Here is a 115,343-nt window from a genome sequence, read left to right as displayed (position 1 = left end):
TTCGACATTAGGATTCACTTCTTTACTGCTACGTGCGCGGCTGAGTAGCTCAGCTTGGAGGATATTCAGCGGATCGGTATACGGGTTACGTAACTCAATTGACTTCTTAATCCAAGGTTGAGCATCAAGTAATTGCGTATTTGGGTTTAAACCAATAATAAGCTCTGTTGCTAGGGCTAAATTGGCGCGTAACTCTTTACCCAGAGGCCAAAGATCTTCAGTCACCAGACATTGGTCATAATATTCAGCTAACCAGGCATCGGCTTTCAAAAATACCATTTCGAACATTTCTATACGAGTATTAAAGAACGGCCATTGCTGTTGCATTTCTTGCAGCGTTTCACGTTTACCTGAATCGAGCATGTTTTTGAATGCGGCAGTACAACCTAACCATGCGGGTAACATCAAGCGATTTTGGGTCCATGCAAAGATCCAAGGAATGGCACGTAAACTTTCTATGCCACCGTTTGGTTTACGTTTTGCTGGGCGGCTACCAAGTGGCAGTTTACCTAATTCTAGCTCAGGTGTTGCAGAGCGGAAGTACGGTAAGAATTTTTCATGACCTTGGATATATGAACGATATTCTTCACATGAATCCGCAGACATCTGATCCATTGCATCACGCCAAGCCTGTTCAGGCGCTGGCGGTGGCAGTAAGTTCGCTTCTAGGATCGCACTGGTGTAGAGGTTTAAGCTTTGTTCTGCAACCTTAGCAAGGCCAAACTTAAAACGGATCATTTCGCCTTGTTCTGTTACCCGTAAACCGCCTTTTAATGACCCTGGAGGTTGTGATAATAAGGCGGCATGTGCAGGTGCACCACCACGACCGATGCTACCACCACGGCCATGGAATAAAGTCAGCTTAATGTCTTCTTTCTCACAGATCTCAACCAAGATTTCCTGTGAACGATACTGCGCCCAAGATGCGGCAATGACACCGGCGTCTTTGGCAGAATCAGAATAACCGATCATGATATATTGATGGCCATTGATGTAGTTTTTATACCAGTCGATGGCTAATAAGCTGGCGGTGACTGTACCGGCATTGTTCAGATCGTCTAAGGTTTCGAATAATGGCGCCACCGGTAGGCGGAATGGGCAGCCGGTTTCTTTTAAGAGTAATTGTACGGCTAATACATCAGAGGCTTTACGTGCCATTGAAATAATGTAAATACCCAGTGATTCTGGATCTTGTTTTGCTATCGTGCGACAAGTATCGAGAACTTCTTGCACTTCTGCAGAAGGTTGCCAGCATAGTGGGATCAATGGCCGTTTACTATTCAGTTCTTGTAATAAGAATGCTTGTTTATCTTGCTCGCTCCATTGGGCATAATCGCCGAGACCCAGGTAACGGGTGATTTCGGCTAGCACATCAGTATGGCGATCACTGTCTTGGCGGATATCAAGTTTTACTAAACTCACACCGAAACATTCAACGCGACGAATAGTATCGAGTAATGCGCCTTGGGCGATCACCCGCATACCACAAGCGTTCAGTGAGTTATAGCAAGCTAACAATGGCTCCCGTAACTGCGCTGTTGTGGTGATGATGTCACGGCTTTGGTTGTCTTCACCCTTTAATTGTGCCGTTAAGCTGGCTAAGGTTTCGGTGAGTTCGCTGCGTAACTGTTTTAGTATTACCCGATACGGTTCGTGGCTTTCACCGACTAATGCACGTAATGTGTTGTCACAGTTATTCATGGATAATTCACTGCTGAGATGTGTAACATCTTTAAGGAACAAGTGAATAGCCATCCAACGACTGGTGAGTAGTACTTCTTCGGTAACGGTTGATGTCACAAACGGGTTACCGTCACGATCACCGCCCATCCAAGAGGTAAACTTAACCGGTGCAGCGTCAATCGGTAATTGGTAATCTAAGCGGTCTTGCAGCCGTTTATCAAGACTACGTAAGAAGTTTGGTACCGCATCCCATAATGAGTTTTCGACTACGGCAAATCCCCATTTAGCTTCATCAACAGGCGTCGGGCGTACAGTTCTGATCTCGTTGGTATGCCAAGCTTGTGATACCAATTGTTCAATACGCGCCATGAAGACATCGCGTTCTTGGCTACTTAACTCAGTCAGTTCTAACTGGCTAAGGCATTCATTGATGGCGCCATGTTTGTGGATCAGGGTACGGCGGGTGATTTCAGTTGGATGTGCGGTGAGCACTAAATCGATTTTAAGATTCTTAACCGCAGCAAGTACCTCTTCTTCACTGATTTCAGAGTTATTGAGTTTCGCAAACAGCTCATCGATAGAGTCAGGCACACACACGTTATCTGCACAATTACGTGATGTGGTGTGGAACTGCTCGGCAATGTTAGCCAGGTTTAAGAATTGACTAAACGCACGCGCTACTGGTAGTAATTCATCATCAGAGAGGTTACGTAGTACGGTGAGTAATTGTGCGCGGTCTTTATCATTACCCGCACGGGATGATTTTGCTAGTTGACGAATGGTTTCAATCTTATCTAAGAACTCTTCTCCAAGATGATCCTTGATTGTATTCCCTAGTACTTGGCCCAATAAGCCGACATTACTTCGTAACGCTGCATATTTATCTGACATACATAATCCTTCAATTCAGTGATGTAATACGGCAACAACTATTATCGTTATGTGTGTAAAATAACTATATTTAGTGACATTCGTCAATGAAATCGTGCAATTAATACGATTAATTGTGATATCGGGTGTAATTTTACTACAAATTGATAATTATCTAGTTAGTTTTACATGTTTCTTCAATCAGTTTTTGGATAATAGCCTGTGTAGGTTTAATTGTAGATAGATCTAAATATTCATCAGGTTGATGTGCTTGGTTAATGCTGCCCGGCCCCATGACAATGGTATCGCAGCCAAGTTGTTGAATAAACGGCGCTTCGGTACAGTAATTGACGGAGATAACGGCTTCACCTGTGAGCTTTTCAGCTAACTTAATTAACGCTGAATCAGTATCGCATGCATAAGCAGGGATAGGCTCATGGAGATGATAAACATCAACAGCACCAGGCCATTGCTTCGTGATCGGCAGTAATGCTTGGTTAAGTAACATGAATAATTCATCGGGACTTACCCCAGGGATTGGGCGCATGTCGATGTGCAATTCACAGCTGCCACAGATCCGGTTGGGGCTGTCACCACCGTGCACATGGCCAAAATTAAGCGTGGGTTGGGGGATAACAAAATGATCGCAGGCGTATTGTGCTTTTAATTGACGTTGCAGCTGCAATAACTGTCCGGTTACTTGATGCATGATCTCAATAGCATTGATGCCATTAGCAGGATCTGAAGAGTGACCGCTGCGTCCGGTAATACGGATTGCTTCGGACATATGTCCCTTGTGCATAAATACCGGCACCATACCTGTTGGCTCACCAATAACGGCATAATCAGGTCGGAAACTTTGTGCTGCGGCAATTGCTCTGGCGCCTGCCATGGTGGTTTCTTCATCAGCTGTCGCGAGAATACGCAATGGTTTATCTAATTTTGTTAAATCAATGTTTTTACATGCTTCTAATACAAAGGCGAAAAACCCCTTCATATCAATCGTGCCTAGGCCATACCATTTATCGTCTTGTTCGGTTAACTTAAATGGGTCTTTGGTCCATAAACCATCATCAAATGGCACGGTATCGGTGTGCCCTGCCAGTAATAAACCTCCATCGCCTTGGCCGTAAGTAGCGACTAGATTAAATTTACCATTGGTTTCAGGGACGCTGGTGATATTAATGCTAAACCCAAGTTCGCTGAACCAACTAGAAAGTAATTCAATAACAGGTTTGTTACTGATATCTAACTCTTTATCTAATGAGCTAATTGACGGTGTTAGGATCAGTGATTTATAAAGTTCGCTAAATTTAGGTAGTTGCATATTACGTCCCTGTTATGACTTATTGTTTTTTTATGCATAAAAGTTGCATAAAAATGTAATTTGTTTTATTCTCTAATCCTCCTTACTTTACAACGTATGGGTTAGATAATGAATCGTTTTTCATGGTTTCGACGAGACAGTATTTAAAATGCATTGGCACGGCTTAAATGACGCAAGCAAGTGCAATTGGAAAGGGCGCAGTTGCCCGTCGTTTTACAATTTAGCAAACACGGAAGTCAAACATGTTAAAAACAATTTTAGTCGGTGCGACCGGGTATACCGGTGCTGAGCTAGCCCATTACATTACCAAACATCCAGAACTTGAATTAGCAGGCCTGTATGTTTCAGAACACAGTTTAGACGCAGGAAAATCGTTTTCTTCATTATATGGTCATTTATTAGGGGTTGTTGACCACACTATTCAGTCTTTAGCGGTGAGTAATATTAAGCATATTTGTGCTGACATTGATATTGTGGTGTTAGCGACTGCGCATGAAGTGAGTCATGATATTGCCGCTGAATTTCTAGCGCAGGATACGGTGGTATTTGATTTATCCGGTGCATTTAGAGTGAATGATCCTGCTTTTTATGAAAATTATTACGGCTTTAAACATAACTTCGATAAAGAATTGAAGAGTGCTGTTTATGGTTTAGCGGAATGGGCGAGTGCCGATATTGCTAAAGCAAATTTGATTGCCGTACCAGGGTGTTATCCAACGGCCTCGTTATCAGCATTAAAACCGTTAGCAAAACATGGCTTGATTGCTGCGGATCAAAAACCCATCATTAATGCCGTGAGTGGCGTTAGTGGTGCAGGGCGTAAAGCGGCATTAGGCTCCGCTTTTTGCGAAGTGAGCCATGCACCTTATGCTGTGTTTAATCATCGTCATCAACCTGAAATTAGTACACATCTAGGCCATGAGGTTATTTTTACACCGCACTTAGGTTGTTTTAAACGTGGCATATTAGCAACTATTAACGTCAAGCTTGCCACTGGTGTGACACCGGAACAGGTCACTGCAGCTTATCAAGACGCGTATCAAGATCAACCTATGGTGCGGTTATTACCAAGTGGCTGGCCAAGTATTAAAGCAGTCGAGAAAACCGCTTATTGTGACCTAGCGTGGCAGCAACAAGGGCAAGACCTGATTGTGGTTTCGGCCATTGATAATTTATTAAAAGGTGCTGCTGCGCAAGCAATGCAGTGCATCAATATTCGTTTTGGTTTCGCCATGACAACGTCGTTAGTATAGGAAGATAACAATGACAACTCCTTTAGTATTAAAACTTGGCGGCGCATTACTTGAAAATGAAACGGCGCTTGAACAGCTGTTCACAGCATTGAGTGAATATAAATCTACATCGTCACGTCCGCTTATTTTGGTGCATGGCGGTGGCTGCTTTGTTGATGAACTATTAGCAAAGATGAATATCGTTAGCGAGAAAAAGAACGGTTTACGCGTTACCCCATTTAGCGATATTGGTTATATCACCGGCGCGTTAGCGGGTACGGCAAATAAAGTATTAATGGCACAGGGGGTGAAATCGGGTGCGAAAGTCGTTGGTTTAAGTCTTGCTGATGGTGGTATTTCAACCGTCACGCAATCAACAGCAGGACTTGGTGCTGTCGGTGAATGCGAAGCGGGTGATCCGACATTATTAACAGCGTTACTCAGTGGTGGTTTCTTACCGATTATTAGTTCGATTGGTATTGATGCACAGGGACAGTTATTAAATGTCAATGCTGACCAAGCCGCCACTGCTATTTGTGAAACGCTTGATGCTGACTTAGTGATGTTATCTGACGTGGCCGGTATTTTAGATGCGGACAGGCAGTTAATTCCTGAGATGAACAGCAGCTATGCAGATGAACTCATTACTGCTGGTGTGATCCATGGCGGTATGGAAGTAAAAGTGAAAGCGGCTTTAAAAGCGGCAGCATCTTTAAATCGCGACATAAAATTAGCCAGTTGGAAAGTGCCTGAGCGGTTAGTGGCATTATTAAATGGTGAAGCAGAGGGAACAAAAGTTTCTCGCTAATATTGGTCAGTTAACGGAGTTCGATCATGGAAAATTTATTATCAGTTAAAGATTTAAGTAAACAACAGATCCTTGACTTATTAGCGCTGGCTAAAGCAATGAAAGCCAATCCGGCAGAATATTCACAAGCATTAGCGGGTAAAAGTATTGTCACCATTTATGAAAAACCGTCACTACGAACACGCATCACATTTGATATCGGTATTCATAAGTTAGGTGGTCATGCGGTTTACCTTGATGCACAAAATGGTGCGATTGGTGAGCGTGAAACGGTAAAAGATTTTGCTGCTAATATCTCACGTTGGGCTGATGCCATCGTCGCAAGAGTGGAGAGTCATAAAACCTTGGAAGGCTTAGTGGAACATGGCAGTGTGCCTGTGGTGAACTCTCTTTGCGATTTATATCATCCTTGTCAGGCATTAGCGGACTTTTTAACTATTTCAGAGCACTATGAAGATGTCTCTAAGGTAAAGCTAGCGTATGTCGGTGAAGGGAATAACGTCACCCATTCATTAATGCTAACCGGTGCCATCTTAGGTGCTGAAGTGACCGCTGTATGCCCACTCGGCAGAAGTCCTGACGCGCAAATTGTTAAGCAGGCCATGGCGTTAGCAGAAATTAGCGGTGGTAAGATAAATGTAACAGATAACCTAGATGACATCGTAGATTATGATGTTATTTATGGTGATACTTGGGTTTCAATGGGGGATGATACTCCATTGCAACAAGTAAAAGAAAAGTACATGCCGTATCAGATAAACAAAGCATTACTGATACGTACAGGAATCAAACATGTATTGCATTGTCAGCCGGCTCATCGTGAGTTAGAGATAACATCGGAAGTGATGGATGGCGAGCAATCGCTGATCTTTGATCAAGCCGAAAATAGAATGTATGCCCAAAATGCAGTTTTACTGACATTGCTGAAGTAATATATTAAGGAAAATGAAAATGACCCAAACAGTTAAGAAAATAGTAGTAGCGTATTCTGGTGGTTTAGATACTTCAGTGATCTTACCTTGGTTACAAGAGAACTATGATAATTGCGAGATTATCGCGTTTGTTGCGGATGTCGGTCAGGGCGCTGAAGAACTTGAAGGTATTGAAGCGAAAGCATTAGCTTCGGGTGCATCTGAGTGTTACGTAATTGATCTAAAGGATGAATTAGTCGCTGACTATATCTATCCAACGCTTAAAACCGGTGCGGTTTACGAAGGTACTTACCTGTTAGGTACGTCAATGGCACGTCCAATCATTGCTAAAGCACAAGTTGAAATTGCTCGTAAAGTCGGTGCTGATGCGCTTTGTCATGGTTGTACAGGTAAAGGTAATGATCAAATTCGTTTTGAATCATGCTTTGCTGCACTGGCACCAGAATTAACGGTTATTGCACCTTGGCGTATCTGGGACTTAACTAGTCGTGAATCACTACTTGAATACTTAGCTGAACGTGATATTCCAACCGCAGCATCTGCGACTAAAATTTATAGCCGTGATGCCAATGCTTGGCACATTTCTCATGAAGGTGGCGAGTTAGAAGACCCATGGAACCAACCAACAAAACAAGTTTGGACCATGACAGTTGATCCGATTGATGCACCGAACGAACCTGAATTCGTCACAATAACGGTGGTTAAAGGTGAAATCACGGCGGTTAATGGTGAAGCAATGTCACCGTACCAAGCACTGATGTATCTCAACGAAAAAGCCGCCGCTCACGGTGTTGGTCGTGTTGATATCGTCGAAAACCGTTTAGTCGGCATGAAATCACGTGGTTGTTATGAAACTCCGGGTGGTACGGTCATGGTTGAAGCGTTACGTGGCATCGAAGAATTGGTATTAGATAAAACTACACGAAAGTGGAAACAAACGGTTGCGGCTGAGTTCTCGCACCTCGTTTATGACGGTCGTTGGTTCACTCCACTTTGTGCGTCATTACTGGCTGCGGCAGGGACTCTCGCAGAAGACATGAACGGTGAAGTGATCGTTAAAATGTATAAAGGTTCTGTACAAGCAATACAGAAGCAATCACCAAACAGCCTTTATAGTGAAGAGTTTGCCACATTTGGAGATGATAATGTTTATGATCAAAGCCATGCGGAAGGTTTCATCCGTTTATATTCGTTGTCTAGCCGTATTAAAGCGTTAGCTAGCAAGTAACATTAGGTGAGGGCGTTAAGCGCTCTCACCTTCGAATATAGATATTTCTAATATACAACTTCTAATATAAAGATATAAGAAAGAATAAGGATGTAACCATGGCACTATGGGGCGGTAGATTCAGTCAAGCAGCTGATGCAAGATTTAAAAGTTTCAATGATTCACTGCGGTTTGACTATCGTTTAGCTGAGCAAGACATTACAGGTTCAGTGGCATGGTCAAAAGCTTTGGTTAGTGTCGGTATCTTAACGCAAGATGAGCAACTCACCATTGAGGCCGCGTTAAACGATCTTAAATTGGCGGTATTAGAAAACCCAGAACAAATTTTGCAAAGTGATGCTGAAGACATTCACAGTTGGGTGGAAACCCAGTTAATTGCTAAAGTGGGTGATCTGGGTAAAAAGCTACATACCGGCCGTAGTCGTAATGATCAAGTTGCCACTGATCTCAAACTGTGGTGTAAACAGCAAGGTCAACAACTGTTGATGCAGCTGGATAAAACCCAGCAGCAACTGGTATCACTTGCACGTGAACATCAACATACGGTATTACCGGGTTATACCCATTTACAGCGTGCACAACCAGTGACATTTTCTCATTGGTGTTTAGCGTATGTCGAAATGCTGGAGCGTGACTATAGTCGTTTAATAGATTGTTTAAAACGTCTTGATACTTGTCCACTTGGTTCTGGTGCGCTTGCAGGTACTGCCTATCCGATGGATAGAACGAAATTAGCCCATTCATTGGGTTTTGCTAGTGCGACACTTAATAGCTTAGATTCAGTATCGGATCGTGACTATGTGATGGAGTTGATGTGTACGGCAAGTATGTCAATGATCCATTTATCCCGTTTAGCAGAAGATTTAATTTTCTATAACTCGGGTGAATCTAACTTCATTGAGTTGGCAGATGCAGTGACCTCCGGTTCATCTCTGATGCCGCAAAAGAAAAATCCAGATGCATTAGAACTTATCCGGGGTAAAACCGGTCGGGTATTTGGCTCACTAAGTGCCATGTTAATGACGCTGAAAGCCCTGCCGTTGGCATATAACAAAGATATGCAAGAAGATAAAGAAGGCTTATTTGATGCGCTTGATACTTGGAGTGACTGCCTGGAAATGGCGGCGATGTCATTGGTTGGAATGAAGATCAATGAAGCTAGAACTAAAGAAGCAGCATTAGGTGGTTATTCGAATGCGACAGAACTGGCTGATTATCTTGTTGCGAAAGGCGTCCCCTTCCGTGATTCACATCATATTGTTGGTGAAGCCGTTGTTGCTGCAATTGCCAAAGGGGTGCCGTTAGAAGCATTAACCTTAGCTGAATTTAAAGAGTTTGATGTACTCATTGAAGATGATGTTTATCATCACTTATCACTTGATGAAACATTAGCAAAACGTAAAGCGCTGGGAGGGGTGTCACCTGTGCAGGTAGAGTTTGCTTTGAGCAATGCTGAAAAACGTTTAGAAGAGCGTGATACTTCTGGTATTAGTATTCGAGCTGCACGTTTGACTGATCTTGATGATATTGAACGTATGGTAAATTACTGGGCCAATATTGGTGAAAACTTACCACGTAGTCGTTCTGATCTGGTAAAAGCCGTGGGTACCTTTGCGGTGACAGAGAAACATAATCAAGTGACCGGCTGTGCGTCTATCTATGTTTACGATACTGGACTTGCTGAGATCCGTTCACTGGGTATTGAACCTGGCTATCAAGGTGGTGGACAGGGCAAAGCGGTTGTCGAATACATGTTACGGAAAGCCGAACAGATGGCGATCCAAAAAGTGTTTGTATTAACCCGTGTGCCGGAGTTCTTTATGAAGCTGGGCTTTCGCTCAATCAGTAAATCAATGCTGCCGGAAAAAGTATTGAAAGATTGTGATATGTGTCCACGGCAGCATGCGTGTGATGAAGTCGCATTAGAATTTAAACTAAATGTGGTTAACCAAACCATAAACTTAACAGCAGAAAAACTCGCGTGTTAATTTTATTTTAGATGACGTGTAAAAAGCACCCAAGCATGGGTGCTTTTTTTTGCTTAAATAATGTCGCTTAAGAAACTTGAAGTTAATCATGACTAGCTATATAGTAGCGTCACAAATTAAGGTGACGATTAATTGCAATGAACATCTTTAAGATGATTTAGTGCTTTATGACTTAATAATATCGATGTGCGGATTAAATTCGTTATGTTGATATTTTTCTTGCTAAAGGCAAGAGGTCATGTATAATACGTTCCACTTGCTTAAGCAAGAAGCTGAACCATTATGTTACCATTTTAACCTTGAGTTAAAGTGTTAATGGTCAGTCATAAGATTCCCGATAGGGGAGTCGCCGAGTTAAAGATATCGCTCTCGCAATCTATTCATTTAGATGTGGGATGTGGAATTTTTGTGTGTGTTTAACTTTATTGGAGCTCTGGTCTAATGCAGAACCAAAGAATCCGTATCCGCTTAAAAGCGTTCGATCATCGTCTTATCGATCAGTCTACAGCGGAAATCGTTGAAACTGCGAAACGCACTGGCGCACAAGTACGTGGACCTATTCCACTACCAACGCGCAAAGAGCGTTTCACAGTGCTTACTTCTCCGCACGTTAACAAAGATGCGCGTGACCAGTACGAAATTCGTACTCACAAGCGCCTGGTTGACATCGTTGAGCCAACAGAAAAAACCGTTGACGCTCTTATGCGTTTAGATCTAGCTGCTGGTGTTGATGTTCAAATCAGCCTTGGCTAGTCAGTTCTAAAACAACGATTTATATTGAGGTTATTATAATGATTGGTCTAATCGGACGTAAAGTTGGTATGACACGTATCTTCACTGAAGATGGCGTTTCTATCCCAGTATCCGTTATTGAATGTGAGCCTAACCGCGTTACTCAAGTTAAAACACTTGAAATTGACGGTTACCGTGCACTTCAAGTGACCACTGGCACGAAGAAAGCTAGCAGAGTAAACAAGCCAGAAGCGGGTCATTTCGCTAAAGCTAAAGTTGAAGCTGGTCGTGGCCTTTGGGAATTCCGTCTGGAAACAGGCGAAGGTGAATCTGTTGAAGTTGGCGCTGAGCTAAACGTAGACATGTTTGCTGAAACGACTAAAGTAGACGTTACTGGTACATCTAAAGGTAAAGGTTTCGCAGGCGTTATTAAACGTTGGAACTTTGCTATGCAAGATGCTACTCACGGTAACTCTCTTGCTCACCGTGCACCGGGTTCAATTGGCCAATGCCAAACTCCAGGTCGTGTGTTTAAAGGCAAGAAAATGGCAGGTCACATGGGAGCAAAGCGTGTAACGATTTTGTCTCTTGATGTGGTACGTGTTGATAGTGAGCGTAACCTAGTACTTGTTAAAGGTGCTATTCCAGGTGCGATCAACGGCAACGTAATTATCAAACCAGCTGTTAAAGCTTAATCCGAGGAATTAGTAATGGAATTGTTATTGAAAGACGCACAAGGTGCTCTTGAAGTTTCAGAAACTACCTTCGGACGTGAGTTTAATGAAGCTCTGGTTCACCAGGTAGTTACAGCGTATGCTGCTGGCGCGCGTCAAGGTACTCGTGCACAGAAAAACCGTTCTGACGTAGCAGGTGGTGGTAAGAAACCATGGCGTCAAAAAGGTACTGGTCGTGCTCGTGCAGGTACTGCAAGCAGCCCGATCTGGCGTAAAGGTGGTGTAACTTTTGCTGCGCGTCCACAGGACCACAGTCAAAAAGTTAACACTAAGATGTACCGCGGTGCGATCAAAAGCATCCTTTCTGAATTGGTACGTCAAGAGCGTCTTATTGTTGTTGAGCAGTTCGCTGTTGAAACACCTAAGACTAAAGAATTAGTTGCTAAACTGAAAGACTTCGATCTGAACGACGTTCTAATCGTAGGTACTGAAGTTGATGAGAACTTATTCTTAGCTGCTCGTAACCTTTACAAAGTTGATGTTCGTGATGTTGCTGGTATTGATCCAGTTAGCTTAATCGCGTTCAACAAAGTTGTTATGACTGCTGCAGCAGTTAAGCAGATTGAGGAGAACTTAAAATGATCAGTGAAGAACGTTTATTGAAAGTTATCCTGGCGCCACATATCTCTGAAAAGAGTACTATGTCTGCTGAAAACCACAACACAATCGTTTTCAAAGTTGCACTAGATGCAACTAAAGCTGAAATTAAAGCAGCTGTTGCAAAACTTTTTGAAGTTGAAGTTATAAATGTAAGCACATTGGTACTGAAAGGTAAAACTAAGCGCACAGGCGCTCGTGTTGGCCGTCGTTCAGACATCAAAAAAGCTTATGTTACTCTAGCTGACGGCGCTGACATCGATTTCGGCAGTGCTGAATAATCAAGGGGATTCTGAATAATGGCTATTGTTAAGTGTAAGCCTACTTCTCCAGGTCGTCGCCACCTTGTTAAGGTAGTGAACCCGGATTTGCATAAAGGCAAACCACATGCTCCACTTTTAGAGAAAAAATCTAAATCTGGTGGCCGTAATAATAACGGTCGTATTACTGTTCGTCATATTGGCGGCGGTCATAAGCAACATTACCGTATCATTGACTTAAAACGCAATGATAAAGATGGTATCCCTGCAAAAGTTGAGCGTCTGGAGTATGATCCAAACCGTTCAGCTAACATTGCACTTGCACTTTATGCAGATGGTGAACGTCGTTACGTTCTAGCTGCTAAAGGTATGCAAGCTGGTGATATTATAGTTTCTGGTGTTGATGCGGCTATTAAAGCTGGTAACACATTACCAATGCGTAACATCCCAGTAGGTACAACTGTACACGCTGTGGAAATGAAACCAGGTAAAGGTGCTCAAATTGCACGTTCTGCTGGTACATACGTACAAATTATTGCACGTGACAATTCACACGTTACCCTACGTCTTCGCTCTGGCGAAATGCGTAAAGTATTAGTAGATTGTCGTGCAACGATTGGAGAAGTTGGTAACGCTGAACATATGCTTCGCCAACTTGGTAAAGCTGGTGCTAGCCGCTGGCGCGGTGTTCGCCCAACAGTACGTGGTGTTGTAATGAACCCAGTTGATCACCCGCACGGTGGTGGTGAAGGTCGTACTTCTGGTGGCCGTCATCCGGTTTCACCTTGGGGTGTGCCAACTAAGGGTTACAAAACTCGTAAGAACAAGCGTACAGATAAACTTATCGTACGTCGTCGCAACAAGTAATTTTATAGAGGTATCACCATGCCACGTTCTCTCAAGAAGGGTCCTTTCATAGACCTACACTTGCTGAAGAAGGTAGAGAAAGCGGTGGAAAGCGGGGAGAAAAAACCAGTTAAAACTTGGTCCCGTCGTTCTATGATCATTCCAAATATGATTGGTCTGACCATCGCTGTCCATAATGGTCGTCAACATGTACCAGTTTTCGTTACTGACGAAATGATTGGTCACAAGTTAGGCGAATTCGCACCGACTCGTACTTTTCGCGGCCATGCTGCAGATAAGAAAGCCAAAAAGCGCTAGGAGAAATTAGATGGAAGCATTAGCTAAACACCGTTTCGCCTCAGGCTCGCCACAGAAAGCACGTTTGGTCATTGACCTTATTCGTGGTTTACCAGTGGACAAGGCTCTTGAAATGTTAACTTTCAGCACTAAAAAAGCGGCTGTACAAGTTAAAAAAGTTCTTGAGTCAGCTATCGCAAACGCTGAACACAACGAAGGTGCGGATATTGATGAGTTAGTAGTATCGACTGCATTTGTTGACGCAGGTCCTACTATGAAACGTATCATGCCACGTGCTAAAGGTCGTGCAGATCGCATCTTGAAGCGTACTAGCCACATCACAATTGTTGTAGCAACACGCTAAGAGACTAGGAGAAAACAATGGGTCAGAAAGTTCATCCAAATGGTATTCGCCTAGGTATCACCAAGCAGTTTAATTCTACTTGGTTTGCGAATACTAAAGATTTCGCCGACAACTTGTACGGCGATTTTGAAGTACGTCAGTTTTTAACTAAAAAACTGAAAAATGCATCTGTTTCACGTATCGTTATCGAACGTCCAGCGAAAAGCATCCGTGTGACTATTCACACTGCTCGTCCTGGTGTTGTTATCGGTAAGAAAGGCGAAGACGTAGAAAAACTACGTAATGCTATCGCTAAGATGACTGGTACTTCTGCACAAATCAATATCGCAGAAATCCGTAAGCCTGAACTAGATGCTAAATTAGTAGCTGAAGGTATCGCTTCTCAACTTGAACGTCGTGTTATGTTCCGTCGTGCTATGAAACGTGCTGTACAAAATGCAATGCGTTTAGGTGCTAAGGGTATTAAAGTTCAAGTAAGCGGTCGTTTAGGCGGCGCAGAAATCGCTCGTGCTGAATGGTATCGTGAAGGCCGCGTGCCTCTACATACATTTCGTGCAGATATCGATTACTCAACTGCAGAAGCTCTTACAACTTACGGCATCATTGGTGTGAAAGTTTGGATCTTTAAAGGTGAAGTTCTAGGTAAGCTACCGCTTACTCAAGAAATTGAAGCACCTTCGAAGCCTAAACGTCGCAGTCGTGGCCCTAAAGCTGCTAAATAGGAGACTCTGATATGTTGCAACCAAAACGCATGAAGTTCCGCAAAATGCACAAAGGCCGTAACCGCGGTCTTGCAAAAGGCGGAAACGTAACTTTCGGCGAATTCGGTCTTAAAGCTACTGGTCGTGGTCGAATTACTGCTCGTCAAATAGAAGCAGCACGTCGTGCTATGACTCGTCACGTTAAGCGTCAAGGTCAAATCTGGATCCGTGTGTTCCCAGACAAGCCGATTACACAAAAGCCGCTTGAAGTACGTCAAGGTAAAGGTAAAGGTAGCGTTGAGTATTGGGTTTGCCAAGTACAACCTGGCAAAATCCTTTATGAAATGGCTGGAGTTCCTGAAGAATTGGCTCGTGAAGCATTTAAACTTGCTGATGCGAAACTTCCAATTTCTACAACTTTCGTAACTAAGACGGTAATGTAATGAACGCTAGCGAACTTAAACAAAAAAATGTTGAAGAGCTAAACGCTGAGTTACTTAACCTACTACGTGAGCAATTTAACTTACGTATGCAGTTAAGTACTGGCCAACTAGCACAAACGCATTTAATCAAAAATGTACGTCGCGATATCGCGCGTGTTAAGACCATCCTGAACGAAAAGGCGGGTGTATAATATGAGCACTATTCGTACTGTACAGGGTCGTGTTGTTAGCAACAAAGGCGATAAAACTATCGTTGTTGCAGTAGAACGTAAAGTGAAACATCCGTTATACGGTAAGTTCATCAAGCGTACTACTAAACTACACGCACATGATGAGAATAACGAATGTCAACTAAATGATGTTGTAACTATTCGTGAAACTCGTCCAGTGTCTAAGCTTAAAACTTGGGCATTAGTAGAAGTATTAGTAAAAGCTTAATTTTAAGTTTATACTGATCTTCTTATGATAACGGCCCCTATATAGGGGTCGTTTGTTTTTTAGTCAATTCCCGTTGCTTTTTTCAAAGCTGTGGTGTTATAATGCGCCACCTCTTGAAAGAGAGCGGACTCATTTAATCCATGTTGGATTAGATGAAATTATTGCGGAGCACTAATAATGATCCAAATGCAGTCTACGTTGGACGTGGCCGATAACTCAGGCGCACGTCGCGTTCAGTGTATCAAGGTCCTAGGTGGTTCTCACCGCCGCTATGCGCGTGTTGGTGACATCATCAAAGTTACCGTGAAGGAAGCAATTCCTCGCGGTAAAGTAAAAAAAGGTGATGTTCTAAACGCAGTGGTTGTGCGTACTAGGTCAGCAATCCGTCGTACAGACGGTGCAGCTATCCGTTTCGACCGTAACGCAGCTGTTATGCTTAATGCTAACGGCGCGCCGATCGGTACTCGTATCTTTGGCCCAGTTACTCGTGAACTACGTACTGAACAGTTCATGAAAATTGTATCTCTGGCACCAGAAGTACTATAAGGAACGAAAAATGGCAGCTAAAATTTTAAAAAATGATGAAGTTATCGTTGTTGCAGGTAAAGATGCTGGTAAACAAGGCAAAGTTACTGAAGTAAGAGCAGACGGTAAAATATTCGTTAAAGGCGTTAATCTGATCAAGAAACACCAAAAGCCAAACCCACAATTGGGCGTAGCTGGCGGTATCATTGAGAAAGAAGCAGCTTTAGACGCATCAAACGTGGCACTATTCAACCCTGCAACTAGCAAGGCTGACCGTGTCGGTTTCCGATTTGAAGACGGCAAAAAAGTTCGTTTCTTCAAATCTAATAATGAACTTGTTTAATTGGAGTTAACTGTGGCGAAACTGCATGAACACTTTAAAGAAACGATAGCGCCTGAACTTAAAACTAAGTTCGGCTATAAATCTATCATGCAAGTCCCTCGGATTGAAAAGATCACCCTTAATATGGGTGTGGGCGAAGCAATCAATGATAAAAAAGTATTAGAACATGCTGCTGCTGATATGGCTGCAATTTCTGGTCAAAAACCATTGATTACTAAAGCTCGTAAATCCGTTGCTGGCTTTAAAATCCGTGAAGGATATCCTATTGGTTGTAAAGTTACCCTACGTGGCGAGCGTATGTGGGAATTTTTTGAGCGCCTAATCGGTATCTCAATTCCACGTATCCGCGATTTCCGTGGCCTGAACCCTAAATCGTTCGATGGTCGTGGTAACTATAGTATGGGTGTTCGCGAGCAAATCATCTTCCCAGAAATCGATTACGATAAAATCGATAAAATTCGTGGTATGGATATAACTATCACTACTACTGCGAAATCTGATGAAGAAGGTCACGCTCTGCTGGCTGCCTTTAATTTCCCATTCCGTAAGTAAGGTAGGGTCATGGCTAAGCAATCAATGAAAGCGCGCGACGTAAAACGCGCGAAGCTAGTAAAAAAATACGCTGAGAAACGTGCTGAAATTAAAGCAATCATCTCTGGTGTAAATACTTCAGACGAAGATCGTTGGGATGCAGTTCTTAAATTGCAATCGTTACCTCGTGATTCTAGTGCATGCCGTCAGCGTAATCGCTGTAACATCACTGGCCGCCCTCATGGCTACTTACGTAAGTTCGGCTTAAGCCGTATTAAACTACGTGAGCACATGATGCGTGGTGAAGTTCCAGGTCTTAAAAAGGCTAGTTGGTAAATCACTAATTTCGGGAGTATACGAAAATGAGCATGCAAGATCCTATTGCGGATATGCTAACACGCATCCGTAACGGTCAGTCAGCCTCTAAGGTTGCAGTTAAAATGCCTTGTTCTAAGCAGAAAGTTGCACTAGCAGCTGTGCTTAAAGAAGAAGGTTACATTAATAGTTACGCTGTTTCAGGTGAAGTGAAAGCTGAACTTGAAGTGACTTTGAAGTATTTCGAAGGCAAAAACGTAATTGAAAAAATTGAGCGCGTTAGTCGCCCAGGTCTACGCATCTACAAAGGAAGTAATGATCTTCCTAAAGTGATGGGTGGCTTAGGTGTTGCTATCGTTTCTACTTCTAAAGGCATGATGTCTGACCGTGCAGCTCGCAAAGCTGGCATCGGTGGCGAGATCATCTGCTACGTTTCTTAAGGGGTTATATATGTCTCGTGTTGCTAAAGCACCCGTTGCCATCCCTGCAGGCGTAGAGATCTCTCTAAATGGTCAGGAAATCACTGTTAAAGGCGCTAAAGGCACTTTAACTGCTGTTATTAACTCATCGGTTGTTGTTGCAATCGCTGATGAAAAAGTATCTTTTGGTCCTGTTGAAGGCATAAAAGATGCTTGGGCTCAAGCTGGTACAGCTCGTGCAAACGTTAATAACATGGTTAAAGGTGTAGCTGAAGGTTTTACTAAAACTCTTCAACTAAATGGTGTTGGTTACCGTGCAAATGTTAAAGGTTCTGTTGTGAACCTAACATTAGGTTTCTCACATCCTGTAGCTTACAACCTTCCAGAAGGTGTAACTGCAGTTTGCCCAAGCCAAACTGAAATTGTAATTAATGGCGCTGACAAACAAAATGTTGGTCAAGTTGCAGCAGACATCCGAGCTTTCCGTCCGCCAGAACCTTATAAAGGTAAAGGTGTTCGTTATTCTGATGAAGTTGTGCGTCGTAAAGAAGCCAAGAAAAAGTAGGGTAATACTATGGATAAGAAATCTGCACGTCTTCGTCGCGCAACTCGCGCACGTAAGAAAATGCAAGAATTGGGTGCTACACGTTTAGTGATTAACCGCACTCCAAACCATACTTATGCACAGGTTATTACACCGAATGCGGAAGTATTGGTTTCTGCTACAACTACAGAAAAAGCAGTTCGTGAAATGATCAGCTATGGTGGTAACGTTGAAGCAGCTAAAGTAATCGGTAAACTGATTGCTGAGCGAGCTATCGAAAAAGGCGTTACTAAAATTGCTTTCGATCGTTCAGGTTTCCAATATCACGGTCGTGTTGCAGCACTAGCTGACGCCGCTCGTGAAGCTGGCCTTCAGTTCTAAGGCAGGAGTAGGAAATGTCTAAAGTTGAAAACCAAACAGGTGATCTGCAAGAAAAATTAATTGCAGTTAACCGTGTTTCAAAAGTGGTTAAAGGTGGTCGTATCTTCAGTTTCACTGCGCTTACAGTAGTGGGTGACGGTAACGGTCGCGTTGGTTTTGGTTATGGTAAAGCGCGTGAAGTTCCAGCTGCTATTCAAAAAGCAATGGAAAAAGCGAAACGCAATATCGTAAGCATTGAACTAAATGGTGTGACTCTTCAACATCCAATTAAGGGTCGTCATTCTGGTTCTAAAGTATTCATGCGTCCAGCATCAGCTGGTACAGGTATCATTGCCGGCGGTGCAATGCGTGCAGTACTAGAAGTTGTAGGCATCCATGACGTACTTTCTAAATGTTACGGTTCTACTAACCCAATTAACGTTGTACGAGCTACAATTGGCGCGCTTACTGGTATGTCATCACCAGAACAAATCGCAGCTAAACGTGGTCTACCTGTTAAAGAAATTCTGGGGTAATTAAACCATGGCTAAAATTAAAGTAACTCAAACTAAAAGTGCAATCGGTCGTTTACCTAAACATCGTGCAACACTTGTTGGTTTAGGTCTTCGTAAAATCAATCACACTGTGGAGCTAGAAGATACAGCTTGCGTACGTGGTATGATTAACAAAGTAGCTTACATGATTAAAGTGGAGGAAGCGTAATGTTTTTAAATACTCTATCTCCAGCGGCTGGTTCTAAGCCAAACGCTAAACGTGTAGGTCGCGGTATCGGTTCTGGTACTGGTAAAACTTGTGGCCGTGGTCACAAAGGTCAAAAATCTCGCTCAGGCGGCGGTATTCGACCTGGTTTTGAAGGCGGTCAAATGCCTTTGAAACAACGTCTACCTAAATTCGGTTTCACATCACGTAAACAGCTGGTAACAGCTGAAGTACGTTTAAATGAAATCGCTAAAGTTGAAGGTGATGTTGTTGATTTAAATACGCTTAAAGCAGCTGGTCTTGTTACTAAAAAAATCCAGTTTGTTAAAGTTGTTTTATCTGGTGAAATCACTCGACCAGTTACTATTCGTGGCATTAAAGCGACGAAAGGTGCTGTTGAAGCGATTGTTGCTGCAGGCGGTCAAATCGAAGGATAGTACAAATGGCTAAAAAACCAGGATTAGATGCGAATAAATCGCAAGGTGGCTTATCAGAATTGAAAAGTCGTTTATGGTTCGTGTTAGGGGCAATTATTGTCTTCCGAGCAGGTTCCTTTGTTCCTATTCCTGGTATTGATGCCTCTGTACTTGCTACGCTGTTTGATTCTCAAAAGGGCACCATCTTAGAAATGTTTAACATGTTCTCTGGTGGTGCGCTTGAGCGAGCGTCTATTTTTGCGTTGGGTATTATGCCGTATATTTCGGCCTCTATTATTATACAGTTATTAACTGTTGTGAATCCTACTCTTGCCGAATTGAAAAAAGACGGTGATGCAGGGCGACGTAAAATTAGTCAGTATACCCGTTACGGAACATTGTTCTTAGGTACTTTCCAAGCTATTGGTATTGCAAAAGGCTTACCTAACATGGTTGATGGACTTGTCCATAATCCAGGGTTAAGTTTTTACTTTACTGCGGTAGTAAGTTTAGTAACTGGTACTATGTTCTTAATGTGGTTAGGTGAACAAATTACCGAACGCGGTATTGGTAATGGTATCTCAATATTAATTTTTGCAGGTATTGTTGCTGGTATGCCGCCAGCTATCGGACAAACGGTCGAGCAGGTTATCGATGGTAACCTTCACGGTCTGTTATTGTTAGTATTAGCTGGTGTTGTTTTTGCTGTTACATACTTTGTTGTATTTGTAGAGCGCGGTCAGCGTAGAATTGTGGTAAACTACGCAAAACGCCAACAAGGACGACGTGTTTTTGCAGCTCAAAGCACGCATTTACCGTTAAAGCTTAACATGGCCGGTGTTATTCCAGCTATTTTTGCTTCGAGTATAATTTTGTTTCCTGGAACGCTTGCACAATGGTTCGGTCAGAATGAAGGTTTATCTTTTCTTACTGACATTTCTTTGGCTCTACAGCCAGGACAACCTTTGTATGTAATGCTTTATGCAGCAGCAATTATTTTCTTCTGTTTCTTCTATACTGCGTTGGTATTTAACCCACGTGAAACGGCAGATAACTTGAAGAAGAGCGGGGCGTTCATCCCAGGTATTAGACCAGGCGAACAAACTTCAAGGTACATAGACAAAGTAATGTCACGATTAACTCTAGCGGGTTCTTTGTATATTACATTCATTTGTTTAGTACCATTGTTCATGACACAAGCTATGGGTGTGCAGTTCTACTTCGGTGGTACGTCATTACTTATTATGGTTGTGGTAATCATGGACTTTATGGCTCAAGTCCAGACTCATATGATGTCTCATCAATATGGTGATGTTCTTAAGAAAGCTAACTTAAAAGGCTACGGTCGCTAATTTAGTTTGAGCATGTCCTATAACAGTTACGGAGTAAGAAATGAAAGTTCGTGCATCTGTTAAAAAGATTTGTCGTAATTGCAAAGTGATCAAACGTCACGGTGTAATTCGTATAATCTGTGTTGAACCAAAGCATAAACAACGCCAAGGCTAGACAGTAGTAGACACTTGGGCTAGATTTATTAATTTATGCCCAAGTTTCTATTGCAATACATCTCTCTTCTGAGTATCCTTACGGGCTTTTCGAAGAGAGCAAAATTTTTTTTCAACCCTTAAGTGGAGTGGTATAGTGGCCCGTATAGCCGGCATTAACATTCCTGATCAACAGCATACAGTCATTGCCCTGACTGGTGTTTTCGGTATTGGTGCAACACGTGCGAAAGCAATCTGTGTTGCAACTGGTATCGCTGAAACAGCTAAGATCAGAGAGCTAGAAGAAGCTCAACTAGAACTTCTTCGCGAAGAAGTAGGTAAATACACTGTAGAAGGTGACCTACGTCGTGAAGTAAGTATGAATATCAAGCGTCTGATGGACCTCGGTTGTTACCGTGGTATTCGTCACCGTCGCAGCTTACCGCTACGTGGTCAACGCACTAAAACAAATGCGCGCACCCGTAAAGGTCCGCGTAAAGCTATCAAGAAATAGGAGCTGACGAGTAATGGCTAAAACACCAACTCGCGCTCGTAAGCGCGTTAAAAAACAAGTTGCTGACGGTATTGCACACGTTCATGCTTCTTTCAATAATACTATTGTGACAATCACAGATCGCCAAGGTAATGCTTTATCTTGGGCAACTGCAGGCGGCTCTGGCTTCCGTGGTTCTCGTAAGTCAACTCCATTCGCTGCGCAGGTTGCTGCTGAGCGTGCTGGTGAAATGGCTAAAGAGTACGGTCTTAAAAACTTAGAAGTTATGGTTAAGGGCCCTGGTCCTGGTCGTGAATCTTCTATTCGTGCATTGAATGCGATTGGTTTTAAAATTACTAACATCACTGATGTTACACCAATCCCTCACAATGGTTGTCGTCCACCTAAAAAGCGTCGCGTATAACGTTTTTAGGAATATTGGAGAAAGAACATGGCTAGATATTTGGGCCCAAAGCTCAAGCTTAGTCGTCGTGAAGGTACAGATCTTTTCTTGAAAAGTGGCGTGCGCGCGATTGAATCTAAGTGTAAAATTGATAACGCACCTGGTGTACATGGTGCTCGTAAACCTCGTCTATCTGACTACGGTTTACAACTACGTGAAAAGCAAAAAGTTCGTCGTATGTACGGTGTGCTTGAAAAGCAATTCCGTAACTTATATAAAGAAGCTGCTCGTCTAAAAGGTAATACTGGTGAAAACCTACTTGCTTTATTAGAAGGCCGTCTAGATAACGTTGTTTATCGTATGGGCTTTGGTTCAACTCGTGCGGAATCGCGCCAGTTAGTAAGCCACAAAGCAATCGTTGTAAACGGTAAAGTTGTAAATATCCCTTCTTACAAAGTGAAAGTTAACGATACAGTTAGCATTCGCGAGAAGGCTAAGAAGCAAGCTCGTATCGCTTCAGCTCTTGAAATTTCAGAGCAGCGTGAGAAAGCATCTTGGGTTGAAGTTGACAGTAAGACACTTGAAGGCGTTTTCAAACGTGTTCCTGAGCGTTCTGATCTGTCTGCAGACATCAACGAACAGCTTATTGTTGAACTTTACTCTAAGTAAAGTTAACTTCATAAGAGAGGACATACATGCAGGGTTCTGTAACAGAATTTCTAAGACCAAGACTTGTTGATATTGAGCAAATTAGCTCAACACGTGCCAAGGTAACACTTGAGCCGTTAGAGCGTGGCTTTGGTCACACTCTTGGTAATGCTTTACGTCGAATTCTTCTTTCTTCTATGCCAGGTTGTGCTGTAACAGAAGTTGAGATCGACGGCGTACTCCATGAGTACAGTAGTAAAGAAGGCGTTCAAGAAGATGTTCTTGAAATTATTCTTAACTTGAAAGGTCTTGCAATCAAACTTGAAGGCAAGGACGAAGCGTTATTAACGTTAACTAAGTCAGGTACAGGTCCTGTATTGGCAGGTGACATCACTCATGATGGTGATGTTGAGATTATAAATCCAGAACATGTGATTTGTAATTTAACCGGTCAAGCAGATATCAGTATGCGTATTCGTGTTGAAAAAGGTCGTGGTTACGATCCTGCTTCTACACGAATTCAGTCTGATGATGAAGAGCGTCCTATTGGTCGTTTGCTTGTCGATGCAGCATTCAGCCCTGTAAGCCGTATTGCTTACAATGTTGAAGCCGCTCGCGTAGAGCAACGAACTAACCTTGATAAGTTAGTTATCGATATGGAAACTAATGGAACATTAGATCCTGAAGAAGCTATTCGTCGTGCTGCTACAATTCTGGCTGAACAACTTGATGCTTTCGTTGATCTTCGTGATGTAACGGAACCAGAGCAGAAAGAAGAGAAACCAGAGTTCGATCCGATACTGCTACGTCCTGTTGATGATTTAGAACTTACTGTTCGTTCAGCTAACTGCCTAAAAGCAGAAGCTATTCACTATATTGGTGATCTTGTTCAGCGTACAGAGGTTGAGTTACTTAAAACGCCTAACCTTGGTAAGAAATCTTTAACTGAAATTAAAGATGTTCTAGCTTCACGTGGTTTATCTCTAGGTATGCGCCTAGAAAACTGGCCACCTGCAAGTATTGCGGACGAATAGTAAACACTAATCAAAAGAATTTTGTAAGAAGGATAAGTTCATGCGCCATCGTAAGAGTGGTCGTCAACTAAATCGTAACAGCAGCCACCGTCAGGCTATGTTCCGTAATATGGCATGTTCTTTAGTTAGCCATGAGATCATTAAAACGACTCTGCCTAAAGCTAAAGAATTACGTCGTGTAGTTGAGCCTCTAATTACACTTGCTAAAACGGATAGCGTTGCTAACCGTCGTCTAGCATTTGCACGTACCCGCAGCGATGAAGTTGTTGGTAAACTGTTTAAAGAATTAGGCCCACGTTTCGCAAACCGTTCAGGCGGTTATACTCGAATCTTAAAATGTGGTCTACGTACTGGCGATAAAGCTCCTATGGCTTATATCGAACTAGTAGATCGTCCAGTTGTTGAAGCTGCTGACGAAGAATAAGTTATAAGCCAGGGCTCACGCTCTGGCTTTTTTATTTCTAACGTATCAATTTTTCTTGTATAAATTCTATCTTCTATCTTCTATCTTCTATATTCAGTTCGCTTATCTAAATTATTTTTCTCTTTGTCATACTCTCAATATACCGATAAACTAAATATCTGCATGTTCTCCTAAGATAAATTAGTCTTATTTTTTAACTTCATATGAATCATCGGTAATGAATAGGGATAAAGTAGATCAACGGATTTGTTTTTGAGTATTTGTTTGGTATATGACGTCATCGTTCGTTTTTTAATCTTTTTATTTATTTTTGATTTTTTTAAATTAACCCTTGCCAATGTGATCTATATCTCTATAATGCATCCCACTGACACGGCAACAGCCGCTCAGTATGCTCTTTAACAATTTATTCAAGCAATCTGTGTGAGCACTTGCAGAGATATAATGACCAAATATTATATCAATGTAATTGTGAACATAAACTTAAATCGAAAGATGGTAGTTTTATAAACAATAGAACTTCGGTTTTATTGTTGAAGTACAGAATTCATTGAGCCGACTTAATTGCTTAGGCAATTAGTCAAAAACTTTTAATTGAAGAGTTTGATCATGGCTCAGATTGAACGCTGGCGGTAGGCTTAACACATGCAAGTCGAGCGGAAACGAAGAATAGCTTGCTATTCTGGCGTCGAGCGGCGGACGGGTGAGTAATGCTTGGGAATCTGCCTAGTCGAGGGGGACAACAGTTGGAAACGACTGCTAATACCGCATACGACCTACGGGTGAAAGGGGGCCTCTTCTTGAAAGCTCTCGCGACTAGATGAGCCCAAGTGGGATTAGCTTGTTGGTGAGGTAAGAGCTCACCAAGGCGACGATCCCTAGCTGGTCTGAGAGGATGATCAGCCACACTGGAACTGAGACACGGTCCAGACTCCTACGGGAGGCAGCAGTGGGGAATATTGCACAATGGAGGAAACTCTGATGCAGCCATACCGCGTGTATGAAGAAGGCCTTAGGGTTGTAAAGTACTTTCAGCGAGGAGGAAAGGTGGTGACTTAATACGTTATCACTGTGACGTTACTCGCAGAAGAAGCACCGGCTAACTCCGTGCCAGCAGCCGCGGTAATACGGAGGGTGCGAGCGTTAATCGGAATTACTGGGCGTAAAGCGCATGCAGGCGGTTTGTTAAGCGAGATGTGAAAGCCCCGGGCTCAACCTGGGAACTGCATTTCGAACTGGCAAACTAGAGTTCTTGAGAGGGTGGTAGAATTTCAGGTGTAGCGGTGAAATGCGTAGAGATCTGAAGGAATACCAGTGGCGAAGGCGGCCACCTGGCAAGTAACTGACGCTCAGATGCGAAAGCGTGGGTAGCAAACGGGATTAGATACCCCGGTAGTCCACGCCGTAAACGATGTCTACTCGGAGTTTGGTTCCTTGAGAACTGGGCTCTTAAGCTAACGCATTAAGTAGACCGCCTGGGGAGTACGGCCGCAAGGTTAAAACTCAAATGAATTGACGGGGGCCCGCACAAGCGGTGGAGCATGTGGTTTAATTCGATGCAACGCGAAGAACCTTACCTACTCTTGACATCCATAGAACTTTCCAGAGATGGATTGGTGCCTTCGGGAACTATGAGACAGGTGCTGCATGGCTGTCGTCAGCTCGTGTTGTGAAATGTTGGGTTAAGTCCCGCAACGAGCGCAACCCTTATCCTTATTTGCCAGCACGTAATGGTGGGAACTCTAAGGAGACTGCCGGTGATAAACCGGAGGAAGGTGGGGACGACGTCAAGTCATCATGGCCCTTACGAGTAGGGCTACACACGTGCTACAATGGCGCATACAAAGGGCTGCAAACCAGCAATGGTAAGCGAATCCCACAAAGTGCGTCGTAGTCCGGATTGGGGTCTGCAACTCGACCCCATGAAGTCGGAATCGCTAGTAATCGTGAATCAGAATGTCACGGTGAATACGTTCCCGGGCCTTGTACACACCGCCCGTCACACCATGGGAGTGGGCTGCACCAGAAGTCATTAGCTTAACCTTCGGGAGGGCGATGACCACGGTGTGGTTCATGACTGGGGTGAAGTCGTAACAAGGTAGCCCTAGGGGAACCTGGGGCTGGATCACCTCCTTACGTAAAGTTGTTAATTTTTGTAAGTGTCCACACAAATTGCTTGAATAGAAAATTAAATTGCACGTCTTATGAAAATAAGGCAACGGTTGGGATGAAATCCAACCGTAGAAAGTAAATAGTGTCCTGTTCGTCTAGAGGCCTAGGACACCGCCCTTTCACGGCGGTAACACGAGTTCAAATCTCGTACGGGATACCACTTTTCTTTCTGATTAAAAATCAAAGCTAAGCAGTAATGTTTATCTTTGCTTTTTAGCAAATTGCTCTTTAAAAATTTGGAAAGCTGAATAAATAAAGAAGTTCTTAAAACACGTTATTGCTTTGGCAATAACAATAGAGTGTTCTTGAGTATTCTTGAGGCGAAAAAAACTAGATAATACCTAGTTATTTCAATTGTACGGTCGACTTTAGATTGTATGGTTAAGTGACTAAGCGTATACGGTGGATGCCTAGGCAGTCAGAGGCGATGAAGGACGTGTTAATCTGCGTTAAGCTGTGGGGAGTTGATAAAAAGCATTGATCCACAGATGTCCGAATGGGGGAACCCACCTTACTTTGTAAGGTATCGTAACGTGAATACATAGCGTTACGAAGCGAACCGGGAGAACTGAAACATCTAAGTACCCCGAGGAAAAGAAATCAATAGAGATACCCTTAGTAGCGGCGAGCGAACGGGGTCTAGCCCTTAAGCAGTTTGGAAGTTAATGGAAGGCTCTGGAAAGTGCCACGATACAGGGTGATAGTCCCGTACATGAAAACGACCTTATTGTGAAATCGAGTAGGACGGCACACGTGATATGCTGTTTGAATATGGGAGGACCATCTTCCAAGGCTAAATACTACTGACTGACCGATAGTGAACCAGTACCGTGAGGGAAAGGCGAAAAGAACCCCTGTGAGGGGAGTGAAATAGAACCTGAAACCGTATACGTACAAGCAGTGGGAGCCTACTTTGTTGGGTGACTGCGTACCTTTTGTATAATGGGTCAACGACTTAATTTCAGTAGCAAGGTTAAGCGAATAGCGGAGCCGTAGGGAAACCGAGTGTTAACTGCGCGAATAGTTGCTGGGATTAGACCCGAAACCCGGTGATCTAGCCATGGGCAGGTTGAAGGTTGAGTAACATCAACTGGAGGACCGAACCGACTAATGTTGAAAAATTAGCGGATGACTTGTGGCTGGGGGTGAAAGGCCAATCAAACCGGGAGATAGCTGGTTCTCCTCGAAAGCTATTTAGGTAGCGCCTCGCGTCTAACTATTGGGGGTAGAGCACTGTTAAGGCTAGGGGGTCATCCCGACTTACCAACCCTTTGCAAACTCCGAATACCAATAAGTTCAATCGCGGGAGACACACGGCGGGTGCTAACGTCCGTCGTGGAAAGGGAAACAACCCAGACCGTCAGCTAAGGTCCCAAAGTGTATGTTAAGTGGGAAACGATGTGGAAAGGCTCAGACAGCCAGGAAGTTGGCTTAGAAGCAGCCATCTTTTAAAGAAAGCGTAATAGCTCACTGGTCGAGTCGGTCTGCGCGGAAGATTTAACGGGGCTAAACATACCACCGAAGCTACGGATGCAAAGACGTGTTCTTTGCATGGTAGAGGAGCGTTCTGTAAGCCGTCGAAGGTGAGTTGAGAAGCTTGCTGGAGGTATCAGAAGTGCGAATGTTGACATGAGTAACGATAATGGGGGTGAAAAACCTCCACGCCGAAAGACCAAGGGTTCCTGTCCAACGTTAATCGGGGCAGGGTGAGTCGACTCCTAAGGCGAGGCCGAAAGGCGTAGTCGATGGAAAACAGGTTAATATTCCTGTACTCACTTATATTGCGATGGGGTGACGGAGAAGGTTAGGCTAGCATGGCGATGGTTGTCCATGTTTAAGGTTGTAGGCTGTGTGCTTAGGTAAATCCGGGCGCACTTAAGGCTGAGGACTGATGACGAGTCTCTACGGAGATGAAGTAGTTGATACCCGGCTTCCAGGAAAAACCTCTAAGCTTCAGATATAAGAGAATCGTACCCCAAACCGACACAGGTGGTTAGGTAGAGAATACTAAGGCGCTTGAGAGAACTCGGGTGAAGGAACTAGGCAAAATGGTACCGTAACTTCGGGAGAAGGTACGCCAATGATGGTGAAGGACTTGCTCCGTAAGCTATTGTTGGTCGCAGAGAAATGGTGGCTGCAACTGTTTATTAAAAACACAGCACTGTGCAAAATCGCAAGATGACGTATACGGTGTGACGCCTGCCCGGTGCCGGAAGGTTAATTGATTGGGTTAGACTTAGGTCGAAGCTCATGATCGAAGCCCCGGTAAACGGCGGCCGTAACTATAACGGTCCTAAGGTAGCGAAATTCCTTGTCGGGTAAGTTCCGACCTGCACGAATGGCGTAATGATGGCCACGCTGTCTCCACCCGAGACTCAGTGAAATTGAAATCGCTGTTAAGATGCAGTGTACCCGCGGCTAGACGGAAAGACCCCGTGAACCTTTACTATAGCTTGGCACTGAACATTGAACCTACATGTGTAGGATAGGTGGGAGACTTTGAAGCATTGTCGCTAGATGATGTGGAGTCAACCTTGAAATACCACCCTTGTACGTTTGATGTTCTAACGTAGGCCCCTTATCGGGGTTGCGGACAGTGTCTGGTGGGTAGTTTGACTGGGGCGGTCTCCTCCCAAAGAGTAACGGAGGAGCACGAAGGTTGGCTAAACATGGTTGGACATCATGTGGTTAGTGCAAAGGCATAAGCCAGCTTAACTGCGAGACAGACACGTCGAGCAGGTACGAAAGTAGGTCTTAGTGATCCGGTGGTTCTGAATGGAAGGGCCATCGCTCAACGGATAAAAGGTACTCCGGGGATAACAGGCTGATACCGCCCAAGAGTTCATATCGACGGCGGTGTTTGGCACCTCGATGTCGGCTCATCACATCCTGGGGCTGAAGTTGGTCCCAAGGGTATGGCTGTTCGCCATTTAAAGTGGTACGCGAGCTGGGTTTAGAACGTCGTGAGACAGTTCGGTCCCTATCTGCCGTGGGCGTTTGAGAATTGAGAGGAGCTGCTCCTAGTACGAGAGGACCGGAGTGGACGAACCACTGGTGTTCGGGTTGTCATGCCAATGGCATTGCCCGGTAGCTAAGTTCGGAACTGATAACCGCTGAAAGCATCTAAGCGGGAAGCAGGCCTCGAGATGAGTTCTCACTGGAGCTTTAAGCTCCCTGAAGGGCCGTTGGAGACTACAACGTTGATAGGCAAGGTGTGTAAGTGCTGTGAGGCATTGAGCTAACTTGTACTAATTACCCGTGAGGCTTAACCATACAAATTAAAGTATGATTAATTGAAATTTTGACTTAAGAATAGATTGAACGCACTATTTATCGCAAGATAGGTTTTAAAGACTTCTTTATTTATAGCTTTTCAGATTAACAATAGAAATTAATTTTCTTATAGAAAGCAAACCAGATTTGCTTGGTGACCATAGTGTTGCGGCCCCACCTGATCCCATCCCGAACTCAGAAGTGAAACGTAATAACGCCGATGGTAGTGTGGGGTCTCCCCATGTGAGAGTAGGGCATTGCCAAGCGCCATTTTTATTCAAGACGAAGTCTTGGGTAAACAAGAATAGACTGATGGAAACATTAGCACAGATTGTGCGGAGTGGTAGTTCAGTTGGTTAGAATACCGGCCTGTCACGCCGGGGGTCGCGGGTTCGAGTCCCGTCCACTCCGCCAACAACAACGAAAGCCTGAATCGAAAGATGCAGGTTTTTTTTGTGCCTGAAATTCAGTGGTAAAGTACCGAACAGATTGTGCGGAGCGGTAATTCAGTTGGTTCGACTTGTTATAAAAAGACAAGCGGCCTGTCACACCGGGTGTCGCGGGTTGTGGTTTATAGATAGCCGTCCGCTCTTTCTCTTTGCCAATAACAACGAAAGCCTGAATCGAAAGATGCAGGTTTTTTTTGTGCCTGAAATTCAGTGGTAAAGTACCGAACAGATTGTGCGGAGCGGTAATTCAGTTGGTTCGACTTGTTATAAAAAGACAAGCGGCCTGTCACACCGGGTGTCGCGGGTTGTGGTTTATAGATAGCCGTCCACTTTTTCTCTTTGCCAACAAACAACGAAAGCCTGAATCGAAAGATGCAGGTTTTTTTTGTGCCTGAAATTCAATGTTAAAGTACCGAACAGATTGCGCGGAGCGGTAATTCAGTTGGTTCGACTTGTTATAAAAAGACAAGCGGCCTGTCACTCCGGGTGTCGAGGGTTGTGGTTTATAGATAGCCGTCATTAAGATATTTGGATACCTACTTATTGACACTGGTGCGACTGACTTTTAAGAAATTTGCTATTTCAGTTCTGTTTTTACCATCAACAAAATGTGAGACCGCAAGTAAGCGAATTCGCATTCTGGCATTCGATGTGGAAGTAATTATTTTATAAAAATCATGATCCATATGTACTTTTGAGACATATATTAGATCATAAAATTAAAGGAATTGATATAAATTGCTTGGCAGCCTGAGTAATATTCATTGTGTACTTAAGTATATTCCCTGGGGTACAAAATGATAATTGAGTTAGCTCATGAATGATGTGTATCAAGCATCATGAAAACGTAATTGATTAGGGTGGACGCCATCGAGTGATGTTGCCATTAGCACTATCTGATAGCGTATTAAATTAGACGCAAGTAATATGCCGCATAACGCTTGCTTAATGAGTTCATCTTGTCGTCTGAAACTTCGAATCACTTCATATTGAGTGTTCTTTTAAAGCGGAATTAACCAGTGACGCATCTCACCCGTTGTTTGCCAACGATGTAACAAAGCTAATGAATAAAAGCCTCGGTCGAATAATGCCTGCTGTGATCAGGGGTATTATCAATTAATCCTAAGGCAAGATTTATCTCGTTAACTTCAACGCTATCAAACCACTGTTTGTTAATAAATGGCTCGTTAGCGCCATCGGACATACAATCGACGCCTAATAAATTTAATCCACATCAGTTTTCATGGTTAGCAGATTGATGCCATTGTTTTTGGGTTTGCTGAAAGACAGATTCAATGACTTTACTTCCTAGTTTTTTTCGTGCTCGCGTGCCGGTATTAGAGGCTACATACGGCATACCACTTTTTTTGGGGGGGTAGCAATGTTTTTCGTTTAAATGATAAAGACTGTTAATATCAGCGCTTTTAGTTTTATCTAGGAGTACGTTTTCATATTTATGTCGCAAAAACCAACATGTCGTTTTTTCTATATTGCATAGTGAGTTAGGATGCTCCACAATTCCAGTAGGTTCTTAGTTTGGAGTTACCGTGTTTAATCTTTATCATTCGAATCAATTAGATATTTTAAAAGAGCTAATGGCGCACTTTATTGCGAAAGATCCACTTGCCGACCCTTTTGTCGAAGAGCAAATTTTGGTGCAAAGTCCAGGTATGGCGCAATGGGTTAAAATGGAGTTGGCAAAGTCGATGGGTATATCGGCTAATATTACCTTTCCATTACCTGCTTCCTTTATTTGGAAGATGTTCCAAAAGGTATTGCCTGATATTCCCGACAAAAGTGCATTTAATAAAGAGGCGATGTCTTGGAAGTTAATGCTAATCCTGCCTGAGTTGTTAGTACTGCCTGAATTTGCATCGTTAAAGCATTATTTAGCGGATGATCAAGATGATTACCGTCTATTTCAACTCTGCCAAAAAATATCGGATACGTTTGATCAATATTTAGTGTACCGACCTGAGTGGATCGCTGGATGGGAAGGGGGTGATAATATGCATGCCGATACACATCCTTGGCAGCCTTTACTATGGCGTGAATTAGTCGCTAAAACAGAAGCGTTGGGCCAATCTCATTATCACCGTGCCAATTTATATGATCAATTTATCGCGCGTCTGAATAGTTCAACTTTTGATGCCAAGCTGTTACCTGAACGTATATTTGTATTCGGGGTATCGGCATTACCACCGCGTTATTTAGATGCATTACAAGCACTTGGTATGCATACTGAAATACATTTTATGCTATCGAACCCTTGCCGTTTGTACTGGGGTGATCTGATAGACCCTAAATGGCTGTTAAAGCAACGTACTATGGTTAATCATAACAATGAAACTCTTGGTATGAGTGATAAGGTGAGTGCTAATGATGAACAAACCGTTCGCGCTCTCTTTGATGAAGATGATACATTTAAAGTGGGCAATCCACTACTCGCGTCTATGGGTAAACTGGGTCGCGATAATTTAGCGTTATTGACGGGTTTTGGCTGCCAGGAGTTAGATGTTTTTGTGGAACCAACCGATGATGGGCTACTTGCAAGTATTCAGCGCGATATTTTAGATTTGGTTGATCGCAGTATGGCAGAGTTTGATGTTTCGCTACAGGATGATAATGCGCGCGATAGTCGTTATAAACTCCCGATTAATCCTGCAGACACTTCACTTGAACTGCACAGCTGTCATAGCCCAATGCGTGAAATAGAAGTATTACATAATAATTTGCTCACTATGTTTTCGGAAAATCCAGATCTTAATCCCCGAGATGTGGTTATCATGATGCCTGATGTAAATGGTTACAGTCCTTATATCCAAGCGGTGTTTGGTGCGATGGACCGTTATGATGAACGGTATATTCCGTTTTCTATCTCAGATAGTGGCGCACAGTATGATAATCTTATTTTACTCAGCTTTTTACAATTACTGGCGTTACCTTTATCGCGTTGTAACGTATCTGAATTACTGTCGTTATTGGAAGTACCTGCGGTATTGGCGCGTTTTGCTATTACGTCTGATGAGTTTAATCGATTACGTCAATGGATTGATGAATCTGGTATTCGCTGGGGCTTAGATGAAGATGATGCAACTCGTTTTGATTTACCGGGGATGAAACAAAATACTTGGTTATTTGGCTTACACCGTATGTTGCTCGGTTACGCTTATGGTGGTGACGATATTTATCAAGGCATATTGCCTTATCAAGAAGTGCAGGGGATTGAAGCCGAACTACTGGGTAAATTGGCTCACTTTATTGAAGCATTATTAGATAGTCTTACCTCATTACAAGATCCGAAATCGATAGCAGACTGGATCAAGTTAGGTAACACGCTGATAGATAATTTTTATAAAATTGATGTGGATGATGAGCAATCAATAAAAATGATCCGAGATGCTTTTTCACATTTAGATGAGCAATTAAACAGTGCTCGTTATGACAAACACATCACTCCGTTAGTATTACGTCATTATTTAAATAATGCGTTATCACAAGTGAGTGCCAGTCAAAAATTTCTTGCGGGTCAAGTTAATTTTTGTACCCTAATGCCGATGCGTTCAATTCCGTTTAAAGTTATCTGCTTGCTCGGTATGAATGATGGTGTTTATCCACGCTCAATTCCGCCAATGGGTTTTGATTTAATGGCCAATGATCTTAAACAAGGTGATCGTAGCCGTCGTGATGATGATCGCTATTTATTTTTGGAAGCGCTCATTTCAGCCCAAAGTAAATTATATATTAGCTATATTGGCAGTAGTATTCGTGATAAGAGTGAGCGTCTACCGTCTGTGTTGATCACGGAGTTATTACAATATTGCCAGCAAAGTTTTTGTATTTCCGGTGATGAGGGTCTATCTCCTGATGAGTCTGCGGCACAATTACTGACGCATTTAATCCAACATCATGCTTTACAGCCATTCGATGCACGCTATTTTAATCCGCAAGCACCTTGCTCTTTTGTTAAAGAGTGGTTACCTGCGTTAGCCCCTGTTGTGGAGTTAAGACAATTTCTTACTGAGCCTTTACCTGCGCTAATATCCAATGATGATATGCAAGAGGTTGAGCTAGCTGAACTATTACGTTTTTACCGGCATCCGACTAAGTATTTCTTTAATCGACGTTTAAAAGTTTATTTTAATCAAGCCAGCCTTGATGTGCTGGATGACGAACCATTTGATGTCGATAACCTAGAAAAATATCATCTTAAAGCGCAATTACTGGAAACCGAATTGATGGGCGGCGACATTAGTCTGGTGACGGAACGTTTGGTTGCATCAGGTAGTCTTCCTCTTGGACGTTTTGGAAAAATTTCATTAGATAAAGAAGTCATTACTGTTAATCAGCTTGCTCAGGTATTAATGCCGTTATTAACCAATAGTAATGAGGATCTCGAAGTCGACATTCCTTTGGTTTCAGGGCGTTTAGTGGGTTGGTTAAAACACATATATAACGGTGGTTTAGTACGACATAAACCGAGTGGCTTTAATGGTAAAGATTATCTGCAAGTTTGGTTAGAACATTTATGTTTCTGTATTAGCATTAAAAACCCAGCAGCGACCACGCTTGTCCACTTAACGGCGGGTAAACCTGTTGTGCAACGACTTAGAGTTATTGAGCAGTCTCGGGCGAGAGAATTGCTGTTTCAATTACTTGAGGTTTATAACGATGGCAGCTGTCAGCCTTTGGCGTTATTCCCTAAAACTGGTTGGGGTTGGGCAAAAACCAAATGTACATCTGCAGAGCCTGATGATTATAAATTAAGATCGGAAGCCGTATTGAATTTTGAAGGTGGTTATAACCGTATGGGCGAAAATGCCGATGACTATTTACAACGTAGTTTTCCCCGCTTAAATGATGAGGTATATAAATTAATGTCAACATTCTCTGAGTCGGTGTTATTTCCAATATTTGAATACCTAGAGGATGTCGAATAATGGCTGACGTAAATATTCTTAATGCGATGACGTTCCCCCTCTATGGTGAACGCCTGATCGAAGCATCTGCCGGTACTGGTAAAACCTTTACCATTGCCAGTTTATATTTGCGCTTATTATTAGGGCATGGCGGCGAGAATGCTTATAACAAAGAAGGTCAAATTGAAGCATTAAATGTCGACCAAATATTGGTAGTCACATTTACAGAAGCGGCAACGGCGGAATTACGCGATCGTATTCGGGCTCGTATTCATCAAGCACGTATTGCCTTTAGTATTGGCTATAGTAATGATCCGGTGATTTGTTTGTTACTGACTGATACTAATGAGCTGGATTATGCACGTTGTGCCAAATCATTATTGGCTGCAGAAAGACAGATGGATGAAGCGGCTATTTATACCATTCATGGATTTTGTCAGCGTATGCTGAAGCAAAATGCATTTGAGTCCGGGGCATTATTTGAAAGCGAATTTATTACCGATGAATCGCAGCTAAAATTTAATGCCATTGCTGATTTTTGGCGTAGTCATTTTTATCGTTATAAAGACGGTATGATTGATATGGTGCATAGCTTTTGGTCATCACCACAAGCATTGCTGCACGATATTTCTGGGTATTTATCTAATACCAATATCGAGTTTATTGCTAAAACCTGCAGCGATGATATTGAGCTGGATTACGATAAATTAATTTCATCTATTCAACAGGTCAAAGACGCATGGCTAGAAAATGCCCATGAGCTCAGTGAATTAATTAAAGCGGGTAACTTGAATGGCAACAGTTATCGTGTTGCTAGCGTGGCAAAGTGGCTAAATGAGATGCTGAGCTGGTCGCAATCAGAAACCAAGCAAAATGATTTACCCGATAGTATCGTTAAATTTTCCCAGCATGTTTTAACCACTAAAACTAAAAAAGGCAAACAAGCGCCAGAGCACGCAGTGTTCAGCGATATTGAAGTCTTGCTAGAGCAGCCATTATCACTTAAAGATTGCTTTATTGTTAAAGCGGTTGAGTACGTGCGTGCGCGGGTGATTAAAACCAAAAATCAATCACAATTATTGTCGTTTGATGATCTGTTGTCGGGATTATCTGCAGCATTAGTAGGCGAGCAAGCCGCGAGTTTGGCTGAATGTATTCGCAGTCAATATCCGGTTGCCATGATTGATGAATTCCAAGATACCGATCAACAGCAATACGATATCTTTAATACTATCTACGGAAATCAAGATGGTGCGGGTTTATTTATGATTGGCGATCCGAAGCAAGCTATTTATAGTTTCCGTGGTGCGGATATTTTTACTTATATGCAAGCCCGTAAAAATGTTGATGATCATTACACCTTAGCCAAAAATTGGCGTTCTTCGACAGCGATGGTCAGTGCGGTAAACCGTGTTTTTGAACATGCCAATAAGCCTTTCATTTATGAAGACAGTATTAGTTTTCAGCCGGTTGAATCGCAAGGTAAAAGTAAACCTTTGTTATTGAATGGTGTTGAGCCGGCTGCGTTGCAGCTTTGGTTGCACGAAGAAGAAGGTCAGAAAAATATGACCAAGGGCCTATATCAACAAGTCTACGCCAAAGCGACGGCTAATCAGATCTCGACATTATTAACAGATGCACAGCAAGGTAACGCGATGTTATCGGGTCGGGCAGTTAAAGCGGGGGATATTGCTATTCTGGTGCGTACGGGGGCTGAAGCGAAATTAGTCCGCGACCAGCTTGATGCTTTATCTATCCCTAGTGTGTATATGTCGAACCGTGACAGTGTATTTGCTACCCGTGAAGCCCGCGAGTTGTATCATATTTTCGCGGCTATGTTGAACCCTGAAGATGAGGGGTTATTGCGGGCAGCATTAGCGACCGCTATTTTTGAGAAACCTGCGATTGAGCTAGACCAACTGAGTAATGATGAAAAAGTCTGGGAACAAACTGTTGCCGAATTTAAGCAATATCAAAAGACCCTACAGTGGAAAGGTTTCTTACCGGCATTAAGATTATTGCTTAATCAACAGAATATTGCCGCGATTATGCTCTCTGGTCAAGGTGGTGACCGACGTTTAACGGATGTGTTACATTTGGGTGAATTACTGCAAGAAGCAAGCTTAGAATTGGATGGCGAGTATAGTCTATTCCGCTGGTTTGGTGAAAAAATTGAAAACCCAAATAGTGATGCACAAGAGCAGTTGGTTCGTTTAGAAAGTGAAGCCGATCTCGTACAGGTAGTGACGATCCACAAATCAAAAGGGTTGGAATATAATTTAGTATTTCTGCCATTTATTTGCGCGACACGACAAGCGTCAACGCCACTTTATCATCAGGATGGTCATACTTATGTACATCTTGATTTAGATGATGAAGAGGCGTTAGAGGCAGCGAAAGAACAAGCCGATCAAGAACGTCTTGCTGAAGATCTACGACTGTTATATGTGGCATTAACGCGGGGTGTTTATGCGACTTGGCTAGGCTTAGGTGCGGTTAAAATTGGTAATTCTCATAACAAAATGCACTTAAATGCGATGGGCTATTTATTACAGCAAGGTGCAGAATGTAAAGACACTGAATTTAAAGCCTGTGTCGAAAAACTTGCAGAACAGCAGACTTGTGTTGCTGTAGTGCCTCCACCGTTAGCGGCGGTAGATGCTTATCAACCCATCGTTGCACCCCCTGTGGTTTATCAAGCTAAGACAATGACCAATCCGATTAGTAAAAACTGGTGGGTAACGAGTTATTCTGCATTGTCTCGCCATAGCCATGGTAATCGTCATTCTAATTATGACGCATCGCTGGAATTGCCGGGCTTCGATGCCGAAGTGGATCCCGAAAAAGAAGATGAACAAGAAGTCAGTTGGGATATTTTTAGTTTCCCGCGTGGTGCTGCGGCCGGTACCTTATTACATACGGTGTTTGAGCACATTGATTTTGCCAATGTTGACGAGGACATGCTCACCGAGCAAATATTACAACTGCTTGAGCGTGAAGGCTATGACCTAGCTTGGTTACCGGTATTACTTAAACTGGTTAATCAGGTATTAGACTGCCCATTACAGGATGGTTTTAGTTTACGTCAATTAACGCCAACCCAGAAAAAAGTGGAGATGGAATTTTTCATGCCGATTTCATCGCTTAACTGTGATGATTTAAATACCTTGATAAAGCAGCATGATGGCCTTTCTCAGCAAGCTGGTGAGCTTGATTTTCAACAAGTCAGCGGCATGTTAAAAGGCTTTATCGATTTGGTGTTCGTTTATGAAGGGCGTTATTACGTACTGGATTATAAGTCTAACCATTTAGGTGACAGCCAAGCGGATTATACCTGTGATGCGATTAATCAGGTGATGGTTGAACACCGATATGAACTGCAGTACCAGCTGTATACCTTAGCGTTACACCGTTTCTTACGCTCACGTATTCCAGATTATAACTATGAACAACATTTCGGTGGGGTTTATTATTTGTTCTTACGTGGCATGCAAGTCGAAACGGGTAATCAATATGGCGTATTTTTTACTAAACCATCACTCGACTTTGTTATGCAGTTAGATGACTTATTTTTAGGAGAACTCGCATCATGAGTGTACTTCATTGTCTCAAAGAATTAGCCAACGAAAATAAAATTCGTCAATTGGATTACCAGTTTGCTCGTTTTATCAGTAATTATGAATCTGATCCCGCTATTATTTTATTGGCGTGCTTAACCAGTTATCAATTGGGTAAAGGGCACGTCTGTATTGATTTAACAAACATAGACACCAACGCGTTATTTGATTTGAAGTTAACACGTTCACATTTATTACTGGCTGAGGTCCCTAGTCGTAGCAATACTTGGCCGACATTATTAGCAAATTCAGCAGTGGTCGGTGAGTCGGCTCCGCTACAGTTTGTGAGCGATGCCAATAAATTATATTTGCAACGCTACTGGGCTTACGAGTTACAAGTGGCGGAGCAATTAAAAGGCTTAGCAAAACAAAGTCAGCAACCCGATTTAAGCGCTAGTCTAAATCGTTTATTCAAACGTGATTATGGTTTTCTATTTCCTATTTTAGCGAAAGAACGAGAAGTCAATTTTAGTGCGCAAACATTTGTGGCTAAATATCTCGATGTGGTGAAGAAAGGTCGAATTAGTTGGCAAGATGTTGAGCAGGTACTACTCACGGCTAAAAATGCTCAAGAATTACATGCCTTAGATAGTTTAATACCAGAAGCATACTGCTTAAACTGGCAAAAATTATCGGTGGCGGTTGCTGCGACGCGTCACTTTTCAGTTATCTCCGGGGGACCGGGCACAGGTAAAACCACCACAGTAACCAAGTTATTAGCGTTATTAATTGAACAGGGTTTACTGCTTCAGCAAGCGTTAACCATTAAACTTGTTGCGCCAACGGGTAAAGCGGCTGCACGGTTGACTGAATCGATAGCGGGTGCCAAAGGTAAACTCGATTTACCCGTTAACGTTGCCGACCTGATTCCAGAACAAGCGGGGACGATACACAGATTGTTAGGCGTGATCCCGAATCGACAAGCATTTCGGCATAATAAAGAGAACCCCTTACATCTTGATGTATTGGTGGTTGATGAAGCCTCGATGGTGGATTTGCCGCTAATGGCAAAGTTGTTGGCGGCATTACCATCGCATGCACGCTTGATATTGTTGGGCGATAAAGATCAGCTTGCTTCGGTAGAAGCGGGTTCGGTATTGGCGGATATTTGTGCCTATGCCGAATCCGGTTATTCGGCAGAGCAGGTTAACTGGCTATCGAAGATCACTGACTATGAGCTGAGTCAATATCAAACCTCTGATGCAACAGCGATTTATGACAGTTTGTGTTTATTACGTAAGAGTTATCGTTTTGATGCCGAATCCGGTATTGGCTGTTTAGCTGGCGCGGTGAATCGAGGTGATCTGAATGAGTTTGATCGTGTTTGGGAAAATCAGCACGATGATATTCACTTACACCCGTTATCGGCAGAAACTTACGACGCGCTAATCACTATGGCGAAGCAAGGTTATCAAGATTATCTGGCTAAGGTAGTGGTATCACCGAGCGAAGATGAAGCTAAGTCAATATTACGCAGTTTTAATGATTTTCAAATTCTAACGGCGATCAGAGAGGGTGACTTCGGAGTACATGGTTTAAATCAACGCATCGAAAAGGCGCTGCAGTCGGCACGTAAGATCCGTAAAAATCAGTCTGAATGGTATGCGGGTAGACCGATTATGATCACCAATAACGATCATGGCCTCGGTTTATACAATGGTGATATTGGCATTTGCATGCAAGATGACGATGAGCGTATGCGGGTTTATTTTGAAATGGCGGACGGTCATGTGCAGTCTTTTCTACCCAGTCGATTGCCGCCACATCAAACTGTCTTTGCCATGACCATCCATAAATCGCAGGGCTCTGAATTTAGACATACGGTAATGATACTACCAAATCGTTTTAATCCGGTGCTGACCAGAGAGCTAGTTTATACCGGTATTACCCGTGCAAAAGAAAAGCTAGATATATTTACTAACGTCACGGTGCTGAAAAAAGCGATTAAATTACGTACGGAACGGGTGAGTGGATTAATGGCATTACTCAATCAAGATTGATGGATCGTAGATTTAGACCCTAGATTATCATTTATCCTAAAAAGGCACTGCTTTGTTATCGATTTTGCAAATATACAGTTAAAAAGTTAGCGTTTGATCACATTTATACCTAACTTGCTGTGTTATCTTCGCCGCGTTTTTTCGTTAACGTATAATATATTGCTTATGGCCTTGTTAGGAGAGTGTTTTGCTTAAGGATAAAAAAAGTATAGTTAAAAATATTGGATTTCAAGTTGTAGTCGCTATGATTGTCGGCGCCGCAGTCGGTGCCTTTATGGGTGAAGGCGCGGCCATTTTTGCGCCATTGGGTACCTTGTTCATTAATCTGATCAAAATGTTAGTGATCCCACTTGTTGCAGTATCGATTATTGCGGGTGCGGCGAATCTAGGTGATAGTCCTTCTGCCGGTAAAATTGGTGTAGGTACATTTGTATTTTTCATGTTGACGTCTGCCATTGCAGTGGCACTTGCGTTAGTGATGGGGACGGTATTTGAACCGGGCGCGGGTGTTGATTTTTCTAAACATGCTGCAGGTTTAGCCGTTGTAACTGCTGAACAGGGTGCATTGCCGGGTGTATTTGATACTATTATTGGCATGATCCCAACTAACGTTTTTAGTGCGTTAAGCAGTGGTAACATTCTCCAAATTTTAGTATTCAGTATCTTCTTTGGTATTGCATTAACGAAAGTTGAACGTAAACGTGCAAAACCTATTATGGATGGCTTACAGACCATTATTGATGCATTCGTATGGATGATTAATTGCGTGATGGTTATTGCCCCAATTGGTGTATTTGGTCTGATGGCAGAGTCGGTTGGTACGTTTGGCTTTAGTGCGCTAGCTGTGGTGATGAAGCTATTTGTTGTGTATATCGCTGCGATCATTATCTATGGTTTTATCTTCTATCCACTTGTAGTGAAATTCTTCTCTGATACACCAGTACTGAAATTCATGTCAGCAATGAAGAAACCACAAGCGTTAGCATTATCGACGGCGTCATCAATGGCGACATTGCCAGTGACGTTGGAAGTATGTGAAAAAGAATTAAACATTGCTAACTCAACTGCATCGTTTGTATTACCGCTAGGTGCGACGATCAACATGAGTGGTAATGCTATTTATTACGGCCTCGTCGCTGTGTTCTTTGCACAAATGTTTAATGTTGAATTAGGCATGGCGGCTTATGCTGCGATTATCTTTACATCGACATTAGGTGCGATTGGTCAAGCAGGCGTACCTGGACCATCATTCCTTGTGGTTGCGGTATTATTAGCGGCGGGTATTCCAATCGAAGGTCTACCACTATTATTTGCGTTAGACCGTATCTTTGATATGGTGCGTACGGCATTGAATATTACCGGTGATGCTGTTTGTGCCGTGGTAATGGATAAATATAATCCAGAGCATCAAGTAACTAAATAATATTAACTTAGATAATAAATATTTAAGTTAATAAGATAAGAAGCCACGCCTATACGGTGTGGCTTTTTTATGATTGGTAATGATGGTTTAAATTTATTATTCGCGATAAGGTGTTAACTTTGTTGAAATTGACTTAATACAGCTTGTGCTTGTTGGTTGATATCGCCAGTGCCCTCTAACCAATGGATTGTTGCACCTTGGCGCTCCATTCTTCTAAACCAAGTATCTTGACGCTTCGCGTATTTATGGATGGCGACATTGAGTTGAGCAAACATGTCTTCATCACTTATTTTACCTGCAATATACTGACTGACAAAACGGTATTCAAGACCAAAGTATGCCAATTTTTCATGGCTTACGCCTTGCGCTAATAAGCCTTCTACTTCTTCGATCATGCCGTTTTCTAAGCGTTCTTTTAAACGCAGGGTAATGCGTTGCCGTAATACGGCTCTGTCCCATTTAAGGCCAAAATAGAGTGGCTTAATATCGGGTAAAGCTGTTTTTATCGGCGGCGTCGTCAGTGAGTTTTCATGCTGGGCTATTTCAATGGCGCGATATAAACGCGGGCGCACAGTAATATCAGTGACTTGATACGCATCGCTGTCTAGCTCAAGTAAAATTTGTTGCACATCTGCTAATGAGATATCGGCAAATTGCTCACGCTGACTAATATTTTTATCGACTTGCACAAATTCATAACCGGCTACGACAGCATCAATGTATAAACCGGTACCACCGACAAGCAGGGGCAACTTGCCTCGTTGGTTAATGTCGTTAAATGCGAGGAAGAAATCGCGCTGAAATTGAAAGGCGTTATATTCTTTACCGGGTTCGATAATATCAATCAAGTGATATGGCACATCACCGTATTCAGCTAAATCTTTGCCTGAACCAATATCGAGCCCTGTATAGACTTGTCGAGAATCAGCCGAGATCACCTCTCCGTTCAATTGTTTCGCCAGGTCGACACCTAAACGTGTCTTTCCCGATGCGGTTGCGCCGAGTACGACGATAAGGTTGTATTGGTGTTGAGACATTAAGTTACCTGAATAAATAATTGCGCTGTGTGCAGACTGAAATAGTAACTCAAGCAGGCTATGTGACCAACAGTCTTTTTAACTTTGTCATAAAATGCATTTAAGTTTGGTAAATTAAGCTATTAATGAATGATGTAGTGACAAAATTGCAGTTATGCAGTCAAAAAGGGGCTGTTTTTTCAAGATTATTCAAATTATACGCTAGATGATTAGGATTTTAGCGTTATAATCGACTTCTTGTATTATTACTTATGATCGGAAAAGTTGTAATGTCGCTTAATGCTAATCTTGATGAATTAGATAAAAAAATCCTTAATGCACTCATGGTTAACGCGCGTGTACCTTATGCTGAACTGGCAAAAAAGTTTAACGTAAGTGCGGGTACTATTCATGTTCGTGTCGAAAAAATGAAAACAACAGGTGTCATTCTAGGCACTAAAGTTGAAGTGTGCCCTAAAAAGCTCGGTTATGACGTGTGTTGTTTTATTGGTATTAATCTAAAAAGCGCAAAGGATTATCCTTCTGCGTTGGTGCAATTAAAAGCGTTAGATGAAGTCGTTGAAGCATATTACACAACGGGTAATTATAATATTTTTGTGAAGTTGATGACGCGTTCGATTGATGAACTACAAAAAGTACTGATTGATAAAATTCAACAGATTGAAGAAGTACAGTCGACCGAAACATTGATCTCATTACAAAATCCAATTAGTCGTGGTGTTCACCCGTAATGATAAGATGACATAAATGCTATAAGTTAACCTCATCCTGATCAATAATGAGGTTAACGTCAATTTGTTGTATGAAGGAATAACAATGAAAGAGCAGGGATTTACTACTCATTTAGTTCATCATGATCACAACCAAAATTTAGAGTTTGGGGCTATTCATGCACCAATTTATAACTCTGCTACTTACGGTTATGATGACATTCACGATCTTATCGATATCTTCCAAGGTCGCCAAATTGGCCAAGCTTATGCTCGTCAAGCGACGCCAACGATTGATATGTTACAAAACATGATCTGCGAAATGGAACAGGGTAAAGCATCACTTTGTTTTAGCTCTGGTATGGCGGCGATTGTCGCGGTATTTCTGACGTTATTAAAAGGTGGCGATCATATTGTTGCCAGCCGTTTCTTATTTGGTAATACGTCAAGTGTATTTGGTACTTTAAAAAGTTTTGGTATTGAAGTGACACTCGTTGATGCTACCAATGTGGCTAACGTTGCCGCGGCTTGCCAAGCCAATACCAAAATGGTGTTTGTAGAAACCATTGCTAATCCGGCGACTCAAGTTTGTGATTTAGCTGAGATTGGCGAGTTGTGTGATGCCAAAGGGCTGCTATATGTTGTTGATAATACCTTAACGTCAGCCTATTTATTCCAGCCTAAAGCGGTGAAATGTCATCTTATTGTGACGTCACTATCCAAGTATTTTGGTGGTCACGGTAATGTTATCGGTGGTTCAGTCACTGACACGGGTTTATTTGATTGGTCACAATATCCAAATATCTTTGAAGCGTACCGTAAAGGTGATCCGGCTATGTGGGGTTATGCGCAAATGAAGAAGAAAGGGCTGCGTGACATGGGCGCTTGCCTGAGTTCTGAAGCGGCTGGCCAATTAGCGCTAGGTTCAGAAACAATGGCGCTGCGTGTAAAACAATCGTCAAGTTCGGCATTGGCTTTAGCATTAATGTTAGAGAATCATCCGAAAGTTGAACGTGTTTATTATCCAGGTTTAGAATCGCATCCTGAATATGCCCGTGCTAAATCGTTATTTTCTGCATCAGGGTCAATGTTAAGTTTAGACTTGAAAGAAGGCTTGGATTGTTGCCAATTCTTGAATGCATTGAAACTGGTTATTAGTGCCACGCATTTAGGTGATAACCGTAGCTTAGCACTGCCTGTCGCACCGACTATTTTCCATGAAATCGGTCTCGCGGCACGTCAAGAGTCGGGGATCAGTGAAAACATGATCCGTTGTTCGATTGGTATTGAAGATACCGATGATTTACTGGCTGACTTTACCCAAGCATTAGCCAATCTTTAAATTTGTTAAGTTTGTATTGTATTGAAATAAAGGCCTAAGTGATCACTTAGGCCTGTCTGTTTATGATGGTATAACTTGATATGAATTATTTATCGTTACCTAGTTGTGCTTGCTATAATCAAAGTCAATTTGCTTATCTTTGTGGATCACGCGACAAGGACCGTATTCACGCTGGGTTATTGTGGCTGCTGAGCCGATATGCAAGGTTACATTATCAAAAATACATTTCCCGACATTAATCAGATGTACTTGGTAGTATTGGTCTAGCTCAAGTTGCAACTGCTGTAATTCTACCTCATCATTAACGCGTTGCTGGTTGAATCTATTTTTCTCATACAGCATTTCTTTTATTTCAGTAACGACACCGTGATCGTGTTTCCATTTGTCTTTTGGCGGTAGATTATTAATCTTAATCCACAGTGAGTTATCTTTTTCCACTAAGGTCTTCAATTTTTCGCTACGGTCGTGTACTTGTACCCGGATCTGGTCTTCTTGCATTGCGCAATAAATTTCAGTTTTTGTTCCTGATGTGGCGCCAATGCTGACCACGTTAATGCCATTATTTGCATTAACCCTGCCACCCACGATATCGCCCCGGCGATTAAAGCCATCGCTTACGGTAAGTTTCCCTTTCGTATGGGTAACGCTGTGCAGTAACTGCTTGGTGATGGTAATGTTCCCGGTTGCGGTGAGTTCTGAGTATTGCACAAATTGAGCGCGTATTTGCCCTTGAGCAATAATTTTGGTCGCGAGTTGATGATTGTAATTGTTATTTATATTGGTTAATTGCCGCCCTAAAATACCTTTGTGGACAATAATATCGCCTTCCGCTTCTAAGGTCGCGGAATCAACAAATCCCATCACAGTAATATCACCACTACTTTTAACGATCATTTCGGCATCAACGTTACCTGTGATCAGGATGCTGCCTTTAAACGTAATATGACCTGTACCGATATCAACATTTTTAATTGTCAGCATATCATCAATTTGTAATACGCCCCTGACCTCGACTGCTTGTCCTGTCATGGTGGCAAGTAATCTTAATGGATTGTTAGGGTCAATACAGGTGCCTGGACCCGCCTGTAGCTTGGTGTCTTTACCTGATGTGGGTAACAGTTCTTTACCGAGTAGATCAAACCCTTTGGTGCCATCATCAGCCGGTATTTTTTCGATTAATACATCGTTCACCTGTACCAGATTTATTTCACCCAGATTACGCATATCAACATTACCATCCGCTTTTAATTGCGGCTGTAATAAACGTTCTCGGGCTAATGATACTTGGCGTTTTAATTCGGCATTTTTGCCATGAATAGGCAACTGACCTTCGGCAACAATAATCTTAATTTGTTCACCGGGTGATAGTATCGAGAGTTGTTTGAGTTGTACGGTGATCTTCTGCTTATCAATACCGATATGGATATTATTGTTACTGAGTTCATCTAAAATATCAGCAAGTTCAATTTGATGATCGCCCCAGCCCGCGGTTAAATTTACTTCCGCTTGCATGTTATCTTTGTTCAGTATGATTTCAATTTTACCGTTATGCCGTTCTGCTAAAATAAATAGAAACTCTTCAGCACCGGCTCGCTTATCACTGAGCATATTTATTTGACTTACTGCTTCTTCAAGATTAGCAAGAATAGGGGATAATTGATTGAAAGGCTTAATATTGAGCAAACCCAGTAAATTAGGTACTGTGAGTGGCGCGTGTTTATTTGGGATCAGACGGACTTCGACTTGATTATTGTCTTCGCTTAATCTAATTAATTCTGCGTCCAGCATACAAGATCCTAAAATGTTAGCGTTGCTATTAGGGGGAGTTAGTTTCTCGATTATAGCAGTATAAACTTCGCCAAAAGTAGTATTAGCGTATTGAAATGCTCGGTTTAGTGATCTTAAACTGACTTTGTTAATAAATTGATTTATTGTATTGCTATGTGGCGATATATTAATGTTTACTTTTAAGTTGGGGACGTTTATAGCGGTTTTATGTCGATACTGGTGCATAATTTACTTGCAAAAATAGCGCGTCAAGATAGTTAAATGCTATTTTTTGCGTTATAGAAAGACGCTTTCTGCTTTTAGTTATGCGCATTTACTTGTTGTGATAATGCGGGCATGGTATTATCCGCCCCCGTTAATTATACTGTTGTTGCCCGGTCGCAGGCAGCAGTTAAAAGACGCTTACTGGTCTGAATTTTAGTTCAGATCCAATTATTACTACTTATATTAGGAAAAGATTATGTCTTTCACTTTTGAAGCACAAGTACGTTCAGACCTAGGGAAAGGTGCGAGCCGCCGCCTACGTCACGCTAACAAATTCCCTGCTGTAATCTACGGTAAAGGCGAAGAAGCTATCTCTATCGAATTAGAACACGATATCGTTAACAACGCACAACTTGACGAAGAGTTCTTCTCTTCAGTGATCACGCTTGTTGTTGATGGTAAAGAAGTTGCTGTGACAGTGAAAGCGCTACAACGTCACGCGTTCAAGCCAAAATTACAACACATTGACTTCATCCGTGCTTAATAACGGATAGTGATAAGGGCGCCATGTTGATGATTCAGCATGGCGCTTTTTTTATGGTTTTTTACAGACTATCTGTGCAATAGCGCGGTCAGGGTTACGTTCAATGCCTTCAAAATAATGTAAACATTCCCAGTCGCTGAACATCGCTTGTAATTCTCCTAACTGTAATAGAAATGCATCACGATTAGGTCGACCAAATTGTCTGTTTTCGACAGTGAACGTTTCATAGATCACAATGCCACCAGAACATACTGCTTGCTTGATATCGTCAATTAACGGCCGATGCAAATATCGAAATACCACTATGCCTTGATAATGATTGGATTGTAGTTGTTTGTCGCCATTTTCAAAGTCAACTTGCCAGCATTGCTCGGCACTCACACTAGATGCATCCGTTATACTCGCTAATGCCGTTGGATTTTGGTCGGCAAAAATAGTGGGTATCTGCTGTTGATGTAAATATAAACCATTACGACCAGCACCACAGGCTAGATCGAGAACGGGTTTACCAGAGGGGTGGAATAACGTGCTGTATTGCTGTAATAGTGCCGATGCAATCATGCTAGTTTCCTTAAGCGAGTGCTAACCAAGACATCACATCATGGCTTTTTGCGACGCCAAGAATATAAGCAAAAATCGCTATCGCCGCCACACTTGCCCATAAGCGTATTGTGGCTGTCTTACCACGTTTAATGGCAACTGTACCCACGATAATATAAGCGATAAGCGCGATTAATTTTGCGGTTAACCAAGCATCAGCAAACGGATATTGTTGGATTGTCATCATTAAATGACCTGCAAGCAATAGAAGAAAGGTATCAATGACGTGCGGCAATATTTTGATTAGCTTATTCTGTAATAATCCAGATTCTGTGACCGATAAGACTGAACGAAAAATAAAGAAACTGATACTAAGGTAAGCGATGCCCATGTGCATGTGTTTAACAAATGCGTAATCCATTTTAATTGCCCATTGTAAAAAGTGATGTGATTAAATCGATTAAGGGGGGGGGGGGATTTAGTATCCGCCTTAATACGCGTGTTAGTGAAGTTTTCGGCGAGAAGTATATCTAATTCTGGCGGGGTTAGATAATGAATGAGGTATAATCTTAAGATGACTGACTTAAGATACACACAGCGTATAAATTGGGAACTTATTGAATGCGATTTTATATTTTAATCTGCCTATTACTTGCTTCCTTTGCCTATGCCGAGCAAAGTGCAACTGCGTTTGATCCTGCTGCGAAAGTGGCTAGTGTGCAGTTATTATCAACGGCGAATGGCGTGAACGGCGCAACGGTATTATCCATGGGGTTAAAAATAACCTTAGATGATGAGTGGAAAACCTACTGGAGTTCGCCTGGACTAGCCGGTGCCCCTCCGAGTATTGACTGGCAAGGATCTGAAAATTTAGCGGGTGTTGAATGGTTATGGCCGGTGCCGCAACGCATGATGGTGTATGACGTTGAGACGTATGGTTACAAACACGAAGTTATTTATCCTTTGCAAGTGACGGTTACTGATCCAAGTAAAGCGTTAGCGTTAAAAGCTAAAATCACATTGTTAGTGTGTCGTGAAGTGTGTATACGTACGCAAGTTAATCTCGCATTAAGCCTTCCCGCTATAGCAAGCAGTATCGATAAAGCGTCGAGTGCGGAGCTACAACCTTATGTCGCGAATGTTCCGGTTAATATGCATACCACGTCGGCATCTGTCCAGCAACTCGGCTGGGACAGTGCATCATCGCAATTATTAATTGAAGTGGCAGGGTTAACAACGCCAGTGCTTGACGGTTTTGTTGAAGGCGTGGATTTTACCTTATTTAGTCAACCACAAATTAGTCAGCAAGACGGTGTGACCCGGTTAATTATGCGGGCTGAAGACATGGCTGGCACACCAGCACGACTCGATCCTCAGCAAGCACTGAAAGTAACATTAACCTTCGCACAAGGCGGTATTACGTTTACCGATACAATCACGCGAACCGTTATTGAAAAAACCTTACCAAGTTGGATCTATATGTTGCTGCTGGCGGTTGTGGGTGGTTTTATTCTTAATTTAATGCCGTGTGTATTACCGGTATTGTCGATTAAATTATTAGGTGTGGTTGAATCGGTCTGTGAATCGAGTGCGCAACGACGGGCTAATTTTCTATTGAGTGCTGCCGGTATTTTTGTGGCGTTTTGGTTGTTGGCATTACTGTTTATTGCCCTTAAATATTTTGGTGTTGGTTTTGGCTGGGGGGTGCAATTTCAGTCAGCAGCATTTTTATTGATAATGATTCCAGTGCTGCTGTTATTCGCATTAAATCTCCTGGATAAATTTGATGTGCAATTACCACAAAGTTTAATGGATAAATTGTCCGGTTCTAATAAAGGCCATTTTTATCAAGGCATCTTTGCGGTGTTATTAGCAACGCCTTGCTCTGCGCCTTTTTTAGGTACCGCGGTTGCCTTTGCACTGGCGGGTTCAAGTTGGCAAATTATGGTGATATTCAGTGGCTTAGCCTTGGGTTTATCACTGCCATATTTACTTATCGCGATGTGGCCAAATAGCGTGAAAGTAATGCCAAAACCAGGCATGTGGATGGTACGCTTTCGTCAGTTTTTAGCGGCGTTATTGTGCGCGACGTTAGTGTGGCTGATTTGGCTACTGCAAGCCCATTCAAGCATGATGTTGTGGGTCACTTTTAGCGTCACCATTTGTGCCATGGTAATACTCTTGCTCGTGAAACCTGGGCCTAAATCACTGGTCATGACATTGGCAATATATCTACTGTTGGCGAATACCATCATTTGGTCGCCTGAATCAGAGTCGTTATTACAGCGTAATGAGATTCAGTCTGGATCAGCAATTCATTGGCAGGTATTTGAGCCAGAAAGAATTGCGGGTTATGTAGCGGAAGGAAAAACCGTGTTTATCGATATTACCGCCGATTGGTGCATCACCTGTGTGGTGAATGAGCGTGCCGTGTTGCAACGTAGTGATATTGTTGCCCGCCTAAATGCGGACAATGTTGTGGCGATGAAGGGAGACTGGACTAAACCGGATAGTCAAATTGAAGCTTATCTCAAACGTTATGGGCGTTATGCCATTCCATTTAATCAGGTGTTTGGTCCAGCATTACCGCAGGGAAAGTTATTACCTGAGTTGCTTACCAAGGATGTGGTGAGAGTGGGATTGACGCAGGCCGGTCAATAAATATGACATCTTGTGGTATTATTACTGCGTGATAAACAAGGTAAGGAAAAAAGCGAATGTAAACTGAACGCCTGTTTTTTGTCTTGCAGTTCGATTATTTTACTGTTCTAATTGCGCTCTTCTGAATTTATACAAGACTCATTTTATTGTTGAGCCAAGTGATTGACGTATTTACTAAATCGTTAACTTGGCGAACAGATAAAATAGATATACGATGAAAACAGTTACTGAAATTTTAGCGCAGCCACGTTTAAACCGTGAAATGCGCCTACAAAATGCAATGATCACTATGTATTGTAAACAGCATCATGTTTACCAAGGCAAGGTGTGTCGTGAGTGCGAACGTTTACAACAAATGACCGCACGTAAACTGGCATTTTGTGAAAGCGGTATCGAAAAACCCACCTGTGTAACCTGCACTGCTGTATGTTATACCCCCGTTGTCTCCAAACAAGTAAGGACTATTTCTCGTTGGGGCCGCCTGCGCATTTGGTTTCGTCATCCTATTCTCATGTCGTTATATTGTTTTGATAGTCTCAAACCAAGCCAAATGCCAAAGCCTAAGTTACTAAATCTGTAGCGGACTGATGGCTAAATTGGTAGTTTAATCGTTGCTTTAACTTCTCGTTGGCAATGATGCAATGTGGTTTGCTGTTCTCGGCTGTAAAGCTGGGCATGGTGATCCCCAGTTGTTTGGCCGCTTGCTGATAGAAATCTTGTCTGCTGGCATGGTGATCGCAACAGGCATTGAAAATTTCTCCCCAACATTGTTGTTTGATCACTTGCTCAATAACCCCAACCGCATCATGTTGATGAATGAGGTTTACCGGTGATCCTCCCGCATCAAAGATATGTCCGTCGCTACTCTTTTTCGATAAGCTGCGCGTTGGATTTCTATCTGCGCTAATCAGCCCGGCAAAGCGGATAATGGTGCAATCAATATCCTGTTGTTGCTGAATTAACTGTTCTGCCGCATACACAGTACTACTTGAATTTAAAGGTGATGTTTCGGTCAGTATTTGATCTGTTTTGTGATAAATACTGGTGGAACTAATAAAAATAAATTTACCCACTTGGTATTTGTTGAGTAGCGCTAACAACTGTGCAATTTGCACCGCTAATGGTGCATTGGCATGATTGCCTCTACTGGCTGGCAGCAGGCAAATGGCAATATCTTTATTGCTTAACAAGCTTGCCCAATCCCCTTGTGGTTCATCGCTAAGGGTAGCGCTTACTGCTGGGATACCTTGAGCGACTAAACTTGCTGCTTTTTCTGTATGGCTGCAACTGACTGTAAGCGGATAGTCTTGCGATAATAACTGTCGTGCTAGCGGTTTACCTAACCAGCCCGCGCCGATGATTGCAATGTTCGGTTGTTTATTTGTGCTCATATCCGTTGTCTGTATTATCTAGTTAGATACAAGCGTAACGATTTTTGGTTATAATAGCGATTGATAATCTGTCATTACATAAACTAAAGAGAAAACCATGAGTAGATCTACAGATAGCTGGGCTATCGTGCATATTGATGATTCTTACAATGCATCAGTATTAGGCAACAGAGGCACTAAGCTACACTGGTGTAATAGCCGCGAACAGGCCATTGAGTTTATTTATGATGAGTATCTGACTATTCTGGCCGACACTGGCGGAATGGATGGCGCGTTAGTTCATGCGGCAAAACGGCGCTTTAAAGTACTGCAACAGCAAACGTACTCAGATGCGGAATGGATTGAAAACGTGAATGAGTTAACAGTCGATTTACGCCATATTATTTGGTTTGGCAGCATTGCCGAAATGGCTGAATTAAACAATGACTTTGCGTGTGCAGTACGCGAAGTGTATTGGGAAGAATTTGGTGAGTATGATGAAGATGATCCAAGCGCATATGTGCCTGAAGAGGAATGGTTAGAGCTTTCTGAGGCCTTAGTTGAATATTTAAGTCGCGCAATCGTAAGTAAATAATAGATGCTGTGTGTCGTAAAAATAAAGGCATGCAGTGACACCTCCTGTCTCGTTATCTTTGCCCTATGCAATATTTATATAATTTTTTTAACGCTTTCCAAATAAGTAATTCAAGTGCTTAAATGTACATGTTTATAGAATCTGCTGCTTCTCTTTCTGCTTCGCTGGCAGATATCAAATTTACATCTATCATTTAATCAAATATGCTTTTTGGTTATGGATTACCGAAATATAACATCGTACATCACGGTTGAATCACGTTATTTATCTGTTGCGGCGGTATTCGCAGCTAATTGTGATCGTGGGTATTGGTTACAATTAAGGTTATCTATGCGATTGATTAAGTATATAAAACCATTTATTATGTGGTGTTTTTTAAGCGCAAATGCTCACGCTAATTCACTGGCCGATGTAGTCACATTTTCTAACGCCGTTGAGCAACCTAAATCTATCATTTTTTACTACAATGCCATTGATTCTGTTCGTGAACTGATGAGCTATGACCGTGTTGTGGTTAACCCTGTTCTGATCAGTGAAAAACAACTTAAAACCCTGCATCTAGCACAAACGAGGGTATTTGCTTATATCAGCGTTGGTGAATTTGCCAATGCTAAATTGCCCGCATCATTACGTGATGCCGCCATGACCGAAAATACCACCTGGCAGAGTTACGCCATGGATCTCACCGAACCCATTTGGCAATCCCATTTACTCCAGCAAGCACAAGCGTATTTAAATAAAGGTTTTGATGGCTTATTTTTAGATACACTCGATAGCTACATGTTATTTTCGCAGGGCGTTGCACAGCAAGAACAGCAAGATGCCTTAATTAATATTGTTCGACGTTTTCAGCAGTTAACGCCGCAACCTAGACTGATCCTTAATCGTGGTTTTGCCATTGTACCGCAATTGGAAAAACCGATTGAAGCGGTTGTAGCAGAATCATTGTGGCAGAGTTATGACCCGATTGAAGGTATATATAGTCCTGTCGAGGAGGGTGACAGTCGATGGTTACAAGACCAACTCGATGCGGTTAAAGCGCAAGGCATTGAAGCCATCGTTATTGATTATTTACCGACACGCTCACGTAAAGCACAAATTAAACTTGCGAAGCGATTGATTCGCGCTGGCTACACACCTTATGTCAGTGATGGTTTATTGTATGAGTTTGGGGTCAGTACGATTGAACCTATACCTAAGCGGATATTTGGTTTATATAATGGGGCGAATGAACGAAAAGTTGATTCATATTGTCATCGTTTAGTCTCCATGCCAATTGAATATCAAGGTTATGTGCTTGACTGTCATGATATTAATTCACTTGATTTTAGTCATATTGATACCAGTAAATATGCCGGTGCCGTTATTTGGTTAGAGCAAGCTGTCTATAATCAATATCCCAAACTATCGCAGTGGTTAATCCGAGAATTATATCGTTGGCCAATCTTATTTATCAGTTCATTACCAACGGACAAAGCATTACTGGCTAAATTAGGCATTCGGTTAAACGGGCAACTTGAGGGTAAAATAAGGATAACCAAAGGCAAGAAATGGCTTGAAGATCGTTATCCTCTGTCGTTCAGTGAATTTGATGCGCATCCTCGCTGGCAAGTTGAGAGTGATGGGCTGAAGCAGTATGTTACGGTTGCTGATGCGCATAATAACACATCGACCTTATTTTTTAGTGCCGACTGGGGTGGGGCGATCATGGCACCATTACCGATATCTAATTTAGCTAACCATAAAGAAAAGTGGCTGCTTGATCCTTTTAAGCTCCTTAAATTAACACTGAAATTACCTGTTATTCCTGCGCCTGATGTAACGACCGAATCGGGTCGCCGGATTTTAACCAGCCATGTAGATGGCGATGGTTTTTTATCTAAAGGTTGGTTTCCGGGTAACCCTTATACAGCTGAAGTATTACGTGATCATGTGTTTAAGCCTTATACCTTTCCGCAAACCGTGTCGGTAATTGAAGGGGAAATTAGCATGCGTGGCTTATATCCAAAACAAAGCCCGAAACTTGAAGCCATAGCCCGTGATATTTTTAAATTACCACACATCGAAATTGCGTCACATACCTTTAGTCATCCATTTTTTTGGGATAACAGTCATAAAGTGGTCACTAAAAAATACGGTGAACATTTACCGATCCCCAATTACAAGCTGGATTATGAACAAGAAGTACTGGGTTCAATTAGTTACATTAAAGAGACGCTCGCACCCAAAGGCAAAAAAGTGAATGTTATCTTATGGTCAGGGAAAGCTGATCCTGATGAAGCGACACTCGCCATGGCTGATAATGCGGGATTATTTAACTTAAACGGCGGTAATACCTTTGCAGTGACCGGTGATAATGATTGGTCAAACGTGTCACCCACAATCGTTTGGTATCCTTCAAGTGTGCAAGTCTATGCGCCGGTATTAAATGAAAATTTGTATACCAATTTATGGAGTGAAAACCATGATGGTTACGAGAGAACCATTGAAACGTTTGATTTGTTAGGTCATCCACGTCGCTTAAAATCCATTAGTATTTATTATCATATGTATTCAGGCGCTTACCCCGCATCATTAAATAGTCTGATTAAAGTATATGATTGGGCGCTGGCCCAACAAGTGACCCCTTTATATATCAGTGAGTATTCGGCAAGAGCAAGACAGCTGTATGAAACCAGTTTAGCGAAAACCTTAGACGGTCGTTGGTTGGTTAACTCCACCGGTGTACGGAGCCTTAGATTAGCCAATGAACTCGGCTTTCCGGTTATAAATCAGAGCAACATAGCAGGTTGGAACAATGGACCTGATGGTAAATACATTACCTTAATATCACCTCGAACACAGCTGACACTGTCAGACAAAAATCATCAACAAGTGCGATTATCCAGCGCCAACGGAATACTGACTAAATGGGTTGACAACAATGATCATATTAACTGGGGATTTCACAGTTATGTACCATTTAAGTTGGAAATTGCCAATGCCAGTCACTGTACAGTTAAGGCGAATAAGCCATTAAAATCATCGCGACTGGCGGATAAAACATTGGTTTTAGAATCGTCAGAGTCAGGGCAATTCTCTGGTTCAATATATTGTAAATAAGGGACGTTAACTCAGTAAGGGATGTTAGATAAATAAGGTCTATTATGAAAAATAGTTCTAACGAAGTAAACCCCAAAAAAACCAGTTCACGTATTCGGATCTTAGCACTTGGTCCGCTCACTTTGCTCGTGCTATCCGCAGTCTATGCGTTATGGTTAATTGCCCCGACGAAAGCGACATTACTGACACTCATTTCGCGTTCGACATCCCCTGAGATATCCTTGTCATTTTTGACTGAGTTGTTAGATAGGGATCCGGATAATCGACAAATAAAATTGCTGATAGCGAAAAATATTCATCAATTAGGGAATATTCGAGGGGCCATTGATGTCATCGAATCGCTGCTGAACGGATCTGAAAGTAACAAAGACTGGCATGCTCATGCGCTTTATGTAGATGCTGTTATGGCGGGGGCATACTCGGAAAATCCTCAGTTAAATGCCTATGCAATTAGCAAAGTTGAGCAGTTGTTTGATAATACCAAGCATATTCCCAACGTGATGTTAGCCCGTCGGTTTGCTGATCTGGCACTCTCATTGAATATGCCGATATACGCATTATCTATATTGAAGCCACACTTAGGTAGTGATGAAATAAGTTATGACGAGTTGATCTCGTTAGCATTACAAATTTCTGATTATACGACTGCGTTAGCGCTGCTCTCTGAAAGCCTGGGTTTGACGTATGATAAAAAAGGTATAGCGGCGCATGTTAAGGTCAATAGTCCGCACAATACGCAACAAATCAAAGATGACTTGCTCAGCCTGCATAAAATTTATCGCTGGCAGGGACACATAACGAAAGCATTTGAAATAAGTTTATTGCTGGTTGACAAATATCCTTCGGAGCCACAATTGCGTGATGCGATAGAAGAGACTAAAGCGTTAGGCGATATTTATCATGAAGGACTATTTTATGATGAACTTGCCGACATAGATCGATTATTACCGGATGAATATGCAGATTGGTTAAACGCATTAGAAAAATCACAAGGCACAGCAGTAACGGTATTAAGTGTCAAAAAGTTAATGCGTAAACACCCTGATGATACGGTCTTGATAATTGAACTTGCCCGTTTGTATAGCTATACCAATGAGTATTCTCGCGTGATCAAACTTTATCAGCAACTCAAAAAACATCGTTCGTTAGGGTTCTCTGATGCTGTTCGGTGTGCTGAAGCCTATATTATGCTTAATCAACCGGAGAATGCGCTAAAAGTGCTCGTTGAGCCGGTTAATTGGTTGAAGGCGGATGACGCATATTTACGCATGGTGGCATTTTTATCATGGGAATTGAGTCAAAAACCGTTGGCATTAGCAAGTCAGGATGCATTGATTAAGCGCTCGGATAACAACATAGATGTATATCGTTATATTCAGTTGCACAGCCCTTTTACCGAACAAGATATCCCCACACTCGTGCAGTTATATGCCAAAACTGAGAATCAAGCGTTGCTGCTGGAGGCGATCAATATTGCCTATCAGTCTGAGGTTTCGGCTGGTTCTCGTTCTGGTCGCACGGTGAAACGTGATTTTGGTTTGAAATCGTTGATGGAGCTCGCATTACAAAATGATGCGATGAAAGATCGAGCAGATGTCTATTATTACCGTGCTATGTATGCTGTTCAGCAGCAGCAATATAAAAATGCGCATCATTTCTTTCGATTATCACTGAACTCAGAGCATTTATTTACCCCCACGATAAACAGCTATATATGGTGGGCTATTGAGATCCAAGACGTTAATACGATGCGTGAACTGTATGATACATACGGTCTTGTATTAAGGGATAACCCGGAATTTGAGCTGACCTTTGCGGTGTTAACACAACAGCTAGCTAATCTCCAACATGCTGATATGTGGTATCGAAAATATTTAATCACCAATGATAAAACGGATAAGACGGATATTACGGTATTGATCCACTATGCTTCATTACTAGAAGAGTTAAAGTTATACGAACATGCTTATAAATTACGTCGTTATTTTGCAGAAAATCTGTCACAGACACTTGATACGTTACCAAGTGATTATGTACCCGAATACTCGTTATTAGAGTTGATTGCGGGTGATGCCGCGGCCGCTGTGCTGACGACATCACGGGCATTGTTAAACCCAAGTGTAAATTCAGTCGCGCAATTTTTTCAATATCAGCAGCTTTCCGGTAATAGCGATGCGATCCGATTTTGGCAGCAGCGTACTTCATTAGCGGATTACTTTTTGGCAAATGTGACGAATGAGCAAGGTCAGGTGCAGCTTGACACATTAACGACAGCATCAATATCGGCGCGCCATTATCAATATGGCAAGGAGTACGCCTCACTATCCCAGCCTTCCCGGGGCAATCAAGATGATAGTGGTAAAGATGGCTATATTACCGTGATGCATGGTCGCTCGGCATTGCGAGGTCAATACATAGCCAATACCACGTGGGATATAAATACCTTACAGCTCGATTATTATCAACTGCTTAAACACGGAGATTGGCAACTCAGTAGTTATTACCAAACGGCAGAGCCATCAGGCATTTTTTCTGATAGCAGCATAGATGATGAGTTTCGTTTAAGTGGGCTGATTCGCTATCAATTTAACCGTAATGAATGGTTATTTGGGGTGGATATTGCAGACGGTTTGGGTGATCAACGTCTTGGTTTTAATGTAAATTATATTCATCAGTTCGATCGGATGTGGCGGGTAGAATTAGGCGCAGGGTTAAACAATGATATTCGTGCAAGTCAAGCATTGGCACTGGCAGGCAGTGATGATGTGGTTAATGCTGGGTTTTATTATCAGCCCAGCAATCGTACTAGTATGGCATTAACGTTAGGTTACCACCAAATGTCGACACGTTTTGATGATGAGATAGGCACTGGCTGGAGTGGTTCATTACGTGTCACAGAACAGTTGTTTTTTAGTTCCCCAGCATGGCAAATATATGCTGATTATAGCATGCATGATACAGACTTAAATTCAGGGCCACTATTTGGTATTTCGGACTGGTTGCAAGGCTCGCAGCAAATAACCAGTAATGACTTTATTAGTTCAAGTTATCAACGGTTAGCAATAGGTCAGCGGTTATATAGAGGGGCGCCCGGCGTACCTGAACAGCTCAGACAGTTCAATGGTTTAGCTCAACCCCGTTACTGGTTAGATACAGCCGTTGGTTATAATTTTGTTACTTCAGAGCCTGAACTGTTGTTAGGTCTGGGACTCGGGTGGCCTGTTATTGGCAACGATGAACTCTATTTTCATCTTGATTGGCAAAGCCATGATCGTAACGGCGAGCAGTCATTGGAAATATCTGTTGGTTACTTTTATTCTTTTTAATAAAGGGGATTTGAATGAAATTAACATTAATTTTTACCATGATATTAGCGCTATCGGCGTGTTCAACTTATAACGCACCGGATAGTCCGCTTCTAAATGCCTCTGCTGTATGGGTTATTATGCCGTTACAAAATAACTCGAGCACACCACTCGCCGCAGAAAAAGCAGAACAGATATTAAGTTCTCAGTTATATCGTAAAGGCATTAATGCGGTGATCTATCCAAAAACACCACTCAAGAGTTTAACTGATATTCTCGATCAGACCTCGAAGTATAAGCATGCTGAAGCATGGTTAGCCACATACCCCGCCGATTATATTATTACCGGTTCTGTCCAAGAATGGCATTATAAAAATGGCTTAGATGCAGAGCCCGCAGTCGGATTGACGCTAGAAATTAAAAACGCAGCCAATAATCAGACCTTGTGGCGAGCGAGCGGTAGTCGTGTCGGTTGGGGGAGAGAAAGCGTCAGTGGCGCCGGGATCGTCGTTGTTGAAACGTTAGTTAATGGGCTCAATTTTGCCCCTGCTGCCACTACAGAGTAGTCGGACTTGCCTATGCATAAATTACTGGATATTTTTATAAAACCTTTTCAAGGTGATAACTTTGTTTGGATAGAAATTATTATTATCACGGCTATTTCTGCAACGAGTTGGCTCTATTTTTATTCATTACCAGTAGGGGTGGAGGCGAATCATTTTTTTTGGCCGCTATTAGGACCACTCCTTATTGCATTGCGCTACGGGTTTGCTAAAGGTTTCATCTGTACACTTAGTATGACAGCAGTATTAGTATCGATAATGAAAGACGGTGGCATGTTGCCATTATTTCCTTTTTCGTTAATTATCGGTACTTTTTTTGCTGTCATGATCGCTGGGGAATTTCGAGACCACTGGCAGCGTAGCATTGATAAATATGGGATTGAGCATAAACATATGCTGCAGCAATTGACTAGTTTTACTAAAAATTATCATCTGCTTAAAGTGTCCCATGATCAATTGGAGTTACGTAACGCGGGACAGCCGGCTAGTCTGCGCGCGGAAATAAATTCATTGCAGCGTATTGCCCTACAATATAGCGAGCGACGTCTCGCGCATATTGGCGAGCCGTTGTTAGCATTGTTCGCCCATGTTGGCGGCATACATGTTGCTGGTATTTATAAGGTGACGAACAATGAAGTTGAGACGCAACCTGATGCCGTATTAGGCGATAGCCATACGCTTAATATTAATGATTGCATGTTACAAGATATGCTGGCGAGCAAAAAACTACTGTCACCGGTTACATTTCATGCTCAGCATGAGTCATGCTATCAGTTATGTATTCCGCTGGTCGATACAGCTGGCGTATTGCAGGCAGTGGTATTAGCTGAGAGTGTTAAATTCTTTTTATTAACCCCTGCTAATGTCGTGCTGCTGTCTCTTATTGCGGATAATGCGGCAGATTTATTAAGTGATGAGTTATTAACACCGGTATTAGCGGCGCATCAAGATGAGTTATTTATGCGTTATGTGCAACGAGCACATTACAATAGTCGCGAATATGCTCTCGATAGTAGTTTAATTATTTTTCATGATCGCACGGGGAGCAACCAGCACGAACTCCAGGCATTGACAAATCACCGTCGAGGTAGCGACGTCTACTGGACATATCAACCGCCCAATCAAGCATTATGCTTGATGGTATTGTTACCATTAACAACGGCCACTGATAGCCAGCAATATATTATCCGAATGCAACAAATATTATTTAATGCCTTAGGCGAACACTGTAATGATATTGATATTATTGGCCCTTTTTCTTTTGATGACGGTAAGCATGGTATTGATAGCATAATTAAAATATGGGGGCCAAATAATGATCGCATGCTTGTTCCTAGTTGTGCTAACAGTTGAGTTATTTAGTTTTCATATCTTACTTGGTGCTGATTTTTCGTGGTTTAACTGGGCCTATTATTTCGCTGTGCATGGCGCTGCGAGCATTATTTTTACGTGTGGGACATGGTTACTGTTACCACATCGTTATAAGTTTCCGATATTGCATACTTGTTTATTTCTATTTTGTTTTTCGTTTTGTATCCCGATGTTTGGCATGATCGGCGGGATATTTTCATTGTTGTTGGGCTTATATCGATTAAATACCACCGCAACGGTAACCTGGGTTGAATGTGAGCGGCCCTCACTCGTGAAGGAATCTGATGAGTTTCGGCCTTCGCGAACCAGTATTGGCGGATTACGTGAAATATTAACGCATGATCTCGATCCTGGTCGGCGGTTACAAGCGGTGAATGCGGTTTGTCATTTACCTCAGCAGCAGGCTATACCGCTGTTACAATTGGCGTTAAAAGATTTATCAGACGATGTACGATTATTTTCTTATTCGTCATTAGAAACGATAGAAGCTAAAATTAATCTTTCGATTTCATTGCTAAAGGCTCAATTCACACATTATCAAGAGCCTGGCATCGCATTTAATATTGCTCAGCAATACTGGGAGTTATGTTACCTCGGTTTAGCTGAAAGTGTGTTGTGCGCACATTACCTCGAACAAGCCTCTATTTATCTTATGCGTTCTAATCAACTTGTTGAAAATGCAGCAAGCAATTTGTTACTTGGTCGTATTATGTTGGCGCAATCAGATCCGAAACAAGCGCTGATATATTTAACTCAAGCATTTGATGCGGGTTTATTAAAAGAACAAGTTATCCCTTATTTAGCAGAGGCAAGTTTTGAACTTGGAAATTATGAGTTAACCAAATATTACATGGCGCAATTACCTGCATCAGAAAAAGGCCGGTTACAGCAACAAAAGGAGTATTGGCTATGACCAAAGAGGTTGATATTTGTTTATTGTTGGAAGGTACTTATCCTTATGTACGTGGTGGGGTATCAACCTGGATGCATCAGATCATTAAGGGGTTACCTGAATTCTCTTTTCATATTATTTTTCTGGGCAGTTCTCCAGAGTTATATGACGAACCTGCATATGAACTGCCCGATAATGTTGTCGGTTTTGAAATGCATTATTTATTAGCAGCTGAAGATAAAGTGATGCCAAAACCAAGAGCTGGCTCATTCAATCTATTTCAATCATGGCAGCATTTTTTATCTTTTTTTGATCAAACTAGAGAACCGATACCGAGTGAATTATTAAGTAATATCGCTGATTTTATCGGCCAAAAAAACAGATTAACTTTGACCGATTTTCTTAATAGTCGCGCATCATGGGAAGTGCTTACCAAAAATTATTTCCAGCAGGATGCGAACCAATCTTTTGTCGATTATTTTTGGACTTATCGTAATATTTATCAGCCCCTATTTGTGTTAGCAAGTATTTCTCAGTCATTGCCTAATGCGCTGGTTTATCACAGTGTATCAACAGGATACGCAGGGTTTTTAGGTGCACTCTGTCGCCAGAAAAGTAGCCGTCCATTTTTGCTTACTGAGCATGGTATTTATACGAAAGAACGAAAAATAGATTTATCACAAGCCAGCTGGATCAAAGATAAACATAACTTGATTGATGTCAGTATGCACAAGGATATGGATACCATCAGACAAACCTGGATCCGTTTTTTTGAACAGCTTGGGGTGTCTGCCTATCATCAAGCCGATCGTATTGTTGCTCTGTTTGAAGGGAACCGACAGCGGCAACATGAAGATGGTGCGGATAATGATAAAACGCAAGTAATTGCCAATGGTATTGATATGGAACGTTTTGCCAAGGCCTATGTTCGCCGTCCCAGCTCTCCGCCTATGGTTGTTGGTTTAGTTGGTCGGGTAGTACCAATTAAAGATATTAAAACGTTTATACGTACTATCTGTGGAACCGCCAAAAAAATCCCTACTATTGAAGGTTGGATTATTGGTCCGGCGGAAGAGAATGAAGCTTATGCCCGTGAGTGTCAACTATTAATTGAAAGTTTAGGTTTGGAAGGTAAAGTTAAAATGTTAGGCAGTCAAGATGTTGCTGAGATAATGCCAGAGCTTGGCATTATGATGCTGACATCGATTAGTGAAGCGCAACCTCTGGTGTTGCTTGAAGCCATGGCATCAGGTATCCCTTGTATTGCGACTGAAGTAGGTGCTTGTCGTGAGATCCTTGATGGTGTTGCAGGTGAAGATGCGAGTTTGGGTTCGTGTGGTGCAATAATTCCAATCGCGAACCCTTCAGAGGGCACTAATGCGATCGTTAATTTACTCTCAGATGCAGATATATGGCGAAAAACGGGTGATATCGGTAAAATAAGGGTGGCAAAATATTATGATCAGACGTTGATGTATGATTCGTACCGACGCTTATATAGAGGAGCTGTTGATGGCGGGTATCGGCTTTGAGTTAAGAAAAATACTGAAAAAAAAGACGTTGTTATCTATTGTTGAAGCCTATGGCCTCGCCGGTTTGATCAGTTCAGGTCCTTGGGTATTATCTATTTTGGCATTATTGATGATTGGTATTGTGAGTTTGGGCGAGTTTCAATCTTATGTGCTCAGGCAATTTTTGATACTGGTCACCTATTTAATGGCGGGATCGTTGATTACGAGTGGTTTGTTTCAATTGTTGTTGACGCGTTTCATTTCTGATTTGATTTACCTTAAGCAAGAAAATCGTATTATTCCTAATTTATTAGGTGCTATGTTAGTGATGACGTTATTGTCTGCAGTGCTTGCTGGCGCTTTTTTAGCGATGGCCTCAGAGATTAATCCGCTAACTAAAGTTATTATATTTTCAGCCTTTATTATTCTTTGCAACCAGTGGCTTATACTGATTTTATTGAGCGGTACCAAAGAGTATTACCGTGTATTTATGACGATGCTAATGTGTTATGGCTTGATGATTGGGTTATGTATGACGGTTCCTGCTTATGGCTTGATGGGGTTAATTAGTATTTTCACGTTATGCCAGGCATTACTGACATTTATTTTTCTTTATCATATAGTGCGGAATTATCCAGCCAAGCAATTAATTTCATTTGATTTTTTACAACCTGGCAAGGTATTTTATTCACTACTATTTTGTGGTTTCTTTTATAATTTAGGGGTATGGCTAGATAAATTTGTATTTTGGAGTCGAGAAGAAACATCACATAAAGTATTTAGTATTTTTAATGCGTCTTATATTTATGACTTGCCCATTTTTATTGCTTACCTAGCGATTGTGCCTGGCATGGCCGTGTTTATTATGCGAATGGAAACTGATTTTTCACAAGCGTGTTTGAATTTTTATGATGCGGTGCGGGATGGGGGCACGTTAAGCGATATTTATCGATTAAAAGATAAAATGGTATTGGCATGTCGGCACAGTATTTATGAAATATTTAAAGTACAGGGCATGACGCTTGTTCTGTTAGTGCTCTGGGCTGAAGATATCCTTATTGCTCTGAATATTAATTTGGCTTATCTACATTTACTTTATGTGGACCTGATTGGGGTTAGCTTTCAAGTATTAGTCATGGCGATCCTAAATATTATGTATTACCTTGATAAACGTTATGCCGCCTTGGCATTAACTGTGTTTATGGCGTTGAGTAATTTTATTTTGGCTCACATAAGTATAGAATTAGGACCGCTATTTTATGGTTATGGCTTTACATTGACCATGCTGTTAACCACTGTCATTGGTTTTATTGTATTAGATAAACAATTTGCTGACTTAGAATATCAAACCTTTATGTTACAGCGTTCATAAACAACTCTCTCTATAACTATCATCAAGCGCAAGACGCAATATTAAGGTGCTAAATTGCATATTGTTGGCATCTAAGCATAATTTATCACGCGCATCTGGATCCACTCTATATATTTTCTTATATTCAGCATTGAAAACAGGTTTTCCGGCGTCGATGAAAGGGCTGAGCATTGCGCATTCGTTATATTGAAAGCATTGCTCATTAACAGCAAAATCATAATGTGCTACCAGATCGTTGACTTGGTCTAAATCATTTTTAAGACCGACAGATAATGCTTGTCGGTGGGCTTCGTTTGCCATCCAGATGTTATAGTCAAGTTGATCTACGGCGTTGAAATCAAGGCCTGGATTGTTAGTATAGCCATCGACATTGTCTGGCTCAACACCATCACAGCCTTTATTCTGTGCTAAGATTAGTCGTTCTTTCATAATATTTCGGACATTGTCAGAGCGAACATCGATCCAGCGTTCACCCTCCCATTCATCAAGTGGGTTGCCGAGATCTGCTGAGGTGAATAGGCTAGCATCATCACGCCAATCTTCGTAGGTGCCTGCAGAGAAATAGCAAATGACCCTTTTGTTTTGACTGTGTAGTTCTGCGATCTGCTGCATACTGGTATCAAACAAATCAATATCATAAATATCAACATCATAACTAGTATTAATACTACCTTGTAACTGCCATTGCCAAGTGGACATGACCGCTGGTTGATACCATGATGGAAGATCGGGTTCGGGTTCGGGCACAGGCTCTGGTTCGGGCACGGGCTCTGGTTCGGGCACAGGCTCTGGTTCGGGCACGGGCTCTGGTTCGGGTTCAGGCACGGGTTCAGGCACGGGTTCAGGCACGGGTTCAGGCACGGGCTCAGGCGCTTTTTGACTCTTATCCGGTTTGCTCGCTGGTATTTTTGGACCGTGAGGCTTATCTGCTGGCTTACCATCACAGGAACCGCTACCAAAGCCGATCAGCATTAAGGCCGCTAGCAGATATAGAAGAAAGTTTTTCATGGTTTACTCATTAGCTTGATCAACAATAAAGGTTCGGCCGAGATTATCGATATCGGTCGTGATGAGATGTTGTCCACCGTAAAAATCACCGCCTGCAATCCCTGTTATTCTGCCTTTGATGGCGTCATCGGCGATTAAAGAGACGGTATTATTATTACGATCCCAAGTGCCTCGCAGGTTTGCTTTTTGTGCGGCTAACTTTTCTTCGACCATCACACCTATGCTGTAATAATCCATATTTATGATCGGTAAGTTAAGTAACTGATTAAAGTAATCTGTTACTGCATATAACCAATCATATTGCAGGGTATCTCCGTTACCATAATCGTGTAGATTAGTTGCATGGAAGTAATGTGGCCAAGGGCGGAAGGTCAGCATATGTCTGAAGGTTGTTTGTGCTTCGGCCGCCAAGATCTCGCTGTAGTTGCGTGGTTGACAAATAGCACCCGAAATTGTGCAGGGGTTATCACCCGCATCAATGTGGCGCTCATAGAAGATATAATTATATTCGTCTGTTAACTCCTCTGGTGTAGTGACGTTATAAAATAAAGAGGTTGGATAACGCGGCAGTAGTAAAATATCTGTCTCTGGGACATAAGAAGGAATATCTTGATTTGGACGGGATATATCTGATGCCATATAACGAATACCGAGGTCCATCATACTATCAAATAATGCCGGGTTATGACCTTCAGGGTAATCAACAAATATCGATGATGCTTGGTTGGACCCCTCTGAATCCTCTAAGCCGGAATTATTACCTGTCACCAGGGTTTGAGTCGCGGTGGTGAATTCTGGAAACCCTAACCGTTGCCAAACTTCGATATTGTCATTAATTTCTTGAAACGCAATATCATAAGTTGCCCCTGAACTTTTATACATATCCCGGTGCGTAAAGGTATGGTTTAAAAATCGAAATTCGTTTCTATTGGTCACGATCGCATCTGTTAGTGGCTCATTAGCGGCGAAGCTGATTTTTAAGTTAGGATGTTTACTTTCTTTCTTTTCCTCGCTGGTAAATACTTTAATGAGGGTGCCACTGTCAGCCATAATAAGTAAGTCAAATGTAGGTAAATTCGTGGTTCTCCAGTGATTAATTAAGCTGGTAATATTAAGGTTAATTCGATTTCTGTTAACGGTATAAACAATGCAATAATTGGGGTCGAAAGAGCCGCCTGATGATAACCAAGCATTCGCTGCATTTCTTGCATTCCATGTTGCTTCATTGGTCCATGTTTCTATCATTAGGCAGATGCTACCGGTACTTTCTTCGGTACCACCTTTTACTTTCTTGGTGGTTAATTTTAGTGTTGCAATTGCCGCATTATTGCTGATCTCATCCGGCAATTCGAATTGTAATAGTCCATGTTCTCGCATCGATGACGATGTACCGACATTGATTTTATTACCGCCAGTTTGATTGCTATCTTGGTCTACCGAGTTAATCGACAGTGCTGTTGTCGAAATCAAGCTAACAGGGCTTGGTGATGCTTGGGCTGCACCGACACCATTGAAGGCGAGGTCGAGCTTGAAATTCTTTAAGTTGGTGTATTGATCCATAAACTTGCTATTTTCCCTGACGATATTGTCGATATCGTGGGCACTATTACGGTAACGTTTCTCGCCTGTGGTGGTATTTGTTGCTGGGTTCCACAGTTCATCATGGATGAATACATCATCGATGTGGGCGGCAAGGTAAATATACCTAGAACCAATAAATACCCCCTGTGTGGCAAAATTTAAAAATTCGTAGTTTAATACTTGTGAATAAAGCAAATACTTGGCATTGGTGATACTTGAAAATAACACTTGGCGGCCGTCAGCATATACCAGCGTCGATATCATGATCTTACCTGATGTTTTATCGGTGAGTAGCGGGGTGACAACGGGACCATCTGGATCAAAGTTTGGATGTGTAGCTATGGTGTAATCGGTAATTTGGAGGTTATTGGTCTTATTGACGTATTCAAATATATCATTGTTATTAGCGAGTTGCCAAACCCCGGTAAAGGAAAAACCAGCGGACATAGAGGTCATATCCATACCATAATCTAAATCATAAGTGACGCGGAAATATTCTCCTGACATCGGGTAGCCTGATAATACCGATTCGCGTACCTGATAGTCGCGTTCGTAAGCGTGTAATATTTTCCATTCGTCTAATGTAAATGCAGAGCCATTGACACTGCCACTCCCCCAATTATATAACGAGCTATCGGTTAAAATAATGCCGTTGTAGTTGCCCTGACTATTTGTCACTAACAAATCGGTTGTTAGTGTTGTCTGCGTTGCATCGAGGACATCGTAGGGCACACCCATTTCATCGAGCATATCATCGATTAAATCAAGCCCTTGATCTTGCTCGGCCGATCCAGTGGTAATGATCAGTAGTTTCAATTGTACAATTGGTGTGGCGCTGGCACTGGCCGCGAACAGTAATAGTAAGAACATAATTGATAACAAGTTAATTTTGCTTGGTATCGTGGTTCGCACCTTACTTAGTAGCATAATGTTACTCCGTTAATGTTTAAAAATAGATGACTGTAGAAGGCGTTATTAAGTGTTGATCTTTACGTTTGAAATAACATTTTTAAGTGTAGACATGAAAATTAGTAGTGTAAAATGCCGTTTGTGGTATTTTAATATTTTATCATCTATGATTGTAAGGTTTCGTGTCTGCATATTTTTTCTATTACCTAGCGTCCCCATAGACTTAGATAGCAAAATTCGCTACATTAACTGTTTATTCATACAGTCCATAATTATTCACATCATGAAACTTTATATTGCCGAAAAACCTAGCCTTGGCCGTGCTATTGCCGAGGTATTACCGAAACCACACAAGAAACATCAAGGTTATATTGAAGTTGGTAACGGTGATGTGGTGTCTTGGTGTATTGGCCATTTGCTCGAACAAGCAGAACCGGATGCCTATGATGACGCGTTTAAAAAATGGCGTTTAGAGCACCTGCCGATCGTGCCTGAAACCTGGCAACTGAAGAAAAAACCCAATACCAGTAAACAACTGACCGTATTAAGAGGACTGGTAAAAAAAGCCACCAGTCTTGTGCATGCTGGCGATCCTGATCGTGAAGGGCAATTGCTGGTGGATGAGGTGATTGAATTTCTTAAAACACCCGCGAAAAAGAAAAATACCACCCAACGTTTATTGATCAGCGATCTCAACCCCGCGGCAGTGAAAAAAGCGCTGAATAATCTGCAACCTAACAGTGACTTTATTCCTTTATCAGTGTCGGCATTAGCGCGCTCACGTGCCGATTGGTTATATGGCATGAACATGACTCGCGCTTATACTTTGCAAGGTCAAAAAGTGGGTTACCAAGGGGTATTATCAGTAGGGCGCGTACAAACCCCTATTTTGGGTTTAGTGGTGAGACGTGATATCGAGATCGCCAACTTTGTCAGTAAACCTTTTTATGAAGTGTTGGCGCATTTACAAACCCAGCAGCAAGAGATGTTCACCGCCAAGTGGAAACCGAGTGACGCTTGTCGTCCGTATATGGATGAAGATGGTCGGGTTCTGGTCAAAAAACTGGCTGAGAATGTAGTCAGTCGCGTCCAGGGTCAAACGGGCGAAGTGACTAAGTTGGAAAAGAAAAATAAACAACAAGCTGCGCCACTGCCATATAACCTATCTTCACTGCAAATTGATGGTGCGAAACGTTTTGGTATGAGTGCACAGCAAGTATTAGATACTTGCCAAGCCTTATACGAACGCCATAAACTCATTACTTATCCGCGTTCAGATAGCCGTTATTTACCCAAGGAACATTACAATCATCGTGGTGGGGTGATTAACGCGATCGCTAAAACCAGTGCATCATTGCAGCAAGCAGCGGTAAATTCCGATCAAAGTTTACGTAGCAAAGCCTGGAATGACAGCAAGGTTGAGGCCCACCATGCCATCGTACCGACTGAAAAAATCAGCAGTGTAGAGCGTCTTAACAGCAGTGAAAAAAACATTTATGAATTAGTCGCAAGGCAATATTTGTGTCAATTTTACCCGCCCTATGAATACGCCGACACAGTTGCAGAAATAACTATCGTTGGTGGTTTGTTTGTTGCCAAAGCAAAAATGACCTTAAAACAAGGCTGGAAAATATTATTTCCTAAATCCGCCGCCAGTAATGCCAAGCAAACTGAAGCTGAGAAAGAATTAGCCGCGCAATTACCGACCATTAAAAAAGGCGACCAGGTATTGTGTCAACATGCTGAATGCATTGAAAAACAAACTCAACCACCGAAACATTTTAGTGATGCCACTTTACTTGCGGCGATGACCGGGATCTCCCGGTATGTCAAAGACAGTGAGATCCGTAAGATCTTGAAAGATACTGATGGGCTCGGCACTGAAGCCACGCGTGCGGGCATTATTGAACTGTTGTTTAGACGTAACTTCCTGGTGCGTAATAACAAACTGATCTTAGCCACGGACGCGGGTAAAGGCTTGATTAATGCCTTACCAGAGTCAGCGACCTTACCGGATATGACGGCGCAGTGGGAATCGGTACTTGATGGTATCAGTAAAAAAGAAGCCAGTTATCAGCATTTCATGGACGGTTTATTGCAACAGTTATCAGGCATGATCGAACAGGCGAAAGCGACACTGCCTGATGGTTTACGTGGTCTTTCGAGCGGTAAACCTGCGGGTGGCCGATTTAAGAAAAAGTCAGCGAAAAAGCGCAGTTATAAAAAGTCATAACAGCAAAATGAGCTCGGGCATGACATTGATAACGCCTCAAACGACGTTATGCCTTGAATATTCTCACCTTTGGTTTGCTGATTGTACATCTTGAAGTCGCTTGGGTATCTGTTTGTGCCGAGATTGTGATAATTCTGTGATGAACAATTTTCTTAAATAGGCCATGATTACTATATGGGAAGTTAACTAAGCAGGTAACGGAATGATTATTAAGTGTAAAAACAAATCTCAAGCAAGTGAAAATGATGTTATTGCGGAACCAGTTTATCAGCAACGCCGACAATTCCTCAAGCAATTAGGCCTAGTCGGTGTGGGTTTAGCTGCAGCAAGTCCAGCGCAAGCCAGTATCTTTGATATTTTTTCTGGTGATAAGAACAAAGCCAGCAAGAACGCCTTTGTGCAATCGCCATTGACATTAATTGGCAGTAAAGATCACGCCAATGGTGAGATCTGGACACCAGAGAGAAAAGTACTCTCACATAATAATTTTTATGAGTTTGGTACGGCGAAAACTGACCCACAAAAAAATGCTCAGAACTTTAAGGTTGAACCGTGGACGCTCACCATCACTGGCGCGGTAGAAAAAGAAATTACCTTAGGCTACGACGACTTATTCCAGATTGCGGATCTGGAAGAGCGTATTTACCGGATGCGTTGTGTGGAAGCATGGTCGATGGTGATCCCGTGGACAGGCTTCTCGTTAGCTGAAATTATTAAAAAAGCCAATCCCACCTCGAAAGCCAAATATGTCGCCTTTGAAACCTTATACGATCCGAAACAAATGCCGGGTCAAGCGTCTTCTTATTTAGGTGGCAGTCTGGATTGGCCCTATGTCGAAGGTCTACGTATGGATGAAGCGATGCATCCGTTAACTATGTTGTCTGTGGGTACGTTTGGTAAAACGCTAGCGCCGCAAAATGGTGCGCCTATCCGCTTGGTTGTGCCGTGGAAGTATGGTTTTAAAGGCATCAAATCAATCGTTAAAATTCACTTGTTAGAAAAAGAGCCACCAACGACGTGGAATCGTCTGGCTGCTCGTGAATATGGATTTTATGCCAATGTTAATCCTGCAGTCGATCACCCGCGTTGGAGTCAAGCATCGGAACGTCGCATCGGTAGTGGCAGTATTTTCAGTTCTAAACGCATAAAAACATTACCTTTTAATGGTTACGCTGAAGAAGTCGCTGACCTGTATCGTGGTATGGATTTGAAAAGGTACATTTAATTATGCCAATGCTAACCTATAAACGGTTGCCTTACCTTAAGGCCTATATTCATGTACTGGCCATTATGCCATTAGTATATTTAGGGTTAGCCATTGATGCTGATGCGCTGGGTGGCGACCCTGTGCAAGCCGTGATCCACTTTTTAGGTAAAGGCGCGTTAAATTTATTACTCGCCACCTTGGTGATTTCACCTTTAGCAAAGCGTTATAAAGAAGGCTTATTAATTTCGACGCGCCGTGTTGTTGGCTTATATTGTTTCTTTTATGCAAGTTTGCATTTAGTGGCGTTTGCTTGGCTCGATTTGGGCTGGGATATTGCTTTACTACTTAAAGAATTAGTAAAAAGACCGTATATTTGGCTCGGCATGATCGCGTTTATAATTTTACTGTTATTAGCGTTAACCTCGCCAATGTGGGTGCATCGTAAAATGAAACGAAATTGGCAGAAATTACACAATTTCATTTATCTCGCCGCTATTTTAACCCCTGTTCATTACTATCTTTCAGTCAAATCAGGCTGGATCGAACCTATTATATACGCTCTATTAGTGGTGTTCTTGTTGTCACAAAGAAGGAAAGTAGTGATAAAGTTACTAAGCAATATTTACTGTTTTTTTAAGAAAACATAATCTCCCAGTTCATAGATATTTTGGCGTTTTTAAACTAATGTAGGGGGTATATCACTGCCTTATGCGAGAGAGAAGTACAGGTTAATGATTATGTGATGAGATCATTAGCGATCAATTGACACAAGTTGACGCAATTAGACGTAACCCTTTCATAAGTTGTCACATCCTCATGGTTATTTTATACAAGTTGACGCAATTTAGCGTTGTTTTATAAAGCATTTTTAGAATTAAGTTTTCTTTGATCTGTTACAGTTTTTTCTTCGTGACCTTACTTTACACTGTTCTAAACGCTATAATTACCCCGTATTTTGTAGATCATCATTGTTGCAGGAATTAAAATGAAACAACAGACAAGCAGTACAGGTGCAGAAAAAAAAGGTGAGTGGAAGTTATTTCTCTTCTTAACCGTATTTTTATTTCCAATCCTAGCCACCGTTAGTGTATTTGGTTATGGCTTTATTATGTGGATGAGTAACATTCTTTTTGGCCTGCCTGGTCATTCATAAATTTAACCAATTACATTCTATTCAGGTAACACTCAAATGAAAAAATTATTTTCCATGATCGCGCGCTCTTGGCGTGTGTTTAACAAACCGAGCAAGCATATCTCTTTAGGTATTATTACTTGTGGTGCTTTCCTTGCTGGTATCATTTTCTGGGGTGGTTTCAATACTGCGTTAGAAGCAACAAATACCGAAGCATTTTGTATTTCTTGCCACAGTATGAAAGAAAATAACTATAAAGAAATTCAAAGTACGATCCACTGGTCAAACCGTAGTGGTGTGCGTGCGACTTGCCCTGATTGTCACGTACCACACAATTGGTCTGACAAAATGGCCGCGAAAGCCCGTGCCAGTAAAGACGTCTTTGGTTGGTTACTGGGTACTGTTAATACCAAAGAGAAATTCGAATCTAAGCGTTTACATCTAGCGCAAAACGAATGGGCTCGATTCAAAGCCAATGGGTCACTCGAATGTCGTAATTGTCATGACTATAAAAGCATGGATTTCACTAAAATGTCTGAACGTGCGCAAGTACAAATGCGTAGAGCGGCAGAGCGTGATCAATCTTGCCTAGATTGTCATAAAGGTATTGCCCATCAGCTTCCAGAAATGGATACGTCTGCAATCAGTGAACTGGGTAAAATGGCGAGAAACCTAGAAGGTCACTCATTTGAAATTGGTAAAGAGTACTACTCGCTGGTACAAACGCCACTTTATAAAGATGCCAAAGAACCTGAGTATCTGGGTGTACTAACACCTGCGACTAAGTTTAAAGTGATCGCTGAATCAGGTAAACGTCTGCAAGTTGAATTAGTGACGTGGCATAAAGCCAAAGGTTACGGTCGCGTACTGTATTTTGATTTTGCTAAAAATATTGTGCAAGCAACATTATCAAAAGAAGCATCACAAGATGAATCACTATTCATTCGTGGTGATAAGAAAGAAGACGATTTAACTGGCCTACCGTGGGAACAAGTAACGTTCACATTATGGGTGGATAAAAAAGGTTATGAAGAAAATCTACAAAATATTTGGGATTATGCGAAAGACGCTTACCAAACAACCTGTAGTGTTTGTCATACCCAACCAGCAGAAGCTCATTTCGATGCTAATACGTGGGTTGGTATGTTTGCCGGCATGCAAGGTTTTGTAAACTTAGATGGCGATACACATGACGTTATCTTGAAGTACTTACAAAATCATTCATCTGATTACAGCAACGATGCTCACTAATTCAAAGAGAACTATGACTATGTTTAATAGAGACAAAAAGTCTAATAATGACAATGTATCGGTCAGTCGTCGCGCCTTTTTAAAGGGCGTGATGGCGACATCTGCAGTCGCGGTTATTGGTCCTAGCTTATTAGTGCCAAAAATGGCTAACGCCACGACAATGGCTGAGCGTGCTGAATGGAAATTAACGGGGTCGCACTGGGGTGCGTTCCGTGCCAAGATCCATGGCGGTAAAGTGACCGAAATTAAAGCCTTTGAATTAGATAAACATCCAACTGATATGCTCAAAGGTATTGAAGGTATTATCTATAGCCCATCACGCGTACGTTACCCTATGGTACGTTTAGATTGGTATTTAAAGCGTGAGAAGAGTGATACCTCACAGCGTGGTGATAATCGTTTCATCCGTGTTACTTGGGATCAAGCATTAGACATGTTCTACGAAGAGTTAGAGCGTGTACAAAATACCTATGGTCCATCAGGTCTGCATACTGGTGCTAACGGTTGGCGTGCTACGGGTCAACTGCACAGCTGTGGTAGCCACATGGCACGTGCCATCGCCATGCACGGTAGCTCAGTAAAAGACGTGGGCGATTACTCAACCGGTGCTGGTCAAACTATTCTACCTTATGTACTTGGTTCGACAGAAGTATATGCGCCGGGCACATCATGGCCGTTGATCTTAGATAACAGTAAAACCATTATTTTATGGGCAACGGATCCAGTGAAAAACCTCCAAGTAGGTTGGAACTGTGAAACCCATGATGCCATGCAGTACATGGATGAGCTAAAAGACAAAGTTGCACAGAACAAAATTCGAGTGATCAGTGTTGATCCAGTGAAGAACAAAACGCAAAACTTCTTAGGCAATGAACACTGTTACATCAATCCACACACTGATGTACCCTTCATGCTTGCTGTCGCCCATACGATGGTAAAAGAAGATCTGCATGATCAGAAATTCATTGATACTTATGCACTTGGTTTCGATAAGTTCTTGCAATACGTGCAAGGTGAAACTGAAGACAAAGTAGAGAAAACCCCGGAATGGGCAAGTGCAATTTGTGGTGTGCCAGCGGATTACATCCGTGACTTTGCTCGTTTGATCACCAATGGTCGTACCCAATTATTATTTGGCTGGTCAATTCAACGTCAGCAACACGGTGAACAACCTTATTGGATGGGCGCGGTATTAGCGACCATGATCGGTCAAATCGGTCTGCCTGGTGGCGGTATCAGTTATGGCCATCACTATAGCTCGATTGGTGTGCCTAGCTCAGGTGCAGTTGGCGCGGGTGCATTCCCACGTAACCCTGATTCAAGCAAGCCAATTCGTCACGAAAGTAAAGATTTTAGAGGTGCAAGCAGTACCTTACCGGTCGCGCGTTTTGTTGATGCCTTGCTAAACCCGGGTAAAGTGATCGAGGCCAATGGTTCGAAAATTACTTTTCCTGATATTCGCATGATGATATTCACGGGTTGTAATCCTTGGCACCGTCATCAAGATCGTAACAAGATGAAAGCCGCATTCCAGAAACTGGAAACGGTGATCGCGATTGATTACAATTGGACAGCAACGTGTCGTTTCTCTGATATCGTGTTACCGGCTTGTACGCAGTACGAACGTAACGATCTCGATATCTATGGCTCATACCGCGCCAAAGGTTTGTTGGGTATGAAGAAACTCGTCGACCCACTGTTCCAATCTAAAACCGACTTTGAGATATTTACTGAACTAACGAAACGTTGGGGCAAGAGTAAAGACTATACCCAAGGTAAGAGTGAAGTGCAGTGGTTAGAGCAGCTGTATAATGAATCTAAAGATGCCAATGCGGGTAAATGGGATATGCCTGACTTCCACGAATTCTGGAAAGAAGGTTACTTCCACTTTGGTGACGGTGAAAACTGGACGCGCCACGCCGACTTCCGTGAAGATCCTGAAGTGAATGCGCTGGGCACGCCATCTGGTTTCATTGAGATTTACAGCCGTAAGATCGCTCGTTTTGGTTATGAGTACTGTAAAGGTCACCCAATGTGGTTCGAGAAAGACGAACGTTCACATGGTGGTCCATTGTCGGATAAATTCCCGGTGTGGATGCAATCTTGTCACCCAGACAAACGCCTGCATTCACAAATGTGTGAATCAGAAGCGTTCCGTGCCACATACACAGTGCAAGGTCGTGAGCCCGTTTACATGAATTCGGCAGATGCGAAGAAACGTGGCATTAAAGACGGTGATATCGTGCGCGTATTTAACGACCGTGGTCAGTTACTCGCGGGTGCGGTCATTGATGATAACTATCCGGTGGATGTGATCCGTATTGAAGAGGGTGCTTGGTATAGCCCTGAAGATGAAAGCATCGGTTCACTGTGTACTTACGGCGATCCAAACAATTTAACCATGGATGTGGGTACTTCTGAACTGGCGCAAGCAACCTCGGCCAATACTTGTCAGGTAGAGTTTGAGAAATTCAAAGGTAAAGCACCGGCCGTTAATGCATTTGGTGGTCCAATCGAAATCGTTTAATGCGGTGGTAAAACATTAATTAACATGGTTTGAGTAAGCCTAATAGTCGGCAGGTTGTGCAAGCAGCGGCGATTATTAGGCTTTTTTTTTGGCTTACGCTTTCTTGCTCTAAAGACTGGTGTATCATGCCTGTCATATTCCCTTTATTAGTGACTTCCATGGCATTAACAGCAACAATTTTAAAAGCAAAAGTATCAATCGTTGATCTTGATAATCATGTTTACCTTAATGATATTCCCTTGACGCTGGCTCAGCATCCATCCGAGACGGATAACCGTCTGATGTTACGTCTACTTGCTTGGATGCTGAATGTTGATGCTGAAGCGCGTTTAAGCTTTACTAAGGGCTTAGGTGAAGACGAAGAACCGGATATCTGGTTTAAATCTGATATTGGTGTGATTGAGCATTGGATTGATTTAGGTCAGCCATCAGAAAAACGGCTGAAAAAAGCCAGCAACCAAGCACAGAAAGCGACGATTTATACCTATGGCGATCGCAGTGCAGCAATATGGTTTAAGAAGCTAAAATATAGCGCAGATAACTTATCCATTCAATTTATTAATGATGAAACTGCAGACCAAATGGCACAGCTATATAGCCGTAATATGGAATTACAATTGATGATCCAAGACGGTGATATTCAAGTGCTATCTGGCGACATGAGTATTGCGATAAAACCTGAAGTTTGGTGTTAGGCTTTAACGTTTAATACGTATATTAACGATGAGTAACGACAATGACACTGATGTATGTTGGTGTCCTCAATATCGTTACTCATGCTGTTTATGCAGTTAGTTTCTTAGTTTTTGTATACCCGTCACTACCATCAACACAATAAAACCTGCCAGTAACCCCACTAAGCCATTCATCAACACGGGCATGACTCCCGCGACAATCGCAGTATGTGTCAATGCATCAGGTAACATAGCCAGTAGTGTGTGAATCACATTGAGAGATCCTGGAATACTGTGAATGACAATACTGCCGCCAACAAGAAACATTGCAATTGTCCCGATTACCACTAATGAGCGCATCAGTTTTGGCGCGAAAGTCAGTAGGGCATTACCGAGGTGGTATTTGATACTTTTTACTTGACTGTTATTAACGAGATATAAACCGACATCATCTATTTTGACGATAGCGGCAACAAGACCATAAACACCGACCGTCATTAATATGGCGATTAAACTCACCACGGTAAACTGGGTTGTTAAGGGTTGTATTTGTACTGTGCCCAAGGCAATAACAATAATCTCGGCAGACAAAATGAAGTCTGTTCTAATTGCGCCTTTGACTTTCTTATCTTCAAACTCTTCAATGGATAGTCCCGCTAATGCATCATCATCGCTGTGCTCTTCATGATCGGAGGTGGATTTAGCATGATGGAGTTTCTCGGCACCTTCAAAGCATAAAAACAAGCCACCGATAAGTAATAATGGGGTAATTAACCAAGGTGCAATAGCGCTTATGAGTAGGGCGGAAGGTACTAAGATCGCTTTGTTTTTAAAAGAACCTTTAGCCACTTTCCAAACCACGGGGAGTTCACGGTCAGCACTCACGCCTGACACTTGTTGTGCATTAAGTGCGAGATCATCACCTAACACGGCGGCCGTCTTCTTTGCGGCGACTTTGGTCATCAGTGCAACATCATCCAGTACTGACGCAATATCATCGAGTAGGGCGATTAAACTTAATCCTGCCATGGTTGCTCTCCTATGAGCTAAATTGGTTAATCAGTTTCATAACAAGCCTTATAAAACTGGATAACCAAAAAAGACAACCAGTATAAATAAAAAAACCTGCTCGGGAGCAGGTTTTTAGGATTAATCTTCTTCGTGACCATCGTCGATGATTTCAGCTCTTGGCTTTCTCTTCATCGGAGCGAAACCACCATCCACGGCACTTGCCATTGAATCGCGAATCCCTTGTTTCTTATCTTGTTTCGGTGCCGTATTCTGCTTTTGTTGCGGTGCGTTTTTATCACCTTTACGCGCCAGTTTAGCCGGACGACCTTTATTACTTACTGGTAAACGTTTCTTCGCTGGTTTTGGTTTAAAGCCTTTAAATTTAGCTTCAAAACCTTCTAACATAGTGCAAGGCAGTTTAACTTTTAAGTAGCTTTGGATTTTGCCAAATGAAGTCCAATCTTTTGGACTTACGAGTGAGATTGCAATACCGGTTGCGCCTGCACGACCAGTACGACCAGTACGGTGGATAAAGTCTTCAGGGTTAATCGGTAAATCAAAGTTGATCACATGGCTTAATGTACGAATATCAAGACCACGCGCGGCAACGTCTGTTGCTACTAATACTCCAACACGTCCACGACGGAAATTTTCCAATGTACGCTTACGTTGATTTTGTAACATGTCACCGTGAATTGAAGTGGCATCGATATCGTTATCCATTAATAGTTTGGCCAGACGTTCTGTATCTAACTTTGTTGCGGTGAAGATAAGCAGTTGGCGATAGTCTTCAGTTTTAACCAGATGGATTAACTGTTCTTCTTTGTGCGTTAGGTTGTCAGAGAAAAATAGACGTTGCTCAATTTTCTCGTGTTGATCGTTCGAGCGGTTAATCTCGATACGTTCAGGTGCACGTAATACTTGGTTACAAATATTAGCGACATCAACGTGCTCGAGTGTTGCCGAGAACAACATCGTTTGACGTTTTACGTTTGGCGCGCTGTTTGAAATAGCGGATACGTCATCACGGAAACCCATGTCTAACATACGGTCAGCTTCATCCAGCACTAAGAATTCTAAGTGCTCCAGTGAAATTGATTTTTCACGGATATGATCAAGCAGACGGCCTGGTGTCGCAATTAATACTTCTGGGTTTTTACGCAGTAATTTTTCTTGGTGCTGAAATGATTCACGACCAATAATCAATTGGATTTGATAATCCAGGCTCATGCCTAAATGCTTCATGTTTGCATGTACTTGGATTGCAAGCTCACGCGTTGGCGCTAAGATCACTGCACGTACTGCACGGTGTTCGAAACGACGTTGCTTTAACATACGCTGTAATATTGGCAGACAATAAGCAATGGTTTTACCACTACCCGTTTGCGATGTAGCCATGATGTCACAGCCACCTAAAATAAGTGGGATAGCTGCTTCCTGCACCTCTGTTGCTTGTTCAAATCCTAAATGCTCGATTGAACTGATTAAACGTGGATCGATACCGAAATCTTGAAAGCGCAAAGAAGCTACCTCTTAAATTAAAATAGAATAAAAATAATTGCTAGAAATTATTTAGGGGCGAGAACTATATAGGAGCACAGCTCAAATTCCAAGCCTATTTTCTAGTCACTAGCGACTATTGTACAGCATAAACGGAACATGCTCGCAGAAATAAATGATTATCCCCTTTTAAAGCGCATTACAAATTTGCTATTAGCAAAAAAATAGGAGTTATTGCAGCAGTTTTGACAATATTGGCTAAATTTATTAAATAGGAAATAGAAGGATATATGCTATGCGGGCAAACAAGGTTGATTCAGGCAAAGTCATTTTACAATCTTCGTTATTTAACAAAATACGAACGCTACTGCTTGTTATGCTAGCAGCTGTTATTGCCGGCATATTTATTACGATTGAAGTGCTGAGTCAACAAGCCGCACCATTACACGCTGAGTTATTGACCACGCTTAAAATCAATATACTGCTTGTAGTATTACCGCTATTACTTGTCGCACTGGTTATCTCCAAGGTCGTACTACAAAAATTAGTTTCTCAGCCGTTGGCGGTTCTGCAACAAAAATGCCAAGCGGTAACGATGCATAATGGCCGTCATTATGAACCGTTTAGTTCGCCTTATATTGAGTTAGATGGGATGGTAGATTTATTAAATTCGCAGCTGCAAACCATGACTGAACCTAAGGTGAATAAATTGCTTTTAGCTAAGTCAAAACAGCAGTTTGTCGAGAGCTTAACGAATGACATTCGTACTCCAATGAATAGTATTTTGGGCACTGCAGAGTTATTGTGTGAAATGCCGCAAGGCATGAAGTCGATGGAATATCTGAAATTAATGAAACACTCAGCCAATCATATGCAGATGGTGCTTAACGATGTTGCTGATTATGCTAAAATAGAGTCAGGTAATTTAGAGTTAGGAAAAGTACGTTTTGACTTGTTAGCCATACTTGATCAAGTTTATACCTCGCTTCGGCCATTAATCAGTCATAACTTACGCGTACGCTTTAGCTTGAATTATAACGAAAATTTGCATCGTTTCTATATTGGTGATCCGGTTCGTCTTCAGCAAGTATTAGTAAATTTAGTTGCCAATGCGTTGAAATTTACGGATAGAGGATTTGTTGAGCTTAATGTTGATTGTACAAATGTTGATGGCACGTATGATCTGGATGAAATGACGGAACTGGTATTTACTATCAGTGATACCGGTATCGGTATACCGGCGACTAAACTGGCGGATTTATTTGATAGCAAGCAACAGGCTTATCATCATAAATCAAATAATTTGCCAAGCGGGGGGTTAAGCTTACCAACTTGTTCACGACTCATTAATCTGATGCAAGGGTGTTTACAAGTCGATAGCACATTAGGCGACGGTGCACAGTTTAAAATAAATTTAAGATTACCTCGTGCTTATCAATTACGAACCCAGCATATTGTCGGCAGCAACGATCTCGCGGTTGATAAATTAGCAGGATTAAAAGTATTACTGGTTGAGGATAATAAGATTAATCAGATTGTCTTTCAGCAAACAATGATGCAACTACACATGCAGGTATTTACCGCAAATACAGGTTTAGAAGCACTCGAACTTATTTCGAAGTATAAGTTTGATATTATGTATATGCAGATACCGGGGACGGATGGAATAGCGACCTCGAAAGTACTGCGTTCTGGTAGCAGTGATAATAATAACACCCCCATCATTGCACTGGCTGAAGATACTGTTAAGTTTGATTTAGTGAAGTGCAAACATGCAGAGATGCAAGGCTGTATTAATAAACCGATATCCAAACAAGCCTTAATTGACGAGACTGTACGTGTACTCGGTTTTGAAATGCCGCTCTCCGATGTAGTATTACCGATCAATAAAAAAATTAAAACCGGTTCAGAAGAATAGCGTTATCCAGGTATGTTCAGTGACTGACAGCTTATTTATGCCACCATCATGCTTTTCAGGGCTAGCTGATCCGTAATATCAAGATCGAGTTCTTCACAAGCTTCTTCAAATGTTTTACCTAAATGGCAAATATACATTTCAATCGCGATAAGATGATTGTGTAATGCTTGTTGCTGTTCCATGATGATAATCTCCATAAATGTTTAGGCGAAGGTTTATGAGTGAATAAATTAGACTAGTTCGCTAATTTCTGTCTACCATTTTAGTAATATTACAGGTTGTTATGTTTGTAAGTGTTAACCCGCGCACATATATCGCACTTTAATGCTTGTATGTGATGATGGGAATGACTCAGAATCGAGTATTTATTCGATACAATGGCAGAGTCTAAATGGAACTTACAACGACGTTAATGATGAGCACTGTGATTATTTCTGTGTGTGCACTACTGCATCTGTATGGTGCTTACCAAGACCGAAAATGGTTATTCTATGTATTCAAGCCCGTCACGACACTTGCGATCACCGCGCTGTGTTGGTCTCTAGCGCCTGAACTTAATGATTATGTCTGGCTGATCTTACTGGGTTTATTGCTCTCAACCTTGGGCGATATTTTTCTTATGTTACCCAAAGATAGATTTATCCCCGGTTTATTGAGTTTTTTAGTTGCCCACCTTGCTTATATGCTCGCTTTCTCGATGGACCTTGAGCTGAGTTATTCTTGGGCGCTTATCTTGCCCTTAACCATCATCGCAATGCTGTATTTAACCATACTATGGCCATCGTTAGCGGCAATGAAAGCGCCTGTTTTTGTGTACATGAGTATCATCGTGATCATGGCGTGGATCAGTGGCGAGCGTTACTTTAGCTTGGATAGTACCGCCAGTCTTTATGCTTTTATTGGTGCGCTCGTATTTTTGTGTTCAGATGCGACCCTGGCATTCGATAGATTTAAAAAACAGTTCCATAGTGCTTATGGCGTTATTATTGTAAGCTATTATCTTGCTCAGTATTTTATTGCGCTTTCAGTTATATGAGCAGTTATTTGAAGGTGTTAACGTCGTTACAGTAAGGGAATTAATTCGTGGCTAAAATAAAATTATCAGCACTTGCTATTTATCCATTAAAATCGGCAAAAGCAATTAACTTAACGCATTCTCAAGTCAGTGAAATGGGCTTAGAGCATGATCGCCGCTTTATTATTAGTGACATGCAAGGACAATTTATTACCGGTCGAACTCAACCTAAAATATCGACTATCAAGATTGAAATTTCTGCACAAGGTATGATGCTTTCAGCGCCACGCATGCCACCGATTGCGTTCATCTTTAAAGAGTTGCAACAAGATTATACGGATGTCACTGTTTGGGGAACGGCGATTCAAGGGCAACGCTGCGGTGATGACATGAATCGATGGTTAACTAAGTTTTTAGGTGTTGACTGCCAGTTACTTTATTTTGGCGAAAAATCGTTTCGGCAAGTTGCTAATGTGGATAAACAGGTCGGTTTTGCTGATGGTTACCCGCTGTTATTAATCTCGCAAGCCTCCCTCGATGAACTAAACCGCAGTACCACGCGAGCAATAGACATGCGTCAATTTCGGACTAACTTGGTCGTAACGGGTTGTGCGCCTTTTGCTGAGGACACTTGGAAACGGATCAAAATTGGTGATGCTGAATTTGAATTAGTCAAAGCTTGTGAACGCTGTATCTTTACAACCTTGAGTCCTGGTCAAACCCGTTTTTCTGACGATAAAGAACCACTTAAAACATTAAATTTATTCCGTAAAGATAACGATGGTCGGATTAATTTCGGGCAAAATTTAATTAGTCATAATACGGCCGAGATTAAGCTTGGCGACCGTATCGAAGTATTGGAGTATCACCAGCCGAAGTTTTATGCCGACCATCGTCCTAAACAGAAATCCGTGGTGTCTGCATCCAAAGCTATAGTGAAGCACCCTGCGGTGCAACAAGCTAAAACCTTATGGGGTAAAGGTGAAACCCGACAGCTATGTTGTGTCGCGGTTATGGATGAAACGCCAGATACTAAAACCTTTCGCTTTCGTGTCGAACCCGCCGCGCTATTAAATTATAAACCTGGTCAATTTATTACCCTTAATTTAAAAATTGGTCAGGATCTGGTGATGCGCAACTATACCTTGTCATCTTCACCAAGCAGACCGGACCTATTAGCTATCACGGTAAAACGCGTCCCTGATGGTAAAGCATCAAATTGGTTGAATGATAATTTAACGGTTGGCAGTCGTTTAGGGGCGTCATCACCACGTGGCGCTTTCCATGCGTTTACGGCCACAACGCAAAAGTTATTACTGCTGTCGGCCGGGAGTGGCATCACCCCGATGTTATCGATGGCGCGTTATTATGCGGATACTGAATGTGATAAAGACATTGTGTTCTTCTACAGTGCTAAAACCGCCGCGGATTTGATTGCCCTTGATGAGTTACAGTTACTGACTCGTCAACATACCAATATGCGCTTGATACTGACTCTGACGGCTGAAAGTACCCACAGCGATTGGAGTGGTTTAAGAGGACGTATTGATCAGCAAATGCTGGCTGATGTAGTGCGTGATATAAGTGACCGCTCTGCGTATGTTTGTGGCCCAGAAGCCTTTATGACGACAATGGCGACTGCACTCACGGCATTGAATGTGCCTGCTGACCAGCAGTTCCAAGAGAGTTTTGGCGATCATAAACATTCTGATACCCCGGGTAAGCCAGTGAATATCTTATTGGAGAGTTGGGATACCAGTTTTGTTGGTGATAACAAAACCACGTTATTAGAACAAGCTGAAAAAAATGGTGTCAACATTCCCTATAACTGCCGTGCTGGTTATTGTGGCGCTTGCCGGGTGACGTTAGAGTCGGGTGAAGTGCGCGTGCTTGCCGACCATGCATTGACGGATGATGGTAAAAAGGCGAAGCAGATATTAGCGTGTAGCTGCATTCCACAAACGGATGTGGTGATTAGCGCATAATGATGCTGTTGTATTGGGAGTGCTTAGTTTTAGATAATAGTTTTAAATATGAGTACTCTCAAATTGTAATTAAGTAGGTGGTACTTTAAAATGTACTTACTTATATATAGGAGTTAAGAGATGAATCGTACACTTGCCATTGAATTTTCGCGTGTTGTTGAAGCCGCTGCTCTTGCTGGTTATAAATGGTTAGGCCGCGGTGATAAGAATATTGCTGATGGTGCTGCTGTTGAAGCCATGCGTTTGATGTTAAATAAAATCGACATTGACGGTGAAATTGTTATTGGTGAAGGCGAAATCGATGAAGCACCGATGCTGTATATCGGCGAGAAAGTCGGTACCAACATAGCCGGTGCTGACGCAGTTGATATTGCCGTTGACCCGATTGAAGGCACGCGTATGACGGCAATGGGGCAATCCAATGCCGTGGCCGTATTAGCTGTCGGTGAACAAGGCGCATTTCTAAAAGCACCTGATATGTATATGGAAAAATTAGTCGTTGGCCCAGACGCTAAAGACGCCATAGATTTAAGTTTATCGCTGGAAGACAATATTCGTAATGTGGCGAAAGCATTGAATAAAGATATTCGCGAGTTAACCGTTGTTACGTTAGCCAAACCACGTCACGATGAACAAATTAAAGCCATGCAAGCAATGGGCGTACGGGTATTTGCATTACCTGATGGTGATGTTGCCGCGTCTATCTTGTGCTGCATGCCAGAGAGTGACGTCGATATGATGTATTGCATTGGTGGTGCGCCTGAAGGGGTAATTTCAGCCGCGGCTATTCGGGCGATGGGCGGTAACATGCAGGCGCGATTATTAGCACGGCATGATGTCAAAGGAGATACTCCTGAAAACCGCGCGGCAGGTGAAATTGAAATTTCACGTTGTCAGGCGCTAGGTTTGGTTGTGGGTGAGATCTTACCATTGGATAGATTAGCGAAAACCGATAATGTGATTTTTGCCGCAACAGGTATCACGAAAGGCGACCTGGTTGAAGGTGTGCAACGTAAAGGTAATATTGCCACGACGGAAACGTTGGTTATTAGTGGTAAGTCGGGCACCATTCGTCGTATTAAATCAACGCATATGCTTAACCGCAAAAGTGCAGATTTACAAAACATCATTTTATAAAATTAGAAGCGTGATTGATTAGATAACAAAAAGCCGCGTGATGAACGCGGCTTTTTTAGCAATCTCGATATATTATAGTTCTGAGCTTATGCGATGGCGATCCGATCACTTGCTGCTTGGGCTAGGTTTGCCAGTAACTTTTCTGTATCTTGCCAATGGAGACAAGCATCGGTAATACTCTTACCATAAACGAGCTGTTTGCCAGCAACAACGGCTTGGTTACCTTCTTCAATAAAACTTTCAGCCATAATACCTGAAATCTGCATGCTACCGGTACGCATTTGCGCCATCACATTGTCAGCAACAAGTAGCTGATTGGTGTGGCGCTTTTGGCTGTTACCATGACTAAAATCAACCACGACAGACGGTGTTAATCCTGCATCACTTAATGCTTTGGTCGCCACGTTAATGTGTGATTTGTCATAGTTTGGCTCTTTACCACCACGTAAGATCACATGACCAAACGGATTACCGTGGGTTTGGTATACCGTCATGAAACCATCTTTATCGGGTGAGTAGAAAATGTGTGATACTTGTGCTGCACGTACTGCATCAATGGCAATTTTGATATTACCATCTGTACCGTTCTTGAAACCAACAGGACAAGATAACGCCGATGCCATTTCACGGTGTACTTGGCTTTCGGTGGTTCTCGCGCCAATAGCACCCCAGCTAATTAAGTCTGCAATGTATTGACCGTTGACCATGTCTAAAAATTCGGTGGCGATTGGTAAGCCGACTTCACTGATATCAACTAACAGTTTACGTGCTAAACGTAAGCCTTTATTTGCTTGGTATTTACCGTTTAAATCAGGGTCGCTGATCAAACCTTTCCAGCCCACAATGGTACGTGGTTTTTCAAAGTACACACGCATTACAATCACTAAGCTGCCTTTATATCGTTCTTGCAATGGTTTTAGACGGCGAGCGTAATCTAACGCGGCGTTAGTATCATGAATTGAGCAAGGGCCAATGATAACCAGCAGACGTTTATCTTTGCCTGCAATAATCGCTTCGATTTCACGACGACTGTTGATTATCTGCTGTGCAGCGCTATCAGATAATGGAAACTCTTTAACCAGTTGACTTGGAGCGATCACCTGGTCGATATAGGTAGTTCTAAGTTCGTCTGTTTTAATTGTCATGATGTCTATTAGTCTAAATATGGGCTGTGATCAGCTTAACGTAATTTTACTTTATTATAAAGATAATCAGATGTCAGCTTGATTAGAATCATTAAAGCCTAATAACAGCAGTGATTTACCCTGTTTTTGATAGGCCTCAAATCGTTGCTGAATATCATTAGGCGCTTGCGCTGTGGGATAAAAATCATGCTGATGATAAAAATCTGCAAGGTGTGGTAGGGCAAAAGTAAACGTTTTATGCGGGGTGAATTGAGGGCGCATATCACGTAATAATTGATGACCGAGTTGTTGACCACGGTAGTCGGGCGATACCAACATCCCAGTTAATAAAGATAACTCACCAATAGGGCGCAGTCTCGCGCAGGCAATAATGGTATTACCCTGTTTTCTATTATCTTTTAAAACGGCAATATGCTCGGCTTTATTGGGTCTTGAATAGGGTAGGTATTGCTTATAGAAGGGCTTAACTAGCGGGTTCTCTATTTTCTTTAACCATTGAAACTGCATTTCGTGACCTTTTATTATTCGGTTTTGCCTGCAGATACGTTACTATCTGCAGGGGATTATGTCTTATGAGTGTTAATTATTTCATGCAAATACTAAAAAATCACAATTTAAAACCCTATACCAGTTTTGGAGTTGATGCTTATGCCTCGCAGTTTATCACCGTGACGACGTTAAGTGAGCTTAAGTCTGCGCTGCAGATCTCTGCGCCCCAGCGGTTAATACTGGGTGGTGGCAGTAATTTGTTATTTTGTGATGACTTTGATGGACTCGTTATTCGTATTTGCTTAACGGGTATCACAGTGAATGAAGCGGCTGAGGATGCGGTGTACTTACACGTGGCTGCCGGTGAAAATTGGCATGAATTCGTGCAATGGACGTTGGCTCAAGGTTATGATGGATTAGAAAACCTAGCGTTGATCCCAGGTGTCGTCGGTGCCGCACCAGTACAAAATATTGGTGCATATGGCGTGGAATTGAAGGATGTCTGCGATTATGTTGATGTACTCGATATTGACACTTTAATGGTGCGTCGTTATACACCTGCAGACTGTCAATTTGGTTATCGTGACAGTATTTTTAAAGGCGAACTTAAAGATAGCGCAGTGATCACCGCTGTCGGTATTAAATTACACAAACCTTGGATTGCCAAAATAAATTATGGCCCATTAGCGAGTTTAGGGGATAAAACCTCGGCATTAGCGATCTTTAAACAGGTTTGCCTGACTCGTCAACAGAAACTACCCGATCCCAATAAACTGGGTAATGCGGGTAGTTTCTTTAAGAACCCGATCATCAATAAAACACAATTTAACGCAATTGCCGTCCTGCATCCAAATATTTTGCATTATCCAGCAGGTGGAGATATCAAATTAGCCGCGGGTTGGTTGATTGACCAATGTGCACTAAAAGGTTATCAACAAGGTGGCGCGCAAGTTCATACCGAGCAAGCGCTGGTTATTGTCAATACCGGAACTGCGACAGCGGCTGATATTGTCGCGTTAGCGAAACACATTCAAACAACAGTGCAGACACGCTTTGGTGTTGAATTACAGCATGAGGTTAGATTTATGGGACGTGACGGAGAGACTAGCTTAGCGGAGGTGTGCCGTGGTTAATATGACCGCTTCACGGCAGCAACTTATTCGATTACTTGCTGATGGTGAATTTCATTCGGGTGAAGCGTTAGGTGCAACGCTCGGTGTAAGCCGCATGGCCGTGAGTAAGCAGATCAAGGTACTAGAAACAATAGGCTTAGATGTATTTAAGGTGACCGGTAAAGGCTATAAACTATCTGCGCCGTTGCAATTACTCGATGCTGAGCTGATTACAGCAGGGAGTGGTGTGACTGTCGAGAGTCATCAAGTGCTAGGCTCGACCAATCAGCATTTATTAGATAAAGCCGCGTTATTACATAAAGGCCACAGCTGCTTTGCTGAATATCAGACTGCCGGGCGCGGGCGCCGGGGTAAAAAATGGGAGTCGCCTTATGGGGCGCACCTTTATACCAGTACTTACTGGAGTTTAGATGCTGGGATCCAAGCTGCCTCAGGTTTAAGTTTAGTCATCGGCATTGCTGTTGCGCGCACGCTCACCGACCTAGGTATTGCTAATACCCAATTGAAATGGCCTAATGATGTGTATGTGGATGGTAAAAAGATTGCAGGTGTATTGGTAGAAATAATTGCTACAGCGGGGGGTGAATGCCATTTAGTCATCGGTTTGGGGCTTAATGTTAATATGCCATTGCAAGCAGGGCTAGAGATAGACCAAGCTTGGACTGATATAAATCAGCAATTACCGCACGCAATTGATCGTAATGCCTTAGCCTCGCGTTATTTAACTCACTTAATCAAAGTCTTGACTGATTTCGAGTCGTTTGGTTTTGGACACTTTGTTGAAGAGTGGAATTGTTGTGATGCGTTTAGAGATAGCCCTGTGGTATTGACCATAGGTAATAACAAAAAATATGGGATCGCGAAAGGGATCGATCACAGTGGCGCATTATTGTTAGAAATGGATGGCGTTATTAGTCCCTACGTGGGTGGTGAAGTGTCATTGCGACACGCTGAAACGTAACCAAAACGGATTTCATTCATGCTTTCGAGTCGAAGCTTAGTCGATGTGGCGAACAATTAGCCATGTAAATAAAAAAAAACTGGTTTTAATCGATTAAGGTTGCAAGAGATAGGGGGTTACTCTAGTATCTCTCCTCGTTAAGTGACGCCGCCGACTTAGCTCAGTAGGTAGAGCAACTGACTTGTAATCAGTAGGTCGCCAGTTCGACTCCGGCAGTCGGCACCATTTAACTTGTTATCGAAGTACAAGATGTGGAGGGGTTCCCGAGTGGCCAAAGGGATCAGACTGTAAATCTGACGGCTCAGCCTTCGAAGGTTCGAATCCTTCTCCCTCCACCACTTTGTACTTAGGACGCATGCGGGCGTCGTATAATGGCTATTACTCCAGCCTTCCAAGCTGATAATGCGGGTTCGATTCCCGCCGCCCGCTCCAAATTCGCTGATATGGCTCAGTCGGTAGAGCGCATCCTTGGTAAGGATGAGGTCCCCAGTTCGATTCTGGGTATCAGCACCATTTTTTCAGGTTAATTGTTTTCTTCTTCTGTTTATTCTTCATCTCAAATGACTACGCCTTTAAAATAACTACACGTTAAAAAACTAAAAATAAACTTATCATAATCTATTTAAGCTATTTGTAATTCAAATATTATTCATAATTATTTACGAATGACTTGCATGAAAAATGAAAGCCCCTATAATTAGGTGCTCCGTTTGTAGGGGTAGCTCCAATTGGTAGAAAGGCGGTCTCCAAACTGATGTTTGTGAGTGCGATTATCTCCCTCCTGCCACTGTCATCACCGTGTAACAGCGGATTTTTTTGTCTTAAGGTACAGGTTAGTAGTATGACTTCAAATACTGAAAACCAAGGAAAAGCACTAGAAACTGTAAAATGGGTACTAGTTGCAATAATTCTAATTGGCACAGTTATTGGTAACAATATTTTTAGTGAAGAATCAGTGTTAATCCGCGCAGTTGCTGTAATTATTGCCGCTGTTATTGCTGGTGGCATTGCATTGCAGACAAGTAAAGGGCGCAATGCACTTGAATTTGCATCTGAATCAAGAACAGAAGTACGTAAAGTAGTTTGGCCTACGCGCCAAGAGGCGATCCAGACTACACTTATCGTATTAGTTGTTACCGCTTTTATGGCGTTAGTGCTATGGGGATTAGATGGTATTCTAGTTCGTGTAGTTGCATTTATCACAGATGTAAAGGTATAAGTTCATGTCTGAACAGAAAATGAGATGGTACGTAGTTCAAGCCTTTTCCGGTTTTGAAGGTCGTGTTCAAAAAACATTACTTGAACATATTAAGATCCACGAAATGGAAGAATATTTCGGTGACATACTTGTTCCAACGGAAGAAGTTGTTGAAATGCGTGCCGGTCAACGTCGCAAGAGTGAACGTAAGTTCTTTCCTGGTTACGTTTTAGTTCAAATGGTAATGAACGATGAATCATGGCACTTGGTAAGCAGTTTACCGCGTGTACTTGGTTTCATTGGTGGTACTAAAGAGCGTCCAGCTCCAATCACCCAAAAAGAAGCTGATCGCATTCTGAACCGTCTTCAAGACGCGATTGATAAGCCGCGTCCTAAAACGTTATTTGAAGTGGGTGAAGTGGTTCGTGTATCAGACGGCCCATTTGCTGACTTTAATGGTGTGGTTGAAGAAGTTGACTATGAAAAAAGTCGCTTAAAAGTTTCCGTATTGATCTTCGGTCGTTCTACACCGGTTGAATTAGATTTTGGTCAAGTAGAAAAAGGCTAATACCATTAACCTAATAGCTTAATGGCAAAGTTCAAAACAATAAGATTCGCATTTTATTGAATTAATTTTCAACAAAATGCTTGGCAAGGGCAGTGATTATATCTATAATTCGCTGCCCTTGTTTTTCGGGAAGCTAGTATCTATGTCAGATATAGCGTTCGCACCCATATTTAAGGTAAATTAAAATGGCTAAAAAAGTTACTGCATATATTAAGCTGCAAGTTTCAGCTGGTATGGCGAATCCTAGTCCACCAGTTGGTCCTGCACTAGGTCAACATGGTGTTAACATCATGGAATTCTGTAAAGCGTTCAACGCAAAAACAGATTCTGTAGAGAAGGGTTCACCGACGCCTGTTGTTATCACAGTTTATTCTGATCGTTCGTTTACGTTCATAACAAAGACGTCACCAGCATCTTTCTTACTTAAGAAAGCAGCAGGCATCAAGTCTGGTTCTGGTCGTCCAAACACTGAAAAAGTGGGTACTGTTACTCGCGCTCAGTTGGAAGAGATCTCACACACTAAACAACCAGACCTTACGGGCGCTGATCTAGATGCAATGGTTCGCACTATTGCTGGTACAGCTCGCTCAATGGGCTTGAACGTAGAAGGATAATTCTGAACATGGCTAAACTTTCTAAACGTATGCGTACTATCCGCGAAAAAGTGGAAGTAACTAAGCAATATGAAATCACTGAAGCTGTTGAACTTCTTAAAGAATTAGCATCTGCTAAATTCAAAGAAAGCATCGACGTTTCTATCAATCTAGGTATTGATTCACGTAAATCTGACCAAAACGTGCGTGGCGCTACTGTGTTACCACACGGTACTGGTCGTAACGTACGTGTTGCAGTATTTACACAAGGTGCTAACGTTGAAGCGGCTAAAGCTGCTGGCGCTGACATCGTAGGTATGGAAGATCTAGCTGCACAAGTTAAAGCTGGTGAGCTTAACTTTGATGTTGTTATCGCATCTCCAGACGCTATGCGTGTTGTTGGTCAACTAGGTCAAATCCTAGGTCCACGTGGTTTAATGCCAAACCCTAAAGTTGGTACAGTAACTCCTGACGTTGCGACTGCAGTTAAAAATGCTAAGTCTGGTCAAGTGCGTTACCGTAACGACAAAGCTGGTATTATCCACACTACTATCGGTAAAGTGGATTTTGACGCGAGTCACATCAAAGAAAACCTTGAGTCACTACTTAAAGCATTGACTAAGTCTAAACCTGCTTCTGCTAAAGGTCAATTCATCAAGAAGATCAGCCTATCTACTACGATGGGTGCTGGTCTAACTGTTGATGTTGCAACTGTAGAGACTAAATAATTTACAGGAACGAAATTATTTAGTCTAATTTGGTTCCTTAAATTTAGCGCGTTGGTTAATAGTTATTTATTAATATTAACCAACCCGCAAAAAATGTGGGTTGAAGTAAGTACATCAAGTTTAATACTTTATGTTGCTTGCTTCCGTCCAAGACCGTAGGAGTTGTGCTTACGCTGTAAGAATGACTTAATCATGATCGGCTATGTTTAGTTAAATACTTGATCTTTCCTACGTAGATGGTGTAGGACCTCTGAAGAATTTATTTTTTCTGGAATCCAAGCCGTAATGGTTCGACTGATGTGACTGCCAAAGGTAAGGCATTGGTCGGAAATTTTAAATACCGAATTTTTCGGTTTTATCCAGGAGTATAGACCATGGCATTAGGTCTCGACGACAAAAAAGCAATTGTTGCTGAAGTCAACGAAGCTGCCAAGGCTGCGCTTTCTGCAGTAGTTGCTGATTCACGTGGCGTTACTGTAGGTGCAATGACTGGTCTTCGTAAGCTTGCTCGTGAGAATGGCGTCTACATCCGTGTAGTACGTAACACTCTTATAAAGCGTGCTGTTGTAGGTACTGAATTTGAGTGCCTTAGCGAAGTATTTACCGGTCCAACTCTGATCGCATTCTCTAATGAGCACCCAGGTGCTGCAGCTCGTCTTTTAAAAGACTTCGCTGCACAAGAAGAATCTTTCGAAGTTAAAGCGTTAGCATTTGAAGGCGAATTTATCAGTGCAGAAAACATTGATAAACTAGCTAAACTACCAACATACGACGAAGCTATTGCGCAGTTAATGATGACTATGAAAGAAGCATCTGCTGGCAAACTGGTACGTACATTGGCTGCTTTACGCGATCAAAAAGAGCAAGAAGCTGCTTAATTTAGCCGCTTTGTCTAAAATAAATTTTAATATATTAGGAATGACACATGTCTATCACTAAAGACCAAATCATCGACGCAATTGCTGAACTTTCTGTTATGGAAGTTGTTGAATTAATCGAAGCAATGGAAGAAAAATTCGGCGTATCAGCTGCAGCTGCAGTTGTTGCTGGCGCTGCTGAAGGCGCTGCTGTTGAAGAGCAAACAGAATTCGACGTGATTCTAACTGCTTTTGGCGAAAACAAAGTTAAAGCTATTAAAGCTGTTCGTGCTGCTACAGGCCTAGGTCTTAAAGAAGCTAAAGGTGTTGTTGAATCTGCACCTGTAGCTGTTAAAGAAGGCGTAGAAAAAACTGAAGCTGAAGAACTTAAGAAAGTTCTAGAAGAAGCAGGTTGTACTGTTGAGATCAAATAGTCTATTCTTAAATAGATTATTGCCCTCATAAGGCATTGGCTGGTGATTCTTTAATCGCCGGCCTTTTTGCGCTATAGGATGTTTGGAAATTTCACATCATTTCAACCAAAATTCTGCGCACTGTTTAACCGAATTCATTTGGTCGAGACAGGATAAAAAACATATAATGATGTTGTTAGAGCTGTCCTTATTTAGGGCAGAGTGGGTCACTTATCAGCGAGCTGAGGAACCAAATGGTTTACTCTAATACCGAAAAAAAACGTATCCGTAAAGACTTTGGTAAAAGTGCACCAGTTGTGGCTAAACCGCAAATGTTGGCTATCCAAACGAGCTCTTTTAAAAAGTTTTTAGAAATGGATCACACAGGTGAACACGGCCTGGAAGCAGCATTCCGTAGCGTGTTCCCTATTAAAAGTTACTCTGGAACTTCTGAACTTCAATATGTATCGTACCGTTTAGGTGAACCTGTATTTGAAGTTAAAGAATGTCAAACCCGAGGTATTACTTATTCTGCACCGTTGCGTGTTAAATTACGTCTTGTATTATACGATCGTGATGCACCAGCAGGTACTATTAAAGATATCAAAGAACAAGAAGTCTACATGGGCGAAATCCCATTAATGACACATACTGGTACTTTTGTTATTAACGGTACAGAGCGTGTTATCGTATCTCAGCTACACCGTAGTCCTGGTGTATTCTTCGATCACGACAAAGGTAAAACTCATTCATCAGGTAAAGTACTATATAACGCACGCGTTATTCCTTACCGCGGTTCTTGGTTAGACTTTGAATTCGATCCGAAAGATTGCTTATTCGTGCGTATTGACCGTCGTCGTAAATTACCAGCATCAATTATTCTTCGTGCACTTGAGTTCACGACGGAAGAAATCTTAGCAATCTTCTTCGATACTACACGTTTTGAAGTGAAAGATGGCAAGTTATTGATGGAACTACAGCCGGACCGTCTACGCGGCGAAACTGCTGTATTTGACATCGTTGCTAACGGTGAAATATACGTTGAAAATGGTCGTCGTATTACTGCTCGTCATATCAAGAAATTTGAAAAAGCCGGCATAACCGAGATCGAAGTACCATTAGAGTATATCGCTGGTAAAGTTGCGTCTAAAGATTATATCAATGAAGAAACGGGCGAAGTAATTGTTGCAGCGAATGCTGAACTAACACTCGAGTCTGTGGCTGAATTGTCTCAAGCTGGAATCAAGATAATTGACGTTCTTTATACGAACGAGCTTGATGTAGGTAGTTACATGTCTGACACATTACGTGTTGACTCAACTACTAACAAACTTGAAGCATTAGTTGAAATTTACCGCATGATGCGTCCTGGTGAACCACCAACGCGTGAAGCTGCAGAAGGTTTATTTAATAATCTATTCTTCGCAGAAGAACGTTATGACCTATCTACTGTCGGTCGTATGAAGTTCAACCGCCGTATTGGCCGCGAAGAAGATACTGGCTCTGGCATCCTGAACAAAGAAGATATTGTTGAAGTGATGAAAACTTTGATTAATATCCGTAACGGTAAAGGCGAAGTCGATGATATCGATCACCTTGGCAACCGTCGTATTCGTTCAGTTGGCGAAATGGCAGAAAACCAATTCCGTGTTGGTTTAGTTCGTGTAGAACGTGCTGTTCGTGAACGTCTAAGTCTTGGTGATCTTGATGCTGTAATGCCACAAGATTTGATTAATGCTAAGCCGATTTCAGCTGCGATCAAAGAGTTCTTTGGTTCATCACAACTGTCTCAGTTCATGGATCAAAATAACCCATTGTCAGAAGTGACGCACAAACGTCGTATTTCTGCATTAGGTCCTGGTGGTCTTACACGTGAACGTGCTGGTTTTGAGGTACGTGATGTACATCCAACTCACTATGGTCGTTTATGCCCGATTGAGACTCCAGAGGGACCAAACATTGGTCTAATTAACTCATTAGCTATTTTTGCTCGTACTAATGATTATGGTTTCTTAGAAACACCATTCCGTAAAGTAATCAACGGTAAAGTCACTGATGACGTCCAATACCTTTCGGCTATTGAAGAAGGTCTATATGCAGTAGCACAGGCTAACGCGACTATCGATAAAGATGGTATGTTACAAGATGAATTTATTCCATGTCGTCACAAAGGTGAAACAACCTTTAGGTCTGCGGATCAAATTCAGTATATGGACGTATCGCCACAGCAAATTATTTCTGTGGCGGCAGCGCTAATTCCGTTCCTAGAACACGATGATGCTAACCGTGCATTGATGGGTGCGAACATGCAACGTCAAGCAGTACCAACACTAAACGCTGACAAGCCATTAGTAGGTACAGGTATTGAACGCGCGGTAGCAATCGATTCCGGTGTAACTGTAGTTGCATTACGTGGCGGTTCAATCGACTATGCTGATGCAAGTCGTATCATCGTTAAAGTTAACGAAGAAGAACTGGTACCAGGTGAAGCGGGTATTGATATCTACACGTTAACTAAGTACACACGTTCGAACCAAAACACTTGTATTAACCAACGCCCAACAGTATTAACTGGTGAAGCTGTGGTTAAAGGTGACGTGCTTGCTGACGGTCCTTCAACAGACTTAGGTGAATTAGCACTTGGCCAAAATATGCGTATCGCATTCATGCCTTGGAATGGTTACAACTTCGAAGATTCAATTCTTGTATCTGAACGTGTTGTAAAAGAAGATCGTCTAACGACTATCCACATTCAAGAATTATCATCGATTGCGCGTGATACTAAGCTTGGTAGCGAAGAGATCACTGCGGATATCCCTAACGTGGGAGAAAGCGCATTATCTAAGCTAGATGAGTCTGGTATCGTTTATGTTGGTGCTGAAGTTAAGCCCGGCGATATCCTAGTCGGTAAAGTAACCCCTAAAGGTGAAACACAATTAACGCCTGAAGAAAAGCTTCTGCGAGCTATCTTCGGTGAAAAGGCATCGGATGTAAAAGACAGTTCATTACGTGTACCTAACTCTGTTTACGGTACTGTAATTGACGTGCAAGTATTTACCCGTGATGGCGTAGATAAAGATAAACGTGCACAAGACATCGAGCAAATGCAATTACGTGAAGCGAAAAAAGACTTAACTGAAGAATTATCTATCTTCGAAGAAGGCTTATTCGGTCGCGTTAAAAACTTACTATTAGCTGCTGGCAAAACAGAAGAGCAACTTAATGCTATTTCTCGTGGTCAATGGTTAGAGACGGTGCTTGTTGATGAAGATCAACAGACTCAATTAGACAGCTTAGCGAAGCAGCATGATGAGTTAAGAGCTGACTTTGATTCTAAGTTTGATATCAAACGCCGTAAAATTACCCAAGGTGATGATCTAGCACCGGGCGTACTTAAGATCGTTAAAGTACACCTAGCTGTTAAACGTCGTATCCAACCGGGTGATAAAATGGCTGGTCGTCATGGTAACAAAGGTGTGATCTCAACAATCGTGCCTATTGAAGATATGCCACACGATAAGTTTGGTGAACCCGTTGATATCGTACTGAATCCGCTGGGTGTACCATCGCGTATGAACATCGGTCAGGTACTTGAAGTTCACTTGGGCCTTGCTGCTCGTGGTATCGGTACTAAAATCGATAACATGATCAAAGAGCAACAAGATCTTGCTAAGATCCGTGAGTTTATGCAAAAAGCATACGACATCGGTGATTCGCATCAGAAAGTTGATTTATCAACTTTCTCTGACGAGGAAGTTCGTGTTCTTGCGCACAACTTACGTAAAGGTCTGCCAATAGCAACGCCTGCGTTTGATGGTGCTTCAGAAGCTGAAATCAAAGAAATGCTGAGACTGGCTGATTTACCAGAATCTGGTCAATTAGACTTATACGATGGCCGTACTGGTGATCGATTTGAACGTCCAGTTACTGTAGGTTACATGTACATGCTGAAACTGAATCACTTGGTTGATGACAAAATGCATGCACGTTCTACCGGTTCTTACAGCCTAGTTACTCAGCAGCCGTTGGGTGGTAAAGCTCAGTTCGGTGGTCAGCGTTTCGGTGAGATGGAAGTATGGGCTCTGGAAGCATACGGTGCAGCATATACTCTACAAGAGATGCTAACTGTTAAGTCTGATGACGTGAACGGTCGTACTAAGATGTATAAGAGCATCGTAGACGGCGATCATCGTATGGACCCAGGTATGCCAGAATCATTCAACGTATTGTTGAAAGAGATCCGCTCATTGGGTATCAACATCGAATTAGATGAAAACAAAGGTAAGAAATAAGCTCTTATTAAGAGATTATTCAGACTTTTGAATTAGCATTGCGCCTCGACTCATTTAGTGAGTTGAGGCTGCGTAGTTTTCACTCCCAGTGGAGAAAAACGTGAAAGACTTATTAAAGTTTCTAAAACAGCAAGGTAAGACCGAAGAGTTCGATGGTATCAAGATTGGTCTAGCATCACCTGAGCAGATCCGTTCTTGGTCTTTTGGTGAAGTTAAAAAGCCAGAAACCATCAATTACCGTACCTTCAAACCAGAACGTGACGGTTTATTCTGTGCGCGTATTTTCGGCCCAGTAAAAGATTACGAATGTCTTTGCGGAAAGTATAAGCGTCTGAAGCACCGTGGTGTTATCTGTGAAAAATGTGGCGTAGAAGTAACGCAGACTAAAGTTCGTCGTGACCGTATGGGCCACATCGAATTAGCGTCTCCTGTTGCACACATTTGGTTCTTGAAATCATTACCGTCTCGCATCGGTCTATTATTAGACATGACACTGCGTGATATCGAACGTATTCTTTACTTCGAATCATATGTTGTTATCGAACCTGGTATGACTTCGCTAGAGCGTGGGATGATGCTGACTGAAGAGCAGTATCTTGACAACCTAGAAGAATGGGGTGATGAATTTGATGCGAAGATGGGTGCAGAAGCTGTACTTTCTTTGTTACAAGATCTAAACCTAACCCAAGACATTGAAGAAATGCGTGAAGAATTAGAGACTACAAACTCTGAAACTAAACGTAAGAAGATCACTAAACGTCTTAAATTAATGGAAGCATTTTCTATCTCTGGTAACAAACCCGAGTGGATGATCATGAACGTACTGCCGGTATTACCGCCAGATCTTCGTCCTTTAGTACCACTAGATGGTGGTCGTTTTGCGACTTCTGATCTGAATGATCTTTACCGTCGAGTGATCAACCGTAACAACCGTCTAAAACGTCTATTAGACTTAGCTGCTCCAGATATTATCGTACGTAACGAAAAACGTATGTTACAAGAATCTGTTGATGCGCTATTAGATAATGGTCGTCGTGGCCGTGCGATCACAGGTTCTAACAAACGACCTCTTAAATCGCTTGCTGATATGATCAAGGGTAAACAAGGTCGTTTCCGTCAGAATCTACTCGGTAAACGTGTAGATTACTCTGGTCGTTCTGTAATTACAGTAGGTCCAACGTTACGCTTACACCAATGTGGTTTACCTAAGAAAATGGCACTTGAGTTATTCAAACCATTCATTTACGGTAAATTAGAATCACTTGGTTTTGCAACAACGATTAAAGCCGCTAAGAAAATGGTTGAACGTGAAGGCCCTGAAGTTTGGGATATCCTAGACGGCGTGATCCGCGAACATCCAGTCATGCTTAACCGTGCCCCAACACTGCACAGACTTGGTATTCAAGCATTCGAACCTGTGCTAATTGAAGGTAAAGCGATTCAGTTACACCCATTAGTATGTTCTGCATACAACGCCGATTTCGATGGCGATCAGATGGCTGTACACGTACCGTTAACAATTGAAGCTCAATTGGAAGCGCGTACACTGATGATGTCTACGAATAACATTCTGTCACCTGCGAATGGTGAACCGGTTATCGTACCTTCTCAAGACGTTGTATTAGGTCTTTACTACATGACTCGTTCTGGCGTTGGCGCTAAGGGTGAAGGCATGGTACTAGGTAGCCCTGAAGAAGCTGAAAAGCTTTATCGTAGCCACCTGGTTGAACTACATGCACGTGTTAAAGTACGTATTACTGAACATATTAAAGATGAAGAAACGGGTGAATTTACAGTTCGCACTGAACTGAAAAACACCACCGTTGGTCGTGCGATTCTTTCTTTAGTAGCCCCTAAGGGTCTACCATATGCATTAATTGATCCGATTAAAACTTTATCTGCTGAAGAAGAAGCTAAACTTGCAGCGAATCCAGCTAACTGGTTCCTGAAAGTATCTAACGAAGCGTTAGGTAAAAAGCAGATTGGTAAGCTACTGAATGACTGTTACCGTCTATTAGGTCCGAAAGACACTGTTGTTTTCGCTGACCAAATAATGTACACCGGTTTCCATTATGCTGCGCTTTCTGGTGCATCAGTGGGTATCGATGACATGGTTATTCCGGATGAGAAGAAAACGCTAATTGAAGCGGCTGAAGTTGAAGTAACTCAAATCCAAGAACAATTCCAGTCTGGTCTTGTTACTGCGGGTGAGCGTTACAATAAAGTGATTGATATTTGGGCGCGTGCCAATGAGCACATCTCAAAAGCAATGATGGATAACTTGTCGACAGAAACTAAAGTGAACTCTTTAGGTGATGTTGAGACACAGAAATCATTCAACAGTATTTACATGATGGCCGACTCTGGTGCTCGTGGTAGTGCTGCTCAGATTCGTCAGTTAGCGGGTATGCGTGGTCTGATGGCGAAACCAGATGGTTCGATCATTGAAACACCAATTACTGCCAACTTCCGTGAAGGTCTAAACGTACTTCAGTACTTCATCTCAACGCATGGTGCACGTAAAGGTCTAGCCGATACAGCACTTAAAACAGCAAACTCGGGTTACCTAACTCGTCGTCTTGTTGACGTTGCACAAGATCTTGTGATTAACGAGATTGATTGTGGTACTGAAAATGGCCTCATCATTACGCCTCATATTGAAGGTGGTGATGTTGTTGAACCGCTACGCGATCGTGTTCTTGGTCGTGTTGTTGCTGAAGATGTTGTGAATCCAAGTACTGGTGAAGTAATATTGCCACGCAATACATTACTTGACGAAAAACTTTGTGATTTCTTAGAAGAGCACTCAGTTGATCAAATGAAAGTACGCTCTGTAATTACTTGTGACAATGACTTCGGTGTTTGTGCAGCTTGTTACGGTCGTGATTTAGCACGTGGTGTTATGGTTAGTCAAGGTGAAGCTATTGGTGTTGTGGCAGCGCAATCAATTGGTGAACCTGGTACACAGTTAACGATGCGTACATTCCACATTGGTGGTGCGGCATCGAGAGCCTCTGCAGAAAATAATATCCAAGTTAAAAACACGGGTACGATTAAATTCCACAACGAGAAATACGTTGAGAATGTAGAAGGCAAACTGGTTATTACGTCACGTTCATCAGTCATTACGATTATTGATGAAAATGGTCGTACTAAAGAAAGCCATAAATTACCTTACGGTTCTGTTGTTGAATATAAAGACGGCGCAGCTGTTGTATCTGGTGACATTATTGCTAACTGGGACCCGCATACTCACCCAATCATCACCGAGGTGGCTGGTCAAATTAAGTTTGTTGACTTAATTGAGAGTATTACGGTTACTAAGCAAACTGATGATCTAACTGGTTTATCTAGCACGGTAATTCTGGATCCTGCAGCACGTGTTGCCGCTGGTAAAGATTTACGTCCTATGGTTAAGCTTGTTGATGCAGCAGGTAATGATTTATTCATTCCTGGTACTGAAGTTGTGGCACAATACTTCTTACCTTCAAATGCAATCGTTAACTTAGAAGATGGCGCATTAGTGACTATTGGTGAAGCGTTAGCACGTATTCCTCAAGAAAGCTCTAAAACACGTGATATTACGGGTGGTCTACCACGCGTAGCGGATCTGTTCGAAGCACGTCAGCCAAAAGATGCAGCTATCTTAGCGGAAATCTCAGGTACTATTAGTTTCGGTAAAGAAACTAAAGGTAAACGTCGTCTAGTGATCACACCGACTGATGGTGCTGAAGCTTACGAAGAGATGATCCATAAATGGCGTCACTTGAACGTGTTCGAAGGTGAGAAGGTTACTAAAGGTGAAGTTATCGCCGATGGTCCTGAATCAGCACACGATATCTTACGTCTACGTGGTATTAGCCATGTTGCGAACTATATCGCGAACGAAGTTCAAGAAGTATACCGTTTACAGGGTGTAAAGATTAACGATAAGCACATTGAAACTATCGTTCGTCAAATGCTACGTAAAGCTAACGTAATCTCTGCTGGAGATAGTCATTTCCTAGAAGGTGAGTTAGCTGAAGTGTCACGTCTGAAAATTGCTAACCGTCAGTTAATAGCCGAAGGCAAGCAACCAGCCGTGTATCAGCACATACTTATGGGTATTACCAAAGCATCTCTTGCAACTGAATCATTTATCTCAGCTGCATCGTTCCAAGAAACAACACGTGTTCTAACCGACGCTGCTGTTCATGGTAAGATTGATGACCTTCGTGGTCTGAAAGAGAACGTTATCGTTGGTCGTTTAATTCCTGCAGGTACAGGCTTCTCTTATCACCAAGAACGTGCAAAAAAACGTGCTGGTAAAGTAGAAGAAGTAATGCAAGAAATTACCACTGATGAAGCTGAACAGAACTTAGCAAACCTACTAAATAACCTTTAATTGATTTGCTGAATGCAATTAAAGTAAAAAGGAAGAGTCACAGGCCCACTGATACTTTGCCTTTTTATTGAGTAGATAAAGTTGTAGTCTTTTACAGCTAACATAAATCCCCAATACTATTTCGATAGTCCTGGGGATTTTTTTATGCCTGTTGAAAATGCTTATTAGTTACTTTACTGACTATCATCGACAATGTACTATTAGTATTAATGGCTCTGCAGATCGACCTTCGTTGTCAGACATGATGTGTACAGAACCTGTAGAAAGAGAGGATTAATCACGGTTACTCTTGTTTCCGCTTCACATTTTAGTCTATACTCGTGCATCTTGTCGGAGTGCTTTAGGGCTGAGACCATTTAAATATGGGATCCGTGGAACCTGATCAGGCTAATACCTGCGTAAGGAAACAAGAGTGATTAATACAATAATGTGAGTGCGATTCGAGGTTTGCCAGAGGGATTTTAAGGCGGCTTTGATAACATAAACAATCACCATATCTGTATCACTACTTTCCACACATACTCAACGACAAGCAATCATCTTATTAGAAAGGAATGAATGCTATGTCTACTACCAATATAAATCAAAGCAATAATACCAAAAAACCTACACGTCGTGAAAACCGTGAAAACGCTCAAGAATTTATTAACAATCTCAGTTGCGAACCATTTCCTAATTCAGAAAAATTTCATCTGACCGGTAGCCGTGACGATATTCGAGTGGCGATGCGCAAGATCAATCTTGATGAGACGTTAGTGGCAGGCAGTAAAGACGATCCGATTTATGAGCAAAATGAATCGATTCCAATCTACGATACATCGGGTGCCTACACCGATCCCGCGATTGAAATAAACGTTCACCAAGGTTTACCGAAGTTAAGACAGGGGTGGGTCGCTGAGCGTAACGACATTGAAGAACTCGAAATCGTGACGTCGCACTTTGCTCAACAGCGTCTTGCCGATGACGGTATTGACCATATCCGCTTTGAACATCTACCAAAACCAATCAAAGCTATTGACGGTCAAAACGTTACCCAGATGCATTATGCCCGCAAAGGCATCATCACGCCGGAAATGGAATACATCGCGATCCGTGAAAACATGGGCCGAGAGTTGATCCATAATGAGCTGTTATTAAAACAACATGCAGGTAATGATTTTGGCGCCAGTATTCCGGAAAAGATCACACCTGAATTTGTTCGTGATGAAGTGGCGCGTGGTCGTGCGATCATCCCTGCCAACATCAATCATCCCGAATCTGAGCCGATGATCATCGGTCGTAACTTTCTTGTGAAAGTAAACGCCAATATTGGTAATTCGTCGGTCACATCGTCGATTGAAGAAGAAGTCGAGAAGCTAGTGTGGGCGACACGCTGGGGTGCTGACACGGTAATGGACTTATCCACAGGCCGTAATATTCATGAAACCCGTGAGTGGATCCTGCGTAATTCACCGGTGCCAATCGGTACTGTGCCGATCTATCAGGCGTTAGAGAAGGTAAATGGGATCGCTGAGGATCTTACTTGGGAAGTATTCCGCGATACCTTGATCGAACAAGCAGAGCAGGGCGTTGATTACTTCACTATTCATGCAGGTGTATTATTGCGTTATATACCAATGACGGCAAAACGCCTTACCGGGATCGTGTCGCGTGGTGGTTCGATCATGGCTAAATGGTGTTTGACGCATCATAAAGAAAACTTTGCTTATGATCATTTCGAAGAGATCTGCGCGATTTGTAAAGCCTACGATGTATCTCTGTCGTTAGGTGATGGCATGCGTCCAGGTTGTGCGGCTGATGCCAATGATGAAGCTCAATTTGCCGAATTAGCAACCTTAGGTGAGTTAACGAAAGTGGCGTGGGAGCAAGACGTACAAGTTATTATCGAAGGTCCTGGTCATATCCCAATGCACATGATTAAAGTGAATGTTGAAAAGCAACTCGATATTTGTCATGAAGCACCTTTCTATACTTTAGGTCCATTGACGACTGATATTGCTCCTGGTTACGACCATTTTACTTCGGGCATTGGTGCCGCACAAATCGGCTGGTACGGTTGTGCCATGTTGTGTTATGTGACACCCAAAGAACATTTAGGTTTGCCGAATAAAGAAGACGTTAAGCAAGGCATGATCACCTATAAGATCGCTGCGCATGCGGCTGATTTAGCGAAAGGTTTCCCGGGTGCTCAAATCCGTGACAATGCCATGTCGAAAGCGCGTTTTGAATTCCGTTGGAATGATCAATTTAATCTGGCATTAGACCCTGATACTGCACGCGCTTATCACGATGAAAATATCCCCCAAGAATCCGGCAAAGTTGCGCATTTCTGTTCTATGTGTGGACCAAAATTCTGCTCAATGAAGATCTCACAAGATGTCCGCGATTACACTGCCGAGCAAGAAAAAATCAGTATTCAATTACTTGACGAAGTGGTTGTAATTGATGCCGAAGCGGGGATGCAGCTGATGTCGGAAGAATTTAAAAAGCACGGTGCTGAATTATACCTCTCACCTACACATGATGCGGTAAATGGTCGAGTGTCTGAATCTACACCTGTGAACGTGGAATAATAACTTAATGACTCAAGCCATTATTTGGACTATCGCGAGCCTTGCTGCTCGCGATAATGCTGCGACTCAAGCCGATATTAATACCATTAATGCGTTGGGTGGGAGTGGTTATCATGTATCGACGCCACTGTTATCCGATGCGGATTTTGCTGCTGAGTTAGCGATATTGACTGCTGCACCTGTGGCATCTGCCATTAAAATAGGGGTGATAGCGACAACCTCGCATGTGGCGATATTAGCTGATTTTTTACAAGCTTATAAGCAACTACATCCAGAACTCAGTGTTATCTATGAGCCGTTATCCATTTCATTATCGGATATGGCAAAGGCTGAATCGGCAGACTCAGTGCTGATTAATACGATTAAAATACGCTTATTACCGATCGTGGATGTATTGATCCTACCGCAAGAGCAAGGCGGGTCTGACGCTGCGAAGTTATTTAGTGCGACGAAACAAGCGATTAACACACTACTGAGTGTCGGTGTCAAAGGTGTTTGTGCGAAAGCGATTACGGTTAACAGCTATCATGATGATAAGCAGCAATCTATCGCCCTCGATGTTTATATTGACGGACAACGTGAAATCTTATTATCGTCACCAAGCGCGACATTAACGCCACGAAGCAAAGATGAACACAAGGGTATTTTTTCTTCGGCATTGGCAACCGTGATCGCCCAAGATTATCCTATTGATGATGCATTGGTGGTAGCCAGAGCTTACTTAAATCAAACCGCAGACGCATGGCCTACCGATCGCCGTGATTTCCCAGAGGTTGTATTACCGAACACAGTATTGGGCGATCAGCTTGGCTTAGCACCGCAAATGCAATTGGCTTATGATTTTGCGCCTTGTGATACGAACCGACTCGGACTGTATCCGGTGGTGGATACAGTGGCATGGTTAGAAAAAGTATTGCAGCAAGGGGTGAAGACCCTGCAATTACGCATTAAAGATAAAACCCCAGCCGAAGTGGTTGATGATATTAAAGCGGCCGTGGCATTAGGCCGTCAATATCAAGCACGTCTATTTATCAATGATTATTGGCAATTAGCCATTGATCACGGGGCCTATGGTGTGCATTTAGGCCAAGAAGATATGCTGTTTGCCGATTTTGAGGCGATAAAAACAGCCGGTTTGAAACTGGGTTTAAGCACCCACGGTTATTATGAAATATTACGTGCTCACCAAATAAAACCGAGTTATATCGCTCTTGGTCATATTTATCCGACAGTGACCAAGGATATGCCATCAAAACCCCAGGGATTACAGCGTTTACAGCGTTATGCTGATTTAATGCAGGACTATCCGTTAGTGGCTATCGGCGGTATTAGTATCGCACGTGCCCGGCTTGTGGCCGCAACAGGTGTGGGTAGTGTGGCGGTGGTAACGGCAATTACTCGCGCTGACGATTATAAACAAGCTATTGCTGATTTACTGGCGATTGCTGAACCACATTCAGTCTTAGCATGTGCGAACGATTAATATAACAGGATGAATATGACCGGATTAAGTGATCAGGAATATATGCGTTATAGCGCGCATTTACTGCTTGAAGATATCGGCGAGCAGGGCCAATTAGCACTGCGCAATGCCAAGGTATTGATTGTTGGTGTCGGTGGTCTTGGCGCGCCTGTTGCGCTGTATTTGGCTGCTGCCGGTGTTGGTCATCTCTATTTAGTCGATGATGACCAGGTTGAGTTAAGTAATCTACAACGACAAATTATTTTCACACAACAGCAGTTAAAGCAGGCTAAGGTGAGTGCGGCAAAAGCTTCGTTAGCGCTGCTTAATCCCCATGTAAATGTCACTGCAATCGCGCAGCGGTTAACCCTCGATAGTGCCAATAATCAAATGGCAGACATGCTATCCCAAGTTGATTTGGTGATTGATTGCAGCGATAACATGCCGACCAGGCAAGCGATAAACAAGATCTGTGTGATCCAGAAAATACCGTTAATTGTCGGCGCAGGTATTCGCATGGAAGGACAGTTGATCTCGTTTAACGCACAATTAGCTGATTCGGCGTGTTATCACTGCTTATATCCTTTTGATGACACTGCAGCCGTAAATAATTGCAGTACGTCAGGGGTACTCGGTCCCTTGGTTGGCATTGTTGGATCATTACAAGCACTGGAAGCGATTAAATATTTAACCGGTATGCCGTTGTCATCACTTAATCGGTTAATGCGCTTTGATGGTAAAACCTTGCAATGGCAGCACCTCTCGGTCGCGAAAGATCCAGATTGCGCGGTGTGCGCAAGTCGTTAATACCAATACGAAATATAAGTATTGAATATAAATACTAAGACTAAGACTAAGCAGTTAATTAAATAACCTCATGGCTGAATATTTGGATGTGAGGGACAGGAATATAAGATGAAATTAATCATTAACGATGAAATTAAAAACCTAGCAGTGACCAGTATTACGTCATTGTTAACGGTATTAGCACAACCGGAAAAAGGCATTGCGGTAGCGGTGAACCAAACCATTATTACCCGTCAAAACTGGGATGACTTTCAGTTGTCAGAAAATGATCAAGTGACTTTATTTCAAGCCATTGCAGGAGGCTAAATGTCAGTAACAACATTAAACCCAACATTCATATTACCAAGCGATGAGCTTGTCATTGCCGATAAAACCTTTTCATCACGGCTATTTACTGGCACGGGTAAATTTAGCGATCAAAAAATAATGGCTGCTGCCTTGATTGCATCTCAATCCCAGTTAGTGACCATGGCATTAAAACGCATTGATTTAGCCAATCAAGAGGATGATATTCTTAAACCTTTGATTGCAGCTGGCATGCACTTATTACCCAATACGTCTGGTGCGCGTGATGCAAAAGAAGCGGTATATGCGGCGCAATTAGCACGTGAAGCATTGCAAACCAATTGGATTAAATTAGAAATTCATCCGGATCCAAAATATTTACTACCCGATCCAATTGAAACCTTAAAGGCCACAGAACAATTAGCGCGTGATGGTTTCCATGTATTGCCCTACATTCATGCCGACCCGGTATTGTGTAAACGTTTGGAAGCGGTGGGTACTGCGGCTGTGATGCCATTGGGCGCACCGATTGGTTCAAACAAAGGCATTCTCACTGCAGAGTTCTTAGAGATTATTATTGAGCAATCGACAGTCCCTGTGATTGTTGATGCCGGGATTGGCGCGCCATCACATGCGGCGTTAGCCATGGAAATGGGCGCGGATGCGGTACTGGTTAATACTGCGATTGCGGTGGCGAAAGACCCGGTAGCAATGAGCCAAGCATTTGCGTTAGCGGTGCAAGCTGGTCGCCAAGCTTATTTAGCTGGGTTAGGTAGTCAGGCGCAGACTGCGGTTGCTTCTAGTCCATTGACGGCATTTTTAGATCTGTAATAACGCCAACTTAAGGGTTAAATATGAGCTTTTACGAGCAATTACAAAAATTAGATTGGGATGATATTCGCTTATCTATTTATGCCAAAACGGCAGCAGATGTTGAACGGGCATTATCGAAGTCTCGACTCGATCTAGATGACTTTCAAGCCTTAATTTCACCTGCGGCAGAACCTTATTTAGAGCAGATGGCCCAACGTAGTGTCCAGTTAACGCGGCAACGTTTTGGTAATACTATCCAATTCTATGTGCCGTTATACCTTTCTAATATGTGCTCTAATATTTGTACCTATTGTGGTTTTTCGATGCATAACAAAATTCGTCGTACCACGCTGGATATGAAGCAGTTAAACAGTGAAGCGCGCGCGATTAAAAAAATGGGTTTTGATCATTTGTTATTAGTGGCGGGTGAGTCGGAACGTAAAGTGGGGATGCCGTATTTTCGTCAGGTATTTACTGAATTGAAATCGCAGTTCTCGCATTTATCCTTGGAAGTGCAGCCGCTAGAACAAGCCGATTATGAAGAGCTAAAAGAATTGGGGTTAGATTCAGTATTGGTATATCAAGAAACCTATCATCCCCGGACGTATGCCGAGCATCATCTCAAAGGTAAGAAGTCCGATTTTAAATATCGAATTGAAACCCCAGACCGGTTAGGCAAAGCTGGCATTCATAAAATGGGACTAGGTGCATTAATTGGCTTGGATGAATGGCGTACCGACTGTTTCCATGTAGCTGCGCATTTAGATTATTTGCAAAAACGTTATTGGCAAACCAAGTATTCAATTTCTTTCCCACGTTTAAGACCGTGTGAAGGTGCATTTCAGCCGAAGTCGATTATGAATGATCGTCAACTAGTACAGTTGATTTGTGCTTATCGCTTGTTTAATCCGGATGTGGAATTATCGTTATCGACTCGAGAGTCCGAGCATTTTCGTGACAATGTTATTCCCTTGGGCATAACGACTATCAGTGCGGGTTCAAAAACCCAACCCGGTGGTTATTCTGACGATACAGAGAAAGCCTTAGAGCAGTTTGAAATTGATGATGACCGTTCACCAAGTGAAATGGCCGAACTAGTCAAAAGTATGGGCTTAGAAGTGGTTTGGAAAGATTGGGACCGGTCGTTAACGGCACTAAAATAAACATAACTGAAGTAAAATAATAATAGGCTGCGTTGACGAATGTCGACACAGCCTATGTTTATTATTTAGTGATAATCATTACTTTTCTATGTTTACCGCAGTTCTTGTGAAACGTTTACGGATTAATTCAATCGGTAATTTACACAGTAAAACACCTGCCGTTAGTATTACCATCATGATCAATGATTCGTGACTAATTGTTCTGCCGTTAACCACACTGTCTAGACCAAGCGCAATCACTGGGAATACCAAGAAACAAATGGATGCTTGGAATGGACTGGCTACTTTATTTAACTGGAAGTAAGCCATGATGCCGCCAATACCCGCAACAACGCCAAGATAAATAACCGATAACCAAGATGTTGATGTGAAGGTACTAAAGTCCGGTTGCTCTACAAATGCACCAACAATAAGTAACAGTACCGCAGCCACAAGACACGGTAGCGCGTTATACGTCAGTACGTGAATACCTTGGCAACGAGTCTGTACGCTGGTATAGATTGTGGCGTGCATAAATACTGCGAGTACTAATGCACCGACCCCGATGAGGCTACCATTGGCACTTACGCCCATTTCATTGCTAATAATGGTGATCAAGCTGAACAATGCAATGGCAAGACCGGCTATCTGGTGGATGTGTACTTTTTGGCGATGGACTAATACCGCGAACACTAATACCACCACTGGCATAGTGGCAAAAATAATAGACGCTAATCCAGATGAAATATATTGCTCACCAAAAATCATTAAGGTAAAAGGTGCGGCAAAATAAAACACACTGATTAAGGCGAATTCAAGATTTTTACCTTTCGGAAACATAAGCGGGATATTTAATTTACGAGCAGCTAAAATTAATAGTGGTGCAGCCAGTACAAAGCGCAGACCCGTTGCGGTGATGGGTGGAATAGAATGCACTGCTATTTCCATTGCCATCCAGGTTGTACCCCAGATCAAACATACAGAGGCAAATAATAATGTGGCGACGAGTTTTGGATTCATAAGGTAATCTCTATATAAGTACTGGGATATTCAATACAATAATTATATTGCTTTTATGCGGAAATATGATTTCATATATACTGCTGATATCGGTTTTTAAGGAAAGGAATTACTTCATTATGTTAGATTCGAAGGATAAATTGATTTTAGATTTGTTGCAGCGTGATGCATCGCTGTCAATTGCTGATCTTGCCGACAAAGTGAGTTTAACGGTCTCACCTTGCTGGAAACGATTAAAACGTTTAGAAGATAATGGTTATATTTTACGTCGTGTGGCTTTACTTAATGAGCAAAAACTCGGCCTCGCACTGACCGCCTTTGTTAATATCAAAACTCAAAATCACAGTGATAGCTGGTTTAAGAAATTTGTTGTTAGTGTGAATGACTTTGCCGAAGTGATCGAGTTTTACCGTATGGCCGGAGAATACGATTATATGATGAAGGTATTAGTAAAAGACATGGCGGCATTTGATGTGTTTTATAAACGATTGGTTAATTGCGTCGATGGACTAACAGATGTCACCTCTTCCTTTGCGATGGAAAGGTTAAAAAATACCACGCAATTACCGATCTCTTAATAACAAACCCTGCATTATTATAATTTAAGCAGGTCTGCCGCTATTTTTTTCGCGCTATGGGGCGGTGCAAATGCCGCTACATATTGTCCTGCTGGATTAACTAAATACAATCGAGAAGAATGATTAATTAAATAACTCTCACGCTGGTCTTCTGGAATTGGACTACTGTAAGGCACAGAGACATATTGACCATTATTGGCTAAAAACGTTTTTTGATAAATAACCCCAAAGCTAGCCACTAATTTATCGATCTCGCTGGTTGCACCGGTGATGCCGATGAATTCATCGTTATAAAATTGCGCGTAGGTGGTCAGCATCTCATGACTATCTCGTTGTGGATCGACAGAGATAAAGACCACTTGTGGCATGGTTTTACCGGCCGCAGTCATGATGCTCGCCACATTGTTGAGATTGTATAGTTCGGTCGGACAAACGTCTGGGCAGCTAGCATAACCGAAGAATACTAATGACCATTTATCTTTAAACAAGGCACTGGTGTGTGTTTGATTATTGCCGAGAACAACATCTGGCAGGGTTACTTGCTGAGGTTGTGCGTAAGCTGTCGTGAATGTCGGTAAACTTGGCTGTTGCATATTATTGGCAACCAGAGCGCCAAGCGCGCTAAGGCCGATAATACCCGATGCGATGATAGCCTTAGATTTTTTCATTCGAGTCCCTTTGTCGAAACTAATTATGTTTCATAGTCGCGTGGTCCATTTTGCTATGGTCCATCTTGTTGTGATCCATTTTAGCTTGACGGTTATCACGCTTAACAGGCATTTTAGCAGTGATCTTTTCACCATTTAATAACGTAAACGATACATTAACCACTTCACCCGGCGCTGCGATCTTGGTTGGTTCTAATAACATCACATGGTAGCCACCAGGCTTAAACTGAAAAATAGTGTTTGCAGGGATCGTTATTTGTTGCTGCTTTTGCATTGTCATTATGCCGTCTTTTTTGCCAGATAAATGCAGCTCGCTACGGCCAAAACCTTGTGCTTCAACATTGGTGATCACGATTGGTTTATTATTGTGATTCATCACGTTGAAAAAAGCGGCTTGCACTTTTGCTGATGGTGGCGCTGCACGCACCCAGGCATCCATGATCATGATGTTAGTTTTTTCAGCCGCAAACGTCGGGGCTGCGGAAAAGATAGCAGTCGCGATAAGCGTGGTGATTATTGATTTTTGCATTATTTTGTCCTGAGTTAATTAGTCGTTGTGATAAATTGAAACGGTATCAAATAAGGTTGACCAGCAACTGTGATGGTTAAATCTGCTTGCCATAACATTTCACCTAATACGCAGATCGCCAGTGCTGTCTCGGCGTGGTATTTATCCTTCTCAATCGCATTCAGCGCGGTAGGAAAGCCGGGCATGCTCATATTCATCCCGTTAATCGTAATGCTGGCATTATCAATTCGAGTGCCGTTTAAATTTATCGATAATGGCGTCATCGGCTTGGCATTGAATGGTGTGATCGACAGCGAAATGGTTTGTTCTGGCGTTAACTGCACTTGGCATTCTTGTTGATTAACGCGGCAGTCTTGTTGCAGTGGTAATTGAATACGGTTGAGATCCTGCTGCGGCTGATAGAAGACGTTGAAATAACCGACTACGGCGATAGAGATAATACTCACACCAGCTGTTAACCATTTAGACATGGATAAAGACTCTTATACTTAGATTCGAAAAAGGATATTCGTTTTATAATAAAACGATGAATAACATAATATTACTTTATTTTTTGATGTAGATAAACTGTAAATATAGGAAAGCGTAGGTTAGCACTTGTTTTGAGGCTATTTAAATGTGGGTCGATTACTGAGCAGAGGTAAGGCGATGCCGCTCATGTACATTAGTGGCATCGACCATATTAATGTGGATTCGTATTTATCATGCACTTTTGTTGTTTTTTATTATCTTATAATGTGTTTGTATCAGTCCCGACGGATAGGATTGAGAGGATAATAGCGTGACCCCTAGTTCTGGTAGGGGGGCGTTAAATAAACGTATACCGTTGCCGAGTAAGATAGGAATGGTGGACAATATTAATTCATCTACAAGATCAAGCCGTAATAAGGAATCGGCCAAGTTTGCGCCCCCAAGTAACCAAATATTCCCCTTCGAGCTGGCTTTTAATTGTTTGATCGTTGCTGCAGGATCGGTAATAAAAGTAACGTTATCATTCGGGGTAATATCGGGTGAGTGAGAAGCGACAAAGCATTGCTTGTCGGCGTATGGCCAATCATCAAAATCTTTGATGACCTGAAAGGATGTGTTACCCATAATGACGGCACTGATACCATCGAAAAAATCTCGATAGCCATAATCCTCACCTTTTACTTCGACATTTGAGAGCCATGAAATGTCATGGTCCATTTTGGCAATATAGCCATCAAGGCTAGTGGCTATATACAAAATTACGTTAGACATAATCATCGCTCCCGGTTGTATGTAAGTTAATTCATCAATGTATCTAGTTCTGTTTGAGAAGGGGCAAACCAGTATGATCCTGTTACCGCATCTGAATAATCAATTAATCTATCTGTGACGCCGTCTGGAATTCCGTACATACGTTGTAATTGAGTGGTAAAGCGTAATTGTTCACATGCGAATGCTAAAAAGTATAGTCCGTGTTCGGATGCGTTACCATAAGGTGAACTACGACGGTATATTTTCATGCCCGATACATCGGTACGGCTAACGTGTGAATTCGCTGGCATCGCATCGCCGGATAACTCGATATCGTCTTCTTTAGTACGGCCAACAACTGCTTCTTGTTCCGGTACCGACATCGCATTGAAACTGGTTAAATCATGTACCCATTTTTGTGATAATACAAAGCTACCACCTGCGCCTGGCTGACCTTCAGGGATCAGCGAAGCTAATTGCCGTGCATCTTCTTTGGGATTGGCAGTGCCATCAACAAAACCAATTAAATCGCGATTCTTATGGTATTGGAAACCGGAAATATCCAACTGGTTATCGGCAATTTTATTTAGCGCTGATTGGATATGAAATGCTTGCTCTAAGGTATGGCTGGCATTGTCGCTGTGGATCCAAAACATGACATCACCTTGGCTGGCAATGGCTTTTTTGCCGTGCGGACTGGCTATCTCAGTAAAGTCGTCAAATGCGTCAAGTTGTAAATCAGGTAATAGGGTATTGGTGGCGCTACGACCAAAAGCAACCACAACGTTAATGTCGTCAGTTTGTTTGCATAGTGCCGTTTGCAGTGCATTTTGAATATTGGCTAAGTAAACATCGTCTTTAAATTTGTACTCTAAATGATGATAGCTTTGGCTTTGTTCGTTAAAAATAGCGTTCTGTGGTTGGGTCATGCCAACTCCTTTAATGCATAATCAATCTAATCGCTTAGATTGGTTAGAGAATATATATACCCAAGTTACTTCAAGATGCTATATCAGAGACTAGCTTGGGTATAAACTTAAATAGTGCGTGTAGCCTGAGATAACCAGTGTAAATCAGCACCGGCTAACAATGGTGACAGTTCGTCACATACTCGGGCGTGATAAGCATTGATCCAGTTTACTTCGTCTTGTGAGAGTAGTTGTTGATCTATCAGATGCAAATCAAAAGGAACCAGTGTTAATGTTTCAAATTCGTAGAATATGTTACCATCATTGCCATTATCTTTAGCAACCACATAAATCAGGTTCTCACAACGGATGCCGTATTCATCTTGTTTGTAGTAGCCCGGCTCATTGGATACCACCATGCCAGGTTCTAATGCTACGCCGTTCGAGTTTTTACCAATACGGTGTGGACCTTCGTGTACATTTAAGAAACAACCCACACCATGACCCGTGCCGTGGTCATAATCATAACCTTGCTGCCATAAGAACTGACGTGCTAATGAATCAAGCTGACCACCATTGGTTCCGGCAG

General features: G+C 42.3%; 99 protein-coding genes, 6 tRNA genes, 3 rRNA genes, 1 pseudogene and 1 riboswitch (2 of these 110 cut by a window edge). Of the genes and pseudogenes, 87 read left to right on the top strand and 22 right to left on the bottom strand.

The window, feature by feature from the left end; translation table 11 throughout:
• Together ppc and argE are read right to left on the bottom strand one after the other, a co-directional pair.
• Positions 1-2,574 carry the 5' portion of a phosphoenolpyruvate carboxylase gene (gene ppc / locus MORIYA_RS13350; RefSeq protein ID WP_112715908.1) on the bottom strand. It extends 57 nt beyond the left edge of the window, so 2,574 of the gene's 2,631 nt are visible here — the first part of the coding sequence; it begins with the start codon at positions 2,572-2,574; its stop codon lies beyond the left edge, outside the window.
• Between the two features lie 154 nt (positions 2,575-2,728).
• Positions 2,729-3,880: an acetylornithine deacetylase gene (argE, locus tag MORIYA_RS13345; protein WP_112715906.1), complete on the bottom strand. Its 1,152-nt coding sequence runs from the start codon at positions 3,878-3,880 to the stop codon at positions 2,729-2,731.
• Between the two features lie 242 nt (positions 3,881-4,122).
• On the opposite strand from argE, the gene argC reads away from it, so the two are divergent.
• The 38 genes from argC to MORIYA_RS13155 all read left to right on the top strand — a co-directional run bounded on the left by argC (position 4,123) and on the right by MORIYA_RS13155 (position 29,998).
• The gene (gene argC / locus MORIYA_RS13340; RefSeq protein ID WP_112715904.1) at positions 4,123-5,133 is read left to right on the top strand and encodes an N-acetyl-gamma-glutamyl-phosphate reductase; all 1,011 of its coding nucleotides are present in this window, start codon (positions 4,123-4,125) and stop codon (positions 5,131-5,133) included.
• A gap of 10 nt (positions 5,134-5,143) precedes the next feature.
• Complete coding sequence (gene argB, locus MORIYA_RS13335) at positions 5,144-5,920, top strand: acetylglutamate kinase (RefSeq protein WP_112715902.1); 777 nt, start codon at positions 5,144-5,146, stop codon at positions 5,918-5,920.
• 26 nt (positions 5,921-5,946) lie between these two features.
• Positions 5,947-6,852: an ornithine carbamoyltransferase gene (locus MORIYA_RS13330; RefSeq protein WP_112715900.1), complete on the top strand. Its 906-nt coding sequence runs from the start codon at positions 5,947-5,949 to the stop codon at positions 6,850-6,852.
• 19 nt (positions 6,853-6,871) lie between these two features.
• Positions 6,872-8,080: an argininosuccinate synthase gene (locus MORIYA_RS13325; protein ID WP_112715898.1), complete on the top strand. Its 1,209-nt coding sequence runs from the start codon at positions 6,872-6,874 to the stop codon at positions 8,078-8,080.
• A 98-nt stretch (positions 8,081-8,178) separates the two neighbouring features.
• Complete coding sequence (gene argH / locus MORIYA_RS13320; protein WP_112715896.1) at positions 8,179-10,068, top strand: argininosuccinate lyase; 1,890 nt, start codon at positions 8,179-8,181, stop codon at positions 10,066-10,068.
• 441 nt (positions 10,069-10,509) lie between these two features.
• Positions 10,510-10,821 (top strand): 30S ribosomal protein S10, encoded by a 312-nt coding sequence (gene rpsJ / locus MORIYA_RS13315; RefSeq protein ID WP_017223583.1) that lies wholly within the window; start codon positions 10,510-10,512, stop codon positions 10,819-10,821.
• Positions 10,822-10,856: 35 nt separating this feature from the next.
• A complete protein-coding gene (rplC, locus tag MORIYA_RS13310) occupies positions 10,857-11,495 on the top strand; it encodes a 50S ribosomal protein L3 (RefSeq protein WP_197713421.1) in 639 nt (212 codons plus the stop codon).
• A gap of 15 nt (positions 11,496-11,510) precedes the next feature.
• Positions 11,511-12,116, top strand: coding sequence for a 50S ribosomal protein L4 (gene rplD / locus MORIYA_RS13305; protein ID WP_067046237.1), 606 nt, complete (start codon positions 11,511-11,513; stop codon positions 12,114-12,116).
• Complete coding sequence (rplW, locus tag MORIYA_RS13300) at positions 12,113-12,412, top strand: 50S ribosomal protein L23 (RefSeq protein WP_112715892.1); 300 nt, start codon at positions 12,113-12,115, stop codon at positions 12,410-12,412. Before rplD ends, rplW begins: the two co-directional genes overlap by 4 nt.
• Positions 12,413-12,430: 18 nt before the next feature.
• Positions 12,431-13,258, top strand: coding sequence for a 50S ribosomal protein L2 (gene rplB / locus MORIYA_RS13295; protein WP_112715890.1), 828 nt, complete (start codon positions 12,431-12,433; stop codon positions 13,256-13,258).
• Between the two features lie 18 nt (positions 13,259-13,276).
• The gene (rpsS, locus tag MORIYA_RS13290) at positions 13,277-13,555 is read left to right on the top strand and encodes a 30S ribosomal protein S19 (RefSeq protein WP_112715888.1); all 279 of its coding nucleotides are present in this window, start codon (positions 13,277-13,279) and stop codon (positions 13,553-13,555) included.
• Between the two features lie 10 nt (positions 13,556-13,565).
• Positions 13,566-13,898, top strand: coding sequence for a 50S ribosomal protein L22 (gene rplV / locus MORIYA_RS13285; protein WP_112715886.1), 333 nt, complete (start codon positions 13,566-13,568; stop codon positions 13,896-13,898).
• 17 nt (positions 13,899-13,915) lie between these two features.
• On the top strand, positions 13,916-14,620 hold the full coding sequence (rpsC, locus tag MORIYA_RS13280) for a 30S ribosomal protein S3 (protein ID WP_112715884.1): 705 nt from the start codon (positions 13,916-13,918) through the stop codon (positions 14,618-14,620).
• 11 nt (positions 14,621-14,631) lie between these two features.
• Positions 14,632-15,042 (top strand): 50S ribosomal protein L16, encoded by a 411-nt coding sequence (rplP, locus tag MORIYA_RS13275; RefSeq protein ID WP_112715882.1) that lies wholly within the window; start codon positions 14,632-14,634, stop codon positions 15,040-15,042.
• Positions 15,042-15,233: a 50S ribosomal protein L29 gene (rpmC, locus tag MORIYA_RS13270; protein ID WP_006034643.1), complete on the top strand. Its 192-nt coding sequence runs from the start codon at positions 15,042-15,044 to the stop codon at positions 15,231-15,233. Before rplP ends, rpmC begins: the two co-directional genes overlap by 1 nt.
• 1 nt (position 15,234) lies before the next feature.
• Positions 15,235-15,480, top strand: coding sequence for a 30S ribosomal protein S17 (rpsQ, locus tag MORIYA_RS13265; protein ID WP_017223593.1), 246 nt, complete (start codon positions 15,235-15,237; stop codon positions 15,478-15,480).
• Between the two features lie 177 nt (positions 15,481-15,657).
• A complete protein-coding gene (gene rplN / locus MORIYA_RS13260) occupies positions 15,658-16,026 on the top strand; it encodes a 50S ribosomal protein L14 (protein WP_067046247.1) in 369 nt (122 codons plus the stop codon).
• A 10-nt stretch (positions 16,027-16,036) separates the two neighbouring features.
• Positions 16,037-16,348 (top strand): 50S ribosomal protein L24, encoded by a 312-nt coding sequence (gene rplX / locus MORIYA_RS13255; RefSeq protein ID WP_112715880.1) that lies wholly within the window; start codon positions 16,037-16,039, stop codon positions 16,346-16,348.
• Between the two features lie 12 nt (positions 16,349-16,360).
• Positions 16,361-16,900 (top strand): 50S ribosomal protein L5, encoded by a 540-nt coding sequence (gene rplE / locus MORIYA_RS13250; RefSeq protein WP_112715878.1) that lies wholly within the window; start codon positions 16,361-16,363, stop codon positions 16,898-16,900.
• Between the two features lie 9 nt (positions 16,901-16,909).
• A complete protein-coding gene (gene rpsN / locus MORIYA_RS13245; protein WP_006034608.1) occupies positions 16,910-17,215 on the top strand; it encodes a 30S ribosomal protein S14 in 306 nt (101 codons plus the stop codon).
• A 26-nt stretch (positions 17,216-17,241) separates the two neighbouring features.
• Positions 17,242-17,634, top strand: a complete 393-nt coding sequence (gene rpsH / locus MORIYA_RS13240; RefSeq protein WP_006034609.1) for a 30S ribosomal protein S8 — start codon at positions 17,242-17,244, stop codon at positions 17,632-17,634.
• A gap of 10 nt (positions 17,635-17,644) precedes the next feature.
• Entirely contained in the window at positions 17,645-18,178 is a 534-nt protein-coding gene (rplF, locus tag MORIYA_RS13235) for a 50S ribosomal protein L6 (protein ID WP_112715876.1), read from the top strand.
• A 9-nt stretch (positions 18,179-18,187) separates the two neighbouring features.
• Positions 18,188-18,538 carry a 50S ribosomal protein L18 gene (gene rplR / locus MORIYA_RS13230; RefSeq protein ID WP_112715874.1) on the top strand — a complete coding sequence of 117 codons (351 nt, stop codon included), beginning with the start codon at positions 18,188-18,190 and terminating at the stop codon, positions 18,536-18,538.
• Between the two features lie 14 nt (positions 18,539-18,552).
• A complete protein-coding gene (rpsE, locus tag MORIYA_RS13225; protein WP_067046255.1) occupies positions 18,553-19,053 on the top strand; it encodes a 30S ribosomal protein S5 in 501 nt (166 codons plus the stop codon).
• 7 nt (positions 19,054-19,060) lie between these two features.
• Positions 19,061-19,240, top strand: coding sequence for a 50S ribosomal protein L30 (rpmD, locus tag MORIYA_RS13220; RefSeq protein WP_045112208.1), 180 nt, complete (start codon positions 19,061-19,063; stop codon positions 19,238-19,240).
• Positions 19,240-19,674 (top strand): 50S ribosomal protein L15, encoded by a 435-nt coding sequence (rplO, locus tag MORIYA_RS13215; protein ID WP_112715872.1) that lies wholly within the window; start codon positions 19,240-19,242, stop codon positions 19,672-19,674. Before rpmD ends, rplO begins: the two co-directional genes overlap by 1 nt.
• Before the next feature lie 5 nt (positions 19,675-19,679).
• A complete protein-coding gene (gene secY, locus MORIYA_RS13210) occupies positions 19,680-21,005 on the top strand; it encodes a preprotein translocase subunit SecY (protein WP_112715870.1) in 1,326 nt (441 codons plus the stop codon).
• 40 nt (positions 21,006-21,045) lie between these two features.
• The gene (gene rpmJ, locus MORIYA_RS13205; protein WP_045112205.1) at positions 21,046-21,159 is read left to right on the top strand and encodes a 50S ribosomal protein L36; all 114 of its coding nucleotides are present in this window, start codon (positions 21,046-21,048) and stop codon (positions 21,157-21,159) included.
• Between the two features lie 135 nt (positions 21,160-21,294).
• On the top strand, positions 21,295-21,651 hold the full coding sequence (gene rpsM, locus MORIYA_RS13200; protein WP_112715868.1) for a 30S ribosomal protein S13: 357 nt from the start codon (positions 21,295-21,297) through the stop codon (positions 21,649-21,651).
• 13 nt (positions 21,652-21,664) lie between these two features.
• Positions 21,665-22,054: a 30S ribosomal protein S11 gene (gene rpsK / locus MORIYA_RS13195; RefSeq protein ID WP_112715866.1), complete on the top strand. Its 390-nt coding sequence runs from the start codon at positions 21,665-21,667 to the stop codon at positions 22,052-22,054.
• A 27-nt stretch (positions 22,055-22,081) separates the two neighbouring features.
• Complete coding sequence (rpsD, locus tag MORIYA_RS13190; protein WP_045112203.1) at positions 22,082-22,702, top strand: 30S ribosomal protein S4; 621 nt, start codon at positions 22,082-22,084, stop codon at positions 22,700-22,702.
• Between the two features lie 26 nt (positions 22,703-22,728).
• Complete coding sequence (locus MORIYA_RS13185) at positions 22,729-23,715, top strand: DNA-directed RNA polymerase subunit alpha (RefSeq protein ID WP_112715864.1); 987 nt, start codon at positions 22,729-22,731, stop codon at positions 23,713-23,715.
• A 40-nt stretch (positions 23,716-23,755) separates the two neighbouring features.
• Positions 23,756-24,139 carry a 50S ribosomal protein L17 gene (rplQ, locus tag MORIYA_RS13180; RefSeq protein WP_006034546.1) on the top strand — a complete coding sequence of 128 codons (384 nt, stop codon included), beginning with the start codon at positions 23,756-23,758 and terminating at the stop codon, positions 24,137-24,139.
• A 591-nt stretch (positions 24,140-24,730) separates the two neighbouring features.
• Positions 24,731-26,275, top strand: a 16S ribosomal RNA gene (locus tag MORIYA_RS13175).
• 120 nt (positions 26,276-26,395) lie between these two features.
• Positions 26,396-26,471, top strand: a tRNA-Glu gene (locus MORIYA_RS13170).
• A 219-nt stretch (positions 26,472-26,690) separates the two neighbouring features.
• Positions 26,691-29,584: ribosomal RNA gene (locus tag MORIYA_RS13165) — 23S ribosomal RNA — on the top strand.
• Positions 29,585-29,734: 150 nt separating this feature from the next.
• Positions 29,735-29,850, top strand: a 5S ribosomal RNA gene (gene rrf, locus MORIYA_RS13160).
• The 16S, 23S and 5S rRNA genes sit together here with 2 tRNA genes alongside, the layout of an rRNA operon.
• 71 nt (positions 29,851-29,921) lie before the next feature.
• Positions 29,922-29,998 (top strand) — tRNA-Asp (locus tag MORIYA_RS13155).
• Positions 29,999-30,575: 577 nt separating this feature from the next.
• On the opposite strand, the pseudogene MORIYA_RS21815 reads toward MORIYA_RS13155, so the two are convergent.
• Positions 30,576-30,719: pseudogene (locus tag MORIYA_RS21815) on the bottom strand (IS630 family transposase); the annotation flags it as partial.
• Positions 30,720-31,580: 861 nt separating this feature from the next.
• On the opposite strand from MORIYA_RS21815, the gene recC reads away from it, so the two are divergent.
• From recC to MORIYA_RS13135, 4 genes are all read left to right on the top strand, one after another.
• Positions 31,581-34,973 (top strand): exodeoxyribonuclease V subunit gamma, encoded by a 3,393-nt coding sequence (gene recC, locus MORIYA_RS13150; RefSeq protein ID WP_112715862.1) that lies wholly within the window; start codon positions 31,581-31,583, stop codon positions 34,971-34,973.
• The gene (recB, locus tag MORIYA_RS13145; protein WP_112715860.1) at positions 34,973-38,545 is read left to right on the top strand and encodes an exodeoxyribonuclease V subunit beta; all 3,573 of its coding nucleotides are present in this window, start codon (positions 34,973-34,975) and stop codon (positions 38,543-38,545) included. Before recC ends, recB begins: the two co-directional genes overlap by 1 nt.
• A complete protein-coding gene (gene recD, locus MORIYA_RS13140; RefSeq protein ID WP_112715858.1) occupies positions 38,542-40,569 on the top strand; it encodes an exodeoxyribonuclease V subunit alpha in 2,028 nt (675 codons plus the stop codon). Before recB ends, recD begins: the two co-directional genes overlap by 4 nt.
• A gap of 187 nt (positions 40,570-40,756) precedes the next feature.
• Positions 40,757-41,992, top strand: a complete 1,236-nt coding sequence (locus tag MORIYA_RS13135; RefSeq protein ID WP_112715856.1) for a dicarboxylate/amino acid:cation symporter — start codon at positions 40,757-40,759, stop codon at positions 41,990-41,992.
• A 113-nt stretch (positions 41,993-42,105) separates the two neighbouring features.
• Here MORIYA_RS13135 and miaA read toward each other — a convergent pair whose 3' ends face one another.
• Complete coding sequence (miaA, locus tag MORIYA_RS13130) at positions 42,106-43,029, bottom strand: tRNA (adenosine(37)-N6)-dimethylallyltransferase MiaA (RefSeq protein ID WP_112715854.1); 924 nt, start codon at positions 43,027-43,029, stop codon at positions 42,106-42,108.
• 269 nt (positions 43,030-43,298) lie between these two features.
• Between miaA and asnC the strand changes: the two genes are divergently transcribed.
• Together asnC and MORIYA_RS13120 are read left to right on the top strand one after the other, a co-directional pair.
• Positions 43,299-43,760, top strand: coding sequence for a transcriptional regulator AsnC (asnC, locus tag MORIYA_RS13125; RefSeq protein ID WP_112715852.1), 462 nt, complete (start codon positions 43,299-43,301; stop codon positions 43,758-43,760).
• 85 nt (positions 43,761-43,845) lie between these two features.
• Positions 43,846-45,081, top strand: coding sequence for a cystathionine gamma-synthase family protein (locus MORIYA_RS13120; protein ID WP_112715850.1), 1,236 nt, complete (start codon positions 43,846-43,848; stop codon positions 45,079-45,081).
• A 99-nt stretch (positions 45,082-45,180) separates the two neighbouring features.
• Here the strand turns inward: MORIYA_RS13120 and MORIYA_RS13115 are convergent, their stop codons facing one another.
• Positions 45,181-46,869 (bottom strand): DUF342 domain-containing protein, encoded by a 1,689-nt coding sequence (locus MORIYA_RS13115; RefSeq protein ID WP_112715848.1) that lies wholly within the window; start codon positions 46,867-46,869, stop codon positions 45,181-45,183.
• 460 nt (positions 46,870-47,329) lie between these two features.
• On the opposite strand from MORIYA_RS13115, the gene rplY reads away from it, so the two are divergent.
• Positions 47,330-47,617 carry a 50S ribosomal protein L25 gene (rplY, locus tag MORIYA_RS13110; RefSeq protein WP_112715846.1) on the top strand — a complete coding sequence of 96 codons (288 nt, stop codon included), beginning with the start codon at positions 47,330-47,332 and terminating at the stop codon, positions 47,615-47,617.
• A gap of 51 nt (positions 47,618-47,668) precedes the next feature.
• Here the strand turns inward: rplY and MORIYA_RS13105 are convergent, their stop codons facing one another.
• Positions 47,669-48,178: a tellurite resistance protein gene (locus tag MORIYA_RS13105; RefSeq protein ID WP_112715844.1), complete on the bottom strand. Its 510-nt coding sequence runs from the start codon at positions 48,176-48,178 to the stop codon at positions 47,669-47,671.
• A 10-nt stretch (positions 48,179-48,188) separates the two neighbouring features.
• Entirely contained in the window at positions 48,189-48,578 is a 390-nt protein-coding gene (locus MORIYA_RS13100; RefSeq protein WP_112715842.1) for a SirB2 family protein, read from the bottom strand.
• Positions 48,579-48,778: 200 nt separating this feature from the next.
• On the opposite strand from MORIYA_RS13100, the gene MORIYA_RS13095 reads away from it, so the two are divergent.
• Entirely contained in the window at positions 48,779-50,818 is a 2,040-nt protein-coding gene (locus tag MORIYA_RS13095) for a protein-disulfide reductase DsbD family protein (RefSeq protein ID WP_112715840.1), read from the top strand.
• Positions 50,819-51,032: 214 nt separating this feature from the next.
• Positions 51,033-51,398 carry a nitrous oxide-stimulated promoter family protein gene (locus tag MORIYA_RS13090; protein ID WP_112715838.1) on the top strand — a complete coding sequence of 122 codons (366 nt, stop codon included), beginning with the start codon at positions 51,033-51,035 and terminating at the stop codon, positions 51,396-51,398.
• Here MORIYA_RS13090 and MORIYA_RS13085 read toward each other — a convergent pair.
• Positions 51,379-52,209 (bottom strand): NAD(P)H-binding protein, encoded by an 831-nt coding sequence (locus MORIYA_RS13085; protein WP_112715836.1) that lies wholly within the window; start codon positions 52,207-52,209, stop codon positions 51,379-51,381. The two genes, MORIYA_RS13090 and MORIYA_RS13085, sit on opposite strands and share 20 nt — an antisense overlap.
• Positions 52,210-52,306: 97 nt before the next feature.
• Here MORIYA_RS13085 and MORIYA_RS13080 point away from each other — a divergent pair, with 97 nt between their 5' ends.
• The 8 genes from MORIYA_RS13080 to pelG all read left to right on the top strand — a co-directional run bounded on the left by MORIYA_RS13080 (position 52,307) and on the right by pelG (position 64,899).
• The gene (locus MORIYA_RS13080; protein ID WP_112715834.1) at positions 52,307-52,783 is read left to right on the top strand and encodes a hypothetical protein; all 477 of its coding nucleotides are present in this window, start codon (positions 52,307-52,309) and stop codon (positions 52,781-52,783) included.
• A gap of 330 nt (positions 52,784-53,113) precedes the next feature.
• Positions 53,114-55,885, top strand: coding sequence for an endo alpha-1,4 polygalactosaminidase (locus tag MORIYA_RS13075; protein WP_232011626.1), 2,772 nt, complete (start codon positions 53,114-53,116; stop codon positions 55,883-55,885).
• Positions 55,886-55,929: 44 nt separating this feature from the next.
• Positions 55,930-59,211 carry a tetratricopeptide repeat protein gene (locus tag MORIYA_RS13070; protein ID WP_112715832.1) on the top strand — a complete coding sequence of 1,094 codons (3,282 nt, stop codon included), beginning with the start codon at positions 55,930-55,932 and terminating at the stop codon, positions 59,209-59,211.
• Positions 59,212-59,225: 14 nt separating this feature from the next.
• On the top strand, positions 59,226-59,756 hold the full coding sequence (locus tag MORIYA_RS13065; RefSeq protein ID WP_112715830.1) for a hypothetical protein: 531 nt from the start codon (positions 59,226-59,228) through the stop codon (positions 59,754-59,756).
• A gap of 12 nt (positions 59,757-59,768) precedes the next feature.
• Complete coding sequence (locus MORIYA_RS13060; RefSeq protein WP_112715828.1) at positions 59,769-61,106, top strand: PelD GGDEF domain-containing protein; 1,338 nt, start codon at positions 59,769-59,771, stop codon at positions 61,104-61,106.
• Entirely contained in the window at positions 61,069-62,037 is a 969-nt protein-coding gene (locus MORIYA_RS13055) for a HEAT repeat domain-containing protein (protein WP_112715826.1), read from the top strand. Before MORIYA_RS13060 ends, MORIYA_RS13055 begins: the two co-directional genes overlap by 38 nt.
• On the top strand, positions 62,034-63,548 hold the full coding sequence (gene pelF, locus MORIYA_RS13050; RefSeq protein ID WP_112715824.1) for a GT4 family glycosyltransferase PelF: 1,515 nt from the start codon (positions 62,034-62,036) through the stop codon (positions 63,546-63,548). Before MORIYA_RS13055 ends, pelF begins: the two co-directional genes overlap by 4 nt.
• Positions 63,529-64,899 (top strand): exopolysaccharide Pel transporter PelG, encoded by a 1,371-nt coding sequence (gene pelG, locus MORIYA_RS13045; protein WP_112715822.1) that lies wholly within the window; start codon positions 63,529-63,531, stop codon positions 64,897-64,899. Before pelF ends, pelG begins: the two co-directional genes overlap by 20 nt.
• Here pelG and MORIYA_RS13040 read toward each other — a convergent pair.
• Together MORIYA_RS13040 and MORIYA_RS13035 are read right to left on the bottom strand one after the other, a co-directional pair.
• Positions 64,894-65,907: an endo alpha-1,4 polygalactosaminidase gene (locus tag MORIYA_RS13040; RefSeq protein WP_112715820.1), complete on the bottom strand. Its 1,014-nt coding sequence runs from the start codon at positions 65,905-65,907 to the stop codon at positions 64,894-64,896. The genes pelG and MORIYA_RS13040 overlap by 6 nt on opposite strands.
• A gap of 3 nt (positions 65,908-65,910) precedes the next feature.
• A complete protein-coding gene (locus MORIYA_RS13035; protein WP_112715818.1) occupies positions 65,911-68,415 on the bottom strand; it encodes an Agd3-related carbohydrate deacetylase in 2,505 nt (834 codons plus the stop codon).
• 265 nt (positions 68,416-68,680) lie between these two features.
• Between MORIYA_RS13035 and MORIYA_RS13030 the strand changes: the two genes are divergently transcribed.
• The 7 genes from MORIYA_RS13030 to MORIYA_RS13000 all read left to right on the top strand — a co-directional run bounded on the left by MORIYA_RS13030 (position 68,681) and on the right by MORIYA_RS13000 (position 77,442).
• Positions 68,681-70,630 (top strand): DNA topoisomerase III, encoded by a 1,950-nt coding sequence (locus MORIYA_RS13030; protein WP_112715816.1) that lies wholly within the window; start codon positions 68,681-68,683, stop codon positions 70,628-70,630.
• 202 nt (positions 70,631-70,832) lie between these two features.
• Positions 70,833-71,855, top strand: a complete 1,023-nt coding sequence (gene msrP / locus MORIYA_RS13025) for a protein-methionine-sulfoxide reductase catalytic subunit MsrP (RefSeq protein WP_112715814.1) — start codon at positions 70,833-70,835, stop codon at positions 71,853-71,855.
• Positions 71,856-71,857: 2 nt separating this feature from the next.
• Positions 71,858-72,484 (top strand): protein-methionine-sulfoxide reductase heme-binding subunit MsrQ, encoded by a 627-nt coding sequence (gene msrQ, locus MORIYA_RS13020; RefSeq protein WP_112715812.1) that lies wholly within the window; start codon positions 71,858-71,860, stop codon positions 72,482-72,484.
• A 338-nt stretch (positions 72,485-72,822) separates the two neighbouring features.
• Positions 72,823-72,990 carry a periplasmic nitrate reductase, NapE protein gene (locus MORIYA_RS13015; RefSeq protein ID WP_006032731.1) on the top strand — a complete coding sequence of 56 codons (168 nt, stop codon included), beginning with the start codon at positions 72,823-72,825 and terminating at the stop codon, positions 72,988-72,990.
• A gap of 36 nt (positions 72,991-73,026) precedes the next feature.
• Positions 73,027-74,220, top strand: a complete 1,194-nt coding sequence (gene torC, locus MORIYA_RS13010; protein ID WP_112715810.1) for a pentaheme c-type cytochrome TorC — start codon at positions 73,027-73,029, stop codon at positions 74,218-74,220.
• Between the two features lie 13 nt (positions 74,221-74,233).
• On the top strand, positions 74,234-76,747 hold the full coding sequence (gene torA / locus MORIYA_RS13005; protein WP_112715808.1) for a trimethylamine-N-oxide reductase TorA: 2,514 nt from the start codon (positions 74,234-74,236) through the stop codon (positions 76,745-76,747).
• Between the two features lie 158 nt (positions 76,748-76,905).
• On the top strand, positions 76,906-77,442 hold the full coding sequence (locus tag MORIYA_RS13000; protein ID WP_112715806.1) for a YaeQ family protein: 537 nt from the start codon (positions 76,906-76,908) through the stop codon (positions 77,440-77,442).
• Positions 77,443-77,538: 96 nt separating this feature from the next.
• On the opposite strand, the gene MORIYA_RS12995 is transcribed toward MORIYA_RS13000, so the two are convergent.
• The gene (locus MORIYA_RS12995; protein WP_112715804.1) at positions 77,539-78,450 is read right to left on the bottom strand and encodes a DUF808 domain-containing protein; all 912 of its coding nucleotides are present in this window, start codon (positions 78,448-78,450) and stop codon (positions 77,539-77,541) included.
• Positions 78,451-78,570: 120 nt separating this feature from the next.
• Positions 78,571-79,953, bottom strand: coding sequence for a DEAD/DEAH box helicase (locus MORIYA_RS12990; RefSeq protein WP_112715802.1), 1,383 nt, complete (start codon positions 79,951-79,953; stop codon positions 78,571-78,573).
• A gap of 274 nt (positions 79,954-80,227) precedes the next feature.
• Here MORIYA_RS12990 and MORIYA_RS12985 point away from each other — a divergent pair, with 274 nt between their 5' ends.
• Positions 80,228-81,850, top strand: coding sequence for a hybrid sensor histidine kinase/response regulator (locus tag MORIYA_RS12985; protein ID WP_112715800.1), 1,623 nt, complete (start codon positions 80,228-80,230; stop codon positions 81,848-81,850).
• Between the two features lie 35 nt (positions 81,851-81,885).
• On the opposite strand, the gene MORIYA_RS20945 is transcribed toward MORIYA_RS12985, so the two are convergent.
• Entirely contained in the window at positions 81,886-82,032 is a 147-nt protein-coding gene (locus MORIYA_RS20945; RefSeq protein WP_174216931.1) for a hypothetical protein, read from the bottom strand.
• A 209-nt stretch (positions 82,033-82,241) separates the two neighbouring features.
• Between MORIYA_RS20945 and MORIYA_RS12980 the strand changes: the two genes are divergently transcribed.
• From MORIYA_RS12980 to glpX, 3 genes are all read left to right on the top strand, one after another.
• Positions 82,242-82,886 (top strand): lysoplasmalogenase, encoded by a 645-nt coding sequence (locus tag MORIYA_RS12980; RefSeq protein ID WP_112715798.1) that lies wholly within the window; start codon positions 82,242-82,244, stop codon positions 82,884-82,886.
• Between the two features lie 47 nt (positions 82,887-82,933).
• Entirely contained in the window at positions 82,934-84,850 is a 1,917-nt protein-coding gene (locus MORIYA_RS12975) for an MOSC N-terminal beta barrel domain-containing protein (RefSeq protein WP_112715796.1), read from the top strand.
• Positions 84,851-84,970: 120 nt separating this feature from the next.
• Entirely contained in the window at positions 84,971-85,987 is a 1,017-nt protein-coding gene (gene glpX, locus MORIYA_RS12970) for a class II fructose-bisphosphatase (protein WP_112715794.1), read from the top strand.
• Positions 85,988-86,073: 86 nt separating this feature from the next.
• Here the strand turns inward: glpX and MORIYA_RS12965 are convergent, their stop codons facing one another.
• Together MORIYA_RS12965 and MORIYA_RS12960 are read right to left on the bottom strand one after the other, a co-directional pair.
• Positions 86,074-87,132 carry a 3-deoxy-7-phosphoheptulonate synthase gene (locus MORIYA_RS12965; protein ID WP_112715792.1) on the bottom strand — a complete coding sequence of 353 codons (1,059 nt, stop codon included), beginning with the start codon at positions 87,130-87,132 and terminating at the stop codon, positions 86,074-86,076.
• A 66-nt stretch (positions 87,133-87,198) separates the two neighbouring features.
• The gene (locus MORIYA_RS12960; protein ID WP_112715790.1) at positions 87,199-87,639 is read right to left on the bottom strand and encodes a GNAT family N-acetyltransferase; all 441 of its coding nucleotides are present in this window, start codon (positions 87,637-87,639) and stop codon (positions 87,199-87,201) included.
• 65 nt (positions 87,640-87,704) lie between these two features.
• On the opposite strand from MORIYA_RS12960, the gene murB reads away from it, so the two are divergent.
• From murB to thiH, 20 genes are all read left to right on the top strand, one after another.
• The gene (murB, locus tag MORIYA_RS12955; RefSeq protein ID WP_197713384.1) at positions 87,705-88,754 is read left to right on the top strand and encodes a UDP-N-acetylmuramate dehydrogenase; all 1,050 of its coding nucleotides are present in this window, start codon (positions 87,705-87,707) and stop codon (positions 88,752-88,754) included.
• Position 88,755: 1 nt separating this feature from the next.
• Complete coding sequence (gene birA / locus MORIYA_RS12950) at positions 88,756-89,715, top strand: bifunctional biotin--[acetyl-CoA-carboxylase] ligase/biotin operon repressor BirA (RefSeq protein WP_232011735.1); 960 nt, start codon at positions 88,756-88,758, stop codon at positions 89,713-89,715.
• A gap of 149 nt (positions 89,716-89,864) precedes the next feature.
• Positions 89,865-89,940 (top strand) — tRNA-Thr (locus MORIYA_RS12945).
• Positions 89,941-89,968: 28 nt separating this feature from the next.
• A tRNA-Tyr gene (locus MORIYA_RS12940) sits at positions 89,969-90,053 on the top strand.
• A 19-nt stretch (positions 90,054-90,072) separates the two neighbouring features.
• Positions 90,073-90,147: transfer RNA gene (locus MORIYA_RS12935), tRNA-Gly, on the top strand.
• 5 nt (positions 90,148-90,152) lie between these two features.
• Positions 90,153-90,228, top strand: a tRNA-Thr gene (locus MORIYA_RS12930).
• A 328-nt stretch (positions 90,229-90,556) separates the two neighbouring features.
• Positions 90,557-90,934 carry a preprotein translocase subunit SecE gene (gene secE / locus MORIYA_RS12925; RefSeq protein WP_112715786.1) on the top strand — a complete coding sequence of 126 codons (378 nt, stop codon included), beginning with the start codon at positions 90,557-90,559 and terminating at the stop codon, positions 90,932-90,934.
• Positions 90,935-90,938: 4 nt separating this feature from the next.
• Positions 90,939-91,481 carry a transcription termination/antitermination protein NusG gene (gene nusG, locus MORIYA_RS12920; RefSeq protein ID WP_067048322.1) on the top strand — a complete coding sequence of 181 codons (543 nt, stop codon included), beginning with the start codon at positions 90,939-90,941 and terminating at the stop codon, positions 91,479-91,481.
• Between the two features lie 185 nt (positions 91,482-91,666).
• Positions 91,667-92,095 (top strand): 50S ribosomal protein L11, encoded by a 429-nt coding sequence (gene rplK, locus MORIYA_RS12915; RefSeq protein WP_112715784.1) that lies wholly within the window; start codon positions 91,667-91,669, stop codon positions 92,093-92,095.
• 8 nt (positions 92,096-92,103) lie between these two features.
• Positions 92,104-92,802, top strand: a complete 699-nt coding sequence (gene rplA / locus MORIYA_RS12910; protein ID WP_112715782.1) for a 50S ribosomal protein L1 — start codon at positions 92,104-92,106, stop codon at positions 92,800-92,802.
• Between the two features lie 374 nt (positions 92,803-93,176).
• A complete protein-coding gene (rplJ, locus tag MORIYA_RS12905) occupies positions 93,177-93,680 on the top strand; it encodes a 50S ribosomal protein L10 (RefSeq protein ID WP_112715780.1) in 504 nt (167 codons plus the stop codon).
• 47 nt (positions 93,681-93,727) lie between these two features.
• Positions 93,728-94,093 (top strand): 50S ribosomal protein L7/L12, encoded by a 366-nt coding sequence (gene rplL / locus MORIYA_RS12900; protein ID WP_112715778.1) that lies wholly within the window; start codon positions 93,728-93,730, stop codon positions 94,091-94,093.
• Positions 94,094-94,326: 233 nt separating this feature from the next.
• Positions 94,327-98,364 (top strand): DNA-directed RNA polymerase subunit beta, encoded by a 4,038-nt coding sequence (gene rpoB / locus MORIYA_RS12895; protein WP_112715776.1) that lies wholly within the window; start codon positions 94,327-94,329, stop codon positions 98,362-98,364.
• 100 nt (positions 98,365-98,464) lie between these two features.
• Complete coding sequence (gene rpoC, locus MORIYA_RS12890; RefSeq protein WP_112715769.1) at positions 98,465-102,748, top strand: DNA-directed RNA polymerase subunit beta'; 4,284 nt, start codon at positions 98,465-98,467, stop codon at positions 102,746-102,748.
• A 321-nt stretch (positions 102,749-103,069) separates the two neighbouring features.
• Positions 103,070-103,171: riboswitch (TPP riboswitch) on the top strand.
• Positions 103,172-103,302: 131 nt separating this feature from the next.
• Positions 103,303-105,321 (top strand): phosphomethylpyrimidine synthase ThiC, encoded by a 2,019-nt coding sequence (gene thiC / locus MORIYA_RS12885; protein WP_174216930.1) that lies wholly within the window; start codon positions 103,303-103,305, stop codon positions 105,319-105,321.
• Positions 105,322-105,328: 7 nt separating this feature from the next.
• Complete coding sequence (gene thiE / locus MORIYA_RS12880) at positions 105,329-106,804, top strand: thiamine phosphate synthase (protein WP_112715765.1); 1,476 nt, start codon at positions 105,329-105,331, stop codon at positions 106,802-106,804.
• 15 nt (positions 106,805-106,819) lie between these two features.
• On the top strand, positions 106,820-107,590 hold the full coding sequence (locus MORIYA_RS12875; RefSeq protein ID WP_112715764.1) for a HesA/MoeB/ThiF family protein: 771 nt from the start codon (positions 106,820-106,822) through the stop codon (positions 107,588-107,590).
• Positions 107,591-107,698: 108 nt separating this feature from the next.
• On the top strand, positions 107,699-107,896 hold the full coding sequence (thiS, locus tag MORIYA_RS12870; RefSeq protein WP_112715762.1) for a sulfur carrier protein ThiS: 198 nt from the start codon (positions 107,699-107,701) through the stop codon (positions 107,894-107,896).
• Positions 107,897-108,706: a thiazole synthase gene (locus tag MORIYA_RS12865; protein WP_112715760.1), complete on the top strand. Its 810-nt coding sequence runs from the start codon at positions 107,897-107,899 to the stop codon at positions 108,704-108,706. It abuts the gene before it with no gap.
• A 23-nt stretch (positions 108,707-108,729) separates the two neighbouring features.
• Positions 108,730-109,851, top strand: a complete 1,122-nt coding sequence (gene thiH / locus MORIYA_RS12860) for a 2-iminoacetate synthase ThiH (RefSeq protein ID WP_112715758.1) — start codon at positions 108,730-108,732, stop codon at positions 109,849-109,851.
• Positions 109,852-109,929: 78 nt separating this feature from the next.
• On the opposite strand, the gene MORIYA_RS12855 is transcribed toward thiH, so the two are convergent.
• Complete coding sequence (locus MORIYA_RS12855; RefSeq protein ID WP_112715756.1) at positions 109,930-110,850, bottom strand: DMT family transporter; 921 nt, start codon at positions 110,848-110,850, stop codon at positions 109,930-109,932.
• A gap of 119 nt (positions 110,851-110,969) precedes the next feature.
• Here MORIYA_RS12855 and MORIYA_RS12850 point away from each other — a divergent pair, with 119 nt between their 5' ends.
• A complete protein-coding gene (locus MORIYA_RS12850) occupies positions 110,970-111,428 on the top strand; it encodes an Lrp/AsnC family transcriptional regulator (protein WP_006033439.1) in 459 nt (152 codons plus the stop codon).
• A gap of 17 nt (positions 111,429-111,445) precedes the next feature.
• Here the strand turns inward: MORIYA_RS12850 and MORIYA_RS12845 are convergent, their stop codons facing one another.
• The 6 genes from MORIYA_RS12845 to MORIYA_RS12820 form a co-directional block, all read right to left on the bottom strand.
• Positions 111,446-112,096: an SCO family protein gene (locus MORIYA_RS12845; protein ID WP_112715754.1), complete on the bottom strand. Its 651-nt coding sequence runs from the start codon at positions 112,094-112,096 to the stop codon at positions 111,446-111,448.
• Between the two features lie 19 nt (positions 112,097-112,115).
• Entirely contained in the window at positions 112,116-112,625 is a 510-nt protein-coding gene (locus tag MORIYA_RS12840; protein WP_112715752.1) for a copper chaperone PCu(A)C, read from the bottom strand.
• Between the two features lie 14 nt (positions 112,626-112,639).
• Positions 112,640-113,095, bottom strand: a complete 456-nt coding sequence (locus MORIYA_RS12835; RefSeq protein ID WP_112715750.1) for a hypothetical protein — start codon at positions 113,093-113,095, stop codon at positions 112,640-112,642.
• Between the two features lie 232 nt (positions 113,096-113,327).
• On the bottom strand, positions 113,328-113,867 hold the full coding sequence (locus tag MORIYA_RS12830; RefSeq protein ID WP_112715748.1) for a dihydrofolate reductase family protein: 540 nt from the start codon (positions 113,865-113,867) through the stop codon (positions 113,328-113,330).
• Between the two features lie 26 nt (positions 113,868-113,893).
• On the bottom strand, positions 113,894-114,775 hold the full coding sequence (locus MORIYA_RS12825; protein ID WP_112715746.1) for a Dyp-type peroxidase: 882 nt from the start codon (positions 114,773-114,775) through the stop codon (positions 113,894-113,896).
• A 107-nt stretch (positions 114,776-114,882) separates the two neighbouring features.
• A protein-coding gene (locus tag MORIYA_RS12820; RefSeq protein ID WP_112715744.1) for an aminopeptidase P family protein crosses the window boundary here: on the bottom strand, positions 114,883-115,343 show its end. 1,330 nt of this gene lie beyond the right edge of the window; 461 of the gene's 1,791 nt are visible here — the last part of the coding sequence; its start codon lies off the right edge, out of view — the gene reads right to left on this strand; its stop codon occupies positions 114,883-114,885.

Source organism: Moritella yayanosii (genome assembly GCF_900465055.1).
In the GTDB taxonomy this organism is placed as follows: domain Bacteria; phylum Pseudomonadota; class Gammaproteobacteria; order Enterobacterales; family Moritellaceae; genus Moritella; species Moritella yayanosii.
Note: the sequence above shows the minus strand (reverse complement) of the source record. Positions and strands in the feature narration are given on the sequence as shown.

Excerpts from the sequence above, each read along its gene's own strand:
- thiE (WP_112715765.1), top strand. The coding sequence starts at position 105,329 with ATGACTCAAGCCATTATTTGGACTATCGCGAGCCTTGCTGCTCGCGAT.
- MORIYA_RS13115 (WP_112715848.1), bottom strand. The coding sequence starts at position 46,869 with ATGCTGGACGCAGAATTAATTAGATTAAGCGAAGACAATAATCAAGTC.
- MORIYA_RS12845 (WP_112715754.1), bottom strand. The coding sequence starts at position 112,096 with ATGAAAAAATCTAAGGCTATCATCGCATCGGGTATTATCGGCCTTAGC.
- MORIYA_RS12835 (WP_112715750.1), bottom strand. The coding sequence starts at position 113,095 with ATGTCTAAATGGTTAACAGCTGGTGTGAGTATTATCTCTATCGCCGTA.
- MORIYA_RS20945 (WP_174216931.1), bottom strand. The coding sequence starts at position 82,032 with ATGGAACAGCAACAAGCATTACACAATCATCTTATCGCGATTGAAATG.
- MORIYA_RS13055 (WP_112715826.1), top strand. The coding sequence starts at position 61,069 with ATGATCGCATGCTTGTTCCTAGTTGTGCTAACAGTTGAGTTATTTAGT.
- rplY (WP_112715846.1), top strand. The coding sequence starts at position 47,330 with ATGTCTTTCACTTTTGAAGCACAAGTACGTTCAGACCTAGGGAAAGGT.
- MORIYA_RS12865 (WP_112715760.1), top strand. The coding sequence starts at position 107,897 with ATGTCAGTAACAACATTAAACCCAACATTCATATTACCAAGCGATGAG.
- rpsJ (WP_017223583.1), top strand. The coding sequence starts at position 10,510 with ATGCAGAACCAAAGAATCCGTATCCGCTTAAAAGCGTTCGATCATCGT.
- MORIYA_RS13015 (WP_006032731.1), top strand. The coding sequence starts at position 72,823 with ATGAAACAACAGACAAGCAGTACAGGTGCAGAAAAAAAAGGTGAGTGG.
- MORIYA_RS13065 (WP_112715830.1), top strand. The coding sequence starts at position 59,226 with ATGAAATTAACATTAATTTTTACCATGATATTAGCGCTATCGGCGTGT.
- rpsE (WP_067046255.1), top strand. The coding sequence starts at position 18,553 with ATGTCTAAAGTTGAAAACCAAACAGGTGATCTGCAAGAAAAATTAATT.
- MORIYA_RS13105 (WP_112715844.1), bottom strand. The coding sequence starts at position 48,178 with ATGATTGCATCGGCACTATTACAGCAATACAGCACGTTATTCCACCCC.
- MORIYA_RS12855 (WP_112715756.1), bottom strand. The coding sequence starts at position 110,850 with ATGAATCCAAAACTCGTCGCCACATTATTATTTGCCTCTGTATGTTTG.
- rpsN (WP_006034608.1), top strand. The coding sequence starts at position 16,910 with ATGGCTAAGCAATCAATGAAAGCGCGCGACGTAAAACGCGCGAAGCTA.
- miaA (WP_112715854.1), bottom strand. The coding sequence starts at position 43,029 with ATGTCTCAACACCAATACAACCTTATCGTCGTACTCGGCGCAACCGCA.
- MORIYA_RS13060 (WP_112715828.1), top strand. The coding sequence starts at position 59,769 with ATGCATAAATTACTGGATATTTTTATAAAACCTTTTCAAGGTGATAAC.
- thiC (WP_174216930.1), top strand. The coding sequence starts at position 103,303 with ATGAATGCTATGTCTACTACCAATATAAATCAAAGCAATAATACCAAA.
- MORIYA_RS12825 (WP_112715746.1), bottom strand. The coding sequence starts at position 114,775 with ATGACCCAACCACAGAACGCTATTTTTAACGAACAAAGCCAAAGCTAT.
- thiH (WP_112715758.1), top strand. The coding sequence starts at position 108,730 with ATGAGCTTTTACGAGCAATTACAAAAATTAGATTGGGATGATATTCGC.
- argC (WP_112715904.1), top strand. The coding sequence starts at position 4,123 with ATGTTAAAAACAATTTTAGTCGGTGCGACCGGGTATACCGGTGCTGAG.
- MORIYA_RS12830 (WP_112715748.1), bottom strand. The coding sequence starts at position 113,867 with ATGTCTAACGTAATTTTGTATATAGCCACTAGCCTTGATGGCTATATT.
- asnC (WP_112715852.1), top strand. The coding sequence starts at position 43,299 with ATGTCGCTTAATGCTAATCTTGATGAATTAGATAAAAAAATCCTTAAT.
- recB (WP_112715860.1), top strand. The coding sequence starts at position 34,973 with ATGGCTGACGTAAATATTCTTAATGCGATGACGTTCCCCCTCTATGGT.
- rplV (WP_112715886.1), top strand. The coding sequence starts at position 13,566 with ATGGAAGCATTAGCTAAACACCGTTTCGCCTCAGGCTCGCCACAGAAA.
- rpmD (WP_045112208.1), top strand. The coding sequence starts at position 19,061 with ATGGCTAAAATTAAAGTAACTCAAACTAAAAGTGCAATCGGTCGTTTA.
- MORIYA_RS13100 (WP_112715842.1), bottom strand. The coding sequence starts at position 48,578 with ATGGATTACGCATTTGTTAAACACATGCACATGGGCATCGCTTACCTT.
- rplD (WP_067046237.1), top strand. The coding sequence starts at position 11,511 with ATGGAATTGTTATTGAAAGACGCACAAGGTGCTCTTGAAGTTTCAGAA.
- rpsH (WP_006034609.1), top strand. The coding sequence starts at position 17,242 with ATGAGCATGCAAGATCCTATTGCGGATATGCTAACACGCATCCGTAAC.
- rplQ (WP_006034546.1), top strand. The coding sequence starts at position 23,756 with ATGCGCCATCGTAAGAGTGGTCGTCAACTAAATCGTAACAGCAGCCAC.
- rplF (WP_112715876.1), top strand. The coding sequence starts at position 17,645 with ATGTCTCGTGTTGCTAAAGCACCCGTTGCCATCCCTGCAGGCGTAGAG.
- MORIYA_RS12875 (WP_112715764.1), top strand. The coding sequence starts at position 106,820 with ATGACCGGATTAAGTGATCAGGAATATATGCGTTATAGCGCGCATTTA.
- torC (WP_112715810.1), top strand. The coding sequence starts at position 73,027 with ATGAAAAAATTATTTTCCATGATCGCGCGCTCTTGGCGTGTGTTTAAC.
- MORIYA_RS12980 (WP_112715798.1), top strand. The coding sequence starts at position 82,242 with ATGGAACTTACAACGACGTTAATGATGAGCACTGTGATTATTTCTGTG.
- thiS (WP_112715762.1), top strand. The coding sequence starts at position 107,699 with ATGAAATTAATCATTAACGATGAAATTAAAAACCTAGCAGTGACCAGT.
- rpsC (WP_112715884.1), top strand. The coding sequence starts at position 13,916 with ATGGGTCAGAAAGTTCATCCAAATGGTATTCGCCTAGGTATCACCAAG.
- MORIYA_RS13000 (WP_112715806.1), top strand. The coding sequence starts at position 76,906 with ATGGCATTAACAGCAACAATTTTAAAAGCAAAAGTATCAATCGTTGAT.
- rplX (WP_112715880.1), top strand. The coding sequence starts at position 16,037 with ATGGCAGCTAAAATTTTAAAAAATGATGAAGTTATCGTTGTTGCAGGT.
- MORIYA_RS13075 (WP_232011626.1), top strand. The coding sequence starts at position 53,114 with ATGCGATTGATTAAGTATATAAAACCATTTATTATGTGGTGTTTTTTA.
- secY (WP_112715870.1), top strand. The coding sequence starts at position 19,680 with ATGGCTAAAAAACCAGGATTAGATGCGAATAAATCGCAAGGTGGCTTA.
- MORIYA_RS13080 (WP_112715834.1), top strand. The coding sequence starts at position 52,307 with ATGAGTAGATCTACAGATAGCTGGGCTATCGTGCATATTGATGATTCT.
- MORIYA_RS13120 (WP_112715850.1), top strand. The coding sequence starts at position 43,846 with ATGAAAGAGCAGGGATTTACTACTCATTTAGTTCATCATGATCACAAC.
- rpoB (WP_112715776.1), top strand. The coding sequence starts at position 94,327 with ATGGTTTACTCTAATACCGAAAAAAAACGTATCCGTAAAGACTTTGGT.
- MORIYA_RS13035 (WP_112715818.1), bottom strand. The coding sequence starts at position 68,415 with ATGCTACTAAGTAAGGTGCGAACCACGATACCAAGCAAAATTAACTTG.
- argE (WP_112715906.1), bottom strand. The coding sequence starts at position 3,880 with ATGCAACTACCTAAATTTAGCGAACTTTATAAATCACTGATCCTAACA.
- recD (WP_112715858.1), top strand. The coding sequence starts at position 38,542 with ATGAGTGTACTTCATTGTCTCAAAGAATTAGCCAACGAAAATAAAATT.
- MORIYA_RS13040 (WP_112715820.1), bottom strand. The coding sequence starts at position 65,907 with ATGAAAAACTTTCTTCTATATCTGCTAGCGGCCTTAATGCTGATCGGC.
- MORIYA_RS13030 (WP_112715816.1), top strand. The coding sequence starts at position 68,681 with ATGAAACTTTATATTGCCGAAAAACCTAGCCTTGGCCGTGCTATTGCC.
- birA (WP_232011735.1), top strand. The coding sequence starts at position 88,756 with ATGACCGCTTCACGGCAGCAACTTATTCGATTACTTGCTGATGGTGAA.
- MORIYA_RS13070 (WP_112715832.1), top strand. The coding sequence starts at position 55,930 with ATGAAAAATAGTTCTAACGAAGTAAACCCCAAAAAAACCAGTTCACGT.
- msrQ (WP_112715812.1), top strand. The coding sequence starts at position 71,858 with ATGCCAATGCTAACCTATAAACGGTTGCCTTACCTTAAGGCCTATATT.
- MORIYA_RS13095 (WP_112715840.1), top strand. The coding sequence starts at position 48,779 with ATGCGATTTTATATTTTAATCTGCCTATTACTTGCTTCCTTTGCCTAT.
- argH (WP_112715896.1), top strand. The coding sequence starts at position 8,179 with ATGGCACTATGGGGCGGTAGATTCAGTCAAGCAGCTGATGCAAGATTT.
- MORIYA_RS12840 (WP_112715752.1), bottom strand. The coding sequence starts at position 112,625 with ATGCAAAAATCAATAATCACCACGCTTATCGCGACTGCTATCTTTTCC.
- murB (WP_197713384.1), top strand. The coding sequence starts at position 87,705 with ATGAGTGTTAATTATTTCATGCAAATACTAAAAAATCACAATTTAAAA.
- argB (WP_112715902.1), top strand. The coding sequence starts at position 5,144 with ATGACAACTCCTTTAGTATTAAAACTTGGCGGCGCATTACTTGAAAAT.
- MORIYA_RS13090 (WP_112715838.1), top strand. The coding sequence starts at position 51,033 with ATGAAAACAGTTACTGAAATTTTAGCGCAGCCACGTTTAAACCGTGAA.
- rpmC (WP_006034643.1), top strand. The coding sequence starts at position 15,042 with ATGAACGCTAGCGAACTTAAACAAAAAAATGTTGAAGAGCTAAACGCT.
- rplB (WP_112715890.1), top strand. The coding sequence starts at position 12,431 with ATGGCTATTGTTAAGTGTAAGCCTACTTCTCCAGGTCGTCGCCACCTT.
- rpmJ (WP_045112205.1), top strand. The coding sequence starts at position 21,046 with ATGAAAGTTCGTGCATCTGTTAAAAAGATTTGTCGTAATTGCAAAGTG.
- rplW (WP_112715892.1), top strand. The coding sequence starts at position 12,113 with ATGATCAGTGAAGAACGTTTATTGAAAGTTATCCTGGCGCCACATATC.
- glpX (WP_112715794.1), top strand. The coding sequence starts at position 84,971 with ATGAATCGTACACTTGCCATTGAATTTTCGCGTGTTGTTGAAGCCGCT.
- rplO (WP_112715872.1), top strand. The coding sequence starts at position 19,240 with ATGTTTTTAAATACTCTATCTCCAGCGGCTGGTTCTAAGCCAAACGCT.
- pelF (WP_112715824.1), top strand. The coding sequence starts at position 62,034 with ATGACCAAAGAGGTTGATATTTGTTTATTGTTGGAAGGTACTTATCCT.
- MORIYA_RS12995 (WP_112715804.1), bottom strand. The coding sequence starts at position 78,450 with ATGGCAGGATTAAGTTTAATCGCCCTACTCGATGATATTGCGTCAGTA.
- secE (WP_112715786.1), top strand. The coding sequence starts at position 90,557 with ATGACTTCAAATACTGAAAACCAAGGAAAAGCACTAGAAACTGTAAAA.
- MORIYA_RS12850 (WP_006033439.1), top strand. The coding sequence starts at position 110,970 with ATGTTAGATTCGAAGGATAAATTGATTTTAGATTTGTTGCAGCGTGAT.
- rplN (WP_067046247.1), top strand. The coding sequence starts at position 15,658 with ATGATCCAAATGCAGTCTACGTTGGACGTGGCCGATAACTCAGGCGCA.
- rplA (WP_112715782.1), top strand. The coding sequence starts at position 92,104 with ATGGCTAAACTTTCTAAACGTATGCGTACTATCCGCGAAAAAGTGGAA.
- MORIYA_RS12985 (WP_112715800.1), top strand. The coding sequence starts at position 80,228 with ATGCGGGCAAACAAGGTTGATTCAGGCAAAGTCATTTTACAATCTTCG.
- MORIYA_RS12965 (WP_112715792.1), bottom strand. The coding sequence starts at position 87,132 with ATGACAATTAAAACAGACGAACTTAGAACTACCTATATCGACCAGGTG.
- rpsQ (WP_017223593.1), top strand. The coding sequence starts at position 15,235 with ATGAGCACTATTCGTACTGTACAGGGTCGTGTTGTTAGCAACAAAGGC.
- MORIYA_RS13185 (WP_112715864.1), top strand. The coding sequence starts at position 22,729 with ATGCAGGGTTCTGTAACAGAATTTCTAAGACCAAGACTTGTTGATATT.
- rplJ (WP_112715780.1), top strand. The coding sequence starts at position 93,177 with ATGGCATTAGGTCTCGACGACAAAAAAGCAATTGTTGCTGAAGTCAAC.
- rplK (WP_112715784.1), top strand. The coding sequence starts at position 91,667 with ATGGCTAAAAAAGTTACTGCATATATTAAGCTGCAAGTTTCAGCTGGT.
- rpsS (WP_112715888.1), top strand. The coding sequence starts at position 13,277 with ATGCCACGTTCTCTCAAGAAGGGTCCTTTCATAGACCTACACTTGCTG.
- rplR (WP_112715874.1), top strand. The coding sequence starts at position 18,188 with ATGGATAAGAAATCTGCACGTCTTCGTCGCGCAACTCGCGCACGTAAG.
- MORIYA_RS12960 (WP_112715790.1), bottom strand. The coding sequence starts at position 87,639 with ATGCAGTTTCAATGGTTAAAGAAAATAGAGAACCCGCTAGTTAAGCCC.
- nusG (WP_067048322.1), top strand. The coding sequence starts at position 90,939 with ATGTCTGAACAGAAAATGAGATGGTACGTAGTTCAAGCCTTTTCCGGT.
- rpsK (WP_112715866.1), top strand. The coding sequence starts at position 21,665 with ATGGCTAAAACACCAACTCGCGCTCGTAAGCGCGTTAAAAAACAAGTT.
- MORIYA_RS13085 (WP_112715836.1), bottom strand. The coding sequence starts at position 52,209 with ATGAGCACAAATAAACAACCGAACATTGCAATCATCGGCGCGGGCTGG.
- rplP (WP_112715882.1), top strand. The coding sequence starts at position 14,632 with ATGTTGCAACCAAAACGCATGAAGTTCCGCAAAATGCACAAAGGCCGT.
- rpsD (WP_045112203.1), top strand. The coding sequence starts at position 22,082 with ATGGCTAGATATTTGGGCCCAAAGCTCAAGCTTAGTCGTCGTGAAGGT.
- MORIYA_RS13330 (WP_112715900.1), top strand. The coding sequence starts at position 5,947 with ATGGAAAATTTATTATCAGTTAAAGATTTAAGTAAACAACAGATCCTT.
- msrP (WP_112715814.1), top strand. The coding sequence starts at position 70,833 with ATGATTATTAAGTGTAAAAACAAATCTCAAGCAAGTGAAAATGATGTT.
- MORIYA_RS13325 (WP_112715898.1), top strand. The coding sequence starts at position 6,872 with ATGACCCAAACAGTTAAGAAAATAGTAGTAGCGTATTCTGGTGGTTTA.
- torA (WP_112715808.1), top strand. The coding sequence starts at position 74,234 with ATGACTATGTTTAATAGAGACAAAAAGTCTAATAATGACAATGTATCG.
- rplL (WP_112715778.1), top strand. The coding sequence starts at position 93,728 with ATGTCTATCACTAAAGACCAAATCATCGACGCAATTGCTGAACTTTCT.
- pelG (WP_112715822.1), top strand. The coding sequence starts at position 63,529 with ATGGCGGGTATCGGCTTTGAGTTAAGAAAAATACTGAAAAAAAAGACG.